Origin of the sequence: Pseudomonas sp. SWI36 (genome assembly GCF_002948105.1) — a bacterium.
GTDB classification, from domain to species: Bacteria; Pseudomonadota; Gammaproteobacteria; order Pseudomonadales; family Pseudomonadaceae; genus Aquipseudomonas; species Aquipseudomonas alloputida.
Genome location: NZ_CP026675.1, coordinates 504,890 through 620,232 on the forward strand (window position 1 = coordinate 504,890; position 115,343 = coordinate 620,232).

Annotated in this window: 61 protein-coding genes and 1 other RNA gene (2 of these 62 running past the window's edge); 34 read left to right on the forward strand and 28 right to left on the reverse strand. The window is 65.2% G+C overall.

Features of this window, described 5'->3' with window-relative positions; translation table 11 throughout:
• Nucleotides 1-2,346 carry the 3' portion of a TonB-dependent siderophore receptor gene (locus C4Q27_RS02585; RefSeq protein WP_064493125.1) on the forward strand. The gene continues 81 nt to the left of window position 1, outside the view, so 2,346 of the gene's 2,427 nt are visible here — the last part of the coding sequence; its start codon lies beyond the left edge, outside the window; its stop codon occupies nucleotides 2,344-2,346.
• A gap of 203 nt (nucleotides 2,347-2,549) precedes the next feature.
• On the opposite strand, the gene C4Q27_RS02590 is transcribed toward C4Q27_RS02585, so the two are convergent.
• The 4 genes from C4Q27_RS02590 to C4Q27_RS02605 are packed head-to-tail and all read right to left on the reverse strand — an operon-like array spanning nucleotide 2,550 to nucleotide 42,257.
• On the reverse strand, nucleotides 2,550-3,503 hold the full coding sequence (locus tag C4Q27_RS02590; RefSeq protein ID WP_051101446.1) for an alpha/beta hydrolase: 954 nt from the start codon (nucleotides 3,501-3,503) through the stop codon (nucleotides 2,550-2,552).
• A gap of 55 nt (nucleotides 3,504-3,558) precedes the next feature.
• Entirely contained in the window at nucleotides 3,559-12,642 is a 9,084-nt protein-coding gene (locus C4Q27_RS02595; RefSeq protein ID WP_104886411.1) for a non-ribosomal peptide synthetase, read from the reverse strand.
• Nucleotides 12,642-23,633: a non-ribosomal peptide synthetase gene (locus C4Q27_RS02600; RefSeq protein WP_104886412.1), complete on the reverse strand. Its 10,992-nt coding sequence runs from the start codon at nucleotides 23,631-23,633 to the stop codon at nucleotides 12,642-12,644. Before C4Q27_RS02600 ends, C4Q27_RS02595 begins: the two co-directional genes overlap by 1 nt.
• A 12-nt stretch (nucleotides 23,634-23,645) precedes the next feature.
• Entirely contained in the window at nucleotides 23,646-42,257 is an 18,612-nt protein-coding gene (locus C4Q27_RS02605; RefSeq protein WP_104886413.1) for a non-ribosomal peptide synthase/polyketide synthase, read from the reverse strand.
• 271 nt (nucleotides 42,258-42,528) lie between these two features.
• Here C4Q27_RS02605 and C4Q27_RS02610 point away from each other — a divergent pair, with 271 nt between their 5' ends.
• On the forward strand, nucleotides 42,529-43,497 hold the full coding sequence (locus tag C4Q27_RS02610; protein WP_064491659.1) for a siderophore-interacting protein: 969 nt from the start codon (nucleotides 42,529-42,531) through the stop codon (nucleotides 43,495-43,497).
• A 41-nt stretch (nucleotides 43,498-43,538) separates the two neighbouring features.
• Here the strand turns inward: C4Q27_RS02610 and C4Q27_RS02615 are convergent, their stop codons facing one another.
• From C4Q27_RS02615 to C4Q27_RS02655, 8 genes are all read right to left on the reverse strand, one after another.
• Nucleotides 43,539-44,930, reverse strand: a complete 1,392-nt coding sequence (locus tag C4Q27_RS02615; RefSeq protein WP_104886414.1) for an aspartate aminotransferase family protein — start codon at nucleotides 44,928-44,930, stop codon at nucleotides 43,539-43,541.
• A 328-nt stretch (nucleotides 44,931-45,258) separates the two neighbouring features.
• Nucleotides 45,259-46,581: an ATP-binding protein gene (locus C4Q27_RS02625; RefSeq protein WP_014590245.1), complete on the reverse strand. Its 1,323-nt coding sequence runs from the start codon at nucleotides 46,579-46,581 to the stop codon at nucleotides 45,259-45,261.
• Complete coding sequence (locus C4Q27_RS02630; RefSeq protein WP_004576176.1) at nucleotides 46,578-47,261, reverse strand: response regulator transcription factor; 684 nt, start codon at nucleotides 47,259-47,261, stop codon at nucleotides 46,578-46,580. Before C4Q27_RS02630 ends, C4Q27_RS02625 begins: the two co-directional genes overlap by 4 nt.
• Before the next feature lie 180 nt (nucleotides 47,262-47,441).
• The gene (locus C4Q27_RS02635) at nucleotides 47,442-48,005 is read right to left on the reverse strand and encodes an NTP transferase domain-containing protein (protein ID WP_014590244.1); all 564 of its coding nucleotides are present in this window, start codon (nucleotides 48,003-48,005) and stop codon (nucleotides 47,442-47,444) included.
• Nucleotides 48,002-48,973 (reverse strand): XdhC family protein, encoded by a 972-nt coding sequence (locus C4Q27_RS02640; protein WP_104886415.1) that lies wholly within the window; start codon nucleotides 48,971-48,973, stop codon nucleotides 48,002-48,004. The genes C4Q27_RS02635 and C4Q27_RS02640 overlap by 4 nt, the downstream gene beginning before the upstream one ends.
• 3 nt (nucleotides 48,974-48,976) lie before the next feature.
• Nucleotides 48,977-50,188 carry a cytochrome c gene (locus C4Q27_RS02645; RefSeq protein WP_020193764.1) on the reverse strand — a complete coding sequence of 404 codons (1,212 nt, stop codon included), beginning with the start codon at nucleotides 50,186-50,188 and terminating at the stop codon, nucleotides 48,977-48,979.
• 2 nt (nucleotides 50,189-50,190) lie between these two features.
• Nucleotides 50,191-50,727, reverse strand: a complete 537-nt coding sequence (locus C4Q27_RS02650; protein WP_003254265.1) for a (2Fe-2S)-binding protein — start codon at nucleotides 50,725-50,727, stop codon at nucleotides 50,191-50,193.
• A complete protein-coding gene (locus tag C4Q27_RS02655) occupies nucleotides 50,720-53,551 on the reverse strand; it encodes a xanthine dehydrogenase family protein molybdopterin-binding subunit (protein WP_104886416.1) in 2,832 nt (943 codons plus the stop codon). Before C4Q27_RS02655 ends, C4Q27_RS02650 begins: the two co-directional genes overlap by 8 nt.
• Nucleotides 53,552-54,392: 841 nt before the next feature.
• Between C4Q27_RS02655 and dsbD the strand changes: the two genes are divergently transcribed.
• Genes dsbD through dsbG form a run of 3 tightly spaced genes read left to right on the forward strand, consistent with a single transcriptional unit; the run spans nucleotide 54,393 to nucleotide 57,704 of the window.
• Nucleotides 54,393-56,108 carry a protein-disulfide reductase DsbD gene (gene dsbD / locus C4Q27_RS02670; protein WP_104886417.1) on the forward strand — a complete coding sequence of 572 codons (1,716 nt, stop codon included), beginning with the start codon at nucleotides 54,393-54,395 and terminating at the stop codon, nucleotides 56,106-56,108.
• Entirely contained in the window at nucleotides 56,108-56,944 is an 837-nt protein-coding gene (locus C4Q27_RS02675; RefSeq protein ID WP_047604132.1) for a TlpA disulfide reductase family protein, read from the forward strand. The genes dsbD and C4Q27_RS02675 overlap by 1 nt, the downstream gene beginning before the upstream one ends.
• A gap of 1 nt (nucleotide 56,945) precedes the next feature.
• Nucleotides 56,946-57,704, forward strand: coding sequence for a thiol:disulfide interchange protein DsbG (dsbG, locus tag C4Q27_RS02680; RefSeq protein ID WP_003254270.1), 759 nt, complete (start codon nucleotides 56,946-56,948; stop codon nucleotides 57,702-57,704).
• Between the two features lie 314 nt (nucleotides 57,705-58,018).
• On the opposite strand, the gene C4Q27_RS02690 is transcribed toward dsbG, so the two are convergent.
• Nucleotides 58,019-70,972: a non-ribosomal peptide synthetase gene (locus C4Q27_RS02690; protein WP_104886418.1), complete on the reverse strand. Its 12,954-nt coding sequence runs from the start codon at nucleotides 70,970-70,972 to the stop codon at nucleotides 58,019-58,021.
• A gap of 305 nt (nucleotides 70,973-71,277) precedes the next feature.
• On the opposite strand from C4Q27_RS02690, the gene C4Q27_RS02695 reads away from it, so the two are divergent.
• Nucleotides 71,278-71,808, forward strand: coding sequence for an RNA polymerase factor sigma-70 (locus tag C4Q27_RS02695; RefSeq protein WP_010954997.1), 531 nt, complete (start codon nucleotides 71,278-71,280; stop codon nucleotides 71,806-71,808).
• Between the two features lie 227 nt (nucleotides 71,809-72,035).
• Here the strand turns inward: C4Q27_RS02695 and C4Q27_RS02700 are convergent, their stop codons facing one another.
• Entirely contained in the window at nucleotides 72,036-73,049 is a 1,014-nt protein-coding gene (locus C4Q27_RS02700) for a GNAT family N-acetyltransferase (RefSeq protein WP_104886419.1), read from the reverse strand.
• A gap of 63 nt (nucleotides 73,050-73,112) precedes the next feature.
• Entirely contained in the window at nucleotides 73,113-73,913 is an 801-nt protein-coding gene (locus C4Q27_RS02705; RefSeq protein WP_104886420.1) for an ABC transporter substrate-binding protein, read from the reverse strand.
• 171 nt (nucleotides 73,914-74,084) lie between these two features.
• On the opposite strand from C4Q27_RS02705, the gene C4Q27_RS02710 reads away from it, so the two are divergent.
• Both C4Q27_RS02710 and C4Q27_RS02715 read left to right on the forward strand, forming a co-directional pair.
• Nucleotides 74,085-74,636 carry an exonuclease domain-containing protein gene (locus C4Q27_RS02710; RefSeq protein WP_064493228.1) on the forward strand — a complete coding sequence of 184 codons (552 nt, stop codon included), beginning with the start codon at nucleotides 74,085-74,087 and terminating at the stop codon, nucleotides 74,634-74,636.
• A 74-nt stretch (nucleotides 74,637-74,710) separates the two neighbouring features.
• A complete protein-coding gene (locus tag C4Q27_RS02715) occupies nucleotides 74,711-74,995 on the forward strand; it encodes a pyrimidine/purine nucleoside phosphorylase (protein WP_003254278.1) in 285 nt (94 codons plus the stop codon).
• A gap of 114 nt (nucleotides 74,996-75,109) precedes the next feature.
• On the opposite strand, the gene C4Q27_RS02720 is transcribed toward C4Q27_RS02715, so the two are convergent.
• Complete coding sequence (locus tag C4Q27_RS02720; RefSeq protein ID WP_010955001.1) at nucleotides 75,110-75,802, reverse strand: alpha/beta family hydrolase; 693 nt, start codon at nucleotides 75,800-75,802, stop codon at nucleotides 75,110-75,112.
• 50 nt (nucleotides 75,803-75,852) lie between these two features.
• On the opposite strand from C4Q27_RS02720, the gene ccoN (C4Q27_RS02725) reads away from it, so the two are divergent.
• The 16 genes from ccoN (C4Q27_RS02725) to C4Q27_RS02820 all read left to right on the forward strand — a co-directional run bounded on the left by ccoN (C4Q27_RS02725) (nucleotide 75,853) and on the right by C4Q27_RS02820 (nucleotide 91,698).
• Nucleotides 75,853-77,277, forward strand: a complete 1,425-nt coding sequence (gene ccoN / locus C4Q27_RS02725) for a cytochrome-c oxidase, cbb3-type subunit I (RefSeq protein WP_064493230.1) — start codon at nucleotides 75,853-75,855, stop codon at nucleotides 77,275-77,277.
• Nucleotides 77,278-77,290: 13 nt separating this feature from the next.
• Entirely contained in the window at nucleotides 77,291-77,899 is a 609-nt protein-coding gene (ccoO, locus tag C4Q27_RS02730) for a cytochrome-c oxidase, cbb3-type subunit II (RefSeq protein WP_010955002.1), read from the forward strand.
• Nucleotides 77,900-77,904: 5 nt separating this feature from the next.
• Nucleotides 77,905-78,099 (forward strand): cbb3-type cytochrome c oxidase subunit 3, encoded by a 195-nt coding sequence (locus tag C4Q27_RS02735; RefSeq protein WP_010955003.1) that lies wholly within the window; start codon nucleotides 77,905-77,907, stop codon nucleotides 78,097-78,099.
• Nucleotides 78,096-79,037 carry a cytochrome-c oxidase, cbb3-type subunit III gene (gene ccoP, locus C4Q27_RS02740; protein ID WP_010955004.1) on the forward strand — a complete coding sequence of 314 codons (942 nt, stop codon included), beginning with the start codon at nucleotides 78,096-78,098 and terminating at the stop codon, nucleotides 79,035-79,037. Before C4Q27_RS02735 ends, ccoP (C4Q27_RS02740) begins: the two co-directional genes overlap by 4 nt.
• Nucleotides 79,038-79,724: 687 nt before the next feature.
• Nucleotides 79,725-81,167 carry a cytochrome-c oxidase, cbb3-type subunit I gene (ccoN, locus tag C4Q27_RS02760; protein ID WP_003254284.1) on the forward strand — a complete coding sequence of 481 codons (1,443 nt, stop codon included), beginning with the start codon at nucleotides 79,725-79,727 and terminating at the stop codon, nucleotides 81,165-81,167.
• The gene (ccoO, locus tag C4Q27_RS02765) at nucleotides 81,167-81,775 is read left to right on the forward strand and encodes a cytochrome-c oxidase, cbb3-type subunit II (RefSeq protein WP_010955006.1); all 609 of its coding nucleotides are present in this window, start codon (nucleotides 81,167-81,169) and stop codon (nucleotides 81,773-81,775) included. The genes ccoN (C4Q27_RS02760) and ccoO (C4Q27_RS02765) overlap by 1 nt, the downstream gene beginning before the upstream one ends.
• 5 nt (nucleotides 81,776-81,780) lie before the next feature.
• Nucleotides 81,781-81,972 (forward strand): CcoQ/FixQ family Cbb3-type cytochrome c oxidase assembly chaperone, encoded by a 192-nt coding sequence (locus C4Q27_RS02770; protein ID WP_003254287.1) that lies wholly within the window; start codon nucleotides 81,781-81,783, stop codon nucleotides 81,970-81,972.
• Nucleotides 81,969-82,946, forward strand: coding sequence for a cytochrome-c oxidase, cbb3-type subunit III (gene ccoP, locus C4Q27_RS02775; protein ID WP_104886421.1), 978 nt, complete (start codon nucleotides 81,969-81,971; stop codon nucleotides 82,944-82,946). The genes C4Q27_RS02770 and ccoP (C4Q27_RS02775) overlap by 4 nt, the downstream gene beginning before the upstream one ends.
• 296 nt (nucleotides 82,947-83,242) lie before the next feature.
• Nucleotides 83,243-84,658 carry a cytochrome c oxidase accessory protein CcoG gene (gene ccoG, locus C4Q27_RS02785; protein WP_029615636.1) on the forward strand — a complete coding sequence of 472 codons (1,416 nt, stop codon included), beginning with the start codon at nucleotides 83,243-83,245 and terminating at the stop codon, nucleotides 84,656-84,658.
• 15 nt (nucleotides 84,659-84,673) lie between these two features.
• The gene (locus C4Q27_RS02790; protein WP_064493445.1) at nucleotides 84,674-85,204 is read left to right on the forward strand and encodes a FixH family protein; all 531 of its coding nucleotides are present in this window, start codon (nucleotides 84,674-84,676) and stop codon (nucleotides 85,202-85,204) included.
• A 136-nt stretch (nucleotides 85,205-85,340) separates the two neighbouring features.
• Nucleotides 85,341-87,815, forward strand: a complete 2,475-nt coding sequence (locus C4Q27_RS02795; RefSeq protein ID WP_104886422.1) for a heavy metal translocating P-type ATPase — start codon at nucleotides 85,341-85,343, stop codon at nucleotides 87,813-87,815.
• Nucleotides 87,794-88,009 (forward strand): cbb3-type cytochrome oxidase assembly protein CcoS, encoded by a 216-nt coding sequence (gene ccoS, locus C4Q27_RS02800; protein ID WP_010955011.1) that lies wholly within the window; start codon nucleotides 87,794-87,796, stop codon nucleotides 88,007-88,009. Before C4Q27_RS02795 ends, ccoS begins: the two co-directional genes overlap by 22 nt.
• Entirely contained in the window at nucleotides 88,002-88,685 is a 684-nt protein-coding gene (locus C4Q27_RS02805; protein ID WP_104886423.1) for a sulfite exporter TauE/SafE family protein, read from the forward strand. The genes ccoS and C4Q27_RS02805 overlap by 8 nt, the downstream gene beginning before the upstream one ends.
• A 105-nt stretch (nucleotides 88,686-88,790) precedes the next feature.
• Nucleotides 88,791-90,173, forward strand: coding sequence for an oxygen-independent coproporphyrinogen III oxidase (gene hemN, locus C4Q27_RS02810; protein ID WP_010955013.1), 1,383 nt, complete (start codon nucleotides 88,791-88,793; stop codon nucleotides 90,171-90,173).
• A gap of 186 nt (nucleotides 90,174-90,359) precedes the next feature.
• Nucleotides 90,360-91,094: a Crp/Fnr family transcriptional regulator FnrA gene (fnrA, locus tag C4Q27_RS02815; protein ID WP_003254301.1), complete on the forward strand. Its 735-nt coding sequence runs from the start codon at nucleotides 90,360-90,362 to the stop codon at nucleotides 91,092-91,094.
• 55 nt (nucleotides 91,095-91,149) lie between these two features.
• The gene (locus tag C4Q27_RS02820) at nucleotides 91,150-91,698 is read left to right on the forward strand and encodes an adenine phosphoribosyltransferase (RefSeq protein ID WP_009683910.1); all 549 of its coding nucleotides are present in this window, start codon (nucleotides 91,150-91,152) and stop codon (nucleotides 91,696-91,698) included.
• 118 nt (nucleotides 91,699-91,816) lie between these two features.
• Here C4Q27_RS02820 and recR read toward each other — a convergent pair whose 3' ends face one another.
• Nucleotides 91,817-92,419, reverse strand: coding sequence for a recombination mediator RecR (recR, locus tag C4Q27_RS02825; RefSeq protein WP_003254304.1), 603 nt, complete (start codon nucleotides 92,417-92,419; stop codon nucleotides 91,817-91,819).
• Between the two features lie 155 nt (nucleotides 92,420-92,574).
• Between recR and C4Q27_RS02830 the strand changes: the two genes are divergently transcribed.
• Entirely contained in the window at nucleotides 92,575-92,781 is a 207-nt protein-coding gene (locus C4Q27_RS02830) for a hypothetical protein (RefSeq protein WP_177409981.1), read from the forward strand.
• On the opposite strand, the gene C4Q27_RS02835 is transcribed toward C4Q27_RS02830, so the two are convergent.
• On the reverse strand, nucleotides 92,778-93,113 hold the full coding sequence (locus C4Q27_RS02835) for a YbaB/EbfC family nucleoid-associated protein (protein ID WP_003254305.1): 336 nt from the start codon (nucleotides 93,111-93,113) through the stop codon (nucleotides 92,778-92,780). The genes C4Q27_RS02830 and C4Q27_RS02835 overlap by 4 nt on opposite strands.
• A gap of 63 nt (nucleotides 93,114-93,176) precedes the next feature.
• Nucleotides 93,177-95,252, reverse strand: coding sequence for a DNA polymerase III subunit gamma/tau (dnaX, locus tag C4Q27_RS02840; RefSeq protein ID WP_064493449.1), 2,076 nt, complete (start codon nucleotides 95,250-95,252; stop codon nucleotides 93,177-93,179).
• 121 nt (nucleotides 95,253-95,373) lie between these two features.
• On the opposite strand from dnaX, the gene C4Q27_RS02845 reads away from it, so the two are divergent.
• Nucleotides 95,374-96,180, forward strand: a complete 807-nt coding sequence (locus C4Q27_RS02845; protein WP_104886425.1) for an ABC transporter substrate-binding protein — start codon at nucleotides 95,374-95,376, stop codon at nucleotides 96,178-96,180.
• A 163-nt stretch (nucleotides 96,181-96,343) separates the two neighbouring features.
• On the opposite strand, the gene C4Q27_RS02855 is transcribed toward C4Q27_RS02845, so the two are convergent.
• On the reverse strand, nucleotides 96,344-96,619 hold the full coding sequence (locus C4Q27_RS02855; RefSeq protein WP_012051686.1) for a hypothetical protein: 276 nt from the start codon (nucleotides 96,617-96,619) through the stop codon (nucleotides 96,344-96,346).
• Between the two features lie 456 nt (nucleotides 96,620-97,075).
• Here C4Q27_RS02855 and C4Q27_RS02860 point away from each other — a divergent pair, with 456 nt between their 5' ends.
• On the forward strand, nucleotides 97,076-97,270 hold the full coding sequence (locus C4Q27_RS02860) for a hypothetical protein (protein ID WP_020193510.1): 195 nt from the start codon (nucleotides 97,076-97,078) through the stop codon (nucleotides 97,268-97,270).
• A 32-nt stretch (nucleotides 97,271-97,302) separates the two neighbouring features.
• The gene (locus C4Q27_RS02865; RefSeq protein ID WP_010955016.1) at nucleotides 97,303-97,482 is read left to right on the forward strand and encodes a hypothetical protein; all 180 of its coding nucleotides are present in this window, start codon (nucleotides 97,303-97,305) and stop codon (nucleotides 97,480-97,482) included.
• Nucleotides 97,483-97,497: 15 nt separating this feature from the next.
• On the opposite strand, the gene C4Q27_RS02870 is transcribed toward C4Q27_RS02865, so the two are convergent.
• A complete protein-coding gene (locus tag C4Q27_RS02870; RefSeq protein ID WP_104887837.1) occupies nucleotides 97,498-97,986 on the reverse strand; it encodes a DUF2938 domain-containing protein in 489 nt (162 codons plus the stop codon).
• A gap of 83 nt (nucleotides 97,987-98,069) precedes the next feature.
• On the opposite strand from C4Q27_RS02870, the gene C4Q27_RS02875 reads away from it, so the two are divergent.
• Entirely contained in the window at nucleotides 98,070-98,489 is a 420-nt protein-coding gene (locus C4Q27_RS02875) for a helix-turn-helix domain-containing protein (RefSeq protein WP_064493452.1), read from the forward strand.
• Between the two features lie 28 nt (nucleotides 98,490-98,517).
• On the opposite strand, the gene ffs is transcribed toward C4Q27_RS02875, so the two are convergent.
• From ffs to C4Q27_RS02900, 5 genes are all read right to left on the reverse strand, one after another.
• Nucleotides 98,518-98,614: signal recognition particle sRNA small type (gene ffs / locus C4Q27_RS02880), an RNA gene on the reverse strand.
• A gap of 224 nt (nucleotides 98,615-98,838) precedes the next feature.
• Nucleotides 98,839-101,169, reverse strand: a complete 2,331-nt coding sequence (gene ligA, locus C4Q27_RS02885) for an NAD-dependent DNA ligase LigA (RefSeq protein ID WP_104886427.1) — start codon at nucleotides 101,167-101,169, stop codon at nucleotides 98,839-98,841.
• Nucleotides 101,170-101,404: 235 nt separating this feature from the next.
• The gene (gene zipA, locus C4Q27_RS02890) at nucleotides 101,405-102,298 is read right to left on the reverse strand and encodes a cell division protein ZipA (RefSeq protein ID WP_020193514.1); all 894 of its coding nucleotides are present in this window, start codon (nucleotides 102,296-102,298) and stop codon (nucleotides 101,405-101,407) included.
• A 204-nt stretch (nucleotides 102,299-102,502) separates the two neighbouring features.
• The gene (smc, locus tag C4Q27_RS02895; protein WP_104886428.1) at nucleotides 102,503-105,991 is read right to left on the reverse strand and encodes a chromosome segregation protein SMC; all 3,489 of its coding nucleotides are present in this window, start codon (nucleotides 105,989-105,991) and stop codon (nucleotides 102,503-102,505) included.
• A 3-nt stretch (nucleotides 105,992-105,994) separates the two neighbouring features.
• The gene (locus C4Q27_RS02900; RefSeq protein WP_064493455.1) at nucleotides 105,995-106,654 is read right to left on the reverse strand and encodes a GntR family transcriptional regulator; all 660 of its coding nucleotides are present in this window, start codon (nucleotides 106,652-106,654) and stop codon (nucleotides 105,995-105,997) included.
• A gap of 268 nt (nucleotides 106,655-106,922) precedes the next feature.
• Here C4Q27_RS02900 and xdhA point away from each other — a divergent pair, with 268 nt between their 5' ends.
• The 4 genes from xdhA to guaD all read left to right on the forward strand — a co-directional run bounded on the left by xdhA (nucleotide 106,923) and on the right by guaD (nucleotide 113,049).
• Nucleotides 106,923-108,377 (forward strand): xanthine dehydrogenase small subunit, encoded by a 1,455-nt coding sequence (gene xdhA, locus C4Q27_RS02905; protein WP_104886429.1) that lies wholly within the window; start codon nucleotides 106,923-106,925, stop codon nucleotides 108,375-108,377.
• Nucleotides 108,370-110,769 carry a xanthine dehydrogenase molybdopterin binding subunit gene (gene xdhB / locus C4Q27_RS02910; RefSeq protein ID WP_064493457.1) on the forward strand — a complete coding sequence of 800 codons (2,400 nt, stop codon included), beginning with the start codon at nucleotides 108,370-108,372 and terminating at the stop codon, nucleotides 110,767-110,769. The genes xdhA and xdhB overlap by 8 nt, the downstream gene beginning before the upstream one ends.
• A gap of 119 nt (nucleotides 110,770-110,888) precedes the next feature.
• Nucleotides 110,889-111,734: a xanthine dehydrogenase accessory protein XdhC gene (xdhC, locus tag C4Q27_RS02915; protein ID WP_064493458.1), complete on the forward strand. Its 846-nt coding sequence runs from the start codon at nucleotides 110,889-110,891 to the stop codon at nucleotides 111,732-111,734.
• Nucleotides 111,735-111,744: 10 nt separating this feature from the next.
• A complete protein-coding gene (gene guaD / locus C4Q27_RS02920; protein ID WP_010955026.1) occupies nucleotides 111,745-113,049 on the forward strand; it encodes a guanine deaminase in 1,305 nt (434 codons plus the stop codon).
• On the opposite strand, the gene aqpZ is transcribed toward guaD, so the two are convergent.
• Both aqpZ and C4Q27_RS02930 read right to left on the reverse strand, forming a co-directional pair.
• Nucleotides 113,046-113,744, reverse strand: coding sequence for an aquaporin Z (aqpZ, locus tag C4Q27_RS02925; RefSeq protein WP_014860254.1), 699 nt, complete (start codon nucleotides 113,742-113,744; stop codon nucleotides 113,046-113,048). The genes guaD and aqpZ overlap by 4 nt on opposite strands.
• A gap of 151 nt (nucleotides 113,745-113,895) precedes the next feature.
• Entirely contained in the window at nucleotides 113,896-114,651 is a 756-nt protein-coding gene (locus tag C4Q27_RS02930) for a GntR family transcriptional regulator (protein WP_014590204.1), read from the reverse strand.
• Between the two features lie 280 nt (nucleotides 114,652-114,931).
• On the opposite strand from C4Q27_RS02930, the gene C4Q27_RS02935 reads away from it, so the two are divergent.
• Nucleotides 114,932-115,343, forward strand: partial view of an NCS2 family permease gene (locus tag C4Q27_RS02935; protein ID WP_013973528.1) — the start only. Its footprint extends 938 nt past the window's final position; the window shows 412 of its 1,350 coding nt (coding positions 1-412); the start codon lies at nucleotides 114,932-114,934; its stop codon lies off the right edge, out of view.

Below are 115,343 nucleotides of genomic sequence, written 5' to 3' on the forward strand. Positions count from 1 at the left end.
GCCCTGCTCGCCCTGATGCTGCTGGGGAGCAGCGCAGCGCACGCCGAGCAGGTCTCCGTCAACATCGCCGCCCAGCCGCTGTCCACCGCCTTGCAGCAACTGGGCCAGCAGACTCAGATGCAGATCCTCTACAGCCCAGAGTTGGTGCAAGGTTTGAAGTCCAGCCCGGTATCCGGCTCGCTGTCGACCGACGAGGTGCTGCAGCGCATGCTCCAGGGCAGCGGCCTGTCCTACCGCGTGGACGGCCACACCATCCTGCTGATGCCGCCACCCAATGCCGGCAAGGCCGCACTGGAGCTGAGCCCGACCTCGATTTCGGGCATGGCGCCGGGCTCGATCACCGAAGGCTCCGGCCTGTACACCACCTACATGTCCAGTAGTTCGACGCGCCTGAACCTGACCCAGAAGGAAACCCCGCAATCGGTCACCGTGGTCACCCGCCAGCGCCTGGACGACCAGAAGCTGACCAACCTGACCGAGGTGCTGGAGGCCACCCCAGGCATCACCGTGCTCCGCACCGGCATCGGCGCCGAGAACGACACCTACTGGTCGCGCGGCTTCCAGATCAACAACTTCGAGATCGACGGTGTTCCCACCTCCCCTCGCCTGGACAACACCACCCAGAGCACGGCGATGTACGACCGTGTCGAGATCGTGCGTGGCGCCACCGGCCTGATCAGCGGCACCGGCACCCCGTCGGCGACCATCAACATGATCCGCAAGCGCCCGACCGCGACCTTCCAGGGCAGCGTGACCGCCGAAGCTGGCAGCTGGGACCGTTACGGCACCGGATTCGACGTCTCCGGCCCACTGACCGACAGCGGCAACGTCCGCGGGCGTCTGGTGGTCGACTACAAGACCCAGAACTCTTTCGTCGACCGCCTCGAGCAGGATACGCAGCTGATCTACGGCATCTCCGAGTTCGACCTCAGCGAAGCAACCATGCTGACCGTCGGTTTCAGTTACCTCAAGACCCAGGTCAACGACCCGCTGCGCACCGGCTTCCAGGTCCGCTACGCCGACGGCAGCAAGACCGACTTCAGCCGCTCGAAGAACAGTTCGCCGACCTGGTCGTACAACGACCGCAAACAGACCAATGTCTTCACCTCCCTCGAGCATCAGTTCGACAACGGCTGGAGCGGAAAGGTCGAGCTCAGCCACAGCGTCATGGACTTCGACGAGCTGATCAACTACATGAACGGCGAGATCAGTTCGGTGGACGGCTCCGGCGCCTACATGTACCCCAACCGCTGGTCGGGCAAGCCTCGCCAGAACAACCTCGACGCCTACCTGACCGGCCCGTTCACCCTGTTCGGTCAGGAGCATGAGCTGATCACCGGCGTCACCCTGTCCCGCTACACCGAAAACACCCCGGATCACGGTGGCTGGTTCGGTCCCTGGACCGGCTATGACGGCACCATCGACAATATCTGGGACTGGAAAGGCCAGGGCCCGCGCCCAGACACCACCACCGTCGGCAAGACCTACATCCAGGAAAACCAGTACGCCGCCTACATGACCGGTCGCTTCCACGTGACCGACGACCTGGCCGTGATTCTCGGCGGTCGCGTCACCGACTGGCGACGCACCAGCGACTACCAGAACTGGAACGATCCGACGCTCGACAACAAGAGCGACGAAAACCGCCACGGCGTGTTCCTGCCCTATGCCGGCGTGGTCTACGACCTCAACGACACCTGGTCGGTCTACGGCAGCTACACCAAGATCTTCAACCCGCAGCCCTATGGCGTGCACGATGAGAAGTTCAAGGCCCTCGACCCACAGGAAGGCACCGGTTACGAGCTGGGCGTGAAAGGCAGCTTCAACGACGAAAAACTCAACGCCAGCCTGGCGCTGTTCCGCATCGAACAGGACAACCTGCCCGTCTATGTGCGTGCGCCGGACATCTACCGCGCCGAGCAGGGCACCACCACCGAGGGCGTGGAGCTGGAGCTCAACGGCGAGCTGGCCGAGGGCTGGCAGGCGTTCGCCGGCTACGCCTACAGCGTCAGCACCGACTCCGACGACAACCGCATCGTCACCAACAACCCCCGTCACAGCGCCAAGACCTTCACCACCTATCGCCTGCCCGGCATTCTGGACAACAAGCTGACCATCGGCGGTGGCGTGAACTGGCAGAGCAAGACCGGCCAGGACCTGCACACCTTCACCCAGGGCAGCTATGCCGTGACCAACCTCATGGCGCGCTACGACATCACCCAGAACCTGAGCGCATCGCTCAACCTCAACAACGTCTTCGACCGCAAGTACTTCTCCTACGTCGACAGCTGGGGCGTGTACGGCGCGCCCCGCAACTTCATGACCAGCGTGCAGTACAAGTTCTGACCGCAACCACGACCCAGGGCGCCAGGCCCTGGGTCGTGGGCCTGGCGCCACACCCCACGCAGCAACGCCCCCCTATTCGCGGGCAAGCCCGCCCCCACAGCCCCCCGTCACTCTCAAGCCATGTGCTCATCTGCACGAGCGGGCTTGCCCGCGGGGCAACGCAAAAGGGCCGCATAGCGGCCCTCGATATCCAGTGCAAAACATCAGTTCAAGGCATCACGCAGCACCTGCGCCAACCTCGCATACACCGTGTCGATCTCGGCCGTGACCAGGCGCATGCGCAGGAAGTCGTGCACCAACCCCTCGAACACTTCGCTGCTGACCGTCACCCCCTGCTCGCGCAGGTGACGCGCATAGGCCTGCCCTTCATCTAGCAGTGGATCGAAGCCTGCCAGGCCGATGTATGCCGGCGCCACGCCCTGCAAGCCGGTGGCCAGCAGCGGCGAGAAACGCCAGTTCGAGCGGTCCTCGGCCTGGCGCGCATAGTGATCGTAGAACCACTCCAGGGTGGCGCTTTCCAGCAGGTAGCCCTCGGCGAACAGCGTACGCGACTCCCAGCTCTTCGAGGCATCGGCCACTGGATAGCAAAGCAATTGCAGCCGCGGCTGGACAGGCCCACCCAGGTGGGCGGCGTCGATCGCCAGCACGCTGGCCAGGGTCGCGCCGACACTGTCGCCGCCCACGGCCACCCGGCTGGCATCCAGCCCCCACTCGCGCGCGTTGTGTGCCAGCCACGCCAAGGCATCGGCGCAGTCGTCCAGCGCCACCGGAAAGCGTTGCTCCGGGGCGCGCCGGTAATCGACGGTCAGCACCGCGCAGGGGGTGCGCGCGCAGAACTCGCGACAGACACCATCGTGCGAGGCGATGCTGCCCACCACGAATCCACCGCCGTGCAGGTACAGCAGCACCGGCAGTGGTTGCTCGGCAGGCGCGCAGGGCCGGTAAAGACGCAGCGTCAGGGTGGCGCCATCGCGAGCCTGGCAATGCAGGTCCTCGCTGTGAACCTGTGGCGCTTCCCAACGCATGCGCACGGAGGCCTGCTCGAAGGCGTCGCGCGCCTGAGCGGGGGTCGAGCGGTGAAAGGCCATGGACTGGCCATCGCCTGGGCTGGCGTCGACCAGGTCGAGGAATTCGGCAATTTCAGGATTCAGTGGCATGGCTCGGTTCCTGGGCCGGACGCACCCGCATCCGGCCTGTCAGAAGAAGGAAAATTCAGTTGGCCTGGACCTGCAGGCAGTGCTCGATCAACAGCACCAACTCGGCCTGGAACTGTTCCATGAAGGCCGTGATGGTGCCCTGGCGGAAGCGTCGGTTGCTGTAGATGCAGCGGAACGACAGCTTGCCGTCGAACACCTGGCCTACCACTTCGAGCCAGTTGGCCAGGCTCGCCTGCTGCGAGAAGCTGTCGCCAACGCTCTCCGGCGCGGGCAGGAACAGCGCCTGCTCGGCATCGAAGCTCTGGTCGAGCTGCCCCAGGTAGTTGAAGGTGACCTGCGCCTGCGGCAGGTCGGCCAGGCGCGCGCGCACCCACGGTTCGTCCATGTGGCGCAGCACGCCGTAGCCGATGCCCTTGTCCGGCACCTGGGCCAACTGCTCGCGAATCGCCACGATCGACGCCCCGGGCTCGGACACCGGGCTCAGGCGTACCGGAAACATGCTGGTGAACCAGCCCAGGGTACGGCTCAGGTCCAGTTGCTCGAACAGATCCTCGCGGCCATGGCCTTCCAGCAGCACCAGCGCCGACGCACTGTCGTCCCATTGGCACAGGGCCCGGCTCAGCGCAGTCAGCAGCAGGTCGTTGATCTGCGTCTGGTAGGCCGCGGGCGCCTCCTTGAGCAACTGTGCGGTCCGTTGCGCATCCAGGCTGAACGCGGCCTCTTCGCGGTGGCACATGAGATTGCCGCCACGTGGGTTGTCACAGCGCAGCGGCCCGTCCTGCCGGTCGAGCTGCGCCACCCAGTACTCGAGCTCACGCTCGCGCAGGGTCACCGCATGGCCGGCCAGGCCAGCGGCCCATTCACCGAAGCTGCTGGTGCGCAGCGGCAGCTGCGGCTCCCGTTCGGCGAGGAACGCCTGGTAGGCCTCCTGCAAGTCCTGCAGCAGCACACGCCAGGACACACCGTCGATTACCAGGTGGTGGATCACCAGCAGCAGGCGTACCTGGCCATTGCCCAGGGTCGCCAGCAAGCCGCGCATCAGTGGCCCCTGGGCCAGGTCCAGGCTGCGTTGCAGCTCATTGGCCAGGTCCTCCAGCGCCTCTTCGTCGGCCACCTCGCGCACCCACAGCAGCGGGTCGTCGCCCAGGCGCTGCAGGCACTCCTGCAACGGCTGGTAACGCTGGATCCAGCGCCCCTGCTCGTGGGTGAAACGCAGGCGCAAGGCATCGTGCTGGCCGAGCATGCAGGTCAGTGTGCGCTCCAGCGCCCGCGCATCCAGTGGCTGGTTGGCACGCAGGATCAACGCCTGGTTGAAGTGTTCCGGCGCATGGGTCTGCGCGGTGAAGAACCACTCCTGGATCGGGATCAGCGGGAAGGCGCCCTCCACCACCACGGCCTGCTGCTCGCCGCTGACCCGCGACACGCCCTGCTGGTCGAACAGGTTGGCGATGGTCTGGCAACGCATCAGGTCGCGCAGCTTGAGCTCCAGTTTCAGTTGCGCATGGTTGCGCACCCGCGAAATAACCTGCAGGCTGAGGATCGAATCGCCACCCAGCTCGAAGAAGTTATCGGCGATCCCCACCTGCTCGACCTGCAGCACCTCGGCCCAGATCTGCGCCATCCATTGTTCCTCCTCGCAGCGCGGGGGCACATGGCTGGCCAGGTCGAAGGTGGGCTCCGGCAGGGCCTTGCGGTCGAGCTTGCCATTGGGCGAGACCGGCAGGCGCTCCAGGCAGATCACCTGCAACGGCACCATGTAGGCCGGCAGCGTCTCGGCCAGGGCGGCCTTGAGCTGATCGCCGCGAACCTCGGCGGTGGCCGCAACGTAGCCGATCAACTGCTTGCCGGAGACGCCGTCGCGAGCGATCACCACGGCATCGCCGACACCCGGTTGCTGGCGCAGGCTGGCTTCGATCTCGCCCAGCTCGATGCGGAAGCCCCGCACCTTCACCTGGTGATCCAGACGCCCGACGTAGTCCAGTATCCCGCTTTGACGCAGGCGCACCAGGTCCCCGGAACGGTAGAAACGCGCACCAGGCTCACCGAATGGGTCCGGCACGAACCGCTCGGCAGTGATCGATGGTCGCTGGTGATAGCCGCGAGCCACGCCATGGCCACCGATGAACAGCTGCCCGGCGAAACCGACCGGCAATGGGTTGAGGTCATCGTCCAGCACCCGTAGCGAGCGCTGCCCCACGACCCGGCCGATGGGTGCGTAGGCCGCGCCGCAGGGCTCTTCGGCCGAGGCCTTCCAGAGCATCGGCGTGACTACCGTTTCAGTCGGACCATAGCCATTGGTGATGTAGCGTGGCCGCAGCACCTCGCGCACCTCGGCCAAGGTCTGCTCCGGCACCGCGTCGCCGCCCAGGCAATAGATACGCACCGGGGGCGGCTCGACACCGCTGCGCTGCACATATTCGGCCACCTGCTTCAGGTAGGCGGGCGGGAAGCAGGCGATGTCGACCCGGCCCCGACTCAGCGCCTCGCAGGTCTGCTGGGGCGTCCACAGTTCGTTGTCGCGCAGGATCAGCGTACCGCCCACCGCCAGCGTGGTTAGCCAGCGCTCGTGGGCGCCGTCGAAAGCGAACGACATGAAGTGCAGCTCTCGGGTGCCGGCCTCCATCTCGTAGAGCTCGGCGATGGCCTGGCAATGCATGCTCAAAGGTCCATGGCTGACCGCCACGCCCTTGGGCACACCGGTCGAGCCAGAGGTGTAGATCAAGTAGGCCAGGCTGTGCTCGCCCGGCACCGGGAACACGCTGGCCGGCGTACCGGCTTCGCACGCCAGGGTCGCCGGGTCGAGCGGTTCCAGGCCCTCGGGCAGGGCCAGGCGCTGCCCCAGGTCGGCACGACCGATCAGTTGGCGCATGCCGGAGTCCTGGATCATGAAGGCCAGGCGCTCGGCCGGGTAGTCCAGGTCCAGCGGCACATAAGCCCCACCGCTCTTGAACACCGCCAACAGGGCCACCAGCATATCCACCGAGCGTTCCAGGGCTACGCCCACCAGTACCTCCGGGCCGGCACCACGGGCGAGCAGTTGCCGCGCCAGCACGTCGGAACGGGCCTCCAGCGCCGCGTAGCTGAGGCTCTGGCCGGCACACTCGGCGGCGATGGCCTCGGGCCGCGCGGCCGCCTGGCGAGCGATCAGTTGCGCCAGCATCACCCGCTCGCCGGCCTGCGCCGGCACCGCGCCCCAGGCGTCGAGCGCCTGATACTGCGCCGGGCTGAGCCGTTGCAGGTTGCCGATGTATTCGACAGGGCTGTCGATCATCGACTGCAGCAAGGTCTCCATCAGTGCGCGAATGCCCTGCACGGCCTCGGGCGTGAAGTGGCTGCGCAGGAACAGGTACTCGATGGCCAGAGTCTCGCCGAGGGTTACCGCCAGGTCCATGGGGAAGTTGGTGACGTCGTGGCTGCTCGAGGCGCCGAAGCGCAGGCCGCCCTGGGCCTGTTCCAGGCGCTGGTCGATGGGGTAGTTCTCGAACACGATGATGCTGTCGAACAGGGCCTGGCCACCCTGCCCCGACCAACGCTGGATGTCGGCCAGCGGCGCATGGGCGTGCTCGCGCAGGTCCAGGTTGTCGGCCTGCAGTTGCTGCAGCCACTGATCCAGGCGCTGTGTCGGCTCGAGGGTCTGGATCACCGGCAAGGTGTTGATGAACAGGCCAAGCATGTGCTGAGCGTTGGCCAGGCTCTCGGGACGACCGGCCACTGTAGCGCCGAAGGCCACGCTGCGCTGTCCGGTGTAACGCTGCAACAGCAACAGCCAGGCACCCTGGATCAGGGTGTTGGCGGTAATGCCCTGGGCCCGACAGTGCTGCTGCAAGGCGGCGGTGCGTTGGGCGTCCCAACGGGTGTACAGCGCCTCGTGCCCCGGCAGGTCTGCAGTGTGCCGCGGGTGAATCGACTGGCTCAGTTGGGTCGGCGCATCGAGCAGGCGCAGACGGCCCTGCCAGTAGTCCTGCAGGCGCCCCTGATCCTGCTCCTGCAACCAGGCGATGAAGTCACGGTAGCGGCCGCTGTCGCCGGTCACTTCACCGCTGGCGTAGTGCTGCAGCACCTCGCCGAACAACTGCGAACTGCTCCAGCCGTCCATGAGGATATGGTGGCTGGTCCACACCAGCTGGTGCTCGGCGTCGCCCGTGCGCACCAGCAACAGGCGTTGCAGCGGCACCTGGCCGAGGTCGAAGCCACGCTGCGCGCGGGCGACCGTCTCGAGGTCGGCGGCGGTAAAGGATCGTGCCCGCCAGTCGAGCATGGTCATAGCCACGTCGACGTGACGGTGCACCACCTGCAACGGCGCGCTCTGGCCGCCTTCCCAGTGGAAGGAGGTACGCAGGATCTCGTGACGGCCGATCACATGCTGCCAGGCGGCGCGGAAGCGCTCTTGCTCGAGCCCCTCGACCGGCAGGCTGAGCTGGTTGACGTACAGGTCGTCGCCTTCGTCGGACAGGCTGTGGAACAGCATGCCCTGCTGCATCGGCGACAGTGGGTAGATGTCTTCGACCTCGGCCACCGCCACTGGCAGTGCGTCGAGTTGCGCCTGGCTCAGGCCCGCCAGCGGGAAGTCCGACGGCGTCAACCCTTGCGGCGCCTGGCAGTGCTCGACCAGCGCCGCCAGCTCCGCCTCGTAGGCCCGCGCCAGCCGCTCGATGGTCGCGCGGGCGAACATCTGCCCGCTGAAGCTGAACGCCAGGCTCAGCTCGCCGCCATACACCTGGCCATTGAGCACCAGCCAGTTGCCCAGCGGCGCCAGCGGGCTCTGCTCCTCACCTGCGCTTTCGGCAGCGGGCACGAACAGCGCCCGCTCATCGAACTGGCCATCCAGCTGGCCCAGGTAGTTGAAGGTGATGCGCGGCACCGGCAGCCCGGCCAGGCTCGCGCGCGCAGCCTCGTCGCCCAGGTAGCGCAAAGCGCCGAAACCGATGCCCTTGTGCGGCACGCCGCGCAGCTGTTCCTTGACCTGCTTGATCGAGGCGCCCAGCTCGGCGGCCGGGGTCAGGCGCACCGGGTAGGCGCTGGTGAACCAGCCCACCGTACGGCTCAGGTCGATGTCGTCGAACAGGTCTTCGCGGCCATGGCCTTCCAGCTCCACCAGCGCCGAATCGGCGCCGCTCCAGCGGCACACCACCCGGGCCAAGGCGGTCAGCAGCAGGTCGTTGACCTGGGTGCGGTAGGCCGCCGGGGCCTGTTGCAGCAAGCGTCGGGTCAGCTCGGCATCCAGGCGTGCCTGCACGCTCTGGCGGTGACGGTTCTGCAGGCTGGCGCCCAGCTCGGCCTCGGGCAGGTCCAGCGGCGCACCGGCCAGTTGCCCTTGCCAGTAGGCCAGCTCGCTGTCCAGGCTTGCGGCATGCTGCTGCAGGCGTTCGCCCCAGGTCTTGAAGGCGCTGGTCTTGGCCGGCAGTTTCGGCGTGCTGCCCGCCAGGGCCTGGCGGTAGGCATCGTGCAGGTCTTCCAGCAGCACGCGCCAGGACACGCCATCGACCACCAGGTGGTGGATCACCAGCAGCAGGCGCTGGCCACCGTCGGCCAGGTCGATCAGCACCGCACGCAGCAGCGGGCCCTGGGCCAGGTCCAGGCTACGCTGGGCCTCTTCGCAGGTCGCCTCGATTTCCTCGGCGCTGCGCAGCGCGGCACGCCATAGCAACGGCTGGGCCGGTTGCAGCGGACCGTGTTCGGCGCTGCCGTCGGCAAAGCGCAGGCGCAGGGCGTCGTGCTGGGCGTACAGTGCCAGCAGCGCCTGCTCCAATGCGCTGGCATCCACCGTTTCGGTGCCGCGCAGCAACAGCGACTGGTTCCAGTGCTGCGGCTCGCTCATGCGCTGGTCGAAGAACCATTGCTGGAACGGTAGCAGCGGCGCGCTGCCCGTCACCGGGCCCTGGTCGATACGTGGCACCACCGCCTCCCCGAGCTGGGCCACGGCCGCCAGGCGCTGCACGGTCTGGTGCTGGAACAATGCCTTGGGCGTGATATGGATCCCGGCCTGTCGCGCACGACTGACCACCTGGATCGACATGATCGAGTCGCCGCCCAGGGCGAAGAAATTCTCGGTAACGCCCACCGGGCCTGCGCCCAGCACGGTTTGCCAGATCTCGGCCAGGGCGATTTCGGTCGGTGTGGCCGGCGCCTGATAGTCGCGAGCCTTGACGGTCTGGTCCGGGCGTGGCAAGGCCTTGCGGTCGAGCTTGCCATTGGGCGACAGCGGCAGGCTGTCCAGTGCCAGCCACTGGTTCGGCACCATGTAGTCCGGCAGGCCGCGCCCCAGGTGTTCGGCCAGTTGTGCCTGCCAATCGGCGGCCTCGCCGGTCAGCACCACATAACCGACCAGCTGCTTGCCGTCCGGTACCGTCACCACGGCTTCACGCACCAGGTCGTGTTCCAGCAGGCGCGCCTCGATCTCACCCAGTTCGATGCGCAGGCCACGTAGCTTGACCTGGTGGTCGATACGCCCGGCGTACTCGATCACCCCATCCGCGCGGTAGCGCGCCAGGTCGCCGGTGCGGTAGATGCGCTCGCCATTGCCGTATGGGCTCACGGCGAAACGCTCGGCGGTCAGCCCCGGGCGGCGGTGGTAGCCGCGCGCCAGGCCTGCGCCGGCCAGGTACAGCTCGCCCAGCACGCCCACCGGCACCGGTTGCAGCTCGGCGTCGAGGATGTAGCAGGCCAGGTTGGCGATCGGCTCGCCGATCGGCACGCTGTCGCGCCCTTCCTCGCGGCAGGTCCAGTGGGTCACGTCGATGGCCGCCTCGGTCGGGCCGTACAGGTTGTACAGGCCGGCCTTCGGCAGCTTGGCGAACACCTGCTGCTGGGCATCGGCCGGCAGCGCTTCGCCACTGCAGACGATGCGCGCAAGGCTGGTGCAGCGCGGCACGCCGCTGTCTTGCAGGAACGCCTGGAGCATCGACGGTACGAAGTGCAGCGTGGTGATGTTTTCGCCGGTGATCAGCTCGACCAGACGGGCCGGGTCGCGGTGATCACCCGGCGCGGCAACCACCAGTCGCGCACCGGTCATCAAGGGCCAGAAGAACTCCCACACCGAGACGTCGAAGCTGAACGGCGTTTTCTGCAACACGCTGTCGCGAGCATCCAGTCGATAGGCCTGCTGCATCCAGCACAGTCGGTTGACCAAGGCCGAATGGCGGTTGCCCGCGCCTTTTGGCCGGCCTGTGGAGCCGGAGGTGTAGATCACATAGGCCAGGTTTTCAGGGGCCACCGCCACGTTCGGGTTGCGCGCGTCATCGGCGCCCGGTTCCAGGTCCAGCGCCAGGGTCTGCACGCCTTCGGCCAGCGGCAGTTGCAGGTGGCTCTGGGTCAGCAGCAGTTGCACGCCGCTGTCCTCGATCATGTAGCGCAGGCGCTCTTCGGGGTATTCCGGGTCCAGCGGCACGTAGGCGCCACCGGCCTTGAGGATGGCCAGCAAACCGACCACCATCTCCACCGAACGCTCCACCGCGATGCCCACCAGCACATCCGCGCCGACACCCAGGGCGATCAGGCGATGGGCCAGGCGGTTGGCGCGGGCGTTGAGCTGGGCGTAGCTCAGGCGCGTCTCGCCGAAGGCCAGCGCCGGGGCATCCGGCGTGCGCTGCACCTGGGCCTCGATCAGTTGCTGGATGCTCTGCTCCAGCGGGTAGTTTTCAGCGGTGGCGTTCCACGTGACCAGGGTGCGCTCGCGCTCGGCGGCCGCCAGCAATGGCAGTTCGGCCACCGGTTGTTGCGGTTGCTCGACGATGCCTTGCAACAGATTGACGAAGTGGGTCGACAGCCGCTCGATGGTCGAGCGCTCGAACAGGTCGGTGGCATAGATGAACGACGCCTCCAATCCCTCTGGCGATTCGCGGGTCTCCAGGGTCAGGTCCAGTTGAGCCACTTCGGTGACACTGTCCACGCCTTCGATCTGCAGATCGCCCAAGCGCGCGCTGGTCGCCCCGCCACGGCCGGCCGCTTGATGGTTGAACATCACCTGGAACAGCGGATTGAGCCCCAGGGTGCGCTCCGGCGCCAGGGCCTCGACCAGTTGCTCGAACGGCAGCTCCTGATAGGCCTGGGCATCCAACGCGTGCTGGCGCACCTGGCGCAACAATTCGACGAAGGGCTGCTCGCCAGCGACCTGGGCACGAATCACCTGAGTGTTGACGAAATAACCGATCAGCCCTTCGGTCTCGACCCGGTTGCGGTTGGCGCTGGGCACCCCGATGCGGATATCGTCCTGGCCGCTGTAGCGGTGCAACAACGCGTGGAATGCCGCCAGCAGCAGCATGAACAAGGTGCCACCCTCGGCCCGGGCCAGGGCTTGCAGGTCATGACTCAAGGCCGCCGGCAGTTGCAGGTTGCAACGCGCGCCACGGTAGCTGGGCTGCGCCGGCCGCGAGTGATCCAGCGGCAGTTCCAGCACCGGTTGCTGCGCGCCCAGGCGCTCGGTCCAGTAGGCCAGCTGGCGATCACGCTCGCCCGCCTCCATCCAGTGGCGCTGCCACAGGGCATAGTCGGCATACTGGATCGGCAGCGGCGCCAGGGTCGGCGCCTGGCCGAGGCTCAAGCCGGCATACAGGGCGATCAGCTCGCCGACCATCACCTGCATCGACACGCCATCGGAAACGATATGGTGCTGAGTCAGCACCAGCACCTGATCGTCGGGCGCCAGCTCCAGCAGACGCACCCGCAGCAGCGGCCCCGCCTCAAGGTCGAACGGCTGACGGGTTTCTTCGGCCACCCGGGCCTCCAGTTGTGCCAGGTCCAGCGGCCCGACCACCTCATGGGCGATGGCCAACCCGGCCACGGGGTCGATCACCTGCAATGGGCGCGTCTGGTCGAAGACGAAACGAGTGCGCAGCGTCTGATGCCGCTCCACCAAACGCTCGAAGGCACCTTGCAGCGCCTGGCGATCCAGCCGGCCGCGCAGACGCAGGGCCATGGGGATGTGATAGGCACTGCTGTGCGGCTCCAGCTGCCAGAGAAACCACTGGCGCTCCTGGGCGAAGGACAGCGGCAGTTGCTCGAAGGCCGACTGCACCTCGGGGATCGGCAGGTTGGCCGGGGACACGCCCTCGGCCAGCATCTTCTCCAGGTACAGGGCACGCTTGTCCAGTGGCAAGGTGATGAAGCGGCGAGCGATCCGCGCGGCAACGGTGCTGTCCATCACAGCCCCTCCATGTCGTCAAGCAGGTCTTCCAGACGGCTCAGGGTCGAATCCTGCACCTGTGCGCCGGTGGCTTGCAGTTGCGCCACCAGAGCACCAAGCACCGGGTATTGGAACAGCAGTTGCGGGACCAGCTTCAGCCCCAGTTCGAGTTGAATACGCGACACGATATTGATCACCAGCAGGGAATGCCCGCCCAGTTCGAAGAAGTTGTCAGTCAGGCCGACTCGCTCAAGCCCGAGGACCTGCGTCCAGATTGCCGCGACCTGTTGTTCCAGTTCACTCTGCGGCGCCACATAGGCACGCTGCGATTGCGCGGCATCCACGGCAGGCAAGGCCTTGCGGTCGAGCTTGCCATTGGGCGACAGCGGCAGGCTGTCCAGTGCCAGCCACTGGTTCGGCACCATGTAGTCCGGCAGGCCGCGGCGTAGGTGCTCGGCCAGTTGTGCCTGCCAATCGGCGGTTTCGCCGGTCAGCACCACATAACCGACCAGCTGCTTGCCGTCCGGCACCGTCACCACGGCTTCACGTACCAGGTCGTGCTCCAGCAGGCGCGCCTCGATCTCACCCAGTTCGATGCGCAGGCCACGCAGCTTGACCTGGTGGTCGATACGCCCGGCGTACTCGATCACCCCATCCGCGCGGTAGCGCGCCAGGTCGCCGGTGCGGTAGATGCGCTCGCCATTGCCGTATGGGCTCACGGCGAAACGCTCGGCGGTCAGCCCCGGGCGGCGGTGGTAGCCGCGCGCCAGGCCTGCGCCGGCCAGGTACAGCTCGCCCAGCACGCCCACCGGCACCGGTTGCAGCTCGGCGTCGAGGATGTAGCAGGCCAGGTTGGCAATCGGCTCGCCGATCGGCACGCTGTCGCGCCCTTCCTCGCGGCAGGTCCAGTGGGTCACGTCGATGGCCGCCTCGGTCGGGCCGTACAGGTTGTACAGGCCGGCCTTCGGCAGCTTGGCGAACACCTGCTGCTGGGCATCGGCCGGCAGCGCTTCGCCACTGCAGACGATGCGCGCAAGGCTGGTGCAGCGCGGCACGCCGCTGTCTTGCAGGAACGCCTGGAGCATCGACGGTACGAAGTGCAGCGTGGTGATGTTTTCGCCGGTGATCAGCTCGACCAGACGGGCCGGGTCGCGATGATCACCCGGCGCGGCAACCACCAGTCGCGCACCGGTCATCAAGGGCCAGAAGAACTCCCACACCGACACGTCGAAGCTGAACGGCGTTTTCTGCAACACGCTGTCGCGGGCATCCAGTCGATAGGCCTGCTGCATCCAGCACAGTCGGTTGACCAAGGCCGAATGGCGGTTGCCCGCGCCTTTTGGCCGGCCTGTGGAGCCGGAGGTGTAGATCACATAGGCCAGGTTTTCAGGGGCCACCACCACGTTCGGGTTGCGCGCGTCATCGGCGCCCGGTTCCAGGTCCAGCGCCAGGGTCTGCACGCCTTCGGCCAGCGGCAGTTGCAGGTGGCTCTGGGTCAGCAGCAGTTGCACGCCGCTGTCCTCGATCATGTAGCGCAGGCGCTCTTCGGGGTATTCCGGGTCCAGCGGCACGTAGGCGCCACCGGCCTTGAGGATGGCCAGCAAACCGACCACCATCTCCACCGAACGCTCCACCGCGATGCCCACCAGCACATCCGCGCCGACACCCAGGGCGATCAGGCGATGGGCCAGGCGGTTGGCGCGGGCGTTGAGCTGGGCGTAGCTCAGGCGCGTCTCGCCGAAGGCCAGCGCCGGGGCATCCGGGGTGCGCTGCACCTGGGCCTCGATCAGTTGCTGGATGCTCTGCTCCAGCGGGTAGTTTTCAGCGGTGGCGTTCCACGTGACCAGGGTGCGCTCGCGCTCGGCGGCCGCCAGCAATGGCAGTTCGGCCACCGGTTGTTGCGGTTGCTCGACGATGCCTTGCAACAGATTGATGAAGTGGGTCGACAGCCGCTCGATGGTCGAGCGCTCGAACAGGTCGGTGGCATACACCAACGAGGCCAGCACGCCCTCTTCGCTGTCGAACACATCCAAGGTCAGGTCGAACTGGGCGACACCGGTATCCCATTGCAGCCCTTCGACGCTCAAGGCGTGCGCCTGTTGCGCGCCCTGGCCACGGCGCGCGCCGCTCTGGTAGTTGAACAGTGCCTGGAACAGCGGGCTGTGGCTGAGGTTGCGCTCCGGCGCCAGGGCCTCGACCAGTTGCTCGAACGGCAGGTCCTGGTAGGCCTGGGCCTCCAGCGCCGCCTGGCGCACCTGGCCGAGCAGCGCGGCAAAGGTCGCCTGCGGCGCGAACTCGACCTTGAGCACCTGGGTATTGACGAAGAAGCCGATCATGCCTTCGGTGCGAGCATGGTTGCGGTTGGCGATCGGCACACCGACACGGATGTCGGACTGGCCGCTGTAGCGGTGCAGCAACGTCTGGTAAGCCGCCAGCAACAGCATGAACAGCGTCACCCCCTGTTCCCTGGCCAGCGCGCGCAATGCCTGCTGCAGCTCACCGGGCAGGGCCAGCGTCAAACTGGCACCGGCTTGGCTGCGCATCGCCGGTCGCGGGTGATCCAGCGGCAGTTCGAGCACAGGCTGCGTGCCGCCCAGGCGTTCGACCCAATAGGTCAGCTGCCGCTCACGCTCACCAGCGTCCATCCACTGGCGCTGCCAGACGGCATAGTCGGCGTACTGGATCGGCAACGGCGCAAGGCTCGGTGCCTGCCCCTGGTCAAAGGCGTCGTACAGGGCCACCAGCTCGTCGACCATGACCTGCATCGACACACCATCGCTGACGATGTGATGCATCACCAGCACCAGCACATGTTCATCGCTGCCCTGGCGCAACAGGCAGGCACGCAGCAGCGGGCCCTGCCCGAGGTCGAACGGACGTGCGACCTCCTGTTCCACCCGCGACAGCAGCGCGGCATCGCTGGCATCGGCCAGCACCTCCAGCGGCAGCTCGAAGGCGTACGGCGCCTGTATCACCTGCTCGGTACGCCCCTGTGCATGAACGAACACCGTGCGCAGGCTCTCGTGCCGCGCCACCAGGTGTTCGAACGCCCGGCGCAGGGCTTCGACACGCAGCGCGCCACGCAGGCGCAGGGCCACCGGAATATGGTAGGCGGCGCTGTCCGGGGCCAGCTGCCAGAGGAACCACTGGCGCTCCTGGGCATAGGACAATGCCAGCGCCCGCGAGCGATCGGCCAGGCCGATGGCGGGCACCGCTGCGTCGGCAGACTCCGATAGCTGGGCGCAGAATGCCTGCAGGGTGCCATGCTCGAACAAGGTGCGCAGCGCCACCTCGACCTGCAGGGCGTGACGCACCCGGGCGACGACCTGGGTGGCCAGCAACGAGTGACCACCCAGCTCGAAGAAGTGATCGTGCAAGCTCACCTGCGGCAGCTTGAGCACATCGGCCCAGATCGCCGCCACCGTCTGCTCCAGCGCGGTACGCGGTGGCTGATGATCATGTCGGGACTGACCGGCCTCAGGCTGCGGCAGCGCCTTGCGGTCAAGCTTGCCGTTGGGGGTCAGCGGCATGCTGGCGAGCGACAGGACATGCGCCGGAACCATGTAGTCCGGCAGCACTTCGCGCAGGCTCGCCCTGAGCGCGTCGCACCACGCGGCATCAGCCTGACCTGGCTGCAACGCCACCACATAGCCGACCAACTGCTGGCCGCTCGGGCCTGGCCGGGCGACCACGGCGGCATCGCGCACGCCAGCCTGGGCCAGCAGGCGGGCCTCGACTTCGCCCAGTTCGACACGGAAGCCGCGGATTTTCACCTGGTTGTCCACTCGCCCCTGGTAGTCGAACACGCCATCGCGGCGCTCGCGTACCAGGTCGCCACTGCGGTACAGGCGCGCGCCTGGCTCGCCGTGCGGATCGGGAACGAAGCGCTCGGCGGTCATGCCCGGCCGGTCCAGGTAGCCACGGGCCAGGCCGTGGCCACCAAGGTACAGCTCACCCTGCAGGCCGGCTGGCAGGACGCTCAGGTCGGCGGCCAGCACATAGGTGCGACGGTCGCCGATACGCGTGCCGATCGGTGCGTAGGCAGCGCCGCAGTCGGTAGCGCGGTCGGCTTTCCAGATCAGCGGGGTCACCACCGTCTCGGTCGGGCCGTAGCCGTTGATGATGTGCTCCGGCGCCAGGGCGGCATGCACGCGCTGGTAGCTGTCACGGGGCACCGCGTCGCCGCCGAAGCAGTAAATGCGCGCCTTCGGCGCCTGGCCATGCAGCTCGACGTGCTCGGCCATCTGCAACAGGTACGCCGGCGGGAACGCCGCCACCGTCACGCCGTGCTCACACATGCGCGCGCAGGTCTGGCCTGGCTCCCAGAGGCTGTCATCACGCACCAGCAGGCGGCTGCCGTGGGTCAACGCGGTGAGCCAGCGCTCATGAGCACCGTCGAAGGCGAACGACATGAAGTGCAGCTCGCAATCGTCCTCGACCATGGCATAGCGCCGGCCGATGGCTTCGCAGTGCATCGCCAGCGGGCCATGCTCGACGCACACCCCCTTGGGCTTGCCGGTGGAACCGGAGGTGTAGATCACATAGGCCAGGCTCTGCGGCTGCACCACTGTTTGCGGCGCATGGGTCGGCTGTGCGGTCAGGTCGAGCTGGTCGAGATTGAGGGCAGCCAACGCCGCCGGCAGCGGCAGTTGCCCGCGCAAGGTCGAGTCGGTGAGCAACAGGGCGATACCGGAGTCCTGCATCAGGTAGGCCAGGCGCTCGGCCGGATAGCTGGCGTCCAGCGGCACATAGGCGCCACCGGCCTTGAGCACCGCGAGCAAGGCGACGATCACCTGCGGCCCACGGGGCAAGGCCACGCCGACACGGATCTCGGCGCCTACGCCTTCGGCGACCAGGCGATGGGCCAGTTGGTTGGCCTGACGCTCCAGGCTGGCGAAGTCCAGCACCTGGTCGCCGAACAGTACCGCGGGAGCCTGAGGCCGGCGCGCGGCCTGGGCGGCGATGCGTTGGTGCACCAGCAAGCCGTCCTGCCATGGCTGCGGCGCGTTGGCCACGGCCAGGGCCTGCTGGGCCTGGCTATCGAGCAGACTCAGGTTGCCCAACGCCGCGGTGGGCGCCTGGCTGAACTGCTCCATCAGGCCGATCAGTTGCTGGTCCAGGCGGACAATGGCCGCCTCATCGAAATGGGCACGCATGAAGCTATAGTGCAGCTCCAGGGTACCGCCCAGGTTCACGCCCAGGGTCAGCGGGTAGTTGGTCTGCTCGCGACTGTCGACGCTGCCGAAGCGCAGCTCCTGTGGCGCGCCACGCTCCAGGGCCTCGGCCACCGGGTAGTTCTCGAACACCAGCAGGCTGTCGAACAGCGCGTCACCGCCCTGCCCGGCCCAGCGCTGGATATCGAACAAGGGCGTGTGCTCGTGCTCACGCAAGCCAAGGTTGAGCGCCTGCACTGCCTGCAGCCAGTCGGCCACGGACTGGGCCGGCTGTGGCGTGGCGATCACCGGCAGGGTGTTGATGAACAGACCGATCTGCTGCTCGATACCCGGCAGCTCCAGCGGCCGGCCCGCCACGGTGGCGCCGAAGGCCACCGTGGCCTGCCCGCTGTAGCGCTGCAACAGCAGTAGCCAGGCCGCTTGCAGCAGTGTGTTGACAGTGACCTTCTGCTGGCGGGCGAAGGTTTCCAGACGCTGCGTGCGCTCGGCGTCGACCAGCCGCACATGGCTGGCGTACCCGCTGCCAGGCTCGGCCTGCAGGCCCTGGGCCAAACGTGTGGGCGCCTCTAGCTCGGCCAGGCGCTCGCGCCAGAACGCTTCACTGACCGCCGGATCCTGGCGCTGCAACCAGTCGATGTAGTCGCGGTAACGCCCGGCCTGGGCCGGCGCCTGCCCGGCATAACGCTGCAGGACTTCCCCCATCAACTGCGAGTTGCTCCAGCCGTCCATGAGGATGTGATGGTTGGTGTAGATCAGCTCGAAGCGCTGCTCGCCGGTGCGCACCACGGTCATGCGCAGCAACGGCGCCTCACGCAGGTCGAAACCACGAGCGCGCTCGGCCTCGGCCAGGGCGTCCAGGCGTGCGCCAGGCTCGGCCTCGGCATGCCAGTCGAGGTAGTCGAACGGCACCTGGACCTGGCGCTGGACGATCTGCAGCGGCTGGCCGATGTCACCTTCCCAGGCGAAGCGACTGCGCAGGATCGGCTGGGCATCGGCCGACGCCTGCCAGGCCGCGCGGAAACGCTCGACCTGCAAGCCTTCCACGGTCACCCGCATCTGGTTGATATAGTCGCCGTTGCCCTGGCCATACAGGCTATGGAACAGCATGCCCTGCTGCATCGGCGACAACGGATAGACATCCTCGACCGCGCGCGGATCGTCCAGCAACTGGTCGAGGTGCGCCTGATCCAGGCGTGCCAGCGGGAAGTCCGAGGGCGTGACACCGGCATGGCGCAAGTCGCAGCAATGGGCGATGAGCGCCTTCAGCTCGGCGGCATAGTCATCGGCCAAGGCCTGGACCGTGGCCTCATCGAACATCTCGTGGCTGTAGGTCCAACCAATGGCCAGTTCACCACCGTAGACCTGCCCATTGAGCGTCAGCCAGTTGCCCAGCGGCGCCGCCGGGCTCTGCTCCTCGCCGCGCGGCTCGCCGACCGGGACGAACAGCGCACCCTGCTCGGCGTCGAAACTGCCATCGAACTGCCCCAGATAGTTGAAGGTGATACGCGGCACCGGCAAGGCGGCAAGACCGGCCTGCACCGCAGCATCGCCCAGATGGCGGAGCATGCCGTAGCCGATGCCCTTGGAGGGGACGGCACGCAGTTGCTCCTTGACCGCCTTGATCGAGCCCGCCAGGTCCTGCGCAGGCGTGAGGGCCAGCGGGAACAAGGTGGTGAACCAGCCGACGGTGCGAGTCAGGTCGATGTCGTCGAACAGGTCTTCGCGGCCATGCCCTTCAAGTTGGATCAGCACGGTGTGCTGCGCGCTCCAGCGGCCCACCACCCGGGCCAGCGCGGTCAGCAGCAGGTCGTTGACCTGGGTGCGGTAAGCCGCCGGGGCCTGCTGCAGCAACTGCCGGGTGAGCTCGCTGTCCAGCCGCGTATGCAGGCTGCGGGCATGGCGGTTTTGCTGGCCGCCGGCCGGATTGGCGCACGGCAGGTCCTGCGGAGCATCGGCCAGCTGGCCCTGCCACCAGGCCAGCTCGCGCGCCATGGCGTCACTACGGGCGTGCTCCCCCAAACGCTCGGCCCAGGCCTTGTAGGCACTGGTTTTCGCCGGCAGCCGCACAGGCTGCTGCGCATCCAGTTGCGCGCAGGCCTGTTGCAGGTCCTCGAACAGCACGCGCCAGGACACGCCGTCGATGACCAGGTGGTGGATCACCAACAGCAAGCGTTGGCTGCCGTCGCCCATGCCGACCAGCACAGCACGCAGCAGCGGCCCTTCCAGGCTCAGGCTGCGTTGCGCCGCTTCACACAGTGCCAGCAGCGCGTCCTGGTCGGCGGCCTGCCGCTGCCAGAGCAGGTCCTTGGCCTGGCCAGGCTGACCGTGACTGGCCTGCCACTGACCCTGCTCGCGGGTAAAGCGCAGGCGCAACGCATCGTGCTGCACCAGCAGGGCCTGCAAGGCCGCCTCGACGGTCGCCGCCTGCAAGGCCCGAGTGGGACGCAGCAGCACTGACTGGTTCCAGTGGTGCGCCTCGTCGCTCACTTCGCCGAAGAACCACTGCTGTACCGGCAGCAGCGGCATGCCGCCCTGCACCGCCCCCTGGTCGATGCGCTGCGCCGCGCCGCCCTCGCGCGCCACACGGGCCAGGCCCTGCACGGTCTGGTGCTGGAACAGCTCCTTGGGAGTGAAATGTATGCCGGCCTGACGGGCACGGCTGACCACCTGGATGGAAATGATCGAGTCGCCACCCAGCTCGAAGAAGTTGTCGCTCAAGCCGACCCGCTCCAGACGCAGCACATCGGCCCAGACAGCGGCAATGCGCTGTTCCATTTCGCTTTGCGGGGCTACATAGGCCTGTTGCAGCAGGCTGGCATCCGCCGCCGGCAAGGCACGGCGGTCGAGCTTGCCGTTGGCGGTCAGCGGCATGCGCTCGAGCAGCAGCAGGTGCGCCGGCACCATGTACTCCGGCAGGTCTTCGCGCAGTGCGGCCTTGACCGCCTCACGCCAGAGCGCCTGGTCCGCCACCGCTTGCCCGGCCACCAGGTAACCGACCAGCTGGGTGCCGCTCGCCCCCTCCTGGGCCAGCACCACGGCCTCGCGCACTTGGGGCAGCGCCTGCAGCCGCGCCTGGATCTCGCCCAGCTCGATGCGGAAGCCACGGATCTTCACCTGATGGTCCATCCGCCCGACGTACTCGATCACCCCATCGGCGCGCCAGCGTGCCAGGTCGCCGCTGCGGTACAGCCGCGCCCCGCTCTCGCCGAACGGGTCGGGAATGAAGCGCGTGGCGCTGAGGTCGGCGCGCTTGAGGTAGCCACGGGCCAGGCCCTGGCGACCGACGTACAGCTCGCCGACACAGCCGGCGGCCACCGGGTTGAGGTCGCTGTCGAGCACGTACAGGCTCTGGTCCGGGATCGGCACACCAATCGGGCTCGACGCGCTCTGCGCCAGGTCAGCCCGCGACAATGGACGGTAGGTCACGTGCACCGTGGTTTCGGTGATGCCGTACATGTTGACCAGTTGCGGGGCACGATCGCCGAAGCGCTCGAACCACGGACGCAGGCTGCCGACCTCCAGCGCCTCGCCGCCGAACACCACGTAGCGCAGCTGCTGGTCGCTGCGCTGGCCTTCAGCGCAGGCCACCTGCATCAGCTGGCGGAACGCCGACGGCGTCTGGTTGAGCACGGTCACCCGCTGCTCGCACAGCAGTTGGTAGAAGGCCTCCGGCGAACGGCTGACATCCTGCGGCACGATCACCAGGCTGCCACCATGCAGCAAGGCGCCGAACAGCTCCCATACCGAGAAGTCGAAGGCATAGGAGTGGAACAGCGTCCAGCAGTCCTGCGGGCCGAAGCCGAACCAGCCGTCCGTGGCCTCGAACAGGCGCAGCACGTTGCGGTGCGGCAGCAAGGTGCCCTTCGGCTTGCCGGTGGAGCCGGAGGTGTAGATGACATAGGCCAGGTTATCCAGGTCCACCGCAACGTTCGGGTTGACCTCGGCGAAGTCAGCGTAGTCGGCATAGTCGGCGGCCAGGTCCAGCACCTGCACGTTCGCCGCCAGGCTCAGCCCGAGGTCGCCCTGGCCGAGCAGCAACTGCAGGCCGCTGTCCTCGATCATGTAGTGCAGGCGATCCAGCGGATAGGCCGGGTCCAGCGGCACGTAGGCACCACCGGCCTTGAGGATGGCCAGCAGGCCGACCACCATCTCCAGCGAACGCGGCGCGGCCAGGCCCACCAGCACGTCCGGGCCGACGCCTCGGGCGATCAGCGCGTGGGCGATCCGGTTGGCCCGGCGGTTCAGCTCGGCGTAGCTCAACTGTTCGCCTTCGCAGACCAGCGCCGGCGCCTGCGGCGCGCGGGCCGCCTGGGCTTCGATCAGGCGATGCAGCGGCTGGCTCGGCGCGAACGTGGCCGGGGCGGTATTCCAGGCAGCCAGCGTTGCGGCACGTTCCGCCGTCGTCAGCATCGGCAACTCGCTGACGCGCGTGCCGGGGGCGCTGACGATACCTTCGAGCAACGCCTGCCAGTGGCCCGCCAGGCGCTCGATGGTGGTTGAGTCGAACAGGTCGGTCGCGTAGGTCAGCGACGCCCACAACTGCCCCTGCTCTTCATGGGTATCGAGCATCAGGTCGAATTGCGCGGTCTGGCTCTCCCAGTTCAGCGATTCGACCCGCAGCCCCGGCAGCTCATGGGCCTGCCGGCCCGCGCCACGGTGCGCCTGGTGATTGAACAGCACCTGGAACAACGGGCTGTGGCTGAGGTTGCGCTCCGGCGCCAAGGCTTCGACCAGTTGCTCGAACGGCAGGTCCTGATGCTCCTGGGCGCCCAGCGCCGCCTCCTTGGCCTGTTGCAGCAATGTGGTGAACGGCGCCTGACCATCGACTTCGGCGCTGAGCACCTGGGTATTGACGAAGAAGCCGATCAGGCGCTCGGTCTCTGCGCGGTTGCGGTTGCCGATCGGCACGCCGACACGGATATCGCGCTGTCGGCTGTAGCGGTGCAACAGCGCCTGGAACGACGCCAGCAGGACCATGTACAGGGTCGCCCCCTGCTGCCGCGCTACCTCTTGCAAACCCCTGCCCAGCTCGGCCGACAGTTCGATATCCAGGCGTGCGCCACGCAAGCTCTGCAGCGCTGGCCGCGGACGATCCAGCGGCAATTCCAGCACCGGCTGCTCGCCGCCCAGGCGGGTGGTCCAGTAGGCCAATTGGCGCTCGCGCTCGCCAGCCTCCATCCATTGGCGCTGCCACAATGCATAGTCGGCATACTGGATCGGCAGCGCCGGCAGCTCGGGCTGCTGGCCACGACTGAACGCGCCATAGCAGTTGATCAGCTCCTCGACCATCAACTGCATCGAGGCGCCGTCGGAAATGATGTGGTGCTGGGTCAACACCAGCACATGGTCGTCTTCGCTCACCTGCAGCAGGCGCGCGCGCAGCAACGGCCCTTCGCCCAGGTCGAAGAGCACGGCGATCTCCCCCGCCACCGCCTGTTCCAGTTGCCCGGCATCGGTCAGTACCTGCACCGGCAGCGGCAGCGCGAACGGCGCGCGAACCTGCTGCAGCAACTGCCCGTCGACCTCGACGAACACGCTGCGCAGTACTTCGTGACGCTCGATCAGCGTCGCGAAGCTGCGCTGCAGCGCGGCCATGTCCAGGGCGCCGCGCAAGCGCAGCGCCGTGGGGATGTGATACGCCGCGCTGTGCGGTTCCAGGTTCCAGAGGAACCACTGACGCTCCTGGGCATAGGACAGCCGAAGGGGCTCGTCGGCATCACGCCGGAAAATCGGCGCGATGCCATAGAGGTTGACCCCCTTCTGACTCAGCAGAATCGCCAAGGCTTTGCGCTTCTCGGAAGAAAGCGCGCTTACCGATTCGATTAGTTGCTGCATGCCGTGTCCTCACTAGGAAATCAGTTTTTCAAGATCATCGGCAGTTAGACGATTGAGGTCCTCCAAGGATTTAGCCAAAACATCGTGCAGTGGATCGAGCGCGGGCTGCAGGGCCTGCAAGGCCTCGCAGAAGTCCGCCAGGTCGCGGGCCAGGAACAGCGTCTTGACCGGCACTTCATGGCCCAGCGCTTCGCGCAGGCGCAGCACTACCTGGGTGGCCAGCAACGAATGGCCGCCAAGCTCGAAGAAGTTGTCGCTCAAGCCTACTTGCTCCAGCTCCAGCACCTGAGCCCAGATGCCTGCCACCTGCTGTTCCAGTTCAGTGACTGGCGCCACATAAGCCTGTTGCAGCAGGCTGGCATCCGCCGCCGGCAAGGCACGGCGGTCGAGCTTGCCGTTGGCGGTCAGCGGCATGCGCTCGAGCAGCAGCAGGTGCGCCGGCACCATGTACTCCGGCAGGTCTTCGCGCAGTGCGGCCTTGACCGCCTCACGCCAGATCGCCTGGTCCGCCACCGCTTGCCCGGCCACCAGGTAACCGACCAGCTGGGTGCCACTCGCCCCCTCCTGGGCCAGCACCACGGCCTCGCGCACCTGGGGCAGCGCCTGCAGCCGCGCCTGGATCTCGCCCAGCTCGATGCGGAAGCCACGGATCTTCACCTGATGGTCCATCCGCCCGACGTACTCGATCACCCCATCGGCGCGCCAGCGTGCCAGGTCGCCGCTGCGGTACAGCCGCGCCCCGCTCTCGCCGAACGGGTCGGGAATGAAGCGCGTGGCGCTGAGGTCGGCGCGCTTGAGGTAGCCACGGGCCAGGCCCTGGCGACCGACGTACAGCTCGCCGACACAGCCGGCGGCCACCGGGTTGAGGTCGCTGTCGAGCACGTACAGGCTCTGGTCCGGGATCGGCACACCAATCGGGCTCGACGCGCTCTGCGCCAGGTCAGCCAGCGACAATGGACGGTAGGTCACGTGCACCGTGGTTTCGGTGATGCCGTACATGTTGACCAGTTGCGGGGCACGATCGCCGAAGCGCTCGAACCACGGACGCAGGCTGCCGACCTCCAGCGCCTCGCCGCCGAACACCACGTAGCGCAGCTGCTGGTCGCTGCGCTGGCCTTCAGCGCAGGCCACCTGCATCAGCTGGCGGAACGCCGACGGCGTCTGGTTGAGCACGGTCACCCGCTGCTCGCACAGCAGTTGGTAGAAGGCCTCCGGCGAACGGCTGACATCCTGCGGCACGATCACCAGGCGACCACCATGCAGCAAGGCGCCGAACAGCTCCCATACCGAGAAGTCGAAGGCATAGGAGTGGAACAGCGTCCAGCAGTCCTGCGGGCCGAAGCCGAACCAGTCGTCCGTGGCCTCGAACAGGCGCAGCACGTTGCGGTGCGGCAGCAAGGTGCCCTTCGGCTTGCCGGTGGAGCCGGAGGTGTAGATGACATAGGCCAGGTTATCCAGGTCCACCGCAACGTTCGGGTTGACCTCGGCGAAGTCAGCGTAGTCGGCGTAGTCGGCGGCCAGGTCCAGCACCTGCACGTTCGCCGCCAGGCTCAGCCCGAGGTCGCCCTGGCCGAGCAGCAACTGCAGGCCGCTGTCCTCGATCATGTAGTGCAGGCGATCCAGCGGATAGGCCGGGTCCAGCGGCACGTAGGCACCACCGGCCTTGAGGATGGCCAGCAGGCCGACCACCATCTCCAGCGAACGCGGCGCGGCCAGGCCCACCAGCACGTCCGGGCCGACGCCTCGGGCGATCAGCGCGTGGGCGATCCGGTTGGCCCGGCGGTTCAGCTCGGCGTAGCTCAACTGTTCGCCTTCGCAGACCAGCGCCGGCGCCTGCGGCGCGCGAGCCGCCTGGGCTTCGATCAGGCGATGCAGCGGCTGGCTCGGCGCGAACGTGGCCGGGGCGGTATTCCAGGCCTGTACCGCAGCCTGGCGTTGCTCATCATCGAGCAATTGCAAGGTCTCGACAGGCGCCTCAGCGCCCTGTTCGAGCATCTGCAGCAGCAAGTGACGCAGTTGCTGGCCGATCTGCTCGATGATCGCCGCGCTGAACGCCTGCCGGTCATAGCTGCAGCGCAGTGACAGGCTGTCCTCCAGGCCGACCGCCAGGGTCAGCGGATAGTTGCTCTGCTCCTGTGTGCGCACCGGGCCAAAGTGCAGCCCCGAGGGCGAACCACGCTCCAGGGCCTCGGCCACCGGGTAGTTTTCGAACACCAGCAGACTGTCGAACAGCGCGTCACCGCCCTGCCCGGCCCAGCGTTGGATGTCGAACAGTGGCGTGTGCTCCTGTTCGCGGATGCGCAGGTTGAGCGCCTGCAGATCGTCCAGCCAGTCGCCAAGCGCCTGCCCGGCGGTGCACGGCACGATCACCGGCAAGGTGTTGATGAACAGGCCGATCTGCTGCTCGATACCGGCCAGCTCGGCCGGTCGCCCGGCCACGGTGGCGCCGAACGACACGCAGTCCTGGCCGACACGACGCTGCAGCAACAAGGCCCAGGCACCCTGCACCAAGGTGTTGACGGTGACCTTGCGCTCACGGGCGAAGCGGCCCAGGCGCGCGGTGGTCTGCGCATCGATCGACAGGCTGTGCTCGTCGTAGCCATCGACACCGACATGTTGACAGGTGCTGGCCAGGCGAGTGGGCTCTTCCAGTGCGGCCAGTTGCTCGCGCCAGAAAGCTTCGCTCTGCGCTCGGTCCTGACGCTGCAGCCAGCCAATGTAGTCGCCGAAGCGGCCCGCCGCCTGCGTGGGCCGCTCGCCACAGTAGCGTTGCAGCACTTCACCCAGCAGTTGCGCATTGCTCCAGCCGTCCATGAGGATGTGATGGCTGGTGTAGATCAGTGCATGGCGGTCATCTTCCAGGCGTACCAGCACCAGGCGCAGCAATGGCGCCTGCAGCACATCGAAGCCGCGCCCACGTTCTTCGGCGGCCAGTGTCGGGAGCGCCAGCGCAAGGTCATCACGACCGCGCCAGTCCAGCTCGCTGAACGGCACACGGGCCTCGCGCAGCACTACCTGCACCGGTTGGGCCTGGTCGGCGGACCAGACGAAGGCACAACGCAGACTGTCATGGGCCTGGAGCACAGCGTTCCAAGCCGCCTCGAAGCGTGCCACATCCAGACCTGCGACCTCGACCTGCATCTGATTGATGTAGTCGCCGTCGCTCTCGCCGAACGTGGAATGGAACAGCATGCCCTGCTGCATCGGCGACAGTGGGTAGATGTCTTCGACCTCGGCCACCGCCACCGGCAGTGCGTCGAGTTGCGCCTGGCTCAGGCCCGCCAGCGGGAAGTCCGACGGCGTCAGCCCTTGCGGCGCCTGGCAGTGCTCGACCAGCGCCGCCAGCTCCGCCTCGTAGGCCCGCGCCAGCCGCTCGATGGTCGCGCGGGCGAACATCTGCCCGCTGAAGCTGAACGCCAGGCTCAGCTCGCCGCCATACACCTGGCCATTGAGCACCAGCCAGTTGCCCAGCGGCGCCAGCGGGCTCTGCTCCTCACCTGCGCTTTCGGCAGCGGGCACGAACAGCGCCCGCTCATCGAACTGGCCATCCAGCTGGCCCAAGTAGTTGAAGGTGATGCGCGGCACCGGCAGCCCGGCCAGGCTCGCGCGCGCAGCCTCGTCGCCCAGGTAGCGCAAAGCGCCGAAACCGATGCCCTTGTGCGGCACGCCGCGCAGCTGTTCCTTGACCTGCTTGATCGAGGCGCCCAGCTCGGCGGCCGGGGTCAGGCGCACCGGGTAGGCGCTGGTGAACCAGCCCACCGTACGGCTCAGGTCGATGTCGTCGAACAGGTCTTCGCGGCCATGGCCTTCCAGCTCCACCAGCGCCGAATCGGCGCCGCTCCAGCGGCACACCACCCGGGCCAAGGCGGTCAGCAGCAGGTCGTTGACCTGGGTGCGGTAGGCCGCCGGGGCCTGTTGCAGCAAGCGTCGGGTCAGCTCGGCATCCAGGCGTGCCTGCACGCTCTGGCGGTGACGGTTCTGCAGGCTGGCGCCCAGCTCGGCCTCGGGCAGGTCCAGCGGCGCACCGGCCAGTTGCCCTTGCCAGTAGGCCAGCTCGCTGTCCAGGCTTGCGGCATGCTGCTGCAGGCGTTCGCCCCAGGTCTTGAAGGCGCTGGTCTTGGCCGGCAGTTTCGGCGTGCTGCCCGCCAGGGCCTGGCGGTAGGCATCGTGCAGGTCTTCCAGCAGCACGCGCCAGGACACGCCATCGACCACCAGGTGGTGGATCACCAGCAGCAGGCGCTGGCCACCGTCGGCCAGGTCGATCAGCACCGCACGCAGCAGCGGGCCCTGGGCCAGGTCCAGGCTACGCTGGGCCTCTTCGCAGGTCGCCTCGATTTCCTCGGCGCTGCGCAGCGCGGCACGCCATAGCAACGGCTGGGCCGGTTGCAGCGGACCGTGTTCGGCGCTGCCGTCGGCAAAGCGCAGGCGCAGGGCGTCGTGCTGGGCGTACAGTGCCAGCAGCGCCTGCTCCAATGCGCTGGCATCCACCGTTTCGGTGCCGCGCAGCAACAGCGACTGGTTCCAGTGCTGCGGCTCGCTCATGCGCTGGTCGAAGAACCATTGCTGGAACGGCAGCAATGGCATGCCCCCGAGCAGCGGACCTTGCTCGGCCTTCACCGCTCCCTCGCCTTCGCGCAGCACCGCTGCCAGGCCGCGCACGGTCTGGTGCTGGAACAGCTCCTTGGGCGTGAAGTGCAGGCCCTGCTGGCGCGCACGTCCGACGACCTGAATCGAGACGATGGAATCGCCCCCAAGCTCGAAGAAGTTGTCGTTCACCCCGACCCGCTCAAGGCGCAACACATCGGCCCAGACTGCGGCCAGACGGTGCTCCCGCGCATTGGCCGGTGCCTCATAGACCTTTTGCACAAGGGCAGCATCCACGGCAGGCAAGGCCTTGCGGTCGAGCTTGCCATTGGGCGACAGCGGCAGGCTGTCCAGTGCCAGCCACTGGTTCGGCACCATGTAGTCCGGCAGGCCACGGCGCAGATGCTCGGCCAGTTGTGCCTGCCAATCGCCGGTTTCGCCGGTCAGCACCACATAACCGACCAGCTGCTTGCCGTCCGGTACCGTCACCACGGCTTCACGCACCAGGTCGTGTTCCAGCAGGCGCGCCTCGATCTCACCCAGTTCGATGCGCAGGCCACGTAGCTTGACCTGGTGGTCGATACGCCCGGCGTACTCGATCACCCCATCCGCGCGGTAGCGCGCCAGGTCGCCGGTGCGGTAGATGCGCTCGCCATTGCCGTATGGGCTCACGGCGAAACGCTCGGCGGTCAGCCCCGGGCGGCGGTGGTAGCCGCGCGCCAGGCCTGCGCCGGCCAGGTACAGCTCGCCCAGCACGCCCACCGGCACCGGTTGCAGCTCGGCGTCGAGGATGTAGCAGGCCAGGTTGGCGATCGGCTCGCCGATCGGCACGCTGTCGCGCCCTTCCTCGCGGCAGGTCCAGTGGGTCACGTCGATGGCCGCCTCGGTCGGGCCGTACAGGTTGTACAGGCCGGCCTTCGGCAGCTTGGCGAACACCTGCTGCTGGGCATCGGCCGGCAGCGCTTCGCCACTGCAGACGATGCGCGCAAGGCTGGTGCAGCGCGGCACGCCGCTGTCTTGCAGGAACGCCTGGAGCATCGACGGCACGAAGTGCAGCGTGGTGATGTTTTCGCCGGTGATCAGCTCCACCAGACGGGCCGGGTCACGATGCTCACCCGGCGCGGCAACCACCAGTCGCGCACCGGTCATCAAGGGCCAGAAGAACTCCCACACCGACACGTCGAAGCTGAACGGCGTTTTCTGCAACACGCTGTCGCGGGCATCCAGTCGATAGGCCTGCTGCATCCAGCACAGTCGGTTGACCAGGGCCGAATGGCGGTTGCCCGCGCCTTTCGGCCGGCCTGTGGAGCCGGAGGTGTAGATCACATAGGCCAGGTTTTCAGGGGCCACCACCACGTTCGGGTTGCGCGCGTCATCGGCGCCCGGTTCCAGGTCCAGCGCCAGGGTCTGCACGCCTTCGGCCAGCGGCAGTTGCAGGTGGCTCTGGGTCAGCAGCAGTTGCACGCCGCTGTCCTCGATCATGTAGCGCAGGCGCTCTTCGGGGTATTCCGGGTCCAGCGGCACGTAGGCGCCACCGGCCTTGAGGATGGCCAGCAAACCGACCACCATCTCCACCGAACGCTCCACCGCGATGCCCACCAGCACATCCGCGCCGACACCCAGGGCGATCAGGCGATGGGCCAGGCGGTTGGCGCGGGCGTTGAGCTGGGCGTAGCTCAGGCGCGTCTCGCCGAAGGCCAGCGCCGGGGCATCCGGGGTGCGCTGCACCTGGGCCTCGATCAGTTGCTGGATGCTCTGCTCCAGCGGGTAGTTTTCAGCGGTGGCGTTCCACGTGACCAGGGTGCGCTCGCGCTCGGCGGCCGCCAGCAATGGCAGTTCGGCCACCGGTTGTTGCGGTTGCTCGACGATGCCTTGCAGCAGGTTCAGCCAATGCTCACCCAGGCGTACGATGGTGGCCTGGTCGAACAGGTCAGTGGCGTAGATCAGCGAAGCGCTCAGCCCTTCATCGGTCTCGCAGGTGTCCAGGCTCAGGTCGAACTGCGTGGTGTCGTTGTCCCAGGCCATGGCCTGGACCGCCAAGCCTGGCACGGCGCGTACCGGCGCGAGCGCGGCGGCCTGGTGGTTGAACATCACCTGGAACAACGGGCTGTGGCTGAGGCTGCGGGTCGGTGCCAGCGCATCCACCAGTTGCTCGAACGGCAGGTCCTGGTGCGCCTGGGCGCCCAGCGCAGCCTGACGCACCTGTTGCAGCAGCACGCCGAACGGCTGGCGTGGATCGATATCGGCACGCAGTACCTGGGTGTTGACGAAGAAGCCGATCAGCCCTTCGGTCTCGACCCGGTTGCGGTTGGCCACCGGCACGCCGACGCGGATGTCGCGCTGGCCACTGTAGCGATGCAGCAAGGCCTGGAACGACGCCAGCAGCACCATGAACAGGGTCGCGCCCTGGCGGCGGGCCAACGCCTCGAGACCGTCCTTCAACGCCGGCGGCACGGCCAGGTCGAGCTGGGCGCCGCGATAGCTCTGCTCGGCAGGACGCGGGCGGTCCAGCGGCAAGGCCAGCACATCCTGCTCGCTGCCCAGTTGCCCGACCCAGTAGGCCAGTTGCCGCTCACGCTCGCCAGCCTCCATCCATTCACGCTGCCAACGGGCGTAGTCGGCATATTGCAGCGCCAGGGCAGGCAGTGGGGCGGCATCGCCCTCGCGGTGGCGGGCATAGCCATCGATCAGTTCGCCGACCATCAGCTGCATGGACGCCGCATCCGAGACGATATGGTGCTGAGTCAGCACCAGCACCTGGTCGTCGGCCGCCAGCTCCAGCAGACGGACCCGCAGCAGCGGGCCGCGGGCCAGGTCGAACGGCTGGCGGATCTCCTCAGCGACACGCGCCTGAAGGGTCGCCTCGTCCGCCAGTCGTTCATGGGCGATGACCAGCGCAGCAGAGCGCTCGATCACCTGGACGATGCCCTCGTCGCTTTCGACGAAGCGAGTACGCAGGGCCTCATGACGCTCGACCAGCGCATTGAAGCTGTGTTGCAGCGCCGCACGATCGAGGCTGCCTTTCAGGCGCAGGACCATGGGGATGTGGTAGGCGCTGCTGTGTGGCTCCAGCTGCCAGAGGAACCACTGGCGTTGCTGGGCATAGGACACCGGCAGCGCCGCATCGCGCGGCGTCGGCCGGATGGCCGGAGCCCGCGCCGCCAACGACGGTGCTGGCAGGCTGGCGACGAAGCCCTGCAGGCTGGCCTGCTCGAACAGCGTCTTGAGCGGTGCGTCGATGCCTAGCTCGCGCAGACGCGAGAACACCTGGGTAGCCAACAGCGAATGCCCTCCCAGTTCGAAGAAGTTGTCGCCCAGGCCAACCTGCTCCAAGTGCAGCACCTGCGCCCAGATCGCCGCGACCTGTTGTTCCAGTTCACTCTGCGGCGCCACATAGGCACGCTGCGATTGCGCGGCATCCACGGCAGGCAAGGCCTTGCGGTCGAGCTTGCCATTGGGCGACAGCGGCAGGCTGTCCAGTGCCAGCCACTGGTTCGGCACCATGTAGTCCGGCAGGCCACGGCGCAGATGCTCGGCCAGTTGTGCCTGCCAATCGGCGGCCTCGCCGGTCAGCACCACATAACCGACCAGCTGCTTGCCGTCCGGTACCGTCACCACGGCTTCACGCACCAGGTCGTGTTCCAGCAGGCGCGCCTCGATCTCACCCAGTTCGATGCGCAGACCACGCAGCTTGACCTGGTGGTCGATACGCCCGGCATACTCGATCACCCCGTCCGCGCGGTAGCGCGCCAGGTCGCCGGTGCGGTAGATGCGCTCGCCATTGCCGTATGGGCTCACGGCGAAACGCTCGGCGGTCAGCCCCGGGCGGCGGTGGTAGCCGCGCGCCAGGCCTGCGCCGGCCAGGTACAGCTCGCCCAGCACGCCCACCGGCACCGGTTGCAGCTCGGCGTCGAGGATGTAGCAGGCCAGGTTGGCGATCGGCTCGCCGATCGGCACGCTGTCGCGCCCTTCCTCGCGGCAGGTCCAGTGGGTCACGTCGATGGCCGCCTCGGTCGGGCCGTACAGGTTGTACAGGCCGGCCTTCGGCAGCTTGGCGAACACCTGCTGCTGGGCATCGGCCGGCAGCGCTTCGCCACTGCAGACGATGCGCGCAAGGCTGGTGCAGCGCGGCACGCCGCTGTCTTGCAGGAACGCCTGGAGCATCGACGGCACGAAGTGCAGCGTGGTGATGTTTTCGCCGGTGATCAGCTCGACCAGACGGGCCGGGTCGCGGTGATCACCCGGTGCAGCAACCACCAGTCGCGCACCGGTCATCAAGGGCCAGAAGAACTCCCACACCGACACGTCGAAGCTGAACGGCGTTTTCTGCAACACGCTGTCGCGGGCATCCAGTCGATAGGCCTGCTGCATCCAGCACAGTCGGTTGACCAAGGCCGAATGGCGGTTGCCCGCGCCTTTCGGCCGGCCTGTGGAGCCGGAGGTGTAGATCACATAGGCCAGGTTTTCAGGGGCCACCGCCACGTTCGGGTTGCGCGCGTCATCGGCGCCCGGTTCCAGGTCCAGCGCCAGGGTCTGCACGCCTTCGGCCAGCGGCAGTTGCAGGTGGCTCTGGGTCAGCAGCAGTTGCACGCCGCTGTCCTCGATCATGTAGCGCAGGCGCTCTTCGGGGTATTCCGGGTCCAGCGGCACGTAGGCGCCACCGGCCTTGAGGATGGCCAGCAAACCGACCACCATCTCCACCGAACGCTCCACCGCGATGCCCACCAGCACATCCGCGCCGACACCCAGGGCGATCAGGCGATGGGCCAGGCGGTTGGCGCGGGCGTTGAGCTGGGCGTAGCTCAGGCGCGTCTCGCCGAAGGCCAGCGCCGGGGCATCCGGGGTGCGCTGCACCTGGGCTTCGATCAGTTGCTGGATGCTCTGCTCCAGCGGGTAATGTTCAGCGGTGGCGTTCCACGTGACCAGGGTGCGCTCGCGCTCGGCGGCCGCCAGCAATGGCAGTTCGGCCACCGGTTGTTGCGGTTGCTCGACGATGCCTTGCAACAGATTGATGAAGTGGGTCGACAGCCGCTCGATGGTCGAGCGCTCGAACAGGTCGGTGTCGTACGCCAGGGAAACCATCAGCCCCTGCGCGGTCTCGCTGGTATCCAGCACCAGGTCGAACTGCGCCGTGGCACTGTCCCAATGCAGCGGCTCGACACGCAGGTCACCCCAGTTCCGCTCGGCGCGCGCAGCGTACTGGTGGTTGAACAGCACCTGGAACACGGGGCTGTGGCTAAGATTGCGTTCCGGTGCCAGGGCCTCGACCAGTTGCTCGAACGGCAGGTCCTGGTGGGCCTGGGCCTGCAGCGCCGCCTGCCGGGTCTGGCGCAACAGGACGTCAAAGCCCTGCCCGCCATCGACCTGGGCACGCATCACCTGGGTATTGACGAAGAAACCGATCAGCCGCTCGGTTTCAGCCCGAGTGCGGTTGGCCACCGGTATGCCGACGCGGATGTCGGCCTGGCCGCTGTAGCGGTGCAGCAAGGCCTGGAACGCTGCCAGCAGCAACATGAACAAGGAAGCATCCTGAGTCTTGGCCAACTGTTGCAGGCCATGGCTCAGTTCAGCCTCGAGCGGGAAGTCCAGGCGGGCACCACGCAGGCGCCGTTGAGCCGGGCGTGGCCGGTCGAACGGCAGCTCGAGCACGACCTGCTCACCGCCCAGCTGCGCCATCCAGTAATCGAGCTGGCGCGCACGCTCGCCACCGTCTAGCCACTGGCGCTGCCAGGCCGCGTAGTCGGCGTACTGCACAGGCAACGGCGCACTGTGTTCGCCGTGGTAGCCCTGCAGCAGCTCTTCGACCAACACCTCCAGGGAGGCGCCGTCGGAAACGATATGATGCTGGACGATGACCAGCACATGATCCTGCTCGCCCATGGCCAGCAACTTGACCCGCAGCAACGGCCCTCGCACCAGGTCGAATGGCGCCCGCACCTGGGCATCGACCCAAGCCGCCAGCGCCACATCGTCCAGCTCGCCTGGGTGCTCGATCACGATTGGCAGCGCCAGGTGCGGATGAATATGCTGTCGCAGTATCCCCGTGGTGTCATCGAAGGTGGTGCGCAATGGTTCGTGACGGGCGATGACCCGGTCGAATGCCGACTGCAACGCCGACAACTCGAGCGGCCCCCGCACACGCAACGCCGCTGGAACGTTGTAGGCGGCGCTCTGTGGGTCCAGCCGCCAGAGGAACCACTGGCGCTCCTGGGCATAGGACACGGCCATCGCAGGCGTGCGCGGCAATACCGCAATCGCCGCTGCCGCCCCCTGGCCCAGCTCGGCGCAACGGTCGGCGAAGGCCCCCAGGGTCGGCTGCTCGAACAACTGCCGCAGGGGCACTTCGAGCCCGAGCCCTTGGCGAATGCGCGCGATGACCTCGGTCGCCAGCAACGAGTGGCCACCAAGGCTGAAGAAACTGTCGGCAAGGCCGACGCGCTCGACCTGCAAGGCCTGCGCCCAGATCGTCGCCAGTTGTGCTTGCAACGGCGTGCGCGGCGCTTCGTAGACCTGCTGGGCGGCACTGAAGTCCGGCGCCGGCAACGCCGCGCGGTCGAGCTTGCCGTTGTTGTTCAACGGCAGTCGTTCCAGCACCAGCAGGTGGGCGGGGATCATGTAGTCAGGCAGCGCCTGGCCCAAGGCAGCCCGTACGCCCTGTAGCCAGTCAACGGACGGCGTGGCCTGAGCAGCGACCAGGTAGGCCACCAGTTGGGGCCCGGTCGGCCCGGCGAGGGCCAGCACCGCCGCCTCGCGCACCGACGCCAGCCCTTGCAGGCAGGCCTCGATCTCGCCCATCTCGATACGCATGCCGCGAATCTTCACCTGATGATCGATACGCCCTACGTACTCCAGTACCCCGGCCTGGGTATAACGCGCCAGGTCGCCGCTACGGTACAGGCGTGCGCCAGGCTGTTCGGCGAAGGGATCCGGCAGGAAACGCTCGGCGGTCAACCCCGGGCGGTCGAAGTATTGCTGCGCCAGGCAGTTCGGCGCACCGATGCACAGCTCGCCGACGCCATCGCTGGGCAACAGTTGGCCGGCACTGTCCAGCACATACAGCGAGCGGCCGGCGATGGCTTGGCCGATCGGCACGCCATACGCGTCCTGCGCATCTTCGAGGCGGCAGTCATGCACGCTGGAGACCACCGTCGCCTCGGTCGGGCCATAGGTGTTGACCAGGCTGATCCCGCCCAGCCCCGCCGCATGCCACAGGCGCAACCCTTCCACCGACATGGCCTCGCCGCCCACGTGCACCTGACGCAGCTTGCCCAGGCCGTGGCCTGGCCGCGCCGCGCAAGTCTTGGCCAGCATGTGCCAGTAGGCGGCCGGCAGGTCGGCCAGGGTCACGCCCTGCTCGACAATCAACCGCGCCAGCTGATCGGCGTCCCACAGTTCCTCGCCACGCATGATCAGCGCGGCGCCGACGCACAGTGGCGGATAGCACTGCTCGACGAAGCCGTCGAAACTGAAAGTGGCGAACTGCAGCACCCGGTCGTCGCGCTCAAGGCGGGAGTAGCCGGTAGCGCTGTAGCTGAACTCGCGCAGTGCCGCATGACTGATCGCCACCCCCTTCGGGCGCCCGGTGGAACCGGAGGTGTAGATGACATAGGCGAGCTGCTCGGCGGCGACCTGCACATCCGGGTCGTGGTCGCCACACTGCGCGACCTGCTCGCCCAACATCCCCAGCTCCAGGCGGCGCAGCCCCGCCGGCAGCGCCAACTCGACCAGCAGGCCGTCGTCGCACAACAACAGGTCCAGACGGCTGTCCTCGACCATGTAGGCCAGCCGTTCATGCGGATACTGCGGATCTAGCGGCACATAGGTCGCGCCGCTCTTGAGCACGGCAAGCAGGCTGACGATCAGCTGCGGGCCACGGCGCAGGGCCAGGCCGACACGCTGGCCAGGGCGTACACCCTCGGCGATCAGTGCATGCGCCAGGCGATTGGCCTGGCCATCGAGCTGGCCATAGCTCAGGCGCAGCTCGCCACATTGCAAGGCCAAGGCCTGTGGCTGGCGCGCGGCCTGTGCCGCGATACGCTGGTGAACCAGTTCCTGGCTCGGCAACGCCAGTGCGCGGCCTTGGCTGAAGCCAAGCACCTCGGCCTGCCCCTGATCGTCGAGCAGGCCCAGCGCGCCTACCGGCGCCGCCGGCGTGGCGACCATCTGCGCCAGCACCTGACGTAGCCCGGCGCACAGCTGACCCACCTGCTCTGCCGCGAACAGCGCAGGGTCGTAGCCGAACGCCAGGCTCACCCCATCACCGAGCTCGATGCCGATGGTCAGCGGGTAGTGGGTGCGCTCGTGATTGCTCACCGCGCCGAAACGCAGGCCGGCAGGCGCGCCCTGGCGCAGCGCCTCGGCCACCGGGAAGTTCTCGAACACCAGCAGGCTGTCGAACAGCGCCGCGCCCTGCTGGCCAGCCCACCCCTGGATGGCATACAGCGGCACATGCTCGAATTCACGCAGGCCCAGGTTGAAGTCCTGCACGTCGGCCAGGTAACCGGCCACCTGGCGATCAGGCGCGGCATCGATCAGCACCGGCAAGGTATTGATGAACAACCCGAGCTGGTCGTCGATGCCCGGCAATGGCGCCGAGCGTCCGGACACCGTGGCGCCGAAGGCCACGCAGGCTTGCCCGGTCAGGCGCTGTAGCAACAGCCCCCAGGCCGCCTGGAACAGCGTGTTCAAGGTCACCTTGTGCTGACGGGCAAAACGCTCCAGTTCGGCGGTCTGCGCGGCGTCGAGGCGGGCGAGGTACTCACCCTCGCCTTGCGCGTCGGCGGGGCGACGCAGGGCCTGGGCGAGCAGCGTCGGCGCCTGCAAGGCGCCGAGACGGGCTTTCCAGAAACGCTCGCCGGCACTGGCGTCCTGGCGTTGCAGCCACGCCAGGTAATCATGGAAACGGCCGGCCGGCGCTGACGTGCGCTCGCCGACGTAGTGCTGGATCACCTGGGCCAGTAGCTGGGCATTGCTCCAGCCATCCAGGAGGATGTGATGGCAGGTGTAGACCAGGTGCCAGTCGTCGGCCCCGGTACGCACCAGCAGCAGCCTGAACAAGGGTGCGCGGGACAGGTCGAAACCCGCTTCGTGCTCGGCCCGAGCCAGTGCATCGAGGTCTGCCGCAGGTTCGTCGACGATGCGCAGCGGCAGTGGCAACTGACGCTGGACGATCTGGTGGGCACTGTCCAGGCCCTGCCAGTGAATGCTGCTGCGCAGGATCTCGTGACGCGCCAGGGCCGCCTGCCAGGCCTCGCCGAAGCGTTCCAGGTCCAGGCCGCCGATATCCAGGCGCAACTGGTTGATGTAGGCGCCGCCCTGGGTTTCATACAGCGAGTGGAAGAACATGCCCTGCTGCATGGGCGACAACGGGTAGAGGTCTTCGATCTCGTGGCCGGGCACCGGCAATGCATCCAGTTGCGCCTGAGTAATGCGCGCCAACGGGAAGTCCGACGGCGACGGTTGCCCGGCAGGCACGCCCAGGCAGTGCTCGATGAGCGCCTCCAGCTCCTGGTCATAGGCCGTGGCCAGCGCCTGGATCGTGTCGGTGTCGAACATCGCCAGGCTGAAGCCCCATTGCAGCGACAGCTCGCCGTTGTAGACCTGTCCTTCCAGGGTCAGCCAGTTGGCCAGCGGCGCGTCCGGGTCCTGGCCGTCGCCACCGCGCTCGGTGGCCGGCGCCAGCAAGGCCTGGGCATCGAACTGGCTGTCGAACTGGCCCAGATAGTTGAAGGTGATGCGCGGCGCGTCGAGCGTCGCCAGGGCCTCCCGCACCGAGGCGTCACCCAGGTAACGCAGTACGCCGTAGCCCATGCCTTTGTCCGGCACCGCGCGCAGCTGTTCCTTGATGGCCTTGATCGAGTCGCCATGATCGGCGCGTGGGGCCAGGCGCAGTGGATAGAGGCTGGTGAACCAGCCGACGCTGCGGGTCAGGTCGATGCCGTCGAACAGCTCTTCGCGGCCATGCCCCTCCAGCTGCACCAGCGCCGCCTGGCTGCCGCTCCATTGGCAGATGACACGTGCCAGGGCGGTCAGCAGCAGGTCGTTGACCTGGGTGCGATAGGCTGCGGGCGCGACCTGCAGCAACTGACGGGTGCGCTCGCGGGACAGACGCGACGCCAGTTTGGCCCCATGGCGGTTGCTCACCGGCGCGTCCGGCCTGTCGCACGGCAGTGCGCCATCGCCGCGCTGCGCTTGCCAGTAGGGCAATTGTCCGAGGAACGCCGGCACCTGCTCGTGCAGTTGCGCAGACCAGGCCTGGTAGCTGCTGGTGCGCGGCGCCAGCGACAGCGGCTGCCCGGCCAGGCGCTGGGCATAAGCCTGCTCCAGGTCCTCCAGGAGAATACGCCAGGACACGCCGTCGACCACCAGGTGGTGGATGACCAGCAACAGGCGCTGCTCGCCTTGCGGCAAGTCGACCAGCATGGCGCGCAACAGCGGTCCACTGCCCAGGTCGAGGCTGCGCTGGGCATCGTCGCAGAGCGTCGTCAGCGCCTGGGCATCCGCAGCCTGGCGCTGCCACAGCTCGACCTGCGCGACCGGCGCGCCATAGTGCTGCCGCCAGCCTTCGGCGGCGGGCTCGAAGCGCAGCCGCAGGGCGTCATGGTGGTTGACCACATCGCCCAAGGCATCGACCAGCGCCTGGGCCTGCAACGGTTGCCGGGCGCCGAGCAGCAATGATTGATTCCAGTGCTGGCGGACCGCAATGGCCTGTTCGAAGAAATGTCGCTGCACAGGGCTAAGCGCCACCTCGCCGGTGGCCGGCGCCTGCTCAACCGTCAACGATGGCTGGCGTCCGACCGCGCCGGCCAGGCCGCGCACGGTCTGGAACTGGAACAGGTCGCGCGGGCTGAACTGCAGGCCCTGGCGTCGAGCGCGGCCAACCACCTGGATGGCGATGATCGAATCGCCGCCCAGCTCGAAGAAGTTGTCGTCCAGACCGACCTCGGCCACGCCCAGCACCTCGCTCCAGACCTGCGCCAGGGTACGCTGCACATCGGTTTGCGGCGCCACGTAGGCGCCGCGCGGAGCGGCATCCGGTTGCGGCAGGGCCTTGCGGTCAAGCTTGCCGTTGGGGGTCAGCGGGAAGTGCTCCAGCGGCATCAGGTGGCTGGGCACCATGAATTCCGGTAGTGCCTGCAGCAGCCAGTCCTTGAGCCCTTGCTGCCAGCCGTCTGGCGTTTCATCGAGCACCAGGTAGGCCACCAGTTGCTTGCCGTCCAGCGCCAACACCACGGCCTCGCGCACCCAGGCATGCTGGGCCAGGCGCGCCTCGATCTCGCCCAGTTCGATGCGCAGGCCACGGATTTTCACTTGATGATCGAAACGCCCCAAGTACTCGATCACGCCATCCACACGCTGGCGAACCCGGTCGCCGGTACGGTACAGACGCTGTCCGACAACGAAGGGGTCGGCAACGAAGCGCTCGGCGGTCAACCCCGGACGCCGGTGGTAACCACGGGCCAGGCCAATGCCACCCAGATAGAGTTCGCCGGCAACGCCCGGCGCCACCGGCTCGAGGCCAGCATCGAGCACATAGGTGCGGATGTTGGCGATGGGCTGGCCGATGGGCACGCTGTCGCGGCCTTCGTCGATGCAGGTCCAGTGCGTGACGTCGATAGCCGCCTCGGTGGGGCCGTAGAGGTTGTACAGCGCCGCCGCCGGCAGCTTGCCGAACACCTGCAGCTGCGCATCCACCGGCAATGCCTCGCCGCTGCAGACGATGCGGCGCAGGCTGTCGCAGGTCTCGACACCGGGCTCGTGGATGAAGGCCTGGAGCATCGAGGGCACGAAATGCAGGGTGCTGACCTGATGGCGACGAATGGTCTCGATCAGGCGCGTCGGATCCCGGTGGTCACCGGGTGCGGCCACGGCCAGCCGAGCACCGGTCATCAGCGGCCAGAAGAACTCCCAGACCGAGACGTCGAAGCTGAACGGGGTCTTCTGCAGCACCGTGTCACCGGCGCCCAGGCCATAGGCTTCCTGCATCCAGTGCAGGCGGTTGGCCAGGGCTTCATGGCTGTTGCCGGCGCCTTTCGGCCGGCCGGTAGAGCCGGAGGTATAGATGACATAGGCCAGCTGCCGTGGGTCGTTCGCCACCTGGGGCGGGCTGTCTGGCTGGTCGTCCAGCGTCAGTTGGTCCAGGGCGATGCACTGCACGTCACCGGGCACCGGCAGGCTGCCCTGCAGCGCCTGCTGGGTCAGCAGCAGGCGAATGCCGCTGTCCTCGATCATGTAGGCCAGGCGCTCCTCGGGGTATTCCGGATCCAGCGGCACGTAAGCCGCACCGGCCTTGAGGATCGCCATCAGCCCGACGACCATTTCTACGCTGCGCAGCACGCTGATACCCACCAGGCTGTCGGCTCCGGCGCCTTGCACACGCAGGAAGTGAGCCAGGCGGTTGGCGCGGGCATCGAGCTGCGCATAGCTGAGCGCGGTATCACCGAACACCAGCGCCGGGGCGTCTGGCGCGTGGCGCACCTGATCCTCGAACAGCTGGTGCACGCCGCGCCCGAGCGGATAATCGCGGGCGGTGGCGTTCCAATCCTCCAGCACTGTGCGACGGCTGGCGTCATCGAGCATCGGCAGCTGCCACAGCGCGCTGTGCGGCTGGCTGACCAGGGCCTGCAGCAGGGCCTGCCAGTGTGTCGCCATGCGTTCGATGGTGGCGGCCTGGAACAGGTCGCTGGCGTAGGTGAAGGCGGCGTGCAGGGTGCCACCCTGCTCGTAGGTGTCCAGGCTCAGGTCGAACTGGGTGGTGCGGCTGCGCCATGCCAGGGGCGACAGTTGCAGCCCCGAGGCCAGGGTCACGGTGGCCAGGTCGGCGACTTGCGGCTGGTGGTTGTACATCACCTGGAACAGCGGCGCATGGCTCAGGCTGCGCTCGACCTTGAGCGCCTCGACCAGGCGTTCGAATGGCAGGTCCTGGTGCGCCTGGGCACCGAGTATGACCTGCTTGATGCCTTGCAGGTAGGCCAGCACATCGAGGTGCGCGTCCGGCCGCACACGCAACACCTGGGTGTTGACGAACAAACCGATCAGCCCTTCGACTTCGGCGCGGTTGCGGTTGGCCACCGGGCTGCCGATACGCAGGTCGGGCTGGCCAGTATAGCGTTGCAGGAGCAAGCCGAACGCGCCAAGCATGACCATGAACGGCGTGAGGTTATGCTGGCGGGCGAAGCCGCGCAGCCGCTCGGCCAAGGCCGCATCGACCGCGAACGAGCGGCGCTCGCCGCTGAAACTCGGGGTCGCCGGACGGGCATTATCCAAGGGCAGCTCGAGCACGGGCTGCTCATCGCCCAACTGCGCCTGCCAGTACGCCAGCTGCCGTGCCAGTTCGCCGGCTTCCAGCCAGCGGCGCTGCCACAGGGCATAGTCGACGTACTGGATCGGCAGGTCCGGCAGTTGCGGCGCATGGCCAGCGGCGAAGGCGTCGTAGCAGCGGCTGAACTCGTCGATCAGCACGTTCATCGACCAACCGTCGGAAACAATGTGATGCAGGGTCAACAGCAGCACATGTTCCTGCTCGGCCAGGCGCAGCAGACGCACGCGCAGCAGCGGCCCTTGCGCCAGGTCGAATGGACGCAATGACTCGGCCTCGGCTTCTGCACGCACCTGCGCTTCGCACTCGTCCTCATCCCACTGACGCAGGTCGACACGCTCGATCAAGGCCTCGCCGACCGGGCGATGGACCTGGAGCAGACTGTCGTCAGGCTGGACCTCGAATACTGTGGTCAGGCTCTGGTGACGCGCCAGCAGGCTGGCGAACGCCTGCTCCAGCGCGGACTCGTCCAGTTGCCCGGTCAGACGCACCGCGCCTGGCAGGTTGTAGGCGCCGCCCTGGGGGTCCATCTGCCAAAGTACCCACATGCGCTGCTGGGCATAGGACAACCCTTGGCGGTCCGGCGCCTGGACCCCGGCCGGAATGGGGAACTGGGAAAAGTCGATGCCCTCCCTGGCCAGGGTCTCGAGGAACACGCCGCGTTTCTCCTGCGGCAGTTCAATGAAACGGCGGGCCAGTAGCAGGGACTTTTCGGCATTCATCAGATTGCTTCCGTACGAGTGAGGTATCGGGCGGGGCCCGGCTATCCCTACGAAACGGATACAACCTGAAAAAAATTAATGCCACCGCGCCCCTGACGGCAGTTGCAGACACACCACATTCCACGGCCAGCCATTCGATTTATCTCACTCATCGTTGTCGGTGAATTTCTGGGTCAATCTCGGGCGTGGCTGACAAGCCAACAGCGAGGCGTTAATTTGCCGTCGCGGCGGCTCGTTTACCGAGAAAGCCGCCCTGCAAGAGGACCTTCGCATGTCCAGCCCCGCCCGCATCACCCAGGCACTCCAGCAAGGCCTGCGCCGCCTGGTCGGCAGCCACAGCCCGGCTGCCAGCGCCTACCGCCTGTTCGACCTACAGCTCAAGCAACGCATCACCCTTTCCCCATCACTTGCACGCCTGGTGTTCACCGGCCCGGATGTGGCCCAGATGGCCACCCTGGCCCCCGACCAACGGGTCAAGCTGTTCTTTCCCGCCCCAGATGGTTCGCTGCCTGTACTTCCCGCCGATGCCCACTGGAAAACTGCGCACAGCGCCTTGCCGCCAGCACAGCGCCCACCCATGCGTACCTACACCATCCGCGCGCTGCGTCGGGAAGCACTGGAAGTCGATGTAGATTTCGTGCTGCATGGCGTCAACGGCCCTGCTTCGGCTTGGGCCAGCCATGCCCAGGTGGGTGACCGCCTGCAGATGGTCGCGCCCAACCTGGCCTATGCCGGTGACCCCGGCGGTTATGAATGGAAGCCACCCCAGGGGGTGCGCAACGTACTGCTGGTGGGTGACGAAACGGCACTTCCGGCGATTGCCGGCATCCTTGAGCAACTGGCAGAGACCCAGCCCGAGCTTGCGGTGCAGGCGTTCATCGAGGTGCCGTTGGAAGCTGATTGCCTGGATCTGCGCCATGGCGATGCCACCGAACTGCATTGGCTGCCGCGCGAGCTGCTGGGCTGCGCGCATGGCCAGGCCATGCAGCATGCCGTGCGCGAACTGGCCAGCCTGCCACAGGAGCCTGCCGCACCACGGGCGAAGCTGGAAGAAGTGGACATCGACACACGGATCTTGTGGGAACAGGCCAGTAGCTCCAGCAGTGCGTTCCATGCCTGGGTCGCGGGGGAATCGGCGACGGTAATGGATATTCGCCGGTATCTGATCAAGGAGCGCGGGCTGCAACGAGAGTGCCTGACCCTGATGGGTTATTGGCGGGCCGGGCGGACCTTTGATTGACTTGAGTTAGCCTGGGGGCGCTTTGCGCCCCCGGCAATGGTTCAGACTGCCGCGATCAACGCCTCGGCAAACCGCTGCGCCACCTCGTCGATCTGCTCGCCACTGATAATCAACGGGGGCAGGAAACGCACCACCGCCCCATGTCGCCCACCCAACTCCAGGATCAGGCCGCGCTTGAGGCACTCGCGCTGCACCTTAGGCGCCAGGTCGCGGTTAGCCGGCGGGTGGCCCAGCGCATCAGGCTGGCCTTGTGGGTCGACCAGTTCCACTCCGAGCATCAGCCCACGCCCGCGAATGTCACCCAACTGCGGATAGTCCTGCTGCAACTGCAGCAGGTGCTTGCGCAAGCGCAGCCCCATAGCCTCGGCATGGTCGGCCAGGCGATGCTCGACCAAGTAATTGATCACCGCCGAACCCGCGGCCATGGCCATCTGGTTGCCACGGAAAGTGCCAGCATGTGCGCCCGGCTTCCAGGTATCCAGCCAGTCGCGGTACACCACCACCGCCAACGGCAGGCTGCCGCCAATGGCCTTGGACAGCGTGACCACGTCCGGGACGATGCCGGCATGTTCGAAGGCGAACATGCGCCCGGTGCGGGCAAAGCCGCTCTGGATCTCGTCGAGGATCAGCGCCACACCGGCCTGCTCGGTGATACGGCGCACACCCCTGAGCCATTCGATATCGGCCGGGATCACACCACCCTCGCCCTGCACCACCTCAAGGATCACCGCCGCCGGCAGTGGCACGCCGCTTTCCGGGTCGAGCAGCAGGTTTTCCAGGTAATGCAGGTTGGCCTTCACCCCGGCTTCGCCGCCCAAGCCGAACGGGCAGCGGTAGTCGTACGGGTAAGGCATGAACTGCACGCCGTTGCCGAGCAAGGCCCCCAGTGGCTGTTTCGGCCCATGGCTGCCCATCAGGCTCAGCGCGCCTTGGCTCATGCCATGGTAGGCGCCCTGGAAGGCCAGCACGGTGCTGCGGCCGGTGGCGGTGCGCACCAGCTTGAGCGCAGCCTCGACTGCATCAGTGCCGGTCGGGCCACAGAACTGCACCTTGGCCTCGCGGCGCAGCGCCTCGGGCAGGATGCCGAACAGGTCCTGGACGAAGCGGTCCTTGACCGGGGTGGTCAGGTCCAAGGTGTGCAGCGGCAACTCGTCAGCCAGCACCCGCTGGATCGCCTCGACCACCACCGGGTGGTTGTGGCCCAGGGCCAGGGTGCCGGCACCGGCCAGGCAGTCGATGAACTGGCGGCCTTCGACGTCTTCGACGTGGATGCCACGGGCACGCCTGAGCGCCAGCGGGATGCGCCGCGGGTAGCTGCGGGCGTTGGATTCCTGCTGTTGCTGGCGTTGCAGCAAAGGCGAATCGGTGAATTCGTACAAGGGTTGCGGCACGCTGGCCGGTACAACCCGGGCAAGGCTGGAAGCGGTGGACATGGGTAAATCCTCGCGAGCAAGCGGATGGGCGGTTATCGCTTTGGAAACGCTTGAGTGGGGGGAGGATTTAGCGGTTGTTACGCGATTTTATCTTTGTCTGTGCCGGCCCTTTCGCGGGTAAACCCGCTCCTACAACAACCACACCGCCCGCGTAGGAGCGGGTTCACCCGCGAAGAGGCCAGCACAGGCAAACCCGCCCCCACAGACCGCACCGCCCGTAGGAGCGGGTTCACCCGCGAAGAGGCCAGCACAGGCAAACCCACCCCCACAGCCGCACCGCCCGTAGGAGCGGGTTCACCCGCGAAGAGGCCAGCACAGGCGATAAACATCAATGCCCAGGACGCGCCGGTACCTGCAACAAGACCCGCAAGCCGTCACTACGGCTGTCAAAGCGCAGGCTACCGGCACACCGCTGCACGATCGCCTGCACAATCGCCAGCCCCAAACCGCAACCACCACTCTGCCCATTGCGCCAGAAGCGCTCGGTCAGGTGCTCCAGGTCCGCTTCAGCAATGCCTGGCCCATGGTCACGCACCATGAAGCCCACCTGGCCGTCCGCCATCTGCACCTCCAACTCCACGGCTTCATCGCCGCCATGACGCAAGGCGTTGTCCAGCAGGTTGCGCAGCGCTGCCACCGCCAACGGTGCCGGCATCCCCAGGTAGATTTGCGTCGCCTCCTCTGGCAAACGCAACACGATACGCCGGTTGTCGCCGCCGCCGGCATCCTGCACCGCCTGACGGGCCACCTGCTCGGCGCTGCACTGCACGCCATCCTCGAACGACAGGCTGCCTTCCACCCGCGCCAGCATCAGCAACTGCTCAAGCGTGCGGTGCATGCGGTCGGTGCCCTGCTCGGCATGCTCCAGCGCCTGCTCGCGCACTGCACCGTCGGTCATGCGCGCCACCTGCAGGTGGGTCTTGATCGCGGTCAGCGGGCTGCGCAGTTCATGCGCGGCATCGTCGGTCAGGCGCCGCTCACGCTCGAGGGTCTGGGCAATGCGCAGGAACAGCTGGTTCTGGGTCTCCAGCAACGGCTGCAACTCGCTGGGCATGCCCGCCACCTGCAGCGGCTCGACACTGTCCGCACGCCTGCGGCGCAACGCATCACGCATGCGGTTGAGCGGCTCCAGGCCCTTGCCAAGGCCGATCCACAACAGCCCCAGGCTGCCGAGCAGGGCCATCAGTACCGGCGCCGATGCCGCCAGCAGAATCGACTGGTTCAGCGCCTCGCGCTCCATGTGCCGGTCGGCCGTGGTGATGCGCACATCGCCGTGGTTGTAGGTAAAGGTGCGCCAAAGCGCATCGTCGATGGTCTGGTCACGAAACCCGCTGCGCTCGTCGTCCATGGCGCCATCGTGCTTGTGGTTGCTGGCGAGGATCTCGCCACGCAGCGAGCTGACCTGGCAGGCCATGCCATCCGGTACGCTGAACTGGTCGGCGGAAAAATGCGCCTCCCCGCCCTTGGCGGTCAGCGGCTGCGGCAGTTGGTCGATCAGCCCGGCGACCATACGCGCCGACGCCACCAGCCGCTGGTCGAGGGAAAACATCATCTGCTGGCGCAGGTCACGCAGCATCCACGCCGCGGCCAGCGCCCAGATGATCACGAAGGCACTGCCGAGGATCAGGCTCAGGCGCACCCGCAGGCTCATGATGCGGCCTCTTGCGGTGCCTGCGCCGGGCCCAGCCGGTAGCCCAGGCCACGCACGGTCTCGACAATGCCGTTACCCAGCTTGCGCCGCAGGTGGTGGATGTGCACGTTCAGGGCGTTGCTCTCGACTTCGTCGCTGAAACCATACACGCAGTCTTTCAGTTGCTCGCTGGACAGCACGCGCCCGGGGTTCTGCAGCAGCGCCTGGAGCAGGGCCTGCTCACGGCGGGACAGGTCGACATGCTGGCCGGCCAAGGTCGCCTCGCAGCTACTCGGGTCATAGCGCAGCGGGCCGTGCTCGATCACGTTCACCGCCCGCCCGGCCACCCGCCGCAGCAAGGTATGCAGGCGTGCGGCCAGCTCGCGCAGATCGAAGGGCTTGAGCAGGTAATCGTCGGCACCGGCCTGCAGGCCATCGACACGATCGGTGACGGCATCGCGGGCGGTGAGCACCAGTACCGGCAGGGTCTCGCCTTTTTCGCGCAGGCGGCGCAGCAGCTTGAGGCCGTCTTCGTCGGGCAGGCCGAGGTCGAGAATCATCACGTCAAACTGCGCGGCCTGCAGCATCGCCCGCGCAGCAGCGGCGTTACCCACCCGGTCCACAGTCAGGCCCTGGGCGGTGAGGCCGGCGCAGATGCCGGCGGCGATCAGGTCGTCGTCCTCGCAGAGCAGAACGTGCATGGTGGGGCTCCCGGAGTGGTGTGGCTGTTATTGCACCTTGGGCGGATTAAGGGGGGATTATGGACCTTTTGTGGGGGGTGGGGGGTTCGGCTTGGGTGTGGTGAGGGGCCGGGTTGTTCGTCGTGACATCTGCGAACACCTGCCACAGGCGCCGCGGACGCTATGGCGAACACCTTGGCCCTACATCAACCCCTGCGGGGTATCCACATCCAGCAACACCCCAGCATCCTCCACCTCAACCACAACACAACAATCCCGCTGCGCCTGCACCACCGCCCGCGCCCCTTCATCGCCGGCCAATAGCCCCAGCGCCGGCCAGAAATCGCGCCCAAAAATCACCGGGTGGCCCTGCTGCCCGGCATGGCGTGGCAACACAATGTTCGAAGCGCTGGAAGCCTCGGCCAAGCGGCGCAAGGTAGCCAACTCGATCCACGGCATATCACCCAACAAGATCGCCACCGCCTGTGCCTGGCTGTCGCCCAACGACCCGACCCCGGCCGCCAGGCTGTGCCCCATGCCCGCTGCCGCATCCGGGCTGACGATCACTCGGTAACCGCCAGGCAAACCGAAATCCCCGCCCTGCTCGCCCGCGCGCAACACCACACGCACATCATCAAACACCGCCCGTGCCCGCTCCGCGCTATGCGCCAGCAAACTGCGGCCATCCGCCAGGGTCGCCCGGCGCTTGTCAGCGCCGAAACGCGTGCCGCGCCCCGCCGCCAGCACCAGCGCAACCACGCTCACAGCGCCGCCCGCTCGATGCCGTTGCGCACACGAAGGATATCGGCCAGTACCGCCAGGGCGATCTCGGCCGGGGTCTTGCTGCCCAGGTTCAGGCCAATCGGCGCATGGATGCGCGCCAGCTCGTCGCAACCCAGGCCACCAATTCGCTGCAAGCGTTCGCGACGCTTGTCGGAGGTGGCCTTGGAGCCCATCACGCCGATGTAGAACGCTTCGGTCCGCACGGCTTCAAGCATGGCCAGGTCATCGATTTTTGGATCATGGGTCAATGCCACCACTGCCGTGTCGGCATGGCAACCGCCATTGGCGATGAATTCCGACGGTAGCTCGCGGCGCACCTCAATGCCATTCAGCACTACGCCGTCGAGTACTTCATCACGCGGCTCGCAAAGGATGACCTCAAAACCCATGCCCCTGCCGAATTCGACGCAAAAATGCGCCACGCTGGAATAACCGGCCAGCAGCAGCCGCTGGGCGGCGCTGACACGCAACCGCACCCGGGCATTTTCCCGTTCCACCCGTGGCCCCTGACTATGGTCATCGAACAGCTGGCGGGTACCCGTAGGCAGGCTCACCTCACGCAGTATCCGGCGCTGGCCCTGCAGCGCACGTTCCAGCTCACGCAGATGCGCCTGCACCTCGCATTCAACCGGCAGGTTCTCCACCAGTACTTCAAGCACACCGCCACACGGCAGGCGAACGCGCGAACGCGGGTCGCTGCCGTCGCCATAACGCACGATGGCAACCGGCTCCGGGAATTCCCCCAGGGCCACGCGTTCGAGAAAGTCGTCTTCGACACAGCCACCGGACAGCGAGCCCAGCCACTGGCCGCTGGCGTTCACCGCCAGCAGCGAACCCGGCGCACGCGGCGCCGAGCCGTAGGTGGCGAGCACCGTGCACAACCATACCCGCTGGCCGTCGCAGGACCACTGCAAAGCCTGACGGATCACCTGTAGATCGAGATGCTGCACGCTTTACTCCGCCTTCAGCTCGGCGAGCTGCTGTAGGTTCAGGTCGCCGGGCAATCCACCCCAGGCCTGGCGCAGGTAGTTGACCATATCTATCACCTGTTGGTCATCAAGCTTGTCGGCAAAGCCCGGCATCGGCTGCATGCGCTCGAAGCCGGTGAACTGCTGTTCACGGATGCCTTCGAGGACCACCTTGACCAGATTGCGCGAGTCGGCCTGGCGCAGCACGGTGTTGCCGCGCATGGCTACGGCGATGTGCGGCTTGCCCTCGCCGTCGACCCCATGGCAGCCGGCGCAGACGTTCAGGTACTGCTGGTGGCCCCGCTTGGCACTGTCGCTCATCTGCTCCAGGGCAACGGACTCGATAGCCTTGGCCGGCGGCGGCTGGTCGCCCAGCAGGTAGGTGGCCATGGCCGCAAGGTCTGCATCTTCCAGGTGCTGGGTGCTGTGGTGCACCACCGGGAACATCTCGTTGAACATGCTGCCCTGGGCGCTGATGCCGTGCTTGAGGAAGGTGGTCAGGTCCGGCTGGGTCCAGCCGCGCTCGGCCAGGTCCTGGGCCAGCAGGCTTGGCGCCAGGTAGCCACCCAGCAGGCCGCCGCTCAGGCGTTGGTCCTGCTGCAGCGCACCGATTGCATTGCGCGGGGTATGGCATTCGCCACAATGGCCCATGACCTCTACCATGTACTGGCCGCGCTGCCAGGCCGGGCTTTTACCCTCGGTCGGCTGCAGTTGCACGCTCTTGCCATACAGCATGTTCCAGCCGCTGAGCCCCATGCGCACATTGAACGGGAAGCGCAGCGCGGTCTGCGGTGCCGGGCGGTTGATCGGCGGTATGGTCATCAGGTAGGCGAGGATCGCGTCCGAATCTTCACGCTTGATCAGGTGGTACGAGGTGTAAGGCATCGCAGGATAAAGGTTGGCGCCATCCTTGCGCTTGCCCTCGGTGACTGCGGCGAAGAACTCGTCGGCGCTGTAGTTGCCGATGCCATACTGTTTGTCCGGGGTGATATTGCTGCCATAAATGGTGCCGAACGGCGAATGGATCGGCAGGCCGCCCGCATACGGCGCGCCGCCTTCGGCGGTGTGGCAGGCCATGCAGTCGGCCGCGCGGGCCAGGTATTCACCGCGCTTGACCTGCGCATCGTCGGCCGCCAAGGCAAACGAACTGACAGCCAGCCCGAGGGCCAACGCCGAGGCGCTACGTACGAAGCCCATGTTCAACCCTCCTTGACCAGGCCGAGATCGTTGAGCACCTTGCGGGTGGCATCGTAGTAACGCACATAGCCTGTGCAGCGGCAGATGTGGTGACCGAGGCTGGCCTCGATGCGGTCCTCCACTTCGCTCTTCTTCAACGGCTGGCGCTGGGCCGTTTCCACCAGCACGGTAGCGGCATTGACGAAGCCTGGTGCGCAGTAGCTGCACTGGAAGGCGAACAGGTCGACGAACTTCTGCTGGATCGGGTTGAGCGTCAGGTTGCCGGCCTCGTCTTTCTTGGCATGGCCTTCGATGGTGCGAACCTTCTTGCCTTCGAAGTAATGCGCACCGGTGATGCAGGTGCGCACTTCTTCGCTGGTGCCGTCGGGGTTGTCGACGATCACCACGCAGGCGTGGCAGATGCCCTGGCCGCAACCCAGGCGCGAGCCGGTGAGGTTCTGGTGTTCGTGCAGGTAGTCGATCATCGCCAGGTCCGCGGGGACCTCGACCGGCCCGACCGGTTGACCATTGAGCGTCAGTTGCAGTGGACGGTTAGCCATTGAGGGCCTCCTTGATACGGGCTGGGGTGATGGGGAGATCGCGCACGCGCTTGCCGATGGCATGCGCGACGGCATTGCCGATGGCACCGACGACCGGGATCATCACCACTTCGGCGATGCCCTTGGAGGGGTCGGTCGGTGACAGCGGCGGGAGGATTTCGCTGGTCTGCTGCCACACCGCCACATCGCGCGCATGCGGCAGGCGGTAGCGGTTGAAGTTCCAGTCGCCCTCCCCGGGCCCACCCTCGTACAACGGCATTTCTTCGGTCAGTGCATGGCCAATGCCCATGGCGATACCGCCTTCGAGCTGGCCCTTGACCAGTTCCGGCACCAGCACCCGGCCACACTCGACCCAACTGTGGTGGTTGAGCACCTGCGTCTCCAAGGTGCCTTTGTTGACCTTGACCTCGACGATGGTCGCCACCGGGCTGTAGTAGGTGACCATGGCGTTGTTCAGCTGGGTGTCGGGGTAGGCTGCATTCTGCCGGTCGAGCAGGTGATAGCCATGGCTGCCCATCTGCGCCTTCTTGGCATTCACCGCACCATCGCCGTATTTCACCGCCATGGCATCGAGCGGGAAGCGCTCGCGCACGCCATCGATGACAAAGTCGGCCTCGGCCCAGCTCCAGCGGTTGAAGCCGTGCACGCTCACGCCAGTAACCAGCCCCATGTCGTGGGCCTTCTGCGCCAGCTGGGCAAACGGAATCGGCGCCAGGCCGTTGCCGGTCAGCTCACCGTTGACCCACACCGCATTTTCACGGCGCACCACCAGCGGGTTGGCCTGGCCGCCGTGCGGGCCTTGGCTCCAGATCGCCATGGCCGCCGGCCACAGCCCATGATTGAACAGCACACGCGCCGCTTCGCGGGTGGCATGGCTGAAGTAGAAGGCCGAGTTGGTGGCCGACGACGGCGACGCCAGCTTGCCGACCCAGCGCGGGTTGCGCAGCGCGGCGTCCTGTTCGGGCTGACTGATCAGGTAGGGGTTGCCGCTGGTGGTCAGCTGCAGCTCCGGCCATTCGGTGACCGCGGTCTTCACCTCGTCGGCCGAACGGCCAAGGAAGTCGCTGACCACCAGTGCTTGGGAAGTGGACATGCCAGTGCCCAGCTCGGTGCCGATGTGGCGCAGGCTGATGCGACCATCGGCGCTGAACTCGACACTGGCCATCGGCGCCTCGGAGCCTGTGCCGAAGTCCTTCTGGCAGATGGCGAAGCCGACGCCGTACCAGTGGTCCGGGTCCTTGGCGTCCATCTGTTGCTTGCGGGCCTCGCGGTTGCGCCACCACTCGTGCACAGCGGCCTTGTCGAGGATCTCGTAAAGGCGCAGGGCGCCGGCCGGGACCGCACCCTGGGTGTTCTTCATGCCCGATTTCAGCGCGTTGGCGCGGCGTAGGTCGATAGCATCGACCCCCAGGCGGCCAGCGATCTCATCCACCATCATCTCGGTGGCCGCCATGCTCTGCAGGGTGCCGTAACCGCGCATGGAACCGGCCTCGACGCCACGGGAGTAGTAGGCGGTCACCGACAGGTCGTTCTGTGGCATGTAGTAGATCGACTGGGCAGCAGTGGCGCCCACGGCGGCCACCGACGGGCTGTAGTTGATGCGCCCGCCGCCGTCGCAGCTCATGTCGGCGCGGAAGATCTTGAAGCTGTTGTCCTTCTTGTCCACCGCCAACTGGTAGCGGATATCGAAGGCATGGCGCTTGATGCCGCTCTGGAACTGCTCGTAGCGGTCGTTGGCCAGGCGGATCGGCACGCCGGCGCCGTAAAGCGCAGCCACCGCGGCATAGAAGACGAAGATGTTGTTGTCTTTTGAGCCATAGCCCACGGTATAGCCCGGGTGCATGTTCAGCGTGTTCAGGGCAAAGCGCGACGGCTTGATCATGTGCACGCATTCCTGCGCCACTTCGAACGGGCACTGGGTGGCGACCACGAAGTGCAGCGTGCCCGTGGCCGGGTCATACCAGCCGTTACCGTTGTCCGGCTCCAGCGCGGCAGGTTCGATGGATGGCGTCTTGTAGCGCTCGTCGAACACCAGCCAGTCCTCGGGCGGGTTGTCCAGCTGCTCGGCCATGCGCTTGGCGTAGAACAACCCCTGCTCGGTCAGGTCGCCGTGCTGGTTGGGCTGCTTCGACCACACCGGCTTGCGGTTGAGAATGGTGGGGAACAGCATGGAGTTCTTCAGGCTGGAGAACTCATCGTCGTCGAACGGCGTGGCGCCACCCACCCGCACGAAGCGGAAGCTGCCATAAGGGTCGCGCTGGTACAGCGGCGCCTGGGCACCGTAGCGGATCGCCTGCTGATTGAACTGCAGCTTGCGCTTGGCCTGGCGGAAGCGCTCGAAGTCGTGCCAGATCAGGATCGCCACCGGGTGGCCGATGAACATCGGCACCTTGCCGGGCGGCAGCAGCGGGTCGGGCGAATGGGCCTCGGGCCAGGCAATGCCGTCCTGTTCGAGGTCGGCGGCGGTGACGATGCGGTCCGGCTGCAGGTCGCTGCCGAGCAGGCTGAGGTCATGGCCGGCATAAATCCGGTCGACCTTGGTCGCCTTGAGCAGCAGCGCATGACCTTGCTGCGCGGGCCAGCCGGGCATGTCCTTGGCGCGGATGTCGCGGGCGAATACTTTGTCGCCGCAGACCTTGGACAAGGCATCGTTACGGAAACGCGCCTTGCCGTCGTGGTTCATCCACTTCTGTGGCGAGGTGGTGACGCGCTCCTCCATCAACGCGGCGAAGGCCTGGCTGCCAAGTGGCGCCATGGTCACGCCGACACCAGCGACCAGGCCGCCTTGCAGGAAGGCGCGCCGGGAAATATCACGGTTGGACATGCTTGATCCTCTGGGCAGTTGGGGCCTGCCCTTTCTTTTGATTCTTGGCCTGGCTTGATAAAAGCTGACCTTGGCGTCAACTTTACAGCAATTGGGTGGATATAGGCAAAGTCAAGCCGACAATGTGTCGCGGTATGTATAGGGCAAGGGGCGGAATTCGCGCTTTGGCGGGTAGGTGTTTGGCGGGAGATTTTCAGCGGCTGGTAGGTGTTCGCTGGGAGATTTTCAGCGCCTGGTAGGTGTTCGCCGCGAGAGTTTCAGCGCCTGGTAGGTGTTCGCCGCGAGATTTTCAGCGGCTGGTAGGTGTTTGCCGGGAGATTTTCAGCGCCTGGTAGGTGTTCGCCGGGAGATTTTCAGCGCCTGGTAGGTGTTCGCCGGGAGATTTTCAGCGCCTGTGAGATCGAGCGCCGCCCGCGCGGCGCTTCGCGGGTAAACCCGCTCCTACGTTTGTTTCGGGCCAATTATTCCTGTGGGATTTGCGCGCGACCGCCTTGGCGCATGTCTCGATATCGCGTCGTACAAACAAGGCGGTCGCGCGCGACTGGTGCAGGAGGGACTGGCCCGAAACAAACGTAGGAGCGGGTTTACCCGCGAAGCGCCGCGCGGGCGGCGCTCGATCTCGCAGGCGCTGAAAATCCCCCGGCAAACACCTCAAAATTCCAACGCCGTCCCCTCAAAATTCCAACACCGCCCCCTCGAAAATCCAACAACAAAGACCCTGCAAACCCAGAACAAACTCTTACTACTCCTGACTCACCCCCAACCCCAACACCCGCGTTAACCTTCATTTAATCAACCCCAGCCAGCATGGCCCCATTCCCAGATCTGCCAAGGCGAAGACATGCGCGTTCTCCTGCTCTTCCTCACACTCCTACTGGCCGGCCCGTTGCAAGCCAACCCGTTCGATGTGAAACCAGACTTCCTGCCGGTTGACCAAGCCTTCGTGCTCACCCACGACCGCCAGGCCGACGGCCAGATGCGCCTGTACTTCCAGATCAAGCCGGGCTACTACCTGTACCAGAAGCGCCTGAAGTTCGATGGCCCGCCCACCGAGCAACACCCGCAACTGCCACCGGCACTCAACCATCACGACGAGTTCTTTGGCGACAGCGCGGTGTACCGCGACCAGCTTGAACTGCTATTGCCTGCCAACGCCCAGGGTCAGTTGCGCCTGGGCTGGCAGGGCTGTGCCGATGCCGGCCTATGCTACCCGCCGCAAACCACCTCGATCGACTTGGGTGGCAGCGTAACGCCCGCCGCCGAGCAAGCCAGCGACCAGGCCCTGGCCAGCGGCCTTCAGCAAGGCCACCTGGCATGGAGCCTGCTGGCGTTCTTCGGCCTTGGGCTGCTGCTGGCCTTCACCCCCTGCTCGCTGCCGATGCTGCCGATCCTTGCCGGGCTGGTGCTGGGCAATGGCGCAAGTGCCCGGCGCGGCTGGCTGCTGGCCGGGGTCTATGTGCTGAGCATGGCCTTGGTGTACGCCGGGCTCGGGGTGGTTGCTGCCCTGCTGGGTGCCAGCCTGCAGGCCTGGCTGCAGCAACCCTGGCTGCTGGGCAGCCTGGCAGGGCTGTTCGTGCTGCTGGCACTGCCGATGTTCGGCGTCTTCGAACTGCAACTGCCTGCCGCCCTGCGCGACCGCCTGGACCGCGCCGGGCAAGGTACCCGTGGCGGCAACCTGTATGGCGCGGCATTGCTCGGGGCGTTGTCCGGCCTGTTGCTCGGCCCGTGCATGACTGCGCCGTTGGCCGGTGCGCTGCTGTACATCGCGCAGAGCGGTGACGTGCTGCAAGGCGCGCTGGTGCTGTTCAGCCTCGGCCTGGGCATGGGCGTGCCGCTGCTGTTGCTGGTAACCCTGGGCAACCGTTATCTGCCGCGCCCGGGTGCGTGGATGAACCGGGTCAAGGGGGTGTTCGGTTTCGTGTTCCTGGCCATGGCGCTGTACACCGTGCGCAGCCTACTGCCTGCTACCTTGCTGCTGGCACTGAGCGGCGCCTGGCTGATCGCCTTGGCCTGGGCTGCCTGGCCAGCCCTGCAGCGGCTGCCGGCGTTGCGCGCCGTACCGCTGTTGGGCGCGCTGTGGGGCGGCCTGTTGCTGGTCGGTGCGGCAGCAGGCGGCGACGACCTCTGGCAGCCACTACGCCCGTTCGCCGGGGGTGGCAGCACAGCGGCCGCTGGCCAGCATGCCGAGGACAGCTTCGTCACCGTCAGCCGCCCCGAGGACCTGCAACGTGAGCTGGACGCGGCCAAGGCCCGCGGCCAGTGGGTGATGCTCGACTACTATGCCGACTGGTGCGTGTCGTGCAAAGTCATGGAAAAACAGGTGTTCGCCCGCAGCGACGTGCAGACCGGCCTGGCCGGCGTGCACCTGCTGCGCCTGGACGTGACCGCCGACAGCCCGGCCAGCAAAGCCCTGCTGCAGCGCTACCAGGTACCCGGCCCGCCCAGCATCATCTGGATCGGCCCGGATGGCGAAGAACGCCGCGCGCGGCGTATCACCGGTGAGGTGGACGCAGCAGCGTTCCAGCAACACTGGGTCCAGACCAGGAGCCAAGGCTGATGCTGACCGTAACACTCGGGCCACTGACCATGGCCCTCAACCACCTGCTGATGCTCACCGCCCTGGTGATCGCCAGCGTGGTCGGCTGGTGGGTCGCCCGACGTGGCGGCGAGAGCCCGGAATCGGCGCTGTTCAACCTGTTCCTGATCGGCCTGCTGTGTGCCCGCGCCGGCTTCGTACTGGCCTACTGGCCGATGTACCGGGACGACCCGCTGCAAATCATCGACATCCGTGACGGCGGCTTCCTGTTCTGGTCGGGCCTTGCGGGCATCGTGCTCGGAGCCCTGTGGCAGGGCTGGCGCCACCCCGGCCTGCGCCGCCCGCTAGGCTGGGCGCTGTTCAGCGGCGCACTGTTCTGGGGCCTGGCCAGCCTCGGCGGCCACCTGTACAGCAAAGGCACCGAACTGCCCGAACTGAGCCTGCGCAACGCCGGCGGCCAGGCCGTGGCATTGCACAGCTACCGCGGCAAGCCGCTGGTCATCAACATCTGGGCCACCTGGTGCCCGCCGTGTCGGCGTGAGATGCCAGTGCTGCAACAGGCACAAAGCGATTACCCGCACGTGACCTTCCTGTTCGTCAACCAGGGCGAGACCCCGGAAAACGTCAGCACCTTCCTCGCCACCACCGGCCTGAGCCTGACCCACGTGCTGTTCGACGGCACCGGCCTGCTGGCCCAGCGTGTCGGCTCCATGGCCTTGCCCACCACCCTGTTCTACGACGCCAACGGGCGGCTGGTCGGCAGCCACCTGGGCGAACTGTCCCGGGCCAGCCTGCGCCACGCCCTGGAACCTTTCGACCGGGCCATTGCGCCCGCCCCTGCCGCACAAGGAAACTGACATGCGATTGACTGCACTGCTGCCCCTGTCCCTGGCCCTGCTGGCCGCCCCTGCCCTGCAAGCCGAAGAACTGCCCAAAGCGGTTCAGCAGCTGCAAGCCAAAGGCGCCGTGATCAAGGGCAGCTTCGATGCGCCCAACGGCCTGCGCGGTTATGCCGCCGAGTACCAGAACAACGCCCTGGCCCTGTACCTGACCCCCGACGGCAAGCACGTGCTGGTCGGCAGCCTGTTCGACGAACAGGGCAAGGACCTGAGCGCCGAGCCGCTGCAAAAGCTGGTATACGCGCCGATGAGCAAGGAAATCTGGGCGAAAATGGAAAAGACCGCGTGGATCGCCGATGGCAAGGCCGACGCGCCGCGCAAGGTGTACCTGTTCAGCGACCCGAACTGCCCCTACTGCAACATGTTCTGGGAACAGGCGCGGCCGTGGGTAGAGTCGGGCAAGGTGCAGTTGCGCCATATCATGGTCGGCATCATCCGCGAGGACAGCCCGGGCAAGTCAGCGGCACTGCTGGCGGCGAAAGACCCGTCCAAGGCACTGCAACAGCATGAGAAGGCCGGCAAGGCCAGCACCCTGAAGGCGCTGGAACAGGTGCCAGAGGCTGTGCAACAGAAACTGGCGGCGAACATGGCGTTGATGGAAGAGATGGGGTTGCAGGCGACCCCAGCCATTTTCTATCAGGATGAGCAAGGCAACCTGCAAAGCCAGCAAGGGGCACCACGGCCGGAGATGCTGGGGAAGATTCTGGGCAAGCGCTAGTGCATGTGGTGGGGCAAAGATCGAGCTCCGCGAAGCAGGTGACGCGGGGCATGGCACCGGCTACGCCGGTGTTCGCGGGTGAACCCGCTCCTACGGGGCTCGCGCTAACGGCTGGATTGTACGCCAGGCACGTGATCGCAAGGCCTGCGCGGTCGGGCGTAGGAGCGGGTTTACCCGCGAAAGGGCCGGACCTGCTGGCCAATTTCCACCAGCCGTTCACCGTTGCCGCCGCCACTGTATTCGCGGGTAAACCCGCTCCTACGCTGATCGGGAGTGGTTGGCCATTGAGAGGGGGCGCCAAGCGCCCCTGCCCATCACAGCCCCTCCAGTTCAGCCATCAGGTCACTGAGCCGGTCGACCTTGTCATCATCCAGCGCACTGCCCTGCAGCCCCTGAACATACTCGGCCAACGCCTCCACCGTGCTGCACTCGAACATCGCCCGCAGCGGCACGTTCAGCTGTAGCTGCTTCTGCACCCGCGAAGCGATCTGCGTGGCCAGCAGCGAATGCCCGCCCAGCTCGAAGAAGTTGTCGTGCACCCCCACCCGCTCGGCTTTGAGCACATCGGCCCAAATACCCGCCAACACGTCCTCCAATTCGTTGCGTGGCGCCTGATAGGCCTGACTGTACTGGCCGCCGATGTCGATGGCTGGCAGGGCCTTGCGGTCGAGTTTGCCGTTGGCGTTGTGCGGCAAGCTGTCGAACCAGCCCCAGTGCAAGGGCACCATGTACTCCGGCAACTCGGCACGCAGTCGTTGCTTGACCTGCTCCAGCAACGCGGCATCGGCACTGACGCCTTGGTGCGCCACCAGGTAGCCAACCAGATGCTTGCCGTTCACACCCTCCTGCACCGCCACGGCAGCATCGCGAATTTCCGCCTGCTCATGCAGCCGGGCCTCGATTTCTCCCAGCTCGATGCGATAGCCGCGAATCTTCACCTGATGGTCGATGCGCCCGACGTACTCCAGCACACCGTCCGGGCGTTGCCGCGCCAGGTCGCCAGTGCGGTACAGGCGTTCGCCCGGCGCCCCGTAAGGGTGAGGGATGAATGCCAGCGCCGTGCGCACCGGGTCACCGACGTAGCCACGGCCTACACCCGTACCAGCCACGCACAGCTCGCCCACCGCACCCAGCGGCACCAGCGCCTGGTCCTCGCCGAACAGGTACAGGCGGTTGTTGTCGGTTGGCGTGCCGATTGGCAGGTAGCTGCCTTGGGTCGAGGCGGCATCGACGCGGAAGAACGCCACGTCATCCGAGCACTCCGCCGGCCCATAGGCATTGACCAGGCCGATCTGCGGGTAGCGCTGCAGCCACTGCGCCGCCAGCTCCGGTGGCATGGCCTCGCCGGTCGGCAGCATCCAGCGCAGGCCGTCGAGGGCCTGGTGGTCGCTGGCCAGCATGCCCTGGATCAGGGACGGCACGCTCTCCAGCACGGTGATGCCGGTGGCCTGCACGTGCGCCAGCAGGCCCTGCGGGTCATGGGCGATAGCGTTAGGCACGATCTCTACCTTGGCGCCGAACAGCGGCGCAGCCAGGAACTGCCAGACCGAGATGTCGAAGCTTTGCGAAGCGGTCTGGGCAATCACGTCCTGCTCGCTCAGCGCCAGGTAAGGCACCTTGCTCAGCTGGTTGTTGAGCATGCCGCGCTGCTCGACCATCACCCCTTTCGGCAGGCCGGTCGAGCCTGAGGTGTAGATCACGTAGGCGAGGTTGTCCGGGCCACTGTGGATACCCGGGTTGTGGCTTGCGATCGGGTTGGCCTGGACGTCTTCCCAGACCAGCAGTTGCGGCCGCAGCGCAGTCTCCAGCTCACCGAGCAACTGCCGCCCCTGCTCGGCGCAGGACGCGCTGCACACCAACACTGGCGTGCGGCTGAGCTGGATGATGCTTTGCAGGCGCGCCGCCGGCAGGCCCGGGTCCAGCGGCAGGTAGCCGGCGCCGGCCTTGAAGCTGCCGACGATCATGCCCAGCAGCGGCAACCCACGCTCGGCAAGCAGTGCCACTGGCTGGTCCACGCAGACCCCGGCAGCCACCAGCGCATGGCCCAGGCGGTTGGCCGCCAGGTTCAGCCCGGCGTAATCATAGGAGGCCTCCAGGCAGCGGGCCACGGTACGCTGCGGATGCGCCACGACCTGCGCTTCGAACTGCGCGATGTAGCTCTGTTCCAGCGGATAAACCCGCTCGGTCCGGTTGCAGTCCTCCAGCAGGAAGCCTTGCTCCTGGGCGCTCAGCAGCGGTAGCTCGCTCACCTCTCCTTCAAAACCTTGTACCAGCGCCAGCAGCAGGCGCTTGAATTCGGCCAGCAGGCGCTCGACGGTCGGGCAGTCGAAGTAGCGCTGGTCGAAAGACAGGTGCAGGCCCAGGTCATCACCCGGGTAGCACACCGCCGTCAGCGGGAAGTTGGTGTGGGTACGGCCCGAGTCGGAGCTGGCGTTCAGGTGCTGGGCGTGATCGAGCACGGCGGTTTCAACCGGCGCATTCTCGAACACGAACAGGCTGTCGAATAGCGGCTGGCCCTTGGGCAGCTCGCTGCACGCCTGAATCGCCACCAGCGGCAGGTATTCGTACTCGCGCAGTTCCATGTTGCTTTGCAGCAGGCCCTGCAGCCACTGGCGCACACTGCAGCGCTCACCCGCCGCGGGCAACTGCACGCGCAGGGCCACGCTGTTGATGAACAGGCCGACGGTGCGCTGCATCTGCGGCATGCTCACCGGGCGCCCGGCCACGGTCACGCCAAAGGCCACATCGCGGTCGCCGCTGTAACGCGCCAACACCAGGGCCCAGGCCGCCTGGGCGAAAGTGTTGACGGTGAGCTGATGGGCCTGGGCCAGTTCGCGCAGACGCACGCCATCATTCACCTCAAGGCGGGTATAACAATCGCCGACGACCATGCCGCTACCGGCGTGGTCATGGCGCAGCGGGCGGTCGCTCGGGATGGCTGTGGCACGTTCGAAGCCAGCCAGGTTGGCTTGCCACCAGGCGCGTGCGTCGTCCAGGCCCTGGCGTTGCAGCCAACCGATGTAATCGCGGTAACGCGGCGGCACCGGCAGTTGGGCCTGACGGCCTTCGCCAAGGGCCTGGTAGACCTCGAAGAAATCGTTCATCAACAGCGAGCGGCACCAGGCATCGATAAGGATGTGGTGGTTGCTCATCATGAACCAGTAGCGTTCATCGGCCACGCGCACCAGGCGCAGGTGGAACGGTGCCTCGCTGAGCAAGGCAAAGCCGGCCTCGCGCTCCTGCTTGTGCAGGGCCTGCAGGCGCTGCTCCTGGGCATCGTCGGCCATGCCGCGCCAGTCCTGGTAGTCCACCGCCAGGTTGCCCGGCTTGTGGATGATCTGCAGCATCGCCTCGCCGCTGTTCCAGCTGAACGATGCGCGCAACGCTTCGTGGCGCGCCACCACCGCCTGCCAAGCCTGGGCGAAACGCTCAGGGTCCAAGGCACTGTTGATACGGTAGCGGTCCTGCATGTAGTACAGGCCAGTGCCCGGCTCCAGCAGGGTGTGCAGCAGCATGCCTTCCTGCATCGGCGTCAGCGGGTAAACGTCCTCGATCTGCGCGGCCGGGACCGGCAATGCGTCGATCTGCTCCTGAGTCAGGTGCGCCAGCGGGAAGTCCGATGGGGTGAAGCTGCCATTGCCATCGGCCAGGCAATGCGCGACCAGCGCCAGCAGCTCCTGACGATAGGCCTCAGCCAGACCCGCGATGGTCTGCTGGTCGTAGCGCTCGGCGCTGAAGGTCCAGCGCAATTGCAGAGCACCGCCATACACCTGGCCATCGACGCTCAACCAGTTGGGCAACGGCGCATCGAGGTCATGCGCCAACCCGGCCGGGGCCTCCAGGGGCTGGAACAAGGCTGTACTGTCGAACTGCTGGTCGAACTGGCCCAGGTAGTTGAAGGTGATGCGCGCCTGCGGCAAGGCCGCCATCTGCTCGCGCCCGGCGGCATCCGCCAGGTAGCGCAGTACGCCGTAGCCCAGGCCCTTGTGCGGTACATGGCGCAGTTGTTCCTTGATGCGCTTGATCGAACCGGCCCGCGCCGCGTCGTCTTCACCTGGCAGCGGACGCAGGCTCAATGGGTAGGCATTGGTGAACCAGCCGACGCTGCGGGTCAGGTCCATGTCTTCGAACAGCCCGTCACGGCCATGGCCTTCGAGCTGCACCAGCACTTCTTCATCGCCGCTCCAGCGGTACAAGGCCCGCGCCAGTGCAGTCAACAGCAGGTCGTTGACCTGGGTGTGGTAAGCCGCCGGGGCCAGTTGCAACAGCTGTCGGGTTTGCTCCACGTCCAGGCCGATGGCCAGGGTTTGAGCATGGCGATGCAAATTGCCGCCCTGCGGATGGTCGCACGGCAATTCGCGACGCACACCGCCCAGCTGGCCTTGCCACCAGGCCAGTTCGTCACGCAGCGAATCGCTGCCGGCGTAGCTGGCCAGGCGCGCGGCCCAGTCGCCGACGGCGTGGGTCTTGGCCGGCAGAGGCTGGCCACGGTACAGCGCCTGCAGGTCTTCCAGCAGCACCCGCCAGGACACGCCATCAACCACCAGGTGATGAATCGCCAGCAGCAACCGCTGGGTGCCCCGCCCGTCACGCACCAGCAAGGCGCGCAGCAGCGGCCCCTGTTGCAGGTCCAGGCTGCGCTGCACGTCAGTGTAGAGTGCCTGACAATCATTGAAATCGGCGACAGTGGCGCTCCACAGCAGTTGCTCGGCGCCAGGCTGCACGTACTGGGCCTGCCAGCGGCCCTGGGCGTCGCTGAAGCGCAGGCGCAGGCTGTCATGGTGCTGCACCAGCGCAGCCAATGCCTGTTCAAGGGTGGCCTCAACCAAGGGTTGGCGCACCTCCAGCAGCACAGCCTGGTTCCAGTGTTGCGGCTGTGGCACGTCACTGTCGAAGAACCAGTGCTGGATCGGCGTCAACCCGGCCTGGCCCTGGCGCAGTCCCTGCTCCACCGTGCTCGCGGCTTCGCTGAGCTGAACCACAGTTGCCAGGGTCTGGATGGTCTGATGCTGGAACAGGTCGCGCGGGGTGAATTGCAAGCCGGCCTGCCGGGCGCGGCTGACCACCTGAATCGACAGGATCGAGTCGCCCCCCAGCTCGAAGAAGTTGTCCTGCACGCCGACCCGGGCAACGTTGAGCACCTCGCGCCAGATCTGCGCCAGCTGTGCTTCCACCTCATTGCCAGGGGGCTGGTATTGCTGGCGCGCCTGCTCAAGGTCCGGCAATGGCAGCGCGCGGCGGTCGAGCTTGCCGTTGCCCATCAGCGGCAGACTGTCGAGCAGCACCAAGTGCGCAGGCACCATGTAATCGGGCAGGTGCTGGCGGGCATCGGCTTTCACCGCTTCGCGCAGCAGTTGTTGCGCGTCGCTACCGGCGGTGGCCTGCCTGCACACCAGATAGCCCACCAACTGCTTGCCGCCCGGCAAGTCCAGCGCCAGCACGACGGCCTCGTCGACATCGTCGTGCGCCTGCAGGCGGCTCTCGATTTCGCCCAGTTCGATGCGGAAGCCGCGGATCTTCACCTGCTGGTCGGCACGGCCGACATACTCCACCAAGCCATCGGTACCCAGGCGTACCAGGTCGCCGGTACGGTACAGGCGCCCGCCTTCGGCACTGAACGAGTCGGCGACAAAGCGCTCGGCAGTGAGGCCTGGCCGGTCGTGGTAACCCTGGGCCAGGCCGGCGCCGCCGACATACAGTTCGCCAATGCCGCCTTGCGGCAACAAGGCCAGATCCTCGTCGAGGATGTAGGCCGTACGGCTACCGATGACGCGGCCGATCGGTACGCTGCCAAGGTCTGCTGGCAACGCGTCTGGCGCCAGGCACGCCAGCGGCATGACCACGGTTTCGGTCGGGCCGTACGCATTGAAGAACTGCTGCGGCGCAAAGGCCTGGCGGATACGCTGCAGGTGCTCGCCGGTCAGCGCCTCGCCACCGGTAATCACCAGGCGTACCGGCAATTGTTCGCCCCGCCCGCCCAGGTACTGCGCCAGCTGGCTGCCGTAGCTGGGGGTGAAGCCCAGAATGCTCACCTGCTGCTCGCGCACCAACTGGCAGATGTCCTCGGCGCCCCACTGACCCTGGGCGCGCACTACCACGCGCGCACCACACAACAGCGGCACCCACAGGCGCTCGCTGGCAGCATCGAAATTGATCGAATAGAAATGCAGCTCGCAATCATCGCTGCGCATGCCAAATGCGGCGATCACCGCCTGGCAGTGCATGGCGAACTCGCCATGGCGGACCACCACGCCCTTGGGTTTGCCGGTGGAGCCTGAGGTGTAGATCAGGTAAGCCTGGTGCTGCGGCAGGCTGAGGTTGTCCAGCGGCGCATCGCTGTAGGCCGCCAGGCTGGCGGCATCGTCCTCCAGGCTCCAGCTGGCCACGCCTTCAGGCAGCTCGCCCAGGGTGTGCAGCAGCGCACGCTGGCTGAGCAGCAAGCCGATGCGACTGTCTTCGATCATGTAGCGCAGGCGGTCGAGCGGGTACTCGGGGTCGAGCGGCACATAGGCGCCGCCGGCCTTGAGGATGGCCAGCAGGCCGATGACCATTTCCAGCGAGCGCTCCAGCGCCAGGCCCACGCGCACCTGCGGGCCGACACCCCGTTCGCGCAGGGCACGCGCCAGGCGGTTGGCCTGCTGATCGAGCTCGGCGTAGGTCAAGTGCTGGCCGGCGAAGGTCAACGCGCCAGCCTGTGGCGTGCGCGCGGCCTGGGCGGCGAACAGACCGTGGAGGGTCTGGCCAAGGTCGAAATCGTGTTCGCCCTGCAATTGGCCTGTAAGCACTTGTTGCTCGGCACTGCTCAGCATTGGCAGTTCGCACAGGCGATGTTGCGGGTTGTCGAGCAAACCGACCAGCAGTTGTTGCCAGTGCTCGGCCATGCGCGCGATACGCGGCGCGTCGAACAGGTCGCGGCTGTAGGTCAGGCAGCAGCCCAGCCGGCCGTCCAGGTCGGTCACCTCCAGGTACAGGTCGAACTTGGTGGCGCTGGCATCGTTGACCAGGTAATCCACCTGCATGCCGGCCAGCGTGCGGCTTTGCTGGAAGGCCCAGCGCTGCACGTTGCACATCACCTGGAACAGCGGGTTGTAGGCACTGCTGCGTGGGGGCTGCAGGGCCTCTACCAGTTGGTCGAACGGCAGGTCCTGGTGCGACTGGCCTTCGATGGCAGCCTGGCGAATCTGCTCCAGCAGCGCGCTGGCGGTCATCTGGCCGTCCAGCTCGCAGCGCAGCACCTGGGTGTTGAGGAAAGCGCCGATCAGGCCTTCGCTTTCCGGACGGATGCGGTTGGCCACCGGCGCGCCGATACGCAGGTCGCGCTGGCCACTGTAGCGGTGCAGCAAGGCGGCCAGGGTGGCGGTCATGGTCATGAACAGGGTCAGGCCGCGCTGGCTATTGAAAGCATGCACGCGGGCCACCAGTGCCGGATCGAGTTCGAAGCGGTACAGCTCGCCACGGTGGCTCTGGACTGCCGGACGCGGGCGGTCGGCAGGCAACGCCAGCACCGGGTGCTCGTCGCCCAGGCGGTGCTTCCAGTAGGCCAGTTGTCGAGCGCCCTCGCCGCTTTCCAGCCATTGCCGTTGCCACACGCTGTAGTCCAGGTACTGCACCGGCAGCGGCGCCAGTGGCGACTCGCGGTCATCGACAAAGGCTTCGTACAGCTCGCCCAGCTCGCGGGCGAAGATGTCCATGGCCCAGCCTTCGGTGACGATGTGGTGCAGCGTCAGCACAAAGAAGTGCTCGCGCTCGTTGGCCTTGACCAGGCAGGCGCGCAGCAGCGGCCCCCGCTCCAGGTCGAAGGGCTGGTGCGCCTGGTCGTCGGCCAGTTGTTGCAAACGTTGCTGGCAGGCATCGTCTGACAAAGCGCTGAAGTCTTGCCAGTCCAGATGCAGGCCGCTGTCTTCGGCCACGCACTGGTACGGCACGCCGTCGATGCTGGGGAACGTGGTGCGCAAGGTTTCGTGACGCACGATCAGCGCCTGCAGCGCACGCTCGAAGGCATCCACGTGCAGGGTGCCGCGCAGGCGTGCCATGCCGCCGACGTTGTACGCCGGGCTGTCCGGCTCCATCTGCCAGAGGAACCACATTCGCTGTTGCGAGTACGACAGCGGCACCGCCTGACGGCGGTCGACACGGGTGATTGCACCTTGCAGGTTGCGCTCCCCGGCCGCGCGCAGGCGGGCGATCTCGGCACAGAAGGCGCCCAGCTCGCTGGCTTCGAACAGGGCCTTGAGCGGCAGCTCGACATCGCAGGCCTGGCGGGTGCGCGAAACGATCTGGGTAGCCAGCAACGAGTGGCCACCGAGGGCGAAGAAGTCGTCCTGCAGGCCAATGCGCGGCAGATTCAACACGTCGCGCCAGATGGCCGCGACCTGTTGTTGCAGCTCGGTTCGTGGCTCGACATGCTCACGCTGCTGCCACACTGGAGCAGGCAGTGCCTTGCGGTCGACCTTGCCGCTGGGGCCCAGTGGCATCTGTGCCAAAGGGATGAGTTGCGCCGGCACCATGTAGGCTGGCAATTGCTCAGCCAGTACGGCCAGCACCTCGGCAGGCTGGGCGCTGCCACTGTAATAGCCGACCAGTTGCGCGCCAACGGCGTCCTTGTGGATCAGCACCAGCGCCTGTTCCACACCTGCCTGTGCCAGCAGGCAGGCCTGCACTTCCTCGGGCTCGACGCGGAAACCGCGCACCTTGACCTGCTGGTCGAGGCGGCCAAGGTATTCCAGGGCCTCCAGCTGAACCTGCCAGCGGGCGCGATCGCCACTGCGGTACAGACGCTGACCATTGCCGTCGGCCTGGGGTACGAAGCGCTCGGCAGTGAGGCCGGGGCGGCCCAGGTAACCACGGGCCAGGCCCGCGCCACCGAGGTACAGTTCGCCCGGCACACCGGGGGCGCTCAGTTCCAGCTCATCGTCCAGCACGCGGCACAGCACATTGCCCAGCGGGCGGCCGATGGGCGAGCGCTCGCCGTCCACCACCTGACAGTGCCAGTGGGTGACGTTGATGGCGGTTTCGGTCGGGCCGTACCGGTTGTGCAGCTGCACCTGCGGCAGCACCTGCAGCACGCGGTCACGCAGCGTGGCGGACAACGCTTCGCCACCCGAGAACACCCGGCGCAAGCTACTGCAGGCCCCCGCCTGCGGCTCCTGGACGAACACCTGCAACAGCGGCGGTACAAAGTGCAGCGTAGTCACCCCATAAGCCTGCACCAGGGCAGCGATACGCTGCGGGTCGCGGTGTTCACCAGGGCCGGCGAGCACCAGCTTGCAGCCGGTGACCAGCGGCCAGAAGCATTCCCACACCGAGACGTCGAAACTGATCGGCGCTTTCTGCATCAGCACGTCGCTGTCATTCAGCGCATAGGTCGTCTGCATCCACTGCAGGCGCTCGGCCAACGCCGCATGGGTATTGCCTACGCCCTTGGGCTGCCCGGTGGAGCCGGAGGTATAGATAACGTAGGCCAGGTTATCGCCGTGCAGGTGCAGGCCGGGGGCATGGCTGGGCCAGCTGTCCAGGTGCAACTGGTCGAGGGCAATGGCGCTGACACCGTCGACCTGCGGCAGCTTGCCCAGCAGGCTGCTGTGGCTCAGTAGCAACCGGGCGTCGCAGTCGGCCAGCATGTAGGCCAGGCGTTCGGCAGGGTAATCGACATCCAGCGGCACGTAGGCACCGCCAGCCTTGAGAATAGCTAGCAGGCCGACCAGCAATTGCGGTGAGCGCTCGATGGCAATGGCCACACAGGTATCGGGGCCGACGCCTTTGTCACGCAGGTAGTGGGCCAGGCGGTTGGCTTGCTGGTGCAGCCCGGCGTAATCCAGGCTGCCCCCGTCCCAAACCAGGGCGGTGCGCTGCGGCGTCAGGCGTGCCTGCTCATTGAGTTGTTCGACCAACAGGTGCTGCGCTGCGGCGGCCGGTGCCTGGCCCCAACCCAGCAGCTGCGCACGGCCAGGCTCATCCAGCAATTGCACGTCGCCCAGCGCCTGCTGCGGCGCGGCACACACCTGTTCCAGCAGCGCCAGCAGGTGATGGGCCAGACGTTCGACGGTGCTGGCTTCGAACAGCTCTGCGGCGTAGTCGAAGGCCAGGCTCAGGCGGCCCAGATGGTCCTCCTCACTGTGCAACTGCAAGTCGAACTTGGCTTCGCGGCTGTGCCACGCCAGCTCTTCGGCCAACAGCCCCGGCAGACGCCGCAGGGCTGACAGGTCGCGTTGCTGGTGGTTGAACATGACCTGGAACAGGCCCTGCTCGCGCGCATCAGGCAGGGCTTCGACAAGCTGTTCGAAGGGCAGGTCCTGATTAGCCTGGGCTTGCAACGTGGCCTGTCGTACCTGGGTCAGCAACTGGGTAAACGAGTGACGGCCATCGAATTGCGCGCGCAGCACCTGCGTATTGATGAAGAAACCGACCATGCCTTGGGTTTCCAGGCGCGGGCGGTTGGCGTTGGGCACGCCGACGCGGATATCGGCCTGGCCGCTGTAGCGCTGCAGCAGCGCCTGCCAACCTGCCAGCAGGACCATGAACAGGCTGGCCTGCTGCTGGTGGGCAAGGCTCTTGAGCGCTTCGCCAAGCCTGGCCGGCACCTTGAGGTTGAAGCGCGCAGCGCTGTGCTCGCGCTGGCTGGTGCGCGGGTGGTCAGTGCACAGGTCGAGCGCCGGCAGCTCACCACCAAGGTGTGCCTTCCAGTACTGCAACTGGCGCTCGGCTTCACCGTCAGCCAGCCATTGCCGCTGCCAGCTGCCGTAGTCGGCGTACCCCAGGGGCAGCGGCGCCAGGTTGGCCTCCAGGCCTTGGCAGCGAGCGGCATACAGCTTGGCGAATTCTTCGAGCAGGATGTTCATCGACCAGCCGTCAGCAACGATGTGGTGCAGGGTCACCCACAGCTGATGCTCTTCGTCGCCCAGGCGCACCAGGGTTACCCGCAGCAGCGGGCCCTGGGTGAGGTCGAACGGCTGGCGGGCCTCGGTTTCCCGCAGCGCGGCGACCTGCTCGGGCGAGTGCCCTTCAAGGTCCAGGCGGTGCAGGCTGAACGGCTGTTGAGGCAGGATACGCTGCAGCGCCTGGCCATTCTCTTCGCTGAACACAGTACGCAGCGATTCATGGCGCGCCACCAGTGCCTGGAAGCTCACTTGCAGAGCATTGACATCCAGCTCGCCACGCAGGTGCAAGCCGGCGGGAATGTTGTAGGCCGCTGATTGCGGTTCCAGCTGCCACAGCAGCCACAAGCGGTTTTGCGCCAGCGACTGGGGCAACGCCCGGGCGCGCTCCAGCGTGGCGATGGCCGTGGTGGCTGCAGCGCCATCGGCGATGATCTGTGCCACAGCCTTGCTGTAGTCGGCCAGTACCGGCGCCTCGAACAGGGTACGCAGGCTCAGGTCGATACCCAACTCATCGGCCAGGCGCGCTGTGGCCTGGGTGGCGGCGATGGAGTTACCGCCCAGCAGCAGGAAGTGGTCGTCCGCGGCCACCGCCTCTACCTTGAGGATGTCGCGCCACACAGCGGCGATGCGTGCTTGCAGCTCGTCGCCAGCGGATGCACGGGTACCGGCTTCGCTCACCTCAGGGAAACTGGCATAGCAGTCCAGGCTGCCATCGTCCATGCGCAGCCGGCAGGCAGAGCGCTGCAACTTGCCGCTGGAGGTCTTCGGCAGCGCGCCGGGGTTCAGCAGCAGGACCACGGCCGGGGCCTGTCGGCAGGTGTCGGCGACGACCTGGCGCAGGGTCTTGATCAGGTCCTGGGGCTTGAGTGCCTTTTGCACGTTGCGGCTGATCTCCACCGCGACACCGATGCCCTCCTCGCCTTGGTGCTCGACGGCGAACACCGCCACCCGGCCTTTGCGCAGCACCTGAACTTCGCGCTCGAGGGTTTTCTCCAGGTCTTGTGGGTACAGGTTTTGCCCACGCACGATCAGCATGTCCTTCAGGCGCCCGGTGACGAATACCTCGCCGTCACGCATGAAGCCCAGGTCGCCGGTACGCAGCCAGGTCTGGCCGTCCATTTCGACGAAGGTTCGAGCGCTGGCTTCTGGGTTGCGCCAGTAGCCCCGGGCGATGCTCGGGCCGCCTGCCCAGATTTCCCCCACCTGGTTGTCGCCCAGCACTTGCAACTGTTGCGGCTCGACGATGCGTACCGCGTGCCCCGGCTGCGGGAAGCCGCAACTCATCAGCACGCTGCCAGTGCCGGGTTCGGCGCGGTTGGCGGCGAAGGCTTTGGCATCCAGCTCAAGCGCGGCGATACCCTGGCCACGACGGCTGCCGCTAACGAACAGGGTGGCTTCGGCCAGGCCATAACTGGCGAAGAAGCTCTGCGGGTCGAAGCCACAGGCCTGGAACTTGTCGGCGAAGGTGGCCAGGCTGTCCTGGCGGATCGGCTCGGAGCCGGAATAGGCCACGCGCCAGCGGCTCAGGTCGAGCCCGGCCAGCGAAGCCTCGCTGACCCGCTCGCTGCACAGGCGATAAGCGAAGTCGGGCCCGCCGCTGATGGTGCCACCGTATTCGCTGATGGCCTGCAACCAGCGCAACGGCCGGGCCAGAAAGTACCCCGGCGACATCAGCACGCAAGGCACGCCACTGAAGATCGGCTGCAGCAGGCCGCCGATCAGGCCCATGTCATGGTACAGCGGTAGCCAGCTGACGATCACATCGTCGGGGTTGAGGTCGATACCAAAGCCTTGGCGGATCAGTTGCTCGTTGGCCACCAGGTTGCCATGGCTGACCTGCACGCCCTTGGGCAGCGCGGTGGAGCCGGAGGTGTACTGCAGGAAGGCGATGTCATCGCCCTTGAGCACGGGTTCACGCCAGTTCGCAGCCAAGGCCGGGTCCAAGCCATCCACTGCCAGCAGTTGGGGGGCATTGTCCGCCGCCAGGGCTTCCAGGCCCTGCAGGCTGTCGTGCAGCGCCGCCACGGTCAGCAGCAGGCGCGGCTCGGCGTCATCGATGATCGACAGCAAACGCTCCTGGTGCTGCTGGCGCGCGGACTCCGGCGGGTAGGCCGGCACCGCGATCACGCCCGCATACAGGCAGCCGAAGAACGCCGCCACGTAATCTGGCCCGCTGGGGAACAACAGCACGGCACGGTCACCGAAGCTGGCGCGCGCCTGCAAGGCGGCGGCGATGGTGCGTGCACGCTGGTCGAGGTCCCGGTAGCTGAGCACGGCCTGCTCACCGGGCGTGTCGGCGAGAAAGCGCAGGGCAATCCTGTCCGGGGTCTGCGCGGCGCGTTGCGCCAGGGCCTGGACCAGCGAGAGCGGGAGTTCGAAGGCGTCCGTCATTGGGTGTTCCTGCCAGTGTCTGGTTAGGTCTGACAGCTGCTCCGCTAACGTGGGCGGGCAACGTATGCGACCGGGGATGTACACAGGGGAACGGATGGGCAGGGAGAGAAATTAGCGGGCAGGTCAGGCTTTAAGGGTTGATAAGGCATACCCCCAAAGCCAACCGCGCTTTAGAACTGAAACCCACAGATACTAATTACATTTCGCATTTGACAATTATTATCATCTTGAATAGTTTGTCGCACGTCGTAGGAAGCTTCCCAACCTTGGGCGCCTCCTCTCCCCTCTGTGACAAGGTGATTTCCATGGCGGAACAACTATCCACAAGTAAGTGCGATTCACCATTACTGCAGGCCTTCGTCGACAACCGCAGCATTCTGGTCAAGATCGCCGCCCGCATCACAGGCTGCCGTTCGCGGGCTGAGGACGTGGTACAGGATGCCTTTTTCCGGCTCAGCACCGCCCCGCAGATCACCTCATCGTTCAAGGCCCAGCTGAGCTACCTGTTCCAGATCGTGCGCAACCTGGCGATCGACCACTATCGCAAGCAGGCGATGGAGCTGAAGTACTCCGGTAGTGAAGAGGAAGGCATGAACGTGGTGGTGCAGAACGCCTCGCCCGAAGCCACCCACATCAACCGCGCCGCACTGAATGACATCGCAGAGGCCTTGAACGAACTGCCGCCGCGCACCCGCTATGCTTTCGAGATGTACCGCCTTAATGGCGTGCCGCAGAAGGACATTGCCAAGGAACTGGGCGTATCGCCGACCTTGGTCAACTTCATGATCCGCGATGCGCTGGTGCATTGTCGCAAGACGGCCAGTCGGCAGGCCTGAAGATGGCTGCAAGCAAACGCGAGATCGAACCTGGATCGCTCTCGCTTTTGCTTGCAGCGCTAGTGTGGTGTTTTGCAAATACGGCCAATAACTCGCGAGCAATTTTTGCGTTCAGGCAAGGCGTCGCGACGAGTCGTAGCCCAGCTACGGCGAGGAGCGACAACGCCGCATGAGTGCAAAAAGCGCCGCGAGTTATGGTCGTTATTTGTGAAACACCACACTAGCCCCTACGTCAGCTTGCAACGATCGAAAAACCGCTCCCGCCCCAGAATCATCAACGCCGCCCGCTTGTGAGGAAAGTCGAACTCCTTGTCGCAATGGAAACATTGGTCGTGCATGTAGCCAATCATCTTGCCATTGTCGGCGCGCGGCTCGGCCACCACCCGCTGGGTGCGCGGGTCATCCAGGAACAGGTAGTGCACCAACGCCGATAGCCAGCTGGCCACCTTGTGCGGCCCTCGGTGGCTCTCCTCTCCCACCAGCATATGGATACCACGGTCGTAGTCATCGGCCGGGTAGAAGGGGGCAATGCGGTCCTCCTTGGCCCAGTACGCCTCGAAGTAGGCAAACGGCTCGTCATCGAAACAACCGATCAACGTCAACGTATGCGGGTCGGCTTCGAGCTTGGCCAAGTATTCGCGGTGCTGCTCCAGCGTGCCACCCTCCTGCCAGAACGCCTCCACGCGAGGGTTGTTCTGCCAGCGGTTGAAACGCTCCAGGTCATGCTCGATCTCCAGGGTACGCAGCGATACCCAACTGCCCAAGCGCGCATCGAAGCGCCGGTACACTTCGCCCCGCGGCTTGGGCGCCCGGCGCGGGTGACGCTTGCCGTTGCTGATCTGCATCTGCTGCGGATATACCCCGGCAACCGACTCGCCCAGCCACGGCTGCGGCAGTTGCCAGAACAGTGCGCGCTCGCACAGGTACTGGCCAGGCTGTTCACTGGCCAGCAGCAGGCCACTGGCCAACGCCTGCGGCAACACTTCGGGCAGGTGCCAGGTCAGGCGCTGGCAGGCCGTATCGCGCGACAGCAACCAATAACAGGCGGCCCACAAGGCTTGGTAGGGGCGCTCGGGGCAAAAGCGCTCAAGGTGAACGTGCAGAGAAGCGCCAGCCTCCAGTCGCAACTGGATCAGGGGGCGGCCTTCAAGGGCCAGGCTTAACCAGCTGTCGCCCTCCTCGGCACTGAGGCTGCGCCAGCGTGGCGGTGACTGTGGCTGCGAAGCGGCATCGAACGGCATGGGCTTGACTCACGAAAATGAAGAAAAGGCACACTGCAGGGAACGTTGCCGCAACACGGGAATTTAGTCTTGCGGTGCAGCCACCTTGATACGGTACGGCTCGAAGATGCGCGCCAGTTCACCGCTGTCACGCAGGCCACGCAGCAGGGCAGCGAACGACTGCTCGCCGATAGGCGCCCCCGGGCGCAGCAAGGCGTAGTGGTGATAGACCTGGTCAATGCGTTGCGAAGGCACCAAATGCGCCCTGCTCGCCGGGTTGCGTGCCAGGAAATCACTGAGGTAGGAACGCGTGACCAGGGCAATATCGGCGCGGCCGGCCTGCACCATCAGCAGGTTGCTGTCGTGGGAATAGGTCAGGGTCGCGTTGTATGTCTTGCGCAGGTAGTCCGGGTCAGCGTTGAAGCTGGCAAACGCGTAGTGGTAGCCGTTGAACAAGGCCAGGCGTTTGCCGCGCAGGTCATCGAAATAATGCGGATCATTACCGTTTGCCGTGCGGGCGACGAACACTTCGGCATCTTCCAGGCCCATGTCCACGGTCTGATGGGCAATCTGCTCCCAGCCCCATTGTGGGTTCTCGAAAATCGCCATGTCGGTGCGGCCCTGCTGGAAGTCACCGAAGCGCCGCTGGATAGACGTAGGCACCAGAACGAAGTGATAGTGCTGCTGCGCCCGGTTGAGTGCATCGACCAACTGCGGCAGCAAACCGGTATCGGCACCTTGCTCGGGGCGCACTGTGTAAGGCGGGAAATGGGCTGCGCCAATCTTCACTTCAACCGCCTCGCCAGCCCATACCGGTGCCGCCAACCAGAACACGGCCAGCAGCATCAGGGTGGACAAGGCCTTGAGGCCGGGCGCTGGAGTCAAGACGGACACTCATCACGGTTTATGCCTGTATGCGCTTAAGCTAGGCGTTTTCCAGGGGCGACACAACTACTGACGCCTGCTCTTTGTGCCAAAGCAGGCGGCAAAATGCCATAGGATGCCGTATGCCCGGACATTGGCTACGCTCTAGCAGGATCTGCAGGGGAGCCTGGTATGGGCCATTGGTTGGTGATCGACCTGGAAGCCACCACCGACGATGGTGGGTGGCCGGTTACAGAGATGGAAGTCATTGAAATCGGCGCAAGCCTGGTTACCCGCGAAGGCCGCGAGGTCGACCATTTCCAGCGTTTTGTAAAGCCACGGCGGCGGCCGCAGCTGACCCCGTTCTGCCGTGAGCTGACCCACATCAGCCAGGCCGACGTGGACAGCGCCGCGCCGTTTCGCGAGGTGTGGGCAAGCTTCGAGCGCTGGCTGGGGCACCACCGCGGGCAGCTTCAGGCCTGGGTCAGCTGGGGCGACTACGACCGCCAGCAACTGCACCAGGAGTGGCAGCAGCACAGCCTCGACAGCCTGCTGCGCACATTGCCGCACATCAACCTCAAGCAACGCTTTGCCAAGGCCCGCCACCTGCAGCGCCCCACCGGCCTGAACGGCGCCCTGCAACTGGCCGGCATGCACTTTTGCGGGCAGCAGCACAGGGCCCTGGAAGATGCGCGAAACACGGCGCGGCTATTACCGTTGACCCTGCCCGCCAGCAGCCCCTGAAAGCAGATGACGACGCCTGTGGGCTTGGGCATACTGGCCAGCCCTTTTTCAGCACCTCTTTTCAGGAGTCGCCCATGTTCCAGGTCAACGAGTACTTCAACGGCACCGTCAAGTCGATCGCATTCTCGGGCGAAGAAGGCCCGGCCACTGTCGGCGTCATGGCTCCGGGCGAATACGAATTCGGCACTGCCAAGCGCGAGATCATGCATGTGGTATCGGGCGCGCTGACCGTGAAACTGCCAGGTAGCGACAACTGGGAAACCTTCAACGCCGGTGACAAGTTCAACGTGCCGGCTGACAGCAAGTTCCAGCTGCAGGTGAAGGTGGATACCGCTTACCTGTGCGAATACCGCGACTAAGCGCCGGCCTGTTCCGGCCTCTTCGCGGGTAAACCCGCTCCTACAGGGTGCTGAGCCGACCTTCGATGTTGTGCGGTCCTTGTAGGTGCGGGTTTACCCGCGAAGAATCCAGCACTAATCCTTCAGAAAATCAGCAACGCGTTCAGCCGCCGCCTGCAAATGCTGCTCATGGCTGAACCCCGAAGCCTTCAACGGCTTCAGGTCATGGTCCCCCGCCACTAGCCAGCTCACCTCGATCGCCGGCGACAACGCATACCCCGCCACCGCCTCGCGGTTACCCAGCGCATCCCGCTCGCCCTGCACGATCAACGTCGGTGTCTTCAACTCGGCCAGGTGCTCTACCCGTGGCTTCTCGGGTTTGCCCACCGCGTAGAACGGATAGCCCAGGCACACCAGCGCATCCGCGCCCAGTTCGTCGGCCAGCAGGCTCGCCATGCGCCCGCCCATGGACTTGCCCCCGACGGCCAGCTTGCCCGCGACCAAAGGTCGCACTTGCCGGTACACCTCGCGCCAGCATTCAAGCAACACCTTCTGCGGGTTCGGCGGCCGCTTGCCACCGGTAACCCTGCGCTCGGCCATGTACGGGAACTCGAAGCGCACTACCGCTACCCCAAGAGCCGCAAGCCTTTGCGCCATTTCGTCCATGAACCCGCTGTCCATCGGCGCGCCCGCGCCATGGGCCAGAATCAGGCACCCCTTGTAGTCATCCTGACCTGCAACCCGCGGAGGATCGCAGCGCAAGCCTGGGACATTTGCGACCTTCGCCCATTGATCCCCGTCAATACCGGCACTTTGCCCATTAATCATGCTTGCCTCGCTGTAAAGCCTGCCAAATAACCGTGGATGGGAACCCATACATGAACACAACCAGCAGTACCGCCTATAACTACAAGGTGGTCCGCCAATTCGCCATCATGACGGTGGTGTGGGGAATCGTCGGGATGGGGCTCGGCGTCTTCATCGCCGCCCAGCTCGCCTGGCCGTCCCTCAACTTCGACCTCCCCTGGACCAGCTTCGGCCGCCTGCGCCCCCTGCATACCAATGCGGTGATCTTCGCGTTCGGCGGCTGCGCACTGTTCGCCACCTCCTATTATTCGGTGCAACGCACCTGCCAGACCACCCTGTTCGCACCGGGCCTGGCCGCGTTCACGTTCTGGGGCTGGCAACTGGTTATCCTGCTGGCGGCCATCAGCCTGCCGCTGGGCTACACCAGCTCCAAGGAATACGCCGAACTGGAATGGCCGATCGACATTCTGATCACCATCGTCTGGGTGGGCTACGCCATCGTGTTCTTTGGCACGCTGATGAAGCGCAACACCAAACACATCTACGTCGGCAACTGGTTCTTCGGCGCCTTCATCCTGACCGTGGCGCTGCTGCACATCGTCAACAACCTGGAGCTGCCGGTCAGCCTGACCAAATCCTACTCGGTCTACGCTGGCGCCACCGATGCCATGGTGCAGTGGTGGTACGGCCATAACGCGGTGGGCTTCTTCCTGACCGCAGGCTTCCTGGGGATGATGTACTACTACGTGCCCAAGCAGGCCGAACGGCCGGTGTATTCGTATCGCTTGTCGATCGTGCACTTCTGGGCGCTGATCACCCTGTACATCTGGGCCGGCCCGCACCACTTGCACTACACCGCCCTGCCCGATTGGGCGCAGTCGCTGGGCATGGTGATGTCGCTGATCCTGCTGGCACCCAGCTGGGGCGGCATGATCAACGGCATGATGACCCTGTCGGGCGCCTGGCACAAACTGCGCAGCGACCCGATCCTGCGCTTCCTGGTGGTGTCGCTGGCGTTCTACGGCATGTCCACCTTCGAAGGCCCGATGATGGCCATCAAGACGGTCAACGCCCTGTCCCACTACACCGACTGGACCATCGGCCACGTCCACGCCGGCGCCCTCGGCTGGGTAGCGATGATCTCGATCGGCGCGCTGTACCACACCATCCCCAAAGTGTTCGGCAAAGAACGCATGCACAGCCTCGGCCTGATCAATGCGCACTTCTGGCTGGCCACCATTGGTACCGTGCTGTACATCGCCTCGATGTGGGTCAACGGCATCGCCCAGGGCCTGATGTGGCGCGCGGTCAACAGCGACGGCACGCTCACCTACTCGTTCGTGGAAACCCTGGTGGCCAGCCACCCAGGCTTCGTCGTGCGCTTCGTCGGCGGCGCGATCTTCCTCAGCGGCATGTTCCTGATGGCCTGGAACACCTGGCGCACCGTGCGTTCGCCAGCGCTTGACGTCGCCCCTGCGAACGCCCAGTTGGCTTGAGGAGAAACGCCTGATGAAACATGAAGTCATCGAGAAAAACGTCGGCCTGATGGCCCTGCTGATGGTATTTGCCGTCAGCATCGGCGGCCTGACCCAGATCGTCCCGCTGTTCTTCCAGGACGTCACCAACAAACCGGTCGAAGGCATGAAGCCCTACACCGCGCTGCAACTGGAAGGCCGCGATGTCTACATCCGCGAAGGTTGCGTGGGCTGCCACTCGCAGATGATCCGCCCGTTCCGTGCCGAAACCGAGCGTTACGGCCACTACTCGGTGGCCGGTGAAAGCGTCTGGGACCACCCGTTCCTGTGGGGCTCCAAGCGCACCGGGCCGGACTTGGCCCGGGTCGGTGGCCGCTACTCGGACGACTGGCACCGTGCGCACCTGTACAACCCGCGCAACGTGGTGCCGGAGTCGAAGATGCCGTCCTACCCGTGGCTGGTTGCCCAGCCGGTCGACAACAGCCACACCGACGTCAAGATGCGCACCCTGCGCACCCTGGGCGTGCCGTACACCGACGACGACATTGCCGGCGCCCGTGAAGCGGTCAAAGGCAAGACCGAGATGGATGCCCTGGTCGCCTACCTGCAGGTGCTCGGCACCGCGATCAAGAACAAGAGGTGAGTGCGATGGAAATGGACATCGGCATGATCCGCGGTCTGGGCACCCTGGTGGTGATGATTGCCTTCATCGGCCTCACCCTGTGGGTCTTCAACCGCCGCCGCGACCGTGATTTCGCCGAAGCGCGCCTGCTGCCCTTCGTCGACGACCGCCTGCCCACTGCCGGGCAGGAGCCTGCTGCAAAAAGGAGTAACGGGCAATGACCACCTTCTGGAGTACGTACATCAGCGTACTGACCATCGGTAGCCTGATTGGCCTGACCTGGCTGCTGCTCGCCACGCGCAAGGGCCAGAGCAACAACACCACCGACGAGACCATGGGCCACAGCTTCGACGGCATCGAGGAGTACGACAACCCGCTGCCCAAGTGGTGGTTCTGGCTGTTCGTTGGCACCTTGGCGTTCTCGGTCGGCTACCTGATCCTCTACCCGGGCCTGGGCAACTGGAAAGGCATCCTGCCGGGCTATGAAAATGGCTGGACTGGCGCCAATGAATGGCAGAAGGAAATGGACAAGGCCGATGCCAGGTTCGGTCCGATCTTCGCCAAATACGCCGCCATGCCCGTAGAAGAAGTGGCGAAGGACCCGCAGGCACTGAAAATGGGCAGCCGCCTGTTTGCCTCCAACTGCTCGGTGTGCCACGGTTCCGACGCCAAGGGCGCCTTCGGCTTCCCCAACCTCACCGACAATGACTGGCGCTGGGGCGGCGATCCGGAAACCATCAAGACCAGCATCATGAGCGGTCGCCATGGCGTGATGCCGGCCTGGGCCGAAGTGATTGGTGACCAGGGCGTGGCCGATGTGGCTGCGTTCGTGGTCAGCAAACTCGATGGCCGCACACTGCCTGAGGGCGCGAAGGCCGATGTGGAGAATGGGCAGAAGATCTTCGCAGCCAACTGCGTGGCCTGCCACGGGCCGGAAGGCAAAGGCACGCCCGCCATGGGCGCACCGAACCTGACCCACCCGCAGGCGTTTATCTACGGTTCGAGCTTTGCCCAGCTGCAGCAGACCATTCGTTATGGTCGCCAGGGGCAAATGCCGGCGCAGGCCGAGATCCAAGGGAATGACAAGGTGCATCTGCTGGCGGCTTACGTGTATAGCCTGTCGCAGGATGGTTCGGCTGAGGCTGTGACGGCCAAGTGAGTTCGTCGAAAGGGATTTGCCAAGTGAGTTCGCCGAAAGGCATTCGCCGCCTGTGAGATCGAGCGCCGCCCGCGCGGCGCTTCGCGGGTAAACCCGCTCCTACGTTTGTTTCGGGCCAGTCCGTCCTGTGCCAGGCGCGCGCGACCGCCTTGTTTGTACGACGCGATATCGAGACATGCGCCAAGGCGGTCGCGCGCAAATCCCACAGGAATAATTGGCCCGAAACAAACGTAGGAGCGGGTTTACCCGCGAAGCGCCGCGCGGGCGGCGCTCGATCTCTGCCCCACCACAACACTCAAACCTTACACCCCCCGCCCCACCACAACACCCAACCCCTACCCCCCGCCCACCACCAGCCTCAGCCCCCTTCCCTTGCACCCCCACCGAACACAACTAAGCTTGTTGCCTCAGTGGGCTTCGCTCCGAAAGGACCGGAGCAGACGCGGCGCATGGCCTGTCGCCGCCCCAGAAAAAGCTTGACCGATCGATCAGAAAAAGATGAAAAACGGTACACATTACAAATATTTATTTGTGTACAATCGCCCAGACCCGATCCCTGCGGGACATCAGTGAACGGGTCTGGACACGGGTCGGCGTACCAAAGTTGCGTTGCGGTAACCTTGCTGGTTATCAATACTGGCGCCGATTTTTCGACCAACAAGAACATCAAAACCGTGGAACCTTAGAATGAGCACAGCAATCAGTCCGACTGCTTATAACTATAAGGTCGTCCGCCAGTTCGCCATCATGACGGTGGTCTGGGGGATCCTTGGCATGGGCCTCGGCGTCTTCATCGCCTCGCAGCTGGTGTGGCCGCAGCTGAACCTGGACCTTCCCTGGACCAGCTTCGGCCGCCTGCGCCCGCTGCACACCAACCTGGTGATCTTCGCCTTCGGGGGCTGTGCGCTGTTCGGCACCAGCTACTACGTGGTGCAGCGCACCTGCCAGACCCGGCTGATCTCCGACAGCATGGCCGCCTTCACCTTCTGGGGTTGGCAAGCCGTGATCGTCGGCGCGCTGATCACCCTGCCGATGGGCTACACCACCACCAAGGAATACGCCGAGCTCGAGTGGCCGCTGGCGATCCTGCTGGCCATCGTCTGGGTTACCTACGGGCTGGTGTTCTTCGGCACCATCGTCAAGCGCAAGACCAAGCACATCTATGTCGGCAACTGGTTCTACGGTGCGTTCATCGTGGTCACCGCGATGCTGCACATCGTCAACCACATCTCGCTGCCGGTGAGCCTGTTCAAGTCGTACTCGGCCTACTCCGGCGCCACCGACGCGATGATCCAGTGGTGGTACGGCCACAACGCCGTGGGCTTCTTCCTCACCACCGGGTTCCTGGGGATGATGTACTACTTCGTGCCCAAGCAGGCCGAGCGACCGATCTACTCGTATCGCTTGTCGATCGTGCACTTCTGGGCGCTGATCACCCTGTACATCTGGGCCGGCCCGCATCACCTGCACTACACCGCCCTGCCTGACTGGGCGCAGTCGCTGGGCATGGTAATGTCGATCATCCTGCTGGCGCCAAGCTGGGGCGGCATGATCAACGGCATGATGACCCTGTCGGGTGCCTGGCACAAACTGCGCACCGACCCTATCCTGCGCTTCCTGGTGGTGTCGCTGGCGTTCTACGGCATGTCCACCTTCGAAGGCCCGATGATGGCCATCAAGACCGTGAACTCACTGTCGCACTACACCGACTGGACCATCGGCCACGTCCACGCCGGCGCCCTCGGCTGGGTGGCAATGATTTCGATCGGCGCCGTGTACCACATGATCCCGAAACTCTACGGCCGCGAGCAGATGCACAGCATCGGCCTGATCAACGCGCACTTCTGGCTGGCCACCATCGGTACCGTACTGTACATCGCCTCGATGTGGGTCAACGGCATCACCCAGGGCCTGATGTGGCGCGCCATCAACGATGACGGCACCCTCACCTACTCCTTCGTCGAAGCCCTGCAGGCCAGCCACCCCGGCTACATCGTCCGCGCCCTGGGCGGAGCGTTCTTCGCCAGCGGCATGCTGCTGATGGCCTACAACGTGTTCCGTACCGTACGTGCCGCCAACCCGGCACAGGCTGAAGAGGCCGCCAAGATCGTCGTTGTGGGAGCGCACTGATGAAGCATGAAGCCGTCGAGAAGAACATAGGCCTGCTGGCCTTCTTCATGGTCATCGCCGTGAGCGTCGGTGGCCTGACCCAGATCGTCCCGCTGTTTTTCCAGGACGTCACCAACAAGCCGGTCGAGGGCATGAAGCCGCGCACCGCGCTGGAGGTGGAAGGCCGCGATATCTACATCCGCGAAGGCTGCGTGGGCTGCCACTCGCAGATGATCCGCCCGTTCCGTGCTGAAACCGAGCGTTACGGCCACTACTCGGTAGCCGGTGAAAGCGTGTGGGACCACCCGTTCCTGTGGGGCTCCAAGCGTACCGGCCCGGACCTGGCCCGCGTCGGCGGCCGCTACTCCGATGACTGGCACCGAGCGCACCTGTACAACCCGCGCAACGTGGTACCGGAATCGAAGATGCCTTCCTACCCGTGGCTGGTCGAGAACAAGCTCGACGGCAAGGACACCGCGAAGAAGATGGAAGTGCTGCGCACACTCGGCACCCCGTACACCGACGCCGACATTGCCGGCGCACGTGACGCGGTCAAGGGCAAGACCGAAATGGACGCCATCGTCGCGTACCTGCAGGGTCTTGGCACCATCATCAAGAGCAAACGGTGACGCTGATGGATATCGGGATGATTCGCGGCCTGGGCACCGTCGTGGTGATGGTGGCGTTCGTGGGCCTGGCGCTGTGGGTGTTCAACCCACGGCGTAAAAAGGACTTCGACGAAGCGACCCAACTGCCCTTCGCGGATGACCCCGAGGCCACTCGGCACGTCGAGCAAGCAAAAGCTTCTGGGAGCAAACAACAATGACAACCTTCTGGAGTCTGTACGTTACCGTCCTGACCCTGGGCACCATCTTCTCGTTGACCTGGCTGCTGCTGTCGACCCGCAAGGGCCAGCGCGAAGAGGTTACCGACGAAACCGTCGGGCATGCCTTCGATGGCATCGAGGAATACGACAACCCGCTGCCGCAATGGTGGTTCTGGCTGTTCGTCGGCACCATCATCTTCGCCCTCGGTTACCTGGTGCTGTACCCGGGCCTGGGCAACTGGAAAGGCGTCCTGCCGGGCTATTCGTACCTGGATAACGACAAGCAGACCGAGTTTTCCAACGGCCAGCCGGGCTGGACCGGCGTGCACGAGTGGGAAAAGGAAATGGCCAAGGCCGACGCCCGTTTCGGGCCGATCTTCGCCAAGTTCGCGGCCATGCCGATCGAAGAAGTGGCCAAGGACCCGCAGGCATTGAAAATGGGTGCGCGGCTGTTCGCCTCCAACTGCTCGGTGTGCCACGGTTCCGACGCCAAGGGCGCCTTCGGCTTCCCCAACCTCACCGACAATGACTGGCGCTGGGGCGGCGAGCCGGAAACCATCAAGACCACCATCATGGCCGGTCGCCATGGCGTGATGCCGGCCTGGGCCGAAGTGATCGGTGACCAGGGCGTGGCCGATGTGGCTGCGTTCGTGGTCAGCAAACTCGATGGCCGCACACTGCCTGAAGGCGCGAAGGCCGATGTGGCGAACGGGCAGAAGATCTTCGCAGCCAACTGCGTGGCCTGCCACGGGCCGGAAGGCAAAGGTACGCCCGCCATGGGCGCTCCGAACCTGACCCACCCGCAGGCGTTCATCTACGGCTCGAGCTTTGCCCAATTGCAGCAGACCATTCGTTATGGCCGCCAGGGGCAGATGCCGGCCCAGGAACAACTGCAGGGCAACGACAAGGTGCACTTGCTGGCGGCTTACGTCTACAGCCTGTCGCACCAGGCTGAGCCGGCCAAGGCTGAGTAAGGCAGGCCTGGCCTCTTCGCGGGTAAACCCGCTCCTACACAGGATCCTTGTAGGAGCGGGTTTACCCGCGAAGAGGCCGGTACTGGCACAGCATTTCTAGCAGGCAAGTGACCTGGATCAATTGACACCCGCCATAACACGTTTCATACCACGAACCCAACGCGACTAAAGGTCGCAGTGCGAACCCATACCGCCATCAGCGGCGTATCATGGACCGCAGAGCGCTAGCAGATTGCGCGAGACTGCGGCCCGCACGCACAGGCCGCGGCGTTTCTCCACTGCCGTGGGACTTGATGATGAGCAAGCAAATTCCGGTACATGATGTGACCCCGCCTGCCAACAAAGGGAAGGATTCCGTCGACCTCTACGCTTCCCGGGAAAAGATCTACACCCGCGCCTTCACCGGCCTGTTCCGTCGCTTGCGCATGGTCGGCGGTGCAGTGCTGTTCCTGCTGTACTTCGGCACCGTGTGGCTGAACTGGGGGGGGCACCAGGCCGTGTGGTGGAACCTGCCCGAGCGCAAGTTCTACATCTTCGGCGCCACCATCTGGCCGCAGGACTTCATCCTGCTCTCGGGCATTCTCATCGTCGCCGCCTTCGGCCTGTTCTTCATCACTGTGTTCGCCGGCCGGGTGTGGTGCGGCTACACCTGCCCGCAAAGCGTGTGGACCTGGATTTTCATGTGGTGCGAAAAGGTCACCGAGGGTGACCGCAACCAGCGCATGAAGCTCGACAAAGCCCCCATGAGCGGCAACAAGTTCCTGCGCAAATTCGCCAAGCACAGCCTGTGGCTGCTGATCGGCTTTGTCACCGGCATGACCTTTGTCGGCTACTTCTCGCCAATCCGTGAACTGGCGATCGAATTCTTCACGGGCCAGGCCGATGGCTGGGCCTACTTCTGGGTCGGCTTCTTCACCCTCGCCACTTATGGCAACGCCGGTTGGCTACGCGAACAGGTGTGCGTGTACATGTGCCCCTATGCCCGCTTCCAGAGCGTGATGTTCGACAAGGACACGCTGATCGTGTCCTACGACCCACGCCGTGGCGAAACCCGCGGCCCGCGCAAGAAAGATACCGACTACAAGGCCCAGGGCCTGGGTGACTGCATCGACTGCACCATGTGCGTGCAGGTCTGCCCGACCGGCATCGACATCCGTGACGGCCTGCAGATCGAGTGCATCGGCTGCGCCGCCTGTATCGATGCCTGCGACAGCATCATGGACAAGATGAACTACCCCAAAGGGCTGATCAGCTACACCACCGAACACAACCTGTCCGGGCAGAAGACCCACATGCTGCGCCCGCGCCTGATCGGCTATGCCGTGGTACTGCTGGTAATGATGATCGGGCTGGCGACGGCCTTCGCCACCCGTTCGCTGGTCGGTTTCGACGTCAGCAAAGACCGCGTGTTGTACCGCGAAAACGCCCAGGGCCGGATCGAGAACGTGTACAGCCTGAAGGTGATGAACAAGGATCAGCGCGATCACCTGTACGTGCTGGACGCCGCCGGCCTGCCGGACCTCAAGCTCGAAGGCCAGCGCGAGATCCGCGTGGCCGCCGGTGACATCGTCAGCCTTCCCGTGCAGCTGTCGGTTGCCCCCGAGAAGCTGCCATCGACCACCAACGAAATCACCTTCATCCTCAAGAGCGCCGACGACAGCGACGCCCAGGTTGAAGCCAAGAGCCGTTTCATCGGCCCACAGATCCGCTAAGAGAGATAACGCACAATGCCTGCCGCCACCGCCGCCAGCCCCTGGTACAAGCACCTCTGGCCCTGGATCATCATCGGCATCCTCACCACCTCGGTGTGCCTGAGCCTGACCATGGTCAGCATCGCTGTGCACAACCCGGACAACCTGGTGAACGACAACTACTACGAGGCCGGCAAGGGCATCAACCGCTCGCTGGACCGCGAGCTGCTTGCACAGCAGCTGGGCCTGAAAGCCAGCGTGCATCTGGACGAACTGACCGGCGAAGTGGACCTGCGCCTGACCGGTAGCAGTGACCCGCAAAACTTGGAGCTGAACCTGATTTCGCCGACCCAGCCAGAGAAGGACCGCAAGGTGCTGCTGAGCCGGGTCGAAGCAGGACGCTATGTGGGGCAGCTGGAGGACAAGGTCGAGGGCCGGCGCTTTGTCGAGCTGCTGGGCAGTGAAGGGGGCCAGGTATGGCGCCTGTTCGAAGAGGAAAAAGTGGCGCATGGTGTGACCTTGCAGTTGGGTGACGAAGCCCTGCAAGGCGCCGAACACCAACAGTAGCAACACCGCAAATCCCTGTGGGAGCGGGCACGCCCGCGAATGCGATAGCTCAGGCAAAGGTATTTCCAGGCCTGACGCATTCGCGGGCGCGCCCGCTCCCACAGGGTTTCCTATCTGCCTGAGCAGTGTCTGCCCTATGACCCAACCGACCCCCTGCTACCACTGCGCCCTGCCCGTCCCCACCGGCAGCCGCTTCACCGCCGTGGTCCTCGGCCAGCCGCGGCAGTTCTGCTGCCCCGGCTGTCAGGCGGTGGCCGAGTCGATCGTCGCTGGAGGCCTGGAACATTACTACCAGCACCGCAGCGACAACAGCGCCAACCCCGAAGCCCTGCCCAAGCAACTGCAGGACGAACTGGCCCTGTACGACCGCAGCGACGTGCAGCAAACCTTCGTCCGCCACCAGGGTGAGCTGGCCGAAACCACCTTGCTTGTCGAGGGCATCAGCTGCGCCGCCTGCGGCTGGCTGATCGAAAAGCACCTGCGCAACCTGCCCGGTGTCGCCGAAGCGCGCCTGAACCTGTCCAATCACCGCCTGCTGCTGAACTGGGATGACAAGCAGCTACCGCTGTCGCGCCTGCTGGCCGAACTTCGCCAGATCGGCTACGCCGCCCACCCCTACCAGCCTGACCAGGCCGCCGAGCAATTGGCCCGGGAAAACCGCAGCGCCCTGCGCCGCCTGGGCGTGGCCGGGCTGCTGTGGTTCCAGGCGATGATGGCGACCATGGCCACTTGGCCGGAATTCAACATCGACCTGACACCCGAGTTGCATGCCATCCTGCGCTGGGTGGCGCTGTTCCTGACCATTCCCATCGTGTTCTACAGCTGCGCGCCCTTCTTCAAGGGCGCGGCGCGCGACCTGCGAACGCGCCACCTGACCATGGATGTTTCGGTGTCGCTGGCCATTGGCCTGGCGTTCGGCGCTGGCATCTGGACAGCCATCACTGGCAGCGGCGAGCTTTATTTCGACACGGTGGGCATGTTCGCCCTGTTCCTGCTGACCGGCCGCTACCTGGAGCGCCGCGCCCGCGAGCGCACAGCGGCGGCCACTGCGCAGCTGGTCAACCTGCTGCCAGCCTCATGCCTGCGCCTGGACGCCATCGGGCGCAGCGAACGCATTCTGCTCAGCGAGTTACAGTGCGGCGACACCGTGCAGGTGCTGCCCGGCGCGGTCATCCCTGCCGACGGGCGCATCGTCGAGGGCCGCTCCAGCGTCGACGAATCGCTGCTGACCGGCGAGTATCTGCCGCAACCACGCCGGGTGGGTGAGCGGGTCACTGGCGGTACGCTGAACGTCGAAAGCGCGCTGAATGTGGAAGTGGAAGCCCTCGGCCATGACTCACGCTTGTCGGCCATCGTCCGCCTGCTGGAGCGCGCCCAGACTGAAAAACCGCGCCTGGCGGAAATTGCCGACCGCGCCTCGCAGTGGTTCCTGCTGTTCTCGCTATTGGCCTCGGTAGCCATCGGCCTGTGGTGGTGGCACCTGGACCCGACACGGGCGTTCTGGATCGTACTGGCAATGCTCGTGGCCACCTGCCCTTGTGCCCTGTCTTTGGCTACGCCAACCGCACTGACCGCCGCCACCGGAACCCTGCACAAGCTTGGCCTGCTGGTGACCCGCGGCCATGTGCTGGAGGGCCTGAATCAGATCGACACGGTGATCTTCGACAAGACCGGCACACTGACCGAGGGCCGCCTGACCTTGCGCAGCATCCGCCCGCTCGGCAGCCAGGCCGCCGACCGCTGCCTGGCCCTGGCCGCGGCGCTGGAAAACCGCTCTGAACACCCCATCGCTCGCGCCTTTGGTCGTACCGCCACACCTGCCGATGACGTACAGAGCGTACCCGGCCTGGGCCTGGAGGGGGTGGTCGACGGTCAGCGCCTGCGCATTGGTCAGGCTACCTTCGTCTGCGCCTTGAGTGGTACGGAAATCCCCGCTGTACCCGAGCCGCGCGGCCAGTGGCTGCTGCTGGGCGACCGCCAGGGGCCACTGGCCTGGTTCGGCCTGGACGACCGCCTGCGCGACGATGCCCCGGCCCTGCTCGCTGCCTGCAAGGCGCGCGGCTGGCACACCCTGCTGCTGTCGGGCGACAGCTCGCCGATGGTTGCCGAAGTGGCCGCGCAGCTGGGTATCGAGCAGGCCATTGGCGGCCTGCGCCCGGATGACAAACTGGACCGCCTGAAAGCCCTGCAGGCTGACGGGCGCAAGGTGCTGATGCTCGGCGACGGGGTCAACGATGTACCGGTACTGGCCGCCGCCGATATCAGCATCGCCATGGGCAGCGCCACCGACCTGGCCAAGACCAGTGCCGACGCAGTCTTGCTGTCCAACCGCCTGCAAGCACTGGTGCAGGCGTTCGAGCTGGCCCGCCGCACCCGCCGCAACATCCTCGAGAACCTGCTGTGGGCGACCCTGTATAATGGCCTGATGTTGCCGTTCGCCGCGCTCGGCTGGATCACGCCGGTGTGGGCCGCCATCGGCATGTCGGTCAGCTCGCTGATCGTGGTGCTCAATGCCCTGCGCCTGACCCGGATGCCCGTGGCCTCAGGCCCGCTGCCCCACGAAGCCCCTTTACCCGGGAGGAAGTCGCCATGCCCGCCCTCTATGTCATGATCCCGGCAGCCCTGCTGCTGGTCGGCGTGGCCGTGTACATCTTCTTCTGGGCGGTAGACAGCGGTCAGTACGATGACCTTGAAGGCCCCGCCCACAGCATCCTGTTCGACGATCAGGACCCGCGCCACCAGGCGGCAGTGAAGCCTGACGATGCCGCAGCCGACACCGACAAGGAACCACCACCCCGTGCCTGACCTGCTTCCGCTGCTGGGCTCGGCACTGGTCCTTGGCCTGCTAGGGGGCGGTCACTGCCTGGGCATGTGCGGCGGCCTGATGGGCGCACTGACCTTGGCCATCCCCCCCGAACAACGCGGCAGGCGCCTGCGCCTGTTGCTGGCGTACAACCTGGGGCGCATTTTCAGCTATGCCTGCGCCGGCCTGTTGCTGGGCCTGGCCGGCTGGGCCGTGGCCAGCAGCCCGGCAGCGCTGGCGCTGCGGGTGGTTGCGGCACTGCTGCTGATTGCCATGGGCCTGTACCTGGCCGGCTGGTGGAGCGGGCTGACCCGTATCGAGGCACTGGGCCGCGGGCTGTGGCGGCATATCCAGCCGGTGGCGTCGCGATTGCTGCCAGTGTCCAGCCTCCCTCGGGCATTGCTGCTGGGCGCCCTCTGGGGCTGGCTGCCGTGCGGGCTGGTGTACAGCACCCTTTTGTGGGCGGCCAGCCAGGGCAATGCCGGCTACAGCGCCGGGTTGATGCTGGCGTTCGGGGTGGGCACCTGGCCGGTGTTGCTGGCAACCGGGCTGGCTGCCGAACGGGTGAACACCCTGTTGCGGCGACGCAGCGTGCGCGTGGCGGGCGGTGTGCTGGTGATGCTATTCGGTATCTGGACCCTGCCGGGCCCACACCAGCACTGGCTGATGGGCCATTGACGGGGGCTGCAAAGCAGCCCCAATGCCCTTGATACAAATCAACACAGTTTCCTACAGACGGCCATAGACTCCGGTGCACTGCTGCTCTTTCCGGGGACTACCCTCATGCTCGACGACCTCCGTTGGGATACCGACCTGATCCGCCGCTACGATCTCGCCGGGCCACGCTACACCTCTTACCCAACCGCCGTGCAACTGCACAGCGAGGTGGGTTCGTTCGACCTGCTCAACGCCCTGCGCGAGAGCCGACGGGCCGTGCGCCCGCTGTCGCTGTACGTGCATGTGCCGTTCTGCGCCAACATCTGCTACTACTGCGCCTGCAACAAGGTCATCACCAAAGACCGCGCCCGCGCCGCGCCCTACCTGCAGCGCCTGGAGCAGGAAATCCAGCTGGTCGCCTGCCACCTGGACCCTAAACAGCGTGTTGAACAGCTGCATTTTGGCGGCGGCACACCGACCTTCCTCAGCCATGTGGAACTGCGCCAGCTGATGGCCACCCTGCGCCAGCACTTTCACCTGCTGGACGACGATTCCGGCGACTACGGCATCGAGATCGATCCTCGCGAAGCCGACTGGTCGACCATGGGCTTGCTTCGCGAACTGGGCTTCAACCGCGTCAGCCTGGGTGTACAGGACCTCGACCCGGCCGTGCAGCGCGCGATCAACCGCCTGCAGAGCCTGGAACAGACCCGCACCCTGATCGAGGCTGCGCGCACGCTGCAGTTTCGCTCGGTCAACCTCGACCTGATCTACGGCCTGCCCAAGCAAACCCCGGAAGGCTTTGCCCGCACCGTGGAAGAAGTGATCCGCCTGCAGCCCGACCGCCTGTCGGTGTTCAACTATGCCCACCTTCCCGAGCGCTTCATGCCGCAACGGCGCATCGACAGCAACGACCTGCCCAGCGCCGCCGCCAAGCTGGAGATGCTGCACGCCACCATCGACCAACTGACCGCCGCCGGTTACCGCTACATCGGCATGGACCACTTCGCCCTGCCCGACGACGAACTGGCCATTGCCCAGGAAGAAGGCACCTTGCAGCGCAACTTCCAGGGCTACACCACCCACGGGCACTGCGACCTGATTGGCCTGGGCGTGTCGGCGATCAGCCAGATCGGCGACCTGTACTGCCAGAACAGCAGTGACCTCAACACCTATCAGGACAGCCTGTCCAACGCCCAGCTGGCCACCCAGCGCGGCTTGCTGTGCAACCACGACGACCGCATACGCCGGGCGGTGATCCAGCAACTGATCTGCCATTTCGAGCTGGATTTCGAACCCATCGAACAGGCTTTCACCCTGGATTTTCGCGGTTACTTCAACGACCTCTGGCCCGAGCTGCTGACCTTGCAGCGCGACGGCCTGATCAGTCTGGACGACAAGGGCATTCGCATCCTGCCCGCCGGCCGGCTGCTGGCGCGCTCGGTATGCATGGTGTTCGACGCGTATCTGGCGATGCACAACCGCCAGCGTTTCTCGCGAGTGATCTGAAAAACAAGGCGTTCAACCGCATGGACAAGCTTCCTTGTCAGGCACACTATGAGCACACATGGACTCCCGGCAGGCCACCTGCCGGGGTTTCGCCAGCGCGCACCATCATCGCGCACACTGGCTTACACCCTGTGTCGTGAGTTACCCTTACGACTTATGTGTGCTTTCCCACAAGGATCGATTCAAATGTCCGAGCCAGTCAAACTGCGCCCACACAACCAGGCCCATTGCAAGGATTGCAGCCTGGCCCCCCTGTGCCTGCCTCTTTCGCTGAACCTGGAAGACATGGACGCGCTGGATGAAATCGTCAAACGCGGGCGGCCGCTCAAGAAAGGCGAGTTCCTGTTCCGCCAGGGTGACAGTTTTGGCTCGGTCTACGCAGTACGGTCCGGGGCCCTGAAAACCTTCAGCCTCAGCGACAGCGGCGAGGAGCAGATCACGGGCTTCCACCTGCCCAGCGAACTGGTCGGCCTGTCGGGCATGGATACCGAGGCCTACCCGGTATCGGCCCAGGCTCAGGAAACCACTTCGGTGTGTGAAATCCCCTTCGAGCGGCTGGACGAGCTGTCGGTGCAACTGCCACAGCTACGCCGCCAGCTGATGCGGGTAATGAGCCGCGAAATCCGCGACGACCAGCAAATGATGCTGCTGCTTTCGAAAAAGACCGCCGACGAGCGCATTGCCACCTTCCTGGTCAACCTGTCGGCGCGCTTCCGCGCCCGCGGCTATTCGGCCAATCAGTTCCGCCTGAGCATGTCGCGCAACGAAATCGGCAATTACCTTGGCCTGGCGGTAGAAACCGTGTCGCGGGTGTTCACCCGCTTCCAGCAGAACGGCCTGCTGCGCGCCGAGGGCAAGGAAGTGCACATCCTCGATCCGATCCAGCTGTGCGCGCTGGCCGGTGGTGCAATCGAGGCCTGAGGCTGATCTTTAGCGGGTATACTTGGGCATTCGTTTTCCTAGGATACCCGCAACAATGCACAGCGACGCCTTCGACCTCAAAGCCCTGATCCGCCCGGTAGTGGACTTCCCCAAACCGGGTGTGATCTTCCGCGACATTACCCCGTTATTCCAGTCGCCACGCGGGCTGCGCTATGTGGCCGACCAGTTCATCGAGCGCTATGTCGAGGCGGAATTCAGCCACATCGGCGCCATGGACGCGCGGGGCTTCCTGATCGGCTCGATCATCGCCCACCAGCTGAACAAGCCGCTGATCCTGTTCCGCAAGCAGGGCAAGCTGCCAGCCGACGTGCTGAGCGAGGGTTACCAGACCGAGTACGGCGAAGCCTTCCTGGAAGTGCATGCCGACAGCCTGTGTGAAGGCGACTCGGTGCTGATCTTCGATGACCTGATTGCTACTGGCGGTACGCTGCTGGCGGCGGCCAACCTGGTGCGTCGTACCGGGGCGCAGGTGTTCGAGGCGGCGGCGATCATCGACCTGCCGGAACTGGACGGGTCGCGTCGGTTGCAAGCGGCCGGGGTGCCTACCTTCTGCCTGACCGAGTTTTCCCTCAGCGAGTACTGAGTGGGCTTTTGGGGCTGCTTTGCAGCCCATTCGCGGGTAAACCCGCTCCTACGAAGGCCGCGTATGTTTTGTAGGCGCGGGTTTACCCGCGAATGGGCCGCCAAGCGGCCCCAATGAATCAGAGCGAAATGGGCCGGCGCCCTGCAAAGGCATGGGCCAAGGTACCGCCGTCTACCATCTCCAGCTCGCCGCCCAGCGGCACACCATGGGCAATGCGAGACGCCACCAAGCCCTTCTCGCTCAGCAACTGGGCAATGTAATGCGCCGTCGCCTCCCCCTCCACTGTCGGGTTGGTCGCCAGGATCACCTCGGTAAAGGTGCCCTGCTCTTCGATCCGCGCCATCAGCTGCGGAATACCGATCGCCTCAGGCCCCAGGCCATCCAGCGGCGACAGGTGCCCCTTGAGCACGAAGTAACGGCCACGGTAGCCAGTCTGCTCCACCGCATACACATCGGTCGGCCCCTCGACCACGCACAGCTGTGTGTCGTCACGGCGCGGGTCGGCGCACTGCGGGCACAGTTCCTGCTCGGTGAGGGTGCGACACTGGCGGCAATGCCCTACCCCTTCCATGGCCTGGGTCAAGGCCTGAGCCAGGCGCAGCCCGCCACTGCGGTCGCGCTCGAGCAGTTGCAGGGCCATGCGCTGGGCGGTTTTCTGGCCAACGCCTGGCAAGATGCGCAGGCCATCGATCAGTTGGCGGATGAGAGGGCTGAAGCTCATGGGAAAGGCCTGACAATTCAATAAGAGGCGGTTTATACCCAGCGGGGGCGGTGGCGTCAAATCAGGTCACCCCAAGTCTACGCGGCCTGCAGTTTTATGAGAGCAACTGCCTTGCACAAAACTGGAAAGCCAGTGTGATCACTGTGGGAGCGGGCATGCCCGCGAAGCAGGCTGCACAGTGGATGGCACGGGCTTCGCCCGTGTTCGCGGGCATGCCCGCTCCCACAGTGATCGTGCAACATTTCAAAGTTCGAGCAAAACAGTTGTCCCGACATAAAAAAGCAGAACGCGTCTGGGTTGAAATCTACGCAAAAAAAAACGCCGCTGATATCAGCGGCGTTTTGAGTACCTCAATGCCTTAGAACGGCATCTTGAAGCCTGGCGGCAGCTGCATGCCGGCGGTCATGCCGCCCATCTTTTCCTGGCTGCTTTGCTCAACCTTGCGCACGGCGTCGTTCAGCGCTGCGGCAATGAGGTCTTCCAGTACTTCCTTGTCATCTTCATCAGTCGACATCAGGCTCTGGTCGATGCTGACGCGCTTGACGTCATGACGACCGGTCATCACCACACTCACCAGCCCGCCACCGGACTGACCGGTGACTTCGGCGTTGGCCAGTTCTTCCTGCATCTTCTGCATTTTTTCCTGCATCTGCTGGGCCTGCTTCATCAGGCCGGCCATGCCACCTTTCATCATGGGGTATACCTCGATTGGGTCATGTGATGCGGCCCGGCACCGGGCCGGCCGCATGGTTATCCATTACTGGCCCTGACTGACCAGGGCTTCTACAGGCTCAATAGTATCCTGCCGCACCTTGGCGCCGAACAACTTGATCATCTGCTGGATCAACGGATCCTGCTCGATCGACGCGACGGCGTCCTGCTGGCGCTCGGCTCGCTTGCGTGCCGCCGCCTGAGCCGGGGTTTCCTGCTCGGGCAGGATCAGCTCGATGCGCAGGTTCAGCGTGCGCCCCAAGTGCTGGTTGAGCGCTTCGTTCAGGCGCCGCTGCTGGGTGGCGTTGAACAGCGCCCCCTGGCCCGGGTCCAGGTGCAGCAACCAGTCGTCGCCATCGGCGGCAATCAGCGTACAGTTTGCCGCGATGTTGCCTGTCATCCCGGACACAGGCAACTGTGGGAATAATTCCAGCCATTGCAAGGCCAGGCCGGTGGCCGGTTTGGCTGCCGGCAACGGTTCGGCAGCCGGTTTGGACACGTCTTCCTGAACATGTTCGGCCAACTCGTCCAGGTAGCTGAAACCTGCCGGATCGCTTTCGCCGCCGTAATAGTCTTCGTCAAGCGGCGGCTCATCGTCGCGCTCCATCCCCACGGCAGCGTAGGCAGACGGGTCGAAAGGCGGCTCGTCGTGTGCCGGGGCGGCCTGTGTGGGCGCCACCGGGGCAACAGGCTCGGGCGCAGGTGCCGGTTCAGGCGCAGGTTCGGCCGCTAACGGCGCGGGTGCAACGGCAGGCTCTTCCCACGGCAGGTCGACCACTTCGGCAACAGGCTCAGGTACGGAGATGGCCTCGGCTTCGGCCTTCAGCTCAACATCTGCCTCGGCCTCCGGCTCATGATCAGCCGTCGCGGGTGCTGGCACCTCCAGCTGCGGGGCTTGCGCAACAGGCTCCGCCGGCACAGCCGCGACAGGCGGTGAAAGCGCGACCGGCGCCGCAGCTGCCACCTGCCCTGCAGGATCAGCTGTGGCCTGGCTGATCCCCGTTGGCTTTAGCACCGGCTTCGGTGCGTCGTCCGTGTCTGCCGGGCGGAACGCCAGCATACGCAGCAGCACCATCTCGAAGCCACCGCGCGGGTCCGGCGCAAGGGGCAGGTCACGGCGGCCAATCAGGCCCATCTGATAATAGAACTGCACATCCTCGGCCGGCAGCGCCGAAGCCAGCGCCAATACCCGCTCGCGATCACCCTGGCCGTTGTCTACCGCTTCGGGCAGCGCCTGGGCAATGGCTACACGGTGCAGCACATTGAGCATTTCAGCCAGAACGCCCGACCAGTCCGGCCCTTGCTCGGCCAAATTACGCACGGCCTCCAGCAAAGCCCTGGCATCGCCTTCGAGCAGTGCCTGCAAGACCCCATACACCTGGCCATGGTCGAGGCTACCCAACATGGCACGTACATCGGCGGCCAGTACCTTGCCTTCACCGAAGGCGATGGCCTGGTCGGTCAGGCTCATGGCATCGCGCATGGAACCATCGGCGGCACGGCCCAGCAGCCACAGGGCATCCTCCTCGAACGGCACGTTCTCGGCGGCCAGTACGTGGCTGAGGTGCTCCACCACCCGCTCCGGGCTCATGTTCTTCAACGAGAACTGCAGGCAGCGCGACAGGATGGTGGCCGGCAGCTTCTGCGGGTCGGTGGTGGCGAGGATGAACTTGACGTAGGGCGGCGGCTCTTCCAGCGTCTTGAGCAAGGCGTTGAACGAGTGGGTCGAGAGCATGTGCACTTCGTCGATCAGGTAGACCTTGAAGCGCCCACGGCTAGGGGCGTACTGCACGTTATCGAGCAGTTCGCGAGTGTCCTCGACCTTGGTACGGCTGGCGGCGTCGATCTCGATCAGGTCGACGAAACGGCCTTCGTCGATTTCCCGGCACACCGAACAGGTGCCACAGGGCGTGGAGGTGATGCCGGTTTCACAGTTCAGGCACTTGGCGATAATACGGGCGATGGTCGTCTTGCCCACGCCGCGGGTACCGGTGAACAGGTAGGCATGGTGCAGGCGCTGGTTGTCCAAGGCATTGATCAAGGCCTTGAGCACATGGGTCTGGCCGACCATTTCGCGGAACGAGCGCGGACGCCATTTTCGTGCAAGAACCTGATAACTCATCGAAAAACCATCGTAGCCTGATCGAGCGGAAGATCGCTAATGCTAGCGGAGCGGGGGCAAAATTGCACCCTGCGCAACTCGTCTAAGCTTGGAATGGCGCATTGTCCAGGGAGGATTGCCTTTGCGAAGACTGCTGGCCCTGTTACTGCTGTGGTCTACAAACAGCCTGGCTGACCAGCCGGTGCTGCGCTTCTCCGTAGCCGAGAGCTGGAGCATGCCCCTGGTACGCATCGAAGGTGATCAGCCAGTGGAGGGATTGCTTTACGACCTGATGCAAGCCGTTGCCAGGCAAGTGGGCGCTCGCCCCGAGTTCCACGTCATGGCCCGCCTGCGCCTGGAGGAAGCCATGAGCAGCGGCGATATTGATGTGCGTTGCTACGTCAGCACCCAGTGGCTCAACGACCGTCCAAGGGATTTTGTGTGGAGTATCCCGCTGATTCATCAGCGCGACGTACTGGTGGGCCGCGCCGGCGACAGCACCCCGATGCCCCCGGAGCAACTGCCACCCCAGGCGATCGGCACGGTGCTGGGCTACACCTATTCAACCCTGCAACCACTGCTGGACCACGGCCAGTTGCACCGTGAGGACAGCCGCAACCAGTTGCTGGTACTGCAAAAGCTGCAGGCCGGCCGGTATCGCCATGCGGTGAGCAACCAGTTGTCGTTGCAGTGGTTCAACCAAGGGTTGCCAGCGGAGCAGCAATTGCAAGCGCTGGCGGTGCTGGACGAACAGGATTTGGGGTGCATGGTGCGCAACGATCCGGCGATACCGACACAAGGGCTGTTGCGGGCGTTGGTAAGGATGAAGCAGTCGGGGGAGATAGAGCGGATTTTGCAACGGTATGAAGCGACGGGCGACCCGTACAGTATGTCTGTGGCCCGCCCCGAAATACCCAGCAAAATGCCGGCACACAGCCAGCGCAACTAACGGCCCTGCTCATTTCGCGACCGCTTGCGCAATCCCTGTGGGAGCGGGCTTGCCCGCGAACACGGGCGAAGCCCGTGCCATCCACCGCGCTATATTCTTCGCGGGCACGCCCGCTCCCACAGCGTTGTGCGGCACACTCACAATCTCTATCACAAACTCAATGTCACCGGCCTTTACGTTCAAACGCCAAGCTGACAGCATCCGCCTGCCCCCAGGCAATCTGCATGGCCCGCAACCCATGCTCCAACAACTGCCTGGTTTCTTCGTCCTGAATACGCTCAAGCGCCCGCCGGCTATCGCTGTAGGCGAACATCAGGTAGTGGGAAACATTCATCAACGCGAACTCCATCGGGACGATGCCTTCGCTGATCGCGCGGGAAAGGGACTTGCCTTGGGGAAGATCGAAGACGTGGGGTGGATCGGGGACCAGTTTTTTCATGAGTTCACCATACCGGGCTGAGAGCACCCTTTCGCTTCCACACTTAGGGTGACAGTTGTACGCGGGGTGGAAGACCAGGGGTATGGCAAACCCGGCAGGCCCGAAGGCCTCCCACGCACAACCGTCATATCGACAGCCGCCAAACCACCCAGGCTTCCACACCCGATCGCTGAACTGACAGCGACCGAAAAAGCCTAGTGGGCGAGGTTGACCGGGACAATCAGACGGGAGACGACGGAGATCGTAGGATAATTCGCTATACCTACCTGACATGTAGGAGCTTTCTTCGATTGATATCAGATCCGTCTAAAATTACTCCGACGTGACATACATGACGATCTTGATCGCAATTGGACTACAACACTCACTGGAAGACGGCGGTTTCGCGGCCGAACCAAACCGCACACAATCAAGCCCGCCCCCCGGCACCTTCGCCGCAACAGAATAGACAGCCCGATGCATCAGGATGATCGTGAACATCTCGAACTTGAGAAGTTACAAAATGAAGGCCGCAAGTTAAGGGCCGAGGCACAGAAATTTGTAGCGGAAGCGCGTAAGCTCCGGCAGGAGGCGTTCTGGTACCCAATCGCAACGGGTTCAGCAGTTGTCACGACCATAGTTGGCGTAATGGCACTGGCCAGCAAGCTCTGAGCTTCGATTAATCCAGCCACAAGGAGTAACAAATGCACCGCGCCGCCCAGGATCACACCAGAACAGCACTGAATGAAGCAGAAGCGTTCGCCGAAGAAATGCGCAACCTTCGAGCGTCTTCGCCATGGACGGGTGTGCTCCTTTTTTACATCGGCGCAATCTCTACAGGGGTACTGCTGTTAGCAGGCATGCTGATTTTGCGCTCGCTCTGACCCAACTCCCTGCCGTCACACCAAAGCAAGTAAACCCGCACTCAAGAACAACCCCACACCAAACACAAAATGCGTGGCCAGGCTCTTCAGGCAGTTACGCGCAGGCGTCGGCGTCCTGGACGAAAAGAACCCTGCCCCCATCGCTGGCTGCATGAAGCACAGCGGCGCCACGGCTGTACCCACACCCACAACTACTGCAGGTAAAAGAGTAGGCGACCGCAACCAGCCCTCCCCTACGATCACAACCAGCAGCATCGCGAAAAGCACGCCGGTGGCGTAGTGAATCACCCATCCCCACGCCAACTCATCTCGCACCGGTTCCGCTTTGGCAATCGCCTGATGAGAAACACGCCCGCCTAGCAGGTGCCCCGCCCAACGTCCGACCATGGCAAAGTTCAGCGTTGCCACACCCAACCGCCTCAGCAGCAGCCCCCACAGGTCCATCACTACAGTGGCGCCGATGCCAATCGGCAACGCAGCTAGAAACATCGCAGTAAACGTCATTTGAACAAGCCCTCGAAGGTTGACGGTCATTACCATGCCGCGCAGCATAGAAGTTGAAGTCAACTTCAAGTCAAGGGCCCGAAATGGATATTGCCGACGTCGCCAAACGCACAGGCGTACCCGCATCGACACTGCGTTACTACGAGAAGAAAGGCTTGCTCAAGTCCTTGGCCGGGCGCGGCCAGCGACGACAGTTTGCAGCCGACGTGGCGGACAGGCTGGCGCTGATCGCCCTGGGGCAGGCTGCGGGGTTTTCGCTGGATGAAGTGGGGGCGATGCTGGTGGACCTGCAGGTCGACCGGCAGATGCTGATGGCCAAGGCGGACGAGCTGGATGCGCGGATCAAGCGGTTGCAGGCGATGAGCAAGGGGTTGCGGCATGCCGCGCAATGCCCTGAGAAAGATCATCTGGCATGCCCCAAATTCCAGCGGCTGATGAAGCTGTCGGCGGCGGGAGCATTGGGCGAAAAGCAGGAAAGAACGAGGGCGTTCGTTACAGATTGAGGTTTTGCGGCCCCAGAAATGGAGGCGGCCCCACCAGCCACACCCCGGCACTCGATGTTCCCGCTATGGCTGCTCCCTTCCGGGCCTGACCAGGTTAACGGGTAATCAATGCGGGGGGACCGATGGGGCCACCACAACATGCCTCGCTGAGCAGCGAGTGGCGCCATTGTACCGGTCTTTGGAGCAGATACAACCACTGAGGCAGAAAAAGTCATCATTTCTCAATGACTTGTCAGGGTCGAGATGGCCTGGACGGGCCTCTTCGCGGGTAAACCCGCTCCTACGGGCGACCGCGCTGGCTTTTCAAGTTTTGAGCAAGACAGTTGCCCCCCACAGGGGGCACGGATGCCTAGACCGCTATGCCCTGTTCGGCCAGGAATGTGACGAAGGCATCTTCGTCCAGTACCTTCACACCCAGCTCAGCAGCCTTGGCCAGCTTGGAACCTGCCCCCGGACCTGCCACCACGCAGTGGGTCTTGCCGGAAACGGAACCGGCAACCTTGGCCCCCAGGCTTTCCAACTTGTCCTTGGCAATGTCGCGGCTCATGCGCTCCAGCGTACCGGTCAGCACCCAGGTCTGGCCGGCCAGCGGCAAGCCTTCGGCCACCTTCTTCTCGCTGCTCCAGTGCATGCCGAACGCCAGCAGCTGCGCTTCGATGTCCCGGGCCAGTTTCTGGTTTGCTTCATCCTTGAAGAACTCACGCACTGCGTCGGCCTGCTTGGCCGCCAGGGCCTGGCGCAGGTCAATGCCGTCGGCGGCGATGATCTTGTCCAGGCTGTCGAGCCTGGCCACCAACTTCTCGGCACCGGTCGGGCCGACGGAGGCAATGTCGAGCTTGGCGATCATCCCGGCCAAGGTGGTGCTGGCGGCAAATTCGGCAGCCAGTTCGCCTTCGTCCTGCAACTGCATACCGCTGTCGAGCAGTTGCTGGATAACCTTCTGGTTGTGCTCGTCTTCAAAGAAGTTGTGGATCTCGTAGGCCACTTCGAGACCGATGTCCGGCAAATAGGTCAGCACCTGCGGCAATGCCTGCTGCACGCGCGCCAGGCTGCCCAGCGAGCGGGCCAGCACCTTGGCGGTCTCCTCGCCGACATCCGGGATGCCCAGCGCGTAGATGAAGCGCGCCAGGCTCGGGCGCTTGCTGGCTTCAATGGCATCCAGCAGCTTCTGGGTAGACACCTCGGCGAAGCCTTCCAGGCCGACGATCTGCTCGAACTGCAGCTTGTACAGGTCAGCCGGCGAGCCGATCAGGCCTTCATCCACCAACTGCTCGACGCTCTTCTCACCCAGACCGTCGATGTCCATGGCACGGCGCGACACATAATGAATGATCGCCTGCTTGAGCTGGGCGCCACAGGCCAGGCGGCCGACACAGCGGTACACCGCACCTTCGCTGGTGGTTTCCTTGCCCTTGCTGCGCTTTACCAGCCGGGTACGCTCGACCTGCGAACCACACACCGGGCACTCGCTTGGCACTTCTACCGGGCGGGCGTCTTGCGGACGGCGCTCCAGCACCACCTGCATCACCTGCGGGATCACGTCGCCGGCCCTGCGAATGATCACCGTGTCGCCGATGCGCAGGCCCAGGCGGGCGATTTCGTCCATGTTGTGCAAGGTGGCGTTGGACACGGTCACACCGGCCACCTTGACCGGCTTCAGGCGCGCCACAGGCGTGACTGCACCCGTACGGCCAACCTGGAACTCAACGTCCAGCACCTCGGTCAGCTCTTCCATGGCCGGGAACTTGTGGGCAATCGCCCAGCGCGGCTCACGGGCGCGGAAGCCCAGCTCGCGCTGGGCGGCCAGGCTGTTGACCTTGAACACTACCCCGTCGATCTCATACGGCAGGCTGTTACGCCGCTCGCCAATGTCGCGGTAGTAGGCCAGGCATTCTTCGATGCCCGCCGCATGCTTGAGCTCGCGGCTGATCGGCAGGCCCCAGGCCTTGAGTTGCTCGAGGATGCCGATGTGGCTGTCGCCGATACTCTCGGACACCTGGCCAACGCCATAGCAGCAGAACTCCAGCGGGCGGCTGGCGGTAATTTTCGAGTCCAGCTGGCGCAAGCTGCCAGCGGCGGCATTGCGCGGGTTGGCGAAGGTCTTGCCACCGGCCTCGGCTTGGGCGGCATTGAGCCGGTCGAAGCCGGCCTTACTCATGTACACCTCGCCGCGCACCTCCAGCACTGCCGGCCAGCCCTTATCCTGCAACTTGAGCGGGATGTTGCGCACGGTGCGTACGTTGGCGCTGATGTCTTCGCCAGTGGTGCCGTCGCCACGGGTGGCGCCCTGCACCAGCTGGCCGTCGCGGTACAGCAGGCTCACGGCCAGGCCATCGAGCTTGGGTTCGCAGCTGTAGTCGACCGCGCCAGGCTGATCGAGGCCTTCTACCACGCGACGGCCGAACTCACGCAGGTCGGCTTCTTCGAAGGCGTTGCCCAGGCTGAGCATCGGCACTTCGTGGCGCACCTGGCTGAACGCAGCCAAGGCAGCTCCACCCACACGCTGGGTGGGCGAGTCGGGGGTTACCAGGTGCGGGTGTTCGGCTTCCAGCGCCTTGAGCTCGTTGAACAGGCGGTCGTATTCGGCATCAGGCACGCTGGGCTCGTCGAGCACGTAGTAGCGATAGTTATGCTGATCGAGCTCGGCACGCAGTTCGAGGATACGGGTTTCGGCGGTCATGGGATTGTCTTCTCTTGCAAAGCAAAAGAGCAGCTTGGGGTGGTGCGTGGGGTTCCAGGTGTCTATTGACTGTGTCGGCCTCTTCGCGGGTAAACCCGCTCCTACAAGGGCGTCACATGCCCTAGGGCGGTGATGTACCTGTAGGAGCGGGTTTACCCGGGAAGAGGCCGGCACAGGCAACGACGATACCCGAACCGGCCAGCACGCCCTCAGGCTGCTCTTTCGTCTGGATCTGTCAGCGTTTCTGGGTCAGCGCACGGCGCTCGAACTCGACGATACGCTGGCGGTAGTGCTCGATGGTCTGGGCAGTCAGCACGCTGCGCTGGTCATCCTTGAGCTCACCGTTCAGTTCGTGGGCCAGCTTGCGTGCCGCAGCAACCATCACGTCGAAAGCCTGCTTCGGATGACGTGGGCCCGGCAAGCCGAGGAAGAAGCTCACCGCGCGGGTGCTGAAGTGATCGATGTCGTCCAGGTCGAACACGCCAGGCTTGACTGCGTTGGCCATCGAGAACAGCACCTCGCCGTGACCAGCCATGCTCTCGTGGCGGTGGAAGATGTCCATTTCGCCGAAGCGCAAGCCGCTTTCCAGGATGTTCTGCAACAACGCCGGGCCCTTGAAGCCACCCTCGTCGCGCGAGATCACGCTGATGACCAGCACCTCTTCGGCAGGTGGCAACTCCTTGACGCTGTTGCTGGCAGGCGCTGCGCCGCTGCTACGGTTGTTGTCGGCGGCAAAGTCGTCATCGCTGTCGGCAAACAGGTCGGGCTCGCGCGGCTCGGCACTCAGGTTCAGGTCACCCTGCTGCACATCGGCAGCCGCACTGGCACGCTTGCCGCGCTTGCTGGCCTTGACCGGCTTGGGCTCACGCTCGCGATCACGCGCAGACGCGCTGAGCGACGGCAGGTCGCTTTCGTCCAGCTCAGGCTCCTTGTGGGTATCGAGCACTCGCGACGGGCCGAGCACTTCGGCACTGCCACCCTCTTCGTCCGGCAGGTTGGAATAACTGCGATCCAGACGGAATTTCAACTTGCCTTTCCCGCCGCGCATGCGGCGCCAGCCGTCGAAAAGAATCCCGGCGATAACAATGATGCCGATGAGGATCAGCCACTCGCGCAGACCGATTTCCATGTAATCCCGTGCCTCTATAAAAATATGCTTGAAAACAAAGGGTTCAAAGCCCTTTAACACGTGGCGCCAACTCTATGTTCTGACAGGCGTTTTACCCACGCAAAAAACGAGTGACATTAAGCTAGCACGACCAAAGACAACTTTACACCGTCTGTCGCACACGGCGGGGCATTTCGCTGCAGAATGTGCCCCTATCGTCGTGCATCAAGCGTCGACCATGGCCATGGCCGCCTCCACATCAACCGCAACAAGGCGTGAACAACCTGGTTCATGCATGGTCACCCCCATCAATTGGTCCGCCATCTCCATGGCAATCTTGTTATGGGTGATGTAGATGAACTGCACGCTTTCACTCATTTCCTTGACCAGACGCGCGTAGCGCCCGACGTTGGCATCGTCCAGCGGTGCATCGACCTCGTCGAGCATGCAGAACGGTGCGGGGTTCAACTTGAAGATGGCAAACACCAGCGCCAAAGCGGTCAGTGCCTTCTCGCCGCCGGACAGCAGATGGATGGTGCTGTTCTTCTTGCCCGGCGGTCGCGCCATGATCGTTACCCCTGTATCGAGTAGATCTTCGCCCGTCAGTTCCAGATAAGCGCTGCCACCACCGAAAACTTTTGGGAAAAGTGCCTGTAATCCGGCATTTATCTGATCAAAGGTATCCTTGAAGCGGTTGCGGGTTTCCTTGTCGATCTTGCGGATGACGTTTTCGAGGGTCTCCAGCGCTTCGACCAGGTCGGCGTCCTGGGCGTCCAGGTAACGTTTGCGCTCGGACTGCTGCTCGTATTCTTCGATGGCCGCCAGGTTGATCGCCCCCAGGCGCTGGATGCGCGCTTCAAGCTGTTCCAGCTCCTGCTCGGTGCCCTGCTCGCTGGCCTCGGCTTCCAGGGTGGCGAGCACGCCTTGCAGGTCATAGCCGTCGGCCAGCAACTGTTCCTGCAAGGTCTTGCGCCGCACATCCAGGCCCTGGCACTCCAGGCGCAGCTGCTCCAGTTGACCACGCAGCAGCTGGGCCTGCTGCTCGGCCTGGGTGCGGCGTTTTTCGGCATCGCGCAGTTCGCGGTCAGCTTCGTCCATGTGCAGGCGAGCCAGGCGCATTTCCTCGTCGACGCTCATGCGCCGCTCCAGCAGCTCCTCCAGCTTCAGACGCAGTTCTTCCTGCGGGGCTTCACCCTCCTCCAGGTTCAGGCTCAGTTGTTCCTGGCGTTCGGTCAGGCGCGCAGCTTGCTGCTCCAGACGCTCCAGCGCCTGGCGGGTAGAGTCGTGCTGGGCACGCAGCGACCCCAGACGCACCGCCAGCTGGTGAGCGTGGTCCTTGTGCTGGCGGGCCTCCTGACGCACCCGGTCAAGGCTTTCGCGCAGAGTATCGCGGCGGGCCATCAACTGTTCGCGCTGCTCGGTGTCCTGGGCCATGAGCTCCAAAGCCTCTTGCAGCAGCAGGCGTGCTTCGCCCAGTTGCTCGTGTTCCAGGGCGCGCTGTTCTTCCAGCTCGCTCAGCTCTTCGTGCAAGCGGCGGCGTCGCAGCTCGACCTGCTCGGCGCGCGCGCGGCTGGCCGAAAGACTGGCCTTCAGCTCGCCGTGCAGGCGGTTTTCATCCTGGGTGCGGCGGCGCAACTGTTCGCGCTGCTCCTCCAGGTCCAGTTGCTGCTCGCGCAGGGCCTGCAACTGTTGATCGAGTTGCTCCAGCGCCGCTTCCTGTTCCAGTTGTTCCTGGCCCAGGCGTTCGATTTCCTGGCCGCGCGCCAGCACGCCGCCTTCGGCCTCGCCACCCCGGCGTACCCGCAGGAAGTGCCGGCCGACCCAGTAGCCATCGCGACTGACCAGGCTCTGCCCTTCGCCGAGCGCCCCGCGCTGCTCCAGTGCCTGAGCCAGGTCTTCCACAGGCCTGACCTGGCCCAGCCAGGGCGTCAGGTCGATACGGCCCTCGACCTTCTCCAGCAAGCTGCCGGGCAAGGTCGCCCCCGCGCCGAGGGCCAGCAGCAAGCGCAGCTCACCCTGTTCCAGGCCGGCAAAATCGAGGTCGTTGAAATCGTCCACCAGCACAGCCTGCAGATCGGCGCCAAGCACCGTCTCTACCGCCAGCTCCCAACCCGGCTCCACCCGCAAGCCTTCGGCCAGCCGCGGCTGTTGCTCCAGCCCTTGGCCGTGCAGCCATTGCGCAGCACCTGCGCCCGGCTCCAGGGCGGCCTGCTGCAAGGCTTCAAGCGAGGCCAGGCGCCCACCCAGGCGCTGCAGGTCGCCCTGTGCCTGCTGTTGCGCCTGGGTGGCCTGCTGCAGTTGCTCGCGCGCGCTTTCCAGGCGCTCGATCACCTGCTCTTCGGAGAGCTGCAGTTCTTCCAGCAGCATTTCGCTGCTGGCCAGTTGCTCGGCCAGTTCGAGCATGGCGGCATCCTGCGGGTCGCTGCCCAGTTGCTCGCGCTCCTCGACCAACTTACGCTGGCGCTCGGCCTGGCGCTCAAGGCTGGTTTCCAGCTGCTGCAGGCGCGCCTGCTGCACTTCGGCCTGGCGGCGCGGTTCGGCGGAGCGGCTGTTGAAGCTGTCCCACTGTTCCTGCCAGCCGTGCATGCCCAGCTCGGCCTCTTCAAGCGCGGCAGCGGCTTCCTCGGCAGCAGCCAGGGTCATTTCCTGCTCGGGTTCGAGCATGGCCAGCTCTTCGCCCAAAGTCGCCAGCAGGGTACGGTCGTGCCCCAGGTGCGATTCGGTTTCCAGGCGTGTGCGCTCGGCTTCCTTGAAGTCGTCCTGCAACTGCCGCAGGCGCTGCTGGCCGTGCTGAATGCTCTGCTCGACCCGGGCGATGTCACCGGCAACCGAGTAGAAACGACCCTGCACCTGGTTGAAGCGTTCGGACAGTTCGTGATGACCGTCGCGCAGGCGTTCGATACTGGCATCGGCATTGCGCTGCTCGGCCACCAGTGCCTCGTGAGAAACGCCCTGATCGCCGATCACCGATTCGCGCTGGCGTACTTGTTCGTCCAGGTCTCGCCAGCGCAAGGCAGACAGGCGCGCTTTCATCTGCCGCTCCTGAGCCTTGTACTCACGGTACTTCTCGGCTGCCTGGGCCTGGCGATGCAGACGCTCCAGCTGGCGCTCGAGCTCTTCGCGCAGGTCGGTCAGGCGCGCCAGGTTTTCCTGGGTGCGGCGGATGCGGTTCTCGGTTTCGCGGCGGCGCTCCTTGTATTTGGAAATGCCAGCCGCTTCCTCGATGAAATTGCGCAGCTCCTCGGGCTTGGCCTCGATCAGCTTGGAGATCATGCCCTGCTCGATGATCGAGTAGCTGCGCGGCCCCAGACCCGTCCCAAGGAAAATATCCGTGATGTCACGCCGGCGGCACTTGGTGCCGTTGAGGTAATAGCTGTTCTGCCCGTCGCGGGTAACCTTGCGGCGGATCGAAATCTCGGCGTAGGCGGCATACTCGCCGACCAGGGTGGTTTCGCTGTTGTCGAACACCAGCTCGATACTGGCCTGGCTGACCGGCTTGCGGCCACTGGAGCCGTTGAAGATGACGTCGGTCATCGACTCGCCGCGCAGGTTTTTCGCCGAACTTTCGCCCATCACCCAACGCACCGCGTCGATGATATTGGACTTGCCGCAGCCGTTTGGCCCGACCACCGCCGCCATGTTGCTGGGGAAGTTGACCGTGGTCGGGTCGACGAACGACTTGAACCCGGCCAGGCGAATGCACTTCAGGCGCATCGGTCAGCCTCTGGCCAGTGCCGCCAGCACCAGTTCGCAGCTGCGCTGGCCATAGGCGGTGAGCACCTCGCGAATGCGCGGCAGGTCACGCGAGACCACGGCTTCGAGCAAGCGGGCGAACAGGTCGAGATAGTCGATCATGTTGGCCTGGCGCTGGTCCAGCGACAGGTAATAGGCACGGCTCATGGCCGGCTGCAGGTTTTCCACGGTTTCCTGCAGGAACGGGTTGTCGGCGAACGGATAGGCCGCACGCATGACCGCAAAACTGTCGGCGACGAAGGTCTTGATGTCGAGCTGGTCATGGGCACGCTGCAGCCGCTGCTGGATTTCCAGAAACGGGCGCAGGTCGGCTTCGGTGCGCCATTTTTGCGCAACCGCATTGCCCAGCAGGATGTAGAACTCGCCCATCAGCGAGCACAGGCTGCGAACGCTGCGCTCGTCCAGCACGGTCACATGGGCGCCCCGGCGCGGCAGGATCGCCACCAGATGGCGGCGCTCGAGGATCAGCAGTGCTTCGCGCACCGAGCCGCGGCTGACGTTGAGCGCCTGGGTAACTTTCTGCTCCTGGATACGTTCGCCTGGCGCCAGCTCGCCGCGGATGATGCGTTCGGCCAGGTAATCGGCAATCTGCTCGGAGAGGCTGTCCGGGGCCTTGAACGTCATGGTTTTCCTTCAAAATCATTGAACTGGGCACAAGGGGCGAATTGTAGCGTACTTGGGCGGTAATCGCGCAGAGGGGCCAGGTGGTTTATTTGACCTGTCAGACAGCCACGCGCTCGGCGCGATCTATGCTTGTAATAGAGGCAGTGTGTGCGGCTGGGCATGGACATGTGCATTTTCTTGACCCTTGAGTCAGAAAAATATTGACCTGCTAGACAGGTCTTGCTTAGAGTCCGCCCAACAACAATAAAACCATTGCGAGGCCTTCCCCGTGATCCAGTTTCTCGTCAACCAGGAGCTGCGTAGTGAGCACGCCCTGGACCCTAACATGACGGTGCTGCAGTACCTGCGCGAGCACCTGGGCAAAACCGGCACCAAGGAGGGCTGCGCCAGTGGAGACTGCGGCGCTTGCACCGTGGTGGTCGGCGAACTGATCCAGGACGACCTGGGTAACGACAGCCTGCGCTACCGCAGCCTCAATTCGTGCCTGACCTTTGTGTCGTCGCTGCACGGCAAGCAACTGATCAGCGTCGAGGGGCTCAAACAACAGGGCCAACTGCACAGCGTTCAACAAGCGATGGCAGACTGCCACGGATCGCAATGCGGCTTCTGCACGCCCGGCTTCGTCATGTCACTGTTTGCCCTGCAAAAGAACAGCAGCGGCCCCGACCTGCATCAGGCCCAGGAAGCCCTGGCTGGCAACCTGTGCCGCTGCACCGGTTACCGGCCGATCCTCGACGCCGCCGAGCAGAGCTGCCGCCAGCCCTGCCGCGACCAGTTCGATACCCAGCAGGCGCAAACCATCAGCCGCCTCAAGGCCATTGCCCCGACCCAGACCGGCGAGCTGAACAGCGGCGACAAGCGCTGCCTGGTGCCGCTGACCGTGGCGGATCTGGCCGACCTGTACAGCTCGCACCCCGAAGCGCGATTGCTGGCCGGTGGTACAGACCTGGCGCTGGAAGTCACCCAGTTCCACAAGACCTTGCCGGTGATGATCTACGTCGGCCATGTGGCAGAACTCAAGCGCATCGAGAAAACCGCCAGCCACCTGGAAATCGGCGCCGCCACCCCGCTCACCGACTGCTATGGCGCGCTTAACGAGGAGTATCCCGACTTCGGCGCCCTGCTGCACCGCTTCGCCTCGCTGCAGATCCGCAACCAGGGCACCCTCGGCGGCAACATCGGCAACGCCTCGCCAATCGGCGACTCGCCACCCCTGCTGATCGCCCTGGACGCGCAGGTGGTGCTGCGCCAGGGTGAACGCCAACGGGTGATGCCGCTGGAAGACTACTTCATCGACTACCGCATCACGGCTCGCCAGGACAGCGAGTTCATCGAGAAGATCATCGTACCGCGCGCCTCCAGTGACTGGGCGTTCCGCGCCTATAAAGTGTCCAAGCGCCTGGACGACGACATCTCCGCCGTGTGCGTAGCCTTCAACCTGAGCATCGAAGATGGTGTGGTCAGCGGTGTGCGTATCGCCTTCGGCGGCATGGCGGCGATTCCCAAGCGCGCCCGCGCCTGTGAGGCGGCGCTGCGCGGCAAGCCGTGGGACCAGGCTGCCATCGAGCGCGCCTGCCAGGCCCTGGCCGAGGACTTCACCCCGCTCAGCGACTTCCGCGCCAGCAAGGAATACCGCCTGCTGACCGCGCAGAACCTGCTGCGCAAGTATTTCATCGAACAGCAAACACCGTACATCGAAACCCGGGTGACCGCTTATGTCTAACCATCACGTAGCCAAGAGCCAGGCCGAGATGGCCGAACTGTTCAGCCAGGACCTGACCACCGGGGTCGGCCGCAGCGTCAAGCACGACAGCGCCGACAAGCATGTATCGGGGGAGGCGCTGTACATTGACGATCGCCTGGAATTCCCTAACCAGTTGCATGTATATGCGCGTACCGCCGACCGCGCCCATGCGCGCATCCTGCGCATCGACACCACGCCGTGCTATGCCTTCGAGGGTGTGCGTATCGCCATCACCCACGAAGACATCCCCGGCCTGAAGGACATCGGCCCGGTGGTGGCCGGCGACCCGCTGCTGGCCATCGACAAGGTCGAGTTCTTCGGCCAGCCGGTGCTCGCTGTCGCTGCCCGCGATCTTGAAACCGCACGCAAAGCGGCCATGGCCGCCATCGTCGAGTACGAAGACCTGGAACCGGTGCTGGATGTGGTCGAGGCGCTGCGCAAGAAGCACTTCGTGCTCGATAGCCACACCCATCAGCGCGGCGATTCGGCTGCCGCCCTGGCCAGCGCCCCGCATCGCATTCAGGGCACCCTGCACATCGGCGGCCAGGAGCACTTCTACCTGGAAACGCAGATTTCCTCGGTCATGCCTACCGAAGACGGCGGCATGATCGTCTACTGCTCCACCCAGAACCCCACCGAAGTGCAGAAACTGGTCGCCGAAGTACTCGACGTGCCGATGAACAAGGTGGTGCTGGACATGCGCCGCATGGGCGGCGGTTTTGGCGGCAAGGAAACCCAGGCCGCCAGTCCGGCATGCTTGTGCGCGGTAATCGCGCGCCTGACCGGCCAGCCAACCAAGATGCGCCTGCCGCGGGTCGAAGACATGACCATGACCGGCAAGCGCCACCCGTTCTACGTCGAGTATGACGTGGGCTTCGACGACAACGGCCGGCTGCACGGTATCAATTTCGACCTGGCTGGCAACTGTGGCTATTCGCCCGACCTGTCCGGTTCGATCGTCGACCGTGCCATGTTCCACTCCGACAACGCTTACTACCTGGGCGATGCCACCGTCCACGGCCACCGCTGCAAGACCAACACCGCCTCCAACACCGCCTACCGCGGCTTTGGCGGCCCACAGGGCATGGTCGCCATCGAGCAGGTGATGGACCATATCGCCCGTCATCTGGGCCGCGACCCGCTGGCCGTGCGCAAGGCCAACTATTACGGCAAGACCGAACGCAACGTCACCCACTACTACCAGACCGTCGAGCACAACATGCTCGAAGAGATGACCGCCGAGCTGGAGGCCAGCAGCGACTACGCCGAGCGACGCGAGTCGATCCGCCGCTTCAACGCCAACAGCCCGATCCTGAAGAAAGGCCTGGCACTGACACCGGTCAAGTTCGGCATTTCGTTCACCGCCACCTTCCTCAACCAGGCTGGTGCACTGATCCATATCTACACCGACGGCAGCATTCACCTGAACCACGGCGGCACCGAAATGGGCCAGGGCCTGAACACCAAGGTGGCCCAGGTGGTGGCGCAGATCTTCCAGGTGGATTTCAGCCGCATCCAGATCACCGCTACCAACACCGACAAGGTGCCTAACACCTCGCCTACGGCTGCTTCCAGCGGCGCCGACCTGAACGGCAAGGCGGCGCAGAACGCCGCCGAAATCCTCAAGAAACGCCTGACCGAGTTTGCCGCACGGCACTATCAAGTGACCGAGGAAGACGTCGAGTTCCGCAACGGCCATGTGCGGGTGCGCGACCAGATCGTCAGCTTCGAGCAACTGGTGCAGCAGGCCTACTTCGCCCAGGTGTCGCTGTCCAGCACCGGGTTCTACCGCACGCCGAAGATCTTCTACGACCGCAGCCAGGCCCGCGGCCGGCCGTTCTACTACTTCGCCTTTGGCGCTGCCTGCGTGGAAGTGATCGTCGATACGCTGACCGGCGAATACAAGATGTTGCGCGCCGACATCCTGCATGACGTGGGCGATTCGCTGAACCCTGCGATCGACATCGGCCAGGTGGAGGGCGGTTTCATCCAGGGCATGGGCTGGCTGACCACCGAAGAGCTGGTGTGGAACGCCAAAGGCAAGCTGATGACCAATGGCCCGGCCAGCTACAAGATCCCGGCCGTGGCCGACATGCCACTGGACCTGCGAGTGAAGCTGGTGGAGAACCGCAAGAACCCGGAAGACACCGTGTTCCACTCCAAGGCCGTGGGCGAGCCCCCGTTCATGCTCGGCATTGCTGCCTGGTGTGCAATCAAGGATGCCGTGGCCAGCCTGGCTGATTACCGCGTGCAGCCGCAGGTGGATGCGCCGGCAACGCCAGAGCGGGTGCTGTGGGGCTGCGAGCAGATGCGCAAGGCAGTGGCTGAAACACAGTCGCGCGAACGGGAACTGGAAACCATCACCCCCTGACAACGCAAGGCCCTTGTAGGAGCGGGTTTACCCGCGAATGCGATAGTGGCTTGACCGCCGCATTCGCGGGTAAACCCGCTCCTACAAGGGTCGGCAGCATGGCTTAGAGAGGTTGCATCATGCACCAATGGATCAACGCCCTCGCCGACCACCAGTCCCGTGGCGAAGCCTGCGTGCTGGTGACCATCATCGAAGAGCGCGGCTCTACCCCGCGCAACGCAGGCTCGAAGATGGTGGTCAGCGCCAGCGGCCTGTTCGACACCATCGGCGGCGGCCACCTGGAATACAAGGCGCTGCACATCGCCCGGCAAATGCTCGAAGAGCAGCGCACCACCCCGCACCTGGAGCGCTTCAGCCTCGGTGCCAGCCTGGGCCAGTGTTGCGGCGGCGCCACCGTGCTGCTGTTCGAGCCGATGGCAGCGGTACAGGCGCAGATCGCCGTGTTCGGCGCGGGCCATGTCGGCAGGGCTCTGGTACCCTTGCTCGCCGCGCTCCCCTGCCGGGTGCGCTGGATCGACTCGCGTGAACAGGAATTCCCCGAACTCATCCCCAATGGGGTGACCAAGGTCGTCAGTGAGGAACCGGTCGACGAAATCGCAGACCTGCCGCCCGGCAGCTACTGCATCGTCATGACCCACAACCACCAGCTCGACCTGGAACTGACCGCCGCCATTCTCAAGCGCAACGATTTCACCTGGTTCGGCCTGATCGGCTCGAAGACCAAACGGGTCAAGTTCGAGCACCGCCTGCGCGAACGAGGCTTCGACGAGGCCGTGATGGCACGCATGCGCTGCCCGATGGGCCTGGCCGAGGTCAAAGGCAAGCTGCCCATCGAGATCGCCGTGTCCATCGCCGGTGAAATCATTGCCACTTACAACGCCTGCTTCGGCCAGCACGACGCTGCCGCCAATGCCGGCCCCATCGCCCAGTTGCTGCCGCCCTCCCGGCGCAGCCAAGCCATTTGACGAGTGTGTTATGACCGTTACCCGCAAAGCCTACCGTGCCGCCATCCTGCACAGCATTGCCGACCCGGCCGAGGTGGGCCTGGAGGCTTCCCATGAATACTACGAAGACGGCCTGCTGGTGGTCGACGATGGCCGCATCAGCGCCGTGGGGCACGCCAGTGAACTGCTGCCGACGCTGGATGCCGGCATCCCGGTCGAGCACTACCAGGACGCGCTGATCACCCCGGGCTTCATCGATACCCACATCCACTTCCCGCAGACCGGCATGATCGGTTCCTACGGCGAGCAGCTGCTGGATTGGCTCAATACCTACACCTTCCCCTGCGAAAAACAGTTCGCCGACAAAGGCCACGCCGACCAGGTGGCGAAGATCTTCCTCAAGGAACTGCTGCGCAACGGCACCACCACTGCGCTGGTATTCGGCAGCGTGCACCCGGAGTCGGTGAATGCCCTGTTCGAAGAGGCTGAACGCCTGGACCTGCGCCTGATCGCCGGCAAGGTGATGATGGACCGCAACGCGCCGGACTACCTGACCGACACCGCCGAATCGGGCTATGCCGAAAGCAAGGCACTGATCGAGCGCTGGCATGGCAAGGGCCGCCTGCATTATGCCGTTACCCCGCGGTTCGCCCCAACCAGCACGCCGGAACAATTGACCCTGGCCGGCCAATTGCTCAAGGAGCACCCGGGCGTGTACATGCACACGCACCTGTCGGAAAACCTTAAGGAAATCGACTGGGTCAAGTCGCTGTTCCCCGAGCAGAAGGGTTATCTGGACGTCTACGATCACTTCGAGCTACTGGGCGAGCGCTCGGTGTTTGCCCACGGCGTGCACCTGTGCGACGAAGAGTGCCAGCGCCTGGCCGAAACCGGCTCGGCCGTGGCCTTCTGCCCCACCTCCAACCTGTTCCTCGGCAGCGGCCTGTTCAACCTGCCCCAGGCCGAGCGGTTTGGGGTCAACGTGGGCCTGGGTACCGACGTTGGCGCCGGCACCAGCTTCTCTCTGCTGAACACCCTGAACGAGGCATACAAGGTGATGCAGCTGCAAGGCGCGCGCCTGCATCCGTACAAATCGCTGTACCTGGCCACCCTCGGCGGCGCCCGCGCGCTACGCCTGGACGACCGTATCGGTAGCCTGCGCCCGGGCAACGATGCCGACTTCGTGGTGCTGGACTACAAGGCCACGCCACTGCTGGACTACCGCATCCAGCAGTCCAACAGCATCGAAGAAACCTTGTTCGTGCTCACCACCCTGGGCGATGACCGTACCGTACGTGAAACCTACGCCGCCGGGCGCTGCGTGCACCAGCGTTAAGGTTCTTTCGCCAGGCCCCGATACAGCGCGCCGCCGATAGCAGCACCGATCAGCGGCGCCACCCAGAACAGCCACAGCTGCTGCAGGGCCCAGCCACCGACGAACAAGGCCGGCCCCGTGCTTCGCGCGGGGTTGACCGAGGTATTGGTCACTGGGATCGAGATCAGGTGGATCAGGGTCAGGGCCAGGCCGATGGCGATGGGTGCAAAACCTGCCGGTGCGCGGGCGTCGGTCGCCCCCATGATGACCACCAGGAACATCGCCGTCATCACCACTTCACTGACAAAGCCTGCACCCAGCGTATAGCCACCGGGCGAATGGTCGGCGTAGCCGTTTGAAGCCAACCCCGAAGAAAGCTCGAACCCGGCCTTGCCGCTGGCGATGAGGTAGATCACCCCGGCCGCCAGGATGGCACCGATCACCTGGGCGATCACATAAGGCAGCAGCTCTTTTGCCGGGAAGCGCCCGCCCACCACCAGCCCGAACGACACGGCAGGGTTTAGATGGCAACCAGAAATATGGCCGATGGCGAAGGCCATGGTCAGTACGGTGAGGCCGAAGGCGAAGGCGACACCGAGCACACCGATGCCGAGAGGGGAACTGGCTGCGAGTACCGCACTGCCACAGCCACCAAGGACCAGCCAGAAGGTGCCGATCAGTTCGGCCCCCATGCGTTTACCCAGGGACATGCTCATGAATCCATTCCTCAAGAAGTTGAACGCAACGAATGCGCAAGCCCAACTGCTTGATGAAGGTTTGCTCACAAGAATTTAGCAGACCTTTGGGTTATGGCCAGTAGTGGCTGGAAGGGCTGCCTTGCAGCCCCTCGATCACGCAGGCAAACGATCAACCCTTGACGGAAACCTTGGGTTTTTTCAACAGATGCGAGAACACGGCATGCAAATCGTCCGAGGCGCTCTCCTCGTCCAGGTTCAGCTTGCTGTCGATGTGGTCCATGTGATGCATCATCAGGCTCACCGCCTGCTCGGCATCGCGTGCCTCGATGGCATCGATGAGCTGCATGTGTTCATCGTAAGAGCAGTGGGAGCGGTTGCCGCTTTCGTACTGGGCAATGATCAGCGAAGTCTGCGAGACCAGGCTGCGCTGGAAACTCACCAGCGGTGCATTGCCCGCCGCTTCGGCCAGCTTGAGGTGGAACTCACCGGAAAGGCGGATACCGGCACCCCGGTCACCGCGCGAGAAGCTGTCGCGCTCTTCGCGCACCATCTGCCGCAGCTCGTTGAGCTGCTCGGGGGTGGCATGCTGCACCGCCAGCTCGGTGATGGCGCGTTCGACCATGCGCCGCGAGAAGAACACCTGGCGCGCCTCTTCGACGGTCGGGCTGGCCACCACCGCGCCGCGGTTCGGCCGCAGCAGCACCACGCTTTCGTGGGCCAGGCGCGACAAGGCGCGGCGGATGATGGTGCGGCTGACGCCAAAGATCTCGCCCAGCGCTTCCTCGCTCAACTTGGTGCCCGGAGCCAGACGCTGCTCGAGGATCGCCTCGAAAATATGCGCGTAGACGATGTCGTCCTGGGTACCGCTGCGGCCGGCCTTGCCGACTCGTGCAGGTTTCTTCAGAGGTTGCAGCTGTTCGTTCATGGGCTCTCGAGGCACGAAGAGAAAGTATGGCGCCATTGTACACAGGCTGAGGCGATTCCGCAGGGGGCGTTTTACCTATATAGCCGTTGTACGACACATTGCGCATACAAAACATAAAACATTATTTGCTTTATTTGTACACAAAAGCATAATCCACCGAGCAACTTCTTGACCCATAAGTCAACAAACGGTCAGACGTCTGCCTTCCCGCGGAGCCGCCAAGTGCATCGCTCAGGAAACTGGCTCCATAACAACAAGAACGACTTGAGGAGTACTCGCTGTGGAAAGCCGCAAATCCGAAGCCCCTACGCTGGATCTTGCCCCACCGCTCGAAACGAGCTGGCTGGAGCGGATTTTCAAACTCAAGCAACACGGCAGCACCGTCAGAACCGAAATGATCGCTGGGGTGACCACCTTCATCACCATGGCCTACATCATCTTCGTCAACCCCAACATCATGGCCGACGCCGGCATCGACCATGGTGCCGCTTTCGTCGCCACCTGCATCGCCGCCGCGCTGGGCTGCCTGCTGATGGGCCTGTACGCCAACTGGCCGGTGGGCCTGGCGCCAGGCATGGGGCTCAATGCCTTCTTTACCTACACCGTGGTCGGCACCATGGGCTACAACTGGGAAACGGCGCTGGGGGCGGTATTCGTCTCGGGCGTGTTGTTCATGTTCCTGACCTTGTCGA

Coding starts and splice junctions, on each gene's coding strand:
- C4Q27_RS02720 (WP_010955001.1), bottom strand. CDS start 75,802: ATGATTAATGGGCAAAGTGCCGGTATTGACGGGGATCAATGGGCGAAG.
- C4Q27_RS02870 (WP_104887837.1), bottom strand. CDS start 97,986: ATGACGTTTACTGCGATGTTTCTAGCTGCGTTGCCGATTGGCATCGGC.
- C4Q27_RS02595 (WP_104886411.1), bottom strand. CDS start 12,642: ATGGACAGCACCGTTGCCGCGCGGATCGCTCGCCGCTTCATCACCTTG.
- C4Q27_RS02710 (WP_064493228.1), top strand. CDS start 74,085: ATGGGCCATTGGTTGGTGATCGACCTGGAAGCCACCACCGACGATGGT.
- C4Q27_RS02630 (WP_004576176.1), bottom strand. CDS start 47,261: ATGCACGTTCTGCTCTGCGAGGACGACGACCTGATCGCCGCCGGCATC.
- C4Q27_RS02675 (WP_047604132.1), top strand. CDS start 56,108: ATGCTGACCGTAACACTCGGGCCACTGACCATGGCCCTCAACCACCTG.
- hemN (WP_010955013.1), top strand. CDS start 88,791: ATGCTCGACGACCTCCGTTGGGATACCGACCTGATCCGCCGCTACGAT.
- smc (WP_104886428.1), bottom strand. CDS start 105,991: ATGCGCCTGAAGTGCATTCGCCTGGCCGGGTTCAAGTCGTTCGTCGAC.
- dnaX (WP_064493449.1), bottom strand. CDS start 95,252: ATGAGTTATCAGGTTCTTGCACGAAAATGGCGTCCGCGCTCGTTCCGC.
- C4Q27_RS02610 (WP_064491659.1), top strand. CDS start 42,529: ATGTCCAGCCCCGCCCGCATCACCCAGGCACTCCAGCAAGGCCTGCGC.
- ccoG (WP_029615636.1), top strand. CDS start 83,243: ATGAGCAAGCAAATTCCGGTACATGATGTGACCCCGCCTGCCAACAAA.
- C4Q27_RS02645 (WP_020193764.1), bottom strand. CDS start 50,188: ATGGGCTTCGTACGTAGCGCCTCGGCGTTGGCCCTCGGGCTGGCTGTC.
- C4Q27_RS02795 (WP_104886422.1), top strand. CDS start 85,341: ATGACCCAACCGACCCCCTGCTACCACTGCGCCCTGCCCGTCCCCACC.
- C4Q27_RS02600 (WP_104886412.1), bottom strand. CDS start 23,633: ATGCAGCAACTAATCGAATCGGTAAGCGCGCTTTCTTCCGAGAAGCGC.
- C4Q27_RS02690 (WP_104886418.1), bottom strand. CDS start 70,972: ATGACGGACGCCTTCGAACTCCCGCTCTCGCTGGTCCAGGCCCTGGCG.
- C4Q27_RS02770 (WP_003254287.1), top strand. CDS start 81,781: ATGGATATCGGGATGATTCGCGGCCTGGGCACCGTCGTGGTGATGGTG.
- C4Q27_RS02715 (WP_003254278.1), top strand. CDS start 74,711: ATGTTCCAGGTCAACGAGTACTTCAACGGCACCGTCAAGTCGATCGCA.
- C4Q27_RS02735 (WP_010955003.1), top strand. CDS start 77,905: ATGGAAATGGACATCGGCATGATCCGCGGTCTGGGCACCCTGGTGGTG.
- C4Q27_RS02625 (WP_014590245.1), bottom strand. CDS start 46,581: ATGAGCCTGCGGGTGCGCCTGAGCCTGATCCTCGGCAGTGCCTTCGTG.
- C4Q27_RS02605 (WP_104886413.1), bottom strand. CDS start 42,257: ATGAATGCCGAAAAGTCCCTGCTACTGGCCCGCCGTTTCATTGAACTG.
- C4Q27_RS02830 (WP_177409981.1), top strand. CDS start 92,575: ATGCCCGCGAAGCAGGCTGCACAGTGGATGGCACGGGCTTCGCCCGTG.
- C4Q27_RS02650 (WP_003254265.1), bottom strand. CDS start 50,727: ATGGCTAACCGTCCACTGCAACTGACGCTCAATGGTCAACCGGTCGGG.
- ligA (WP_104886427.1), bottom strand. CDS start 101,169: ATGACCGCCGAAACCCGTATCCTCGAACTGCGTGCCGAGCTCGATCAG.
- ccoN (WP_003254284.1), top strand. CDS start 79,725: ATGAGCACAGCAATCAGTCCGACTGCTTATAACTATAAGGTCGTCCGC.
- dsbG (WP_003254270.1), top strand. CDS start 56,946: ATGCGATTGACTGCACTGCTGCCCCTGTCCCTGGCCCTGCTGGCCGCC.
- ccoN (WP_064493230.1), top strand. CDS start 75,853: ATGAACACAACCAGCAGTACCGCCTATAACTACAAGGTGGTCCGCCAA.
- C4Q27_RS02615 (WP_104886414.1), bottom strand. CDS start 44,930: ATGTCCACCGCTTCCAGCCTTGCCCGGGTTGTACCGGCCAGCGTGCCG.
- C4Q27_RS02900 (WP_064493455.1), bottom strand. CDS start 106,654: ATGACGTTCAAGGCCCCGGACAGCCTCTCCGAGCAGATTGCCGATTAC.
- ccoO (WP_010955002.1), top strand. CDS start 77,291: ATGAAACATGAAGTCATCGAGAAAAACGTCGGCCTGATGGCCCTGCTG.
- C4Q27_RS02590 (WP_051101446.1), bottom strand. CDS start 3,503: ATGCCACTGAATCCTGAAATTGCCGAATTCCTCGACCTGGTCGACGCC.
- C4Q27_RS02820 (WP_009683910.1), top strand. CDS start 91,150: ATGCACAGCGACGCCTTCGACCTCAAAGCCCTGATCCGCCCGGTAGTG.
- C4Q27_RS02875 (WP_064493452.1), top strand. CDS start 98,070: ATGGATATTGCCGACGTCGCCAAACGCACAGGCGTACCCGCATCGACA.
- C4Q27_RS02865 (WP_010955016.1), top strand. CDS start 97,303: ATGCACCGCGCCGCCCAGGATCACACCAGAACAGCACTGAATGAAGCA.
- C4Q27_RS02930 (WP_014590204.1), bottom strand. CDS start 114,651: ATGAACGAACAGCTGCAACCTCTGAAGAAACCTGCACGAGTCGGCAAG.
- C4Q27_RS02655 (WP_104886416.1), bottom strand. CDS start 53,551: ATGTCCAACCGTGATATTTCCCGGCGCGCCTTCCTGCAAGGCGGCCTG.
- C4Q27_RS02835 (WP_003254305.1), bottom strand. CDS start 93,113: ATGATGAAAGGTGGCATGGCCGGCCTGATGAAGCAGGCCCAGCAGATG.
- guaD (WP_010955026.1), top strand. CDS start 111,745: ATGACCGTTACCCGCAAAGCCTACCGTGCCGCCATCCTGCACAGCATT.
- C4Q27_RS02695 (WP_010954997.1), top strand. CDS start 71,278: ATGGCGGAACAACTATCCACAAGTAAGTGCGATTCACCATTACTGCAG.
- dsbD (WP_104886417.1), top strand. CDS start 54,393: ATGCGCGTTCTCCTGCTCTTCCTCACACTCCTACTGGCCGGCCCGTTG.
- C4Q27_RS02855 (WP_012051686.1), bottom strand. CDS start 96,619: ATGAAAAAACTGGTCCCCGATCCACCCCACGTCTTCGATCTTCCCCAA.
- xdhB (WP_064493457.1), top strand. CDS start 108,370: ATGTCTAACCATCACGTAGCCAAGAGCCAGGCCGAGATGGCCGAACTG.
- ccoP (WP_010955004.1), top strand. CDS start 78,096: ATGACCACCTTCTGGAGTACGTACATCAGCGTACTGACCATCGGTAGC.
- aqpZ (WP_014860254.1), bottom strand. CDS start 113,744: ATGAGCATGTCCCTGGGTAAACGCATGGGGGCCGAACTGATCGGCACC.
- ccoO (WP_010955006.1), top strand. CDS start 81,167: ATGAAGCATGAAGCCGTCGAGAAGAACATAGGCCTGCTGGCCTTCTTC.
- ccoS (WP_010955011.1), top strand. CDS start 87,794: ATGCCCGCCCTCTATGTCATGATCCCGGCAGCCCTGCTGCTGGTCGGC.
- recR (WP_003254304.1), bottom strand. CDS start 92,419: ATGAGCTTCAGCCCTCTCATCCGCCAACTGATCGATGGCCTGCGCATC.
- C4Q27_RS02790 (WP_064493445.1), top strand. CDS start 84,674: ATGCCTGCCGCCACCGCCGCCAGCCCCTGGTACAAGCACCTCTGGCCC.
- C4Q27_RS02860 (WP_020193510.1), top strand. CDS start 97,076: ATGCATCAGGATGATCGTGAACATCTCGAACTTGAGAAGTTACAAAAT.
- C4Q27_RS02700 (WP_104886419.1), bottom strand. CDS start 73,049: ATGCCGTTCGATGCCGCTTCGCAGCCACAGTCACCGCCACGCTGGCGC.
- zipA (WP_020193514.1), bottom strand. CDS start 102,298: ATGGAAATCGGTCTGCGCGAGTGGCTGATCCTCATCGGCATCATTGTT.
- xdhC (WP_064493458.1), top strand. CDS start 110,889: ATGCACCAATGGATCAACGCCCTCGCCGACCACCAGTCCCGTGGCGAA.
- ccoP (WP_104886421.1), top strand. CDS start 81,969: ATGACAACCTTCTGGAGTCTGTACGTTACCGTCCTGACCCTGGGCACC.
- fnrA (WP_003254301.1), top strand. CDS start 90,360: ATGTCCGAGCCAGTCAAACTGCGCCCACACAACCAGGCCCATTGCAAG.